Origin of the sequence: Futiania mangrovi, assembly GCF_024158125.1 — a bacterium.
Classification (GTDB): domain Bacteria; phylum Pseudomonadota; class Alphaproteobacteria; order Futianiales; family Futianiaceae; genus Futiania; species Futiania mangrovi.
Map to the genome: position 1 here is coordinate 557169 of NZ_JAMZFT010000001.1, position 111455 is coordinate 668623.

The window sequence follows — 111455 nt, forward strand, 5'->3', positions numbered from 1 at the left end:
GCTCTACGAGGCGGCCAGGGCCTACGACCAGGGCCGCGACGTAGCGACCATCGGCGCAATGGCCAAGCTCTACACCAGCGAGGTATCGCACCGCGCGGTCGACGCGGCGGTGCAAATCCACGGCGGGGCGGGCTATGTGAAGCCGAACCCGGTCGAGCGCTACTACCGCGATCAGCGCATCACCGAGATCTACGAGGGCACCTCGGAAATTCAGAGACTCGTGCTTTCGCGCGCAATCCGCAAGGATGCCGACCGGTCGAACGGGTAGGCGTCCGTTTGCGGGGAGCGTGAGCGGCCATGGACAGGAGTGCGCGGGCGGAAGCGGGCGAGGACGACAAGGCGGACGGCCGCGCGGCGGTCCTGGAGGCGGCGGCGCGGGCGTTCATGCAGGACGGCTATGCCGCGACCTCGATCGACGACGTGGCCGGGTTGCTGGGCGCGACGAAGGGGCGGGTCTATTACTACTACCGCAGCAAGGCGGACCTGTTCTTCGACGTTCACCGCGAATCCATGCGGCAGAACATGGAAGGGGCGGGCCGGATCGCGCTGGAGGACGCGCCCGCGCTCGATCGGCTGGAGCGCATGGTGCGCGCGCACGCGCTGCTGATGATGACGCACCTGCCGTTCCAGCGGGTCTCGGTGCTGGGGGTGGAGATGCACCTCGCAGGCAGCACCACGCCCCGCCAGCGCAAGACGCTGAACGAGATCGTGGAGTTGCGCGACGCCTATGAGCAGCGCTTCGTGGACGTGATCTCGCAGGGCATCGCGGAGGGCGCGATCCGTCCGCTCGACGTGAAGATGGTGGTGCGCGGGCTGCTGGGCGCGCTCAACTGGATCACGGTCTGGTACCGGCCCCGCGAGGGCGAGACGGACGCCGACCGGGCGCGCATGGCCGACGAACTGACAACATACCTGATAAACGGTTTGCGGAGGGATGAGGCGTGATCGTAGCGGAGCCGTATTCGGCCGATGTCTGGGACGAGCGGGAACTCTGGTCGCGCGACCGGATCGAGGCACACCAGCTGTCCGCCCTGAAGACGCAGCTTGCCCGCGTCGCCCGCGACAGCGCGCACTATGCGCAGGTGTTCAAGGACGCAGGGTTCGAGGCGGGTGATCTCACGTCCTTCGACGACCTGCGCGCGCTGCCGCTGACGCGCAAGTCGGACTACCTGAAAAGCGTGGAGGCCGCGCCGCCCTTCGGGTCGATGCTGGCGGTCGCACCTGAGGACGTGATCCGGGTGCACTTCTCCTCCGGCACGACGTCCAAGCCCTCGCCCGACTGCTGGACCGGCGCCGACATCGAGCGCTGGGCCGACCTCTATGCCCGGCTCGCCTACAGCCACGGCGTGCGCAAGGGCGACGTCTACCAATGCCTGTTCAACTTCTCCTGGTTCGTGGGCGGGCTCGGCGCCTTCATGGCCTATCAGCGGATCGGTGCGATCTGCATCCCGGGCGGCAGCGGCGACAGCGAGCGCCAGATCGACACCATGTTCGAGTATGGCACGACCTGCACGACCTCGACGCCCTCCTTCATGGCGCACCTGGCGGAGGTCGCGCGCAAGATGGGCCGCGATCCGCGCCAGACCAAGGTTTCCAAGATCATGCTGGGGGGCGAGCCCGGCGCGAACATCCCCGCCACGCGCCAGATGATCGAGGAGCTTTGGGACGCCAGGTGCTACGACGGCTACGGCAGCCTGGAGTTCCAGCCGATCGCCTGGGATTGCGCCGCGCAGAACGGGCCGCACCTTGTAGAGGATTTCGCGTTCGCCGAGGTGCTGGACCCCGACACCCACGAGCCCGTGGCCGACGGCACGCCGGGCGTGCTGGTGCTCACCCATCTCGACAAGCAGGCGACGCCGCTGGTGCGCTGGTGGACCGGCGACATGGTGGTGCGCGACCGGGCGCCCTGTTCGTGCGGGCGCACGCATGCCCGCCTGGTCGGCGGCGTGCAGGGCCGTGCCGACGACATGATGGTCATTCGCGGCGTCAACGTCTTCCCCTCCGCGGTCGAGGAGGTGGTGCGCTCCACCCCCGGCACGACGGGCGAGTACCTGATCGTGCTCGACAAGGACACGCGCGATGCGAAGACGGGCTTCCTCACGGGCTTCAAGCTGCGCATCGAGGCGGCGAAGGGTGCACCAGCCGACCTCAAGGAGCGGATGGCCGCCGCCGTGCGCACGCGTCTGCAGGTCCGCGCCATCGTCGAGGTGATGGCGGAGGGAGAGCTTCCCCGCTCCACCCACAAGGCCAAGCGCATCCTGCGCGAGGAGTGAGCCGATGACCGCTGCCGACTTCCGCCCCGTGCTGGCGCAGGACGCGCTTTCCGGGCACAGCGTGATCGTCACCGGCGCAGGCTCCGGCATTGGCCGGGCCATAGCGCTGCGGCTGCTGGCGCTCGGTGCCCGCGTCACGGGTGTGGGGCGCCGGGCGGAGACGCTGGAGGAGACGGGCCGCATGGCCGGTGCGGACGCGGCCTATGCGGCCGAGGTCTGCGACGTGCGCGAGGCGGACGCGGTCGAGGCGCTGGTCGCGCGCGTGGGCGAGGCGCACGGCCTCACCGGCCTCGTCAACAATGCGGGCGGGCAGTTCTTCGCGCGGGCCGAGGACATCTCGCCGCGTGGCTGGCAGGCGGTCGTGAACCTCAACCTCAACGCGGTTTTCGCGATCACCCGGGCGGCGCGGCCCTATCTGGAGGCCTCCCGCGGGGCGGTCGTCAACATGTCGCTGAGCCCGGTCGAGCGGGGCGCCATCGGCATGTCGCACTCGCTGGCCGCGCGGGCGGGCGTGCTGGCGATGACGCGGGCGCTGGCGCTCGAATGGGGGGGGCAGGGCATCCGCGTGAACTGCCTGGGGCCGGGCACGGTGCTGACACCGGCGCTCGCCGACGAGGCGCATGCCCCCCATGTCGCGAAATTGGTGGCAGGGGTGCCTCTGGGGCGTGCAACCTCTCCGGAGGAAGTGGCGGAGCTGACCGCGTTCCTCATCAGCCCGGCGGGCGCGCTGATGACCGGCCAGCTCATCCAGATCGACGGCGGCGCGCACCTCGGCGTGCCGGTCAACATGCTCGGGGAGGATGGCGCATGAGCAATTCGCTCTATTACGAGGATTTCGAGACGGGGCAGATCTTCAAAAGCCCCGCCCGGACCATCACAGAGGCAGACCTGACGATATTCTCCATGGTATCGGGCGACTGGAACCCGATCCACGTGGACGCCGAATACGCCAAGACGACGCGCTTCGGGCAGCGCCTCGTCCACGGCGCGCTGGGCATCGCGATCATCACCGGCTTCTACGACCGGATCGGGGTGTTCGAGGACTCCGCGCTCGCGCTGCTCGGCATCCAGGACTGGCAGTTCAAGGCCCCGATCCTGATCGGTGACACGCTGCACATGGAAATGGAAATCGGCGAGAAGCGCCTGACGAGCAAGGGCGACGCTGGCATCATGGACCGCATCATCCGGCTGAAGCGCCACGACGGGACCGTCGTGCAGGAAGGCCGCATGGGCATCATGCTGAAGCTGAAGCCGAAGGGCTGAGCCAGGAAACGGGATACGGAACCGATGCAGGCGGACAGCGCAAACGCGAAAATGATCGCGGCGCCGGAAAGGACGCTGACCGCCATGCTGGCGGCGCAGCCGGCGGACGCGACGGCGATCGTCTACGAGGGAGAGCGCTGGACCTTCGGCGCGCTTCTGGAGCTGAGCCGGAAGGCCGCCGGCGGGCTTGCCCGCCTCGGCATCGGGCCGGGCGACCGGGTGGCGATCTGGCTGCCCAATTGCGTCGCCTATGCCGCGACGATGCTCGGTTGCGCGCAATTGGGCGCGGTGGCGGTCGCGGTCAACACGCGATTCCGGTCGGTCGAGGTCGAGGACATCGTGGGCCGCGGGCGCTGCAAGGCGCTGATCTTCTGGCCGGGGTTCAAGAGCATAGATTTCGCAGGGATTCTCAAGGCGGTGGACCCGAAGGCTCTGACCACGCTCGAAACGCTCGTGGTCTATGACGAGGGGGGCGACGCGCCCGACGACGTGGGCCTTCCGGGCATCGCGACCGTGCGCTACGCGGACGTGATGTCGGCCGATCCTTACGCCGATTGCCACGGCACGCCGGAGAGCCCGTGCAACATGTTCACGACCTCGGGCACCACGAAGAAGCCCAAGTTCGTCATGCACAAGCAGTCGGTCGTCGTGCACCACGCGCGCGAGGTGGTCCGCGGCTTCGGCTATGGCGCGCGGGACGCGGTCATGCTGCAGACCGTGCCGATGTGCGGGGTCTTCGGCTTCTGCCAGTTCCTCGCAGGCCTCGCCGCCGGCCGGCCCAACGTGCTGATGTCGGTGTTCGACGCCGAGGGCGCGGTCGACCTGATCCGCGAACATGGCGTCACCCACACGGTCGGCGGCGACGACATGGCCGACCGGATGATCGCGGCGGCGGACGCGAGCGGCAAGCCCATGAGCACGCTGCGTCATTTCGGCTATGCCCGGTTCAACGCAGCGCTCACCGACATCGTGGAACGTGCTGACGCGCACGGCTTCACCATGTGCGCGGTCTATGGCAGCAGCGAGGTGCAGGCGCTCTTCTCGGTCCAGCGCGCCGACGCCCCGGCGGAGCAGCGAAAGATCGGCGGCGGGATCCCCGTCTCCCCGGATGCGGAAATCCGGGCGCGGGACCGGGAGACAGGCCGCATCCTGCCGCACGGGGAGCCGGGCGAACTGGAGATGCGCGCGCCGAGCCTGATGATCGGCTACGACGGCAATCCGGAAGCGAGCGCCGAGGCGATGACCGAGGACGGGTACTTCCGTACCGGCGACCTTGGCTACACGACGGAGCGGGAAGGCTTCGTCTACCTCTCGCGCATGGGCGACGTTCTGCGGCTCGGCGGATTCCTCGTCAATCCGGCGGAGATCGAGGATCACCTCGTCCATCATCCGGCGGTCGACGGCGCGCAGGTCGTGGGCGCGGAAAGGCATCCGGGCACGGTCGCGGTCGGCTTCGTGATGCTGAAGCCGGGGGCGGAGACGGACGAGGCTGCGCTGAAGGCCCACTGCAAGGCGGGGCTCGCGAGCTTCAAGCAGCCGGCGCGCATCTTCATCGTCGACGCTTTCCCCGTCACGCAGAGCGCGAACGGCACCAAGATACAGCGCGCCAAGCTGCGGGAGATGGCGGCGGAACGCCTCGCGGAGGCTTGATCGGGCGCGCACACCGGCGTTTTCTGCCGGGAAAGCAAGAGCCAAGGAAGGACAAGGGATGAAACCCCTCAAGGGCATGACGGTGCTCGACCTCAGCAAGGTCATCGCGGGACCGCTGTGCGGGCAGTACCTGGGCGACCTCGGCGCCGACGTCATCAAGGTGGAACCGGTCGGCGTGGGCGACGACACGCGCACCTGGGCGCCGCAGGAGAAGGGTGTCTCCGCGCTGTTCCTCAGTTTCAATCACAACAAGCGCTCGGTCGCCGTTGATCTGAAATCGGAAGAAGGCCGCAAGATTGTCCACGACATCGCCCGCAAGGCCGACATCGTGCTGCAGGGCTTCGGCAGCGGCACGGCGAAGAAGCTGGGCGTCGACTACGAGACGCTGAAGGCGCTGAACCCCACGATCATCTATTGCGAGATCTCCGGCTACGGGCGCGACGGCCCCCTGGGCACGCGGCCGGGCTACGACGCCATGCTGCAGGCGTTCAGCGGCCTCATCAGCACCATGGGCGAGGAAGGCGAGCCCTACATGCGGGCAAGCTTTTCTCCCGTAGACCTCGCCACGGGGTCGCACGCGCTTTCCGGCATCCTCGCCGCCGTGATCGAGCGGGGGCGCACCGGCAAGGGGACCTACCTTGAGGTGTCGCTGCTCGACAGCTCCATGATGCTCATGAGCTATCTCGCGCAGAACTACTGGCGGTCGGGCAAGCTGCCGAAGCGGATGGGCACGGCACACCCGGCGCTCGCGCCCTATCAGACGTTCGATGCGTCCGACGGCGCGCTGCTGATCGGCTGCGGCAACGATGCGCAATGGCGGCGGATGTGCGTGCTGATGGGACGGCCCGAGCTTGCGACCGACCCCGATTTCGCGACCAATGAGGCCCGCGTGCGCAATTTCGACCGCACGGTCGCCGCAGTCGCGGAGAAGATCGCCGAGAAGCCGGTCGCGCACTGGCTGGAGGTGCTGGCGGAGGCGAAGCTGCCGTGCGCGCCCATCCACACGGTCGCGCAGGCGCTGGAGCATCCGCAGGTCGCGGCGCGCAAGCTCCTGGTGGAGACCGAGCATCCGGTGCTGGGGCACATCAAGAACGTCGGTTATCCCGTTCGTTTCGAAGGGGAGGCGCGGGCGGCCGAGCGAACGCCGCCGCTGCTCGGCCAGCATACGGAGGAGGTGTTGCGCGAGCTGGGCTACGACGATGAGGCGATTGCCGCGCTGGCGACGTCGGGCCGCATCGGCACGGGGGACGCCGCATGAGCGAGGGCTGGACGAGGGCCGCCCACCGGGGCGTGCCGCAGCGCTGGTTCGAGGATTTCAGCGTGGGCGAACGCTACGCCCAGCCGAGCCGCACGGTGACCGGCGCGAACTTCGCGGCCTTCCAGGTCGTCTCCGGCGACAATCACGAAAGCCACTACGATATCGAATATTGCCGGGAGCATGGGCACGCCGACCTGCTGGCGCACGGGCTGCAGGTCAATTGCTTCACGGCGGCGGGCGCAGGGCAGTTCCCGCACGAGGTATCGGAGTCGCTCGTGGCCTTCCTCGAGCAATCCTCGAAGTTCCTGAAACCCGTCGTGCGCGGCGACACGCTCTATCCCGCGCTGGAGATCGTGGAACTGACGCCCCAGCGGACGACGGGCGTGATCGCCATGCGCGCAACGATCCACAACCAGCGGGGCGAACTGGTGCTCGAAGGCGAGCACCGGTACCTGATACGCAAACGGCCCGCCTGAGGGGCGGGCCGCAGCGCATGTGAGGGGCGCGGGGCGCGCCCTCCGCGTCAGATCTTCGCGAACTTGGCCAGCGCCTCCCGGAAGGTGAGGCCCTTTTCCATTTCCTTCATCGCCTTCGCGTCGTCGTCGGCGAAGCGGGTCACCATGTCGGCGACCTCGTCGGCCTTCTCCGCTGGGATGCAGACGACGCCGGTGCCGTCGGCCACGATCACGTCGCCCGGGCGCACGCGCACGCCGGCGCAGACGATGGGCTCGCCGATCGCTTCGACCTTCAGGCGCGTCTTGCCGGGGGTGGGGACCATGTGGGTGGAGAAGGCTGCGAAGCCGAACTCCACGATCTCCTCCCGGTCGCGGATGCCGCCATCGACCACCAGGCCCTCGATCCCCTTGAGCTTCGCGGCGTAGGAGGCCATGCCGCCCCAGGTCGAAACCGGCACGCCGCCGTTCGCCACGACGATCACGTCGCCGGGGCCGGCCGCGTCGATCATGTGGCCGACCTTGAAATCCTCGGTCGGGAAGGAGCCCTTTGGCCCCGTCACCTCGCGCACGGTCACGGCGCGCCCGACGCAGCGCAGGCCGGTGCCAGCGGCGTGCAGGCCCAGCATCACGCCGTCGAAGCCGATGTCGTCGAGCGCGTTGGCGATGGTCGGCGTGGCGATGTCCTTGAGCTTCGCCAGGGTCTCGTCGGAAACGCGGATCACGTCTCAGTCCTCCAGTGCAAGGGCGCCGTCGATCACGGCCTGTTGTTCCTTCTCGTGCCAGCCCTTCCAGCCCACGGCGGGCGAGGGGGCGGCGGGGCGGGTGACGAGCCGCACGCGGCGGCCCGCGGCGGCCTCTAGCCGGCGGTCGAGCCAGGTGAAGGGGCCGAGGTTTTCCGGCTCCTCCTGCGCCCAGACGAGATCCGCCTTGGCATAGGGCTTGAGCGCGGCGGCCACGGCCTCGGCCGGGAAGGGGTAGAGTTGCTCGATGCGCACGAGCGCCACCTTCTTCTCGAGCCCGCGCTCCTTCCGCGCCGCATCCAGCAAATAGAACATCTTGCCGGAGCAGAGCACGACGCGCTTTGCCCGCGCGACCGTCTCGCCGATGACCGTCTCGAAGCCCGTGCTGGGTCCGAAATCGGCAAGCGCCGACTGGCACGCGCCATGGCGCAGCAGGAATTTCGGTGTGAAGACGACGAGGGGCTTGGCCACGTCGCGCACGACCTGGCGGCGCAGGGCGTGGAAATAATTGGCGGGCGTCGAAGCGTTCACCACGCAGATGTTGCCGCGCGCGCAGCGGGCGAGCACGCGCTCCGGGTGCCCCGTCGAATGGTCCGGGCCACCGCCGTCCATCCCGTGCGGCAGCAGCATCGTCAGGCGCGAGGTGAGCAGCCAGCGGTCCTCCCCGCCCGTGACGAACTGGTCGAACATGGGCTGGCAGACGCTGAGGAAGTCGCCGAACTGCGCCTCCCAGATCTGCTGGATGCGCCGCTCTCCCACGCTGATGCCGTATTCGATGCCGAGCACGGCGTTCTCGATCAGCGGCGTGTTGAAGACCTCGACATCGCTGCCGAACGCGCCGAGGACGGAGTGGACCGCGCCCGTTTCCTGGTCGTGCAGCGCGAGATGGCGCTGGGTGAAGGCGCCGCGCACGCTGTCCTGGCCGGAGAAGCGCACGGGCAAGCCGTCGTCTGCGGCGACCGCCATGGCAAGCGCCTCCGCGCTCGCCCAATCGATGCCCTCGCCCTTCTCGAAGGCGGCGCGGCGCTTCTCGAGGAACTGCAGCACCTTCGGGTGCAGCGTCATGCCCTCGGGCGCGGTCGCCATGGCGATGCCGAGCGCGCGCAGCCGCTCGACGTCCACGCCCGTCTCGACCGGATCGCAGAGCCGCGTCTCGATGTCCTTCGCAAGGCCGGGCGTCATGTCGGGTCCGTTGGGCGCCCAGGACTTCGCGGCGGCGAACGCCTCGTCCATCTCCGTGCGGAAGGCTGAAAGATCGGGCGCATCGCTCCCCAGCGTCTGCGCGTAGCGTGTGGAGATCGGCGGCAGCGCGTCGATGACCTTGTATTGCAGCGGCTGGGTGAAGCGGGCTTCCTCGATCTCGTTGTGGCCGCGCCGCCGGAAGGTGACGAGGTCCACGACGACGTCCGCGCCGAACCGGTTGCGGTAGCGCGCGGCGATGCGCACGGCGGCGAGCACCGCGTCCGGGTCGTCGCCGTTCACGTGGATGACCGGGGCCTCGATCAGCTTGGCGATGTCGGTGCAGGCGCGCGCGGTGCGCGCCTCCTCCGGGTCGGTGGTGAAGCCGAGCTGGTTGTTGAGGACGAGATGGATCGTGCCGCCGACCGAGTATTGCGGCAGGCCGGACAGCTGCAGAAGCTCCATGTTGACGCCTTGCCCTGCGAAGGCCGCGTCGGTGTGGAGGAGGAGGGGGAGCGGCGCCTCGCCGGTCTCCCGCGCCATGGCGCAGGCGCGCCCGAGCGTCAGCGCGGGCACGATGGAGAGGTGCGAGGGGTGCGGTGCGACCCACATGTGGACGCCGTCGGCGCGCGTGCCCTCCCAGCCCAGGTGATAGGGCACGTCGGAGGACGCGCCCAGCCCCTCCGGCAGGTCGGGGGTTCCCATGCACTCCGCGATGCAGCGCACCAGCGGCTTCTCGAAGGAGAGTGCCATCTGCGTCAGGCGCCCGCGGTGCATGCCGCCCACCGCGACGGACTTCGCACCCGCCTCGCGGATCGCGGCCTCGATGGCGACGAGATAGGTTTCCGAGCCGGAAAGGCCGAAGATCTTCACGGTCGGCAGGCGCTTGGCGAAGATCGCCTCGAACGCCTCGCCCCGTGCGATCAGGTCGAGGGCGGCGGCGCGCAGATCGTCGGGCGGGGTCCAGCCCGCCTCGATCTCTCCGACGAGCCAGGCGGCGCGTTCGGCGTCCTGCAGATGGCCGATCTCCCAGCCGATGGACCCGCACCAGTCCGCGTCGAGACGGGCGGCTTCGTCCGCGTCCATCGCCTCCCGCGCGGTGGCGAGGTCGGGGTGGACGAGGGGGGCTGACAGCTTCAGCGGGTCGAGGTCGGCCGCCATCCAGCCGAAGCGGTACCAAGGCGCCGGTCCGGGGCCGTTCCCCCCGCCGCGGCCGAACAGCGCGTCGAGCGCGCCGGGATCGCCCGCGCCCAGGAAATCGAACTGACGCAATTCATCCCTGCCCATGTGACGTGTTCACCCCTGCACCTTGTTTTCCGGTCGAATTTGTCGATTTTCGACCCTGATGCGCACCATAATCAACGCGGACGCAACTGCACCTGAAATTTTCGGCATGACTGGGTTCCGCGCGTGCGCCGCGCGGCTTGCCCTCGGCGCCGCGCCGCCCCACACTCGGGCCCGGCCAAGAACCGCGAGAAGGCCGCCCGCCAGAAGGGTGGCCAGCAACACAAGGATCGAAGGGTGCCTTCCATGACCGACGCCGTCATCGTCTCCACCGCCCGCACGCCCATCGGCAAGGCGTACCGTGGCTCGCTCAACTCCACGCAAGGGGCGACGCTCGGCGCCCACGCGATCAGCCACGCCATCGCGCGGGCCGGGATCGACCCGGCGGAGGTCGAGGACATCGTCATGGGCTGCGCCATGCAGGAGGGGACGACCGGCTACAATGTCGCGCGCCAGTGCGCGGTGCGCGCAGGGCTTCCCGTCGGCGTCTCCGGCACGACCATCGACCGGCAGTGCGCCTCCGGCCTCAACGCCATCGCGGTCGCGGCGCGCGCGGTGATGTTCGACGGTCTCGATGTCGCGGTCGGCGGCGGCATGGAATCGATCAGCCTTGTGCAGAACGAGCATCGCAACGCCTTCATGGCGAAGGACCAGGGCCTGCTCGACATGAAGCCCGAGGTCTACATGCCGATGATCGACACCGCCGAAATCGTCGCCGAACGCTATGGCATCGGGCGCGAGGCGCAGGACCGCTACGGCGCGGAAAGCCAGCAGCGTACCGAAGCCGCCCACAAGGCGGGCATCTTCCGGGACGAGATCGTGCCGATCACGACGGTGATGACGCTCGTCAACAAGGAGACGGGCGAGGCGAGCCAGCACGAGGTGACGCTCGACCATGACGAGGGGATGCGCCCCGGCACGACGTTCGAGGGTATTTCGGCCCTCAAGGCGGTGCGCGGCGAGGGCAAGTGCATCACGGCGGGCAATGCGAGCCAGCTTTCCGACGGCGCCTCGGCCAGCGTGGTGATGAACGCCAAGGTGGCGGAGAAGCGGGGGATCGAGCCGCTCGCCATCTTCCGCGGTTTCGTGGCGGCGGGGTGCGAGCCCGACGAGATGGGCATCGGCCCCGTGTTCGCCGTGCCGCGGCTGCTGAAGCGCCACGGGCTCAGCGTCGACGACATCGACCTGTGGGAACTGAACGAGGCGTTCGCCGTGCAGGTCCTCTATTGCCGCGACAAGCTGGGCATCGACCCGGCGAAGCTGAACGTCAACGGCGGGGCCATCGCGGTCGGCCATCCCTATGGCATGTCGGGCGCACGGCTCGCGGGCCACGCGATCCTCGAAGGCAGGCGGCGCAAGGCGAAATACGCGGTCGTGACCATGTGCGTCGGCGGCGGCATGGGCGCGGCGGGCCTCTTCGAGATCTGCAACTGACCATGACGGGAGACGGGCGGGAGGCGGAAGGCTTCGGCGACCTCGCGGACGTGCCGGTCATCGGCCGGGCGCGGATGCGGGAGCTTCTGCCCTGGCCCGAGCTTGTCGAGGCACTGCGCAAGGGCTTCGACGGCACCATCGTCTCGCCGGTGCGGCACCATCACACGGTCGCGGGCCATGGCGAGCCGGACAAGACCCTGCTGCTGATGCCCTGCTGGCGCGACGGGGGCGAGCTGGGGGTGAAGATCGTCAAGGTCACGCCCGGCAACAGCGCGCGGGGGCTGCCCGCCGTCGCGGGCCTCTACGTGCTCTTTTCGGGCGACACGGGCGCGCCGGTCGCCCTGCTCGACGGCGGCGAACTGACCGCGCGGCGGACGGCAGCGGCGAGCGCGCTGGCGGCGAGCTATCTCGCGCGCAAGGATGCACGCCGCCTGACGGTGATCGGGACCGGGCGGCTCGCGCCCAACCTTGTGGAGGCGCACCGGGCCGTGCGCGATTATGCCCATGTCACGGTCTGGGGACGCTCTGCGGAGAAGGCGGCGGCGCTGGCCGCCGATCTCTCGGCGCGGCTGGGCATAGAGGCGGCCGCCGAGCCCGATCTCGAGAAAGCCGTGAGGGGGGCGGACACGGTAAGCGCGGCGACACTGTCGCGGGTGCCGCTGGTGCGCGGGGCGTGGCTCACGCCCGGCATGCACGTCGATCTCGTGGGCGCGTTCACGCCGCAGATGCGGGAGAGCGATGCGGACGCGCTGGCCCGCGCGCGGGTCTTCGTGGACACCCGCGCCGGTGCGCTGAAGGAAGCGGGCGACGTGGTGCAGGCCATCGCCGAGGGCGCGCTGGGGGAGGGGGACATCGCCGCCGACCTCTTCGATCTTTGCAGCGGGCGGCACAAGGGACGGACGTCGGCGGACGAGATCACGCTCTTCAAGTCGGTGGGGGCGTCGCTCGAGGATCTGGCGGCGGCGGAACTCGCCTACCGGCTCGCCACGGGCTGATCCGCGCGCGAAAAAGGAAACGGCCGCCCGGGGGGAGCGGGCGGCCGTCAGGCGTGTCAGGCGTACCTTTTGGGGGTCAGGCCGCCTGCGCCAGGGAGGACTGCAGCGCGGCCTCGCCGTCGAGGACGGCAGCCACCGCGTTCACGACGGAGGCGATGCGCACGGCGGTCTGGATCTCGGCGGGCTTCAGGCCATGCTTGCGCAGTTCGGCCTCGTGCGCGTCGATGCATGCGCCGCAGCCGTTGATCGCGGAGACGGCGAGCGACCAAAGCTCGAAATCCGCCTTCTCGACACCCGGATTGCCGATGACGTTCATCCGCAGTTTGGCGGGCAGCGTCTTGTAGTCCGGCGCGGACGCGAGGTGCACGAAGCGGTAGTAGATGTTGTTCATCGCCATGATCGCGGCGGCTGCACGCGCGGCCTTCAGTGCCTCGGGCGCAAGCTTGTCCGCAGCCTCCGCCTCGATGGCGGCGATCACGTCGCGCTGGCGCGTGGCGTGCGCGGAGGCGACGAGGGTGCCCCACAGGCGCTGCGCGCCCAGGCTTTCGTCATTGGCGATGGAGGACAGGTTGAGCTTGATGTCCTTGGCGTAGTCGGGCAGTGCCGACTTCAGCGTCTCGATCGACATGGGTGCGGGTCTCCAGCGTTCGGGGAAGGGTGGGGCCGGCGGCGGTCCGCCGGCCCCGTCTCGCGGGGGAGAGAGATCAGGCCGCGGGGCGCAGGACGTCGCCGCCCACCGAGCGGTTGCAGGGGCAAAGCTCATCCGTCTGCAGCGCGTCGAGGATGCGCAGCGTCTCCTTCGGGTTGCGGCCGACGTTGAGGTTGTTGACCGAAACGTGCTGGATGACGCCATGCGGGTCGACCAGGAAGGTCGCGCGCAGGGCCACGCCTTCCTCGGAGCGGACGCCAAGCCCGTCGACCAGCGCGCCCGTCGTGTCGCCGAACGAGTAGTGGTTGAGGTTCGCGAGGTCCGGGTGCGCCCGGCGCCATGCGAGCTTCACGAACTCGTTGTCCGTCGAGCCGCCAAGGAGCACGCAGTCGCGATCCTCGAGGTCGTCCTTGATGTTCGCGAACTCGACGATCTCCGTCGGGCAGACGAAGGTGAAGTCCTTCGGATAGAAATAGATGAGCTTCCACTTGCCCTGGAAGCTCGCTTCCGTGATCTCCTCGAACGCGCTCTCGCCGTTCTCTTCGGGGTTCATGAAGCCGGGCTTCGCAGCCAGGACCTTGAATTCGGGGAGACGATCGCCAACACCGAGCATGATTGAAACCTCTCTCGTTTCCGTTGCGTTTTCAAAACCTTGGTAGCGCGCGACAGGCCGTCGCCGCCGTCACGAACAGGCATATAATGGAACTATTCTAAAACGCAATAGCCCAACAGGGCGCCGGACACGATTTTTTGCGCCGCAGCGAGGTCGCGCTGCGGCACCGGGCCAAAAGGGGAATGGGACAACCGGTCAGACGGTGCCGCGGCCGAGGATCGCTGCGATCTCCACGAGGCGGGGGCCGAACTCCTGCATCAGCCGCTCCTGCGAGAGCTTGAAGGCCGGTGCGCCGCAGTTGAGGCCGAAGATCGGCGCGCCCTCGTCATTGAGGATGGCGACGCCGACGGCGTTCACGTCGGCCTGCCAGTCGCCGAAGGAGGTGCAGAAGCCCTGGGCGGCGATCTCCTCGCGTGCGCGCTCCACCCCCTCCACGATCCGGGGATAGGCGTCGGGCATCCGGTCTTTCATGGCGCGCAGCAGGTAGTCGCGCTCCCCGTCCGGCAGGGCGGCGAGCAGGGCGCGGCCCATGGCCGACGTGCCCAGCGTCACCCGCGAACCCACGTCGAGGCTGAGCGTCACCGTGCCCGGCCCGCGCGCACATTCGAGGTAGACCATGGCGAGGCGGTCGCGCGCGCCGAGCGCGACGGATGCGTCCGCCGCAGTCGCCAGTTCCTGCAGCAGGGGGCGCGCACGGGTGCGGATGTCGAGACCCGACAGCATGGAGTAGCCGAGCGAGAGAACCCCAGCCCCCAGCCGGTAGCGCCCGCTGTCCGGCGACAGCGTCAGATAGCCGAGCTTGGTCAGCGTGAATGTCAGCCGCGAGACGGTCGCTTTCGGAAGGCCCGTCCGTTCTGCGAAATCGGCGTTCGTGAGCCCAAGCTCCCCCTTGCGGAAGCACCGCAGGATCTCGAGCCCGCGTGCGAGCGCCGTCACGAAATGGCGCTCGCCCTCGAACTCGTCCGGAATCCAGCCCGCGTCTTCGGCTATCGGCTTGGGCGGACGTTTCATGAGAGACACTCCAGGGGGGCGGGCGAACTTTTGGCGGTCATCTTACAGATGCGGCCGCCGTTTCAAAACAACCTCTCGCGCGTTTTGAACGGGCCAGGCGCGGGATGGCAGCCCGCGCAGACCCGACACGCAAGGGAACCGCATTGCGAAACCCAGTTCCGTTTTTATACTCCGCGGGCGGGAGAAAAGGAAATCAGGAGAACGACCGATGGCGCTGGATGCGGAGACCTTCAACAGTCTGCTCGACACGATCGAGCGCTTCGTCGCCGAACGCCTGCGGCCCGCGGAAGCCCAGGTCGATGCCGAGGACAAGGTCCCCGACGCCATCGTCGAGGAGATGAAGGAGCTGGGGCTCTTCGGCCTGACCATCCCGGAGGAGTTCGGGGGGCTCGGCCTCAATTGCTCGGAAGAGGCCCGCGTCGCCGTCGCGCTGGGGCATACCTCCCCCGCGTTCCGGTCGATCTTCGGCACCAATGTCGGGATCGGCGCGCAGGGCATCGTCATGGACGGCACCGAGGAGCAGAAGCAGAAGTATCTGCCCGGAATGGCATCGGGGGATATCATCGGCTCCTTCTGCCTGACAGAGCCCGATTCGGGATCGGACGCCGGTGCGCTCAAGACCCGCGCCGACCGGGACGGCAACGGCTACGTGCTCAACGGCACGAAGCGCTACATCACCAATGCGCTGAGGGCGGACGTGCTGACCGTCATGGCGCGCACGGACCAGGGCGAGCCGGGGGCGCGCGGCGTCTCCGCCTTCATCGTGGACGCCCACACCGACGGCATCCGCATGGGCAAGCCCGAAAAGAAGATGGGCCAGCGCGGCACCTATGTCTCCGACGTGATCTTCGAGGACGTGAAGGTGCCCGCCGACGCGCTGATCGGCGGCAAGGAGGGCCAAGGCTTCAAGACCGCGATGAAGGTGCTCGACCGCGGGCGGCTCCACATCTCCGGCGTCTGCGTGGGCGTGGCCAAGCGGCTGATCGCGGATTCGCTCGCCTATGCCGCGGAACGCAAGCAGTTCGGCAAGCCCATCGCCGACTTCCAGCTGATCCAGGCGATGCTGGCGGACAGCGAGACCGAGTGCGCGGCTGCGGAAGCCCTGCTGCACGACGCGGCGCGGCGCAAGGACGCGGGCGAGCCGATGACGAAGCTCGCCGCCATGTGCAAGTATTACGCTTCCGAGATGGTGGGGCGCGTGGCCGACCGGGCCGTGCAGGTCCACGGCGGCGCGGGCTATGTCGCCGACTACGGGATCGAGCGGTTCTACCGCGACGTGCGCCTTTTCCGGATCTACGAGGGCACCTCGCAGATCCAGCAGATCATCATCGCCCGCGAGATGCTGAGGGAGTTGCGCGGATGACAGAGGCCGGGGAGGTGGCGCCGACGCTCGCGCCGCCCGTTCCGCCGGCGCCGCATGGGGCGCCCGAACTGCCCATCGGCCGGTTCCGCTGGCTCGACGAGCCGGTCCGGCACTGGGCGGGGGTGACGCCGGAGCGGGTGGCGGTCGGCGACGGCCGCCTGAGCCTCTCATATAGCGCGCTCGACGCCGCCGTCGACCGGATGGCGGAGCGGCTGGCCGAACTGGGCGTCCAGGCTGGCGACCGGGTGACGATCGTGCTCGAGAACTCGGTCGCGGGTGCGGTGACGCTTCTGGCCTGCGCGCGGATGCGGGCGTGGGCGGTGCCGCTCAACGCGCGCCTGTCGGACCGGGAGATCGATGCCATTGCAGACCACTGCGGACCGCGCGTCATGGTCTTCACGGATGCAGCCTCGCACGATGCGCGCCACCAGGCCGACCGGCTGGGCGCGGCCGAGGACGCGGCGTTCGGCCAGCTCGGCGCGCGCGTCCGGGTGCTGGAGCCCTCTTGGCCCGAGCCCGTCTCCGCCGATCCTGTAGAGCAGGTCGCGGCGCTGATCTACACCTCCGGCACGACGGGTGCGCCGAAGGGGGTGATGCTGACCCACGACAATCTCGTCTTCGTCGCCGGGCGGTCGTCGGTCACACGCTTCCTCAACCGCGAGGACCGGGTCTATGGCGTGCTGCCGATGAGCCATGTGTTCGGCCTCGCCTCGGTGCTGTGCGGCACGCTCTACCAGGGCGCGCGGCTCGACGCCGTGGCGCGCTTCCAGGCGGAGGAGTGCGCCCGCGCGCTGGCGGAGGACGGCGTGACGATCTACCAGGGCGTACCGCAGATGCACGCGCGCCTCGTCTCGCTCGCCAAGGTCCGGGGCGCGCCGCTGCCCGCGCCGCGGCTGCGCTACATGTCCTCGGGCGGTGCGCCGCTCGACATCGGGCTGAAGATCGCGATGGAGGCGATGTGGGGCCAGCCGCTGCACAACGGCTACGGTCTGACCGAGACCTCGCCCACGGTCACGACGACGCCGACGGATGCGCCGGCGCGCGACGCAAGCTCCGGCAAGCTGATGCCGGACGTCGAGGTGCGCATCGCCGATCCGGAAACGGGCGCGGCGCTGGCCCCCGGTGCGGTCGGCGAGATCCAGGTGCGCGGGCGCCTGGTGATGAAGGGCTATTACCGCGATCCGGCGCAGACCGAGGCGGTGATGACGGCGGACGGTTTCTTCCGCTCCGGCGACCTCGGCCGCATGACGGAGGAGGGGGAGCTTTACGTCGTCGGACGGCTCAAGGAACTCATCATCCGGTCGGGCTTCAACGTCTATCCGCCGGAGGTCGAAGCGGTGCTGACCGGCCACCCGGACGTCGCCATCTCGGCGGTCGTGGGCAAGGAAATCGACGGCAACGAGGAGGTGGTGGCCTTCCTCCAGCCGGTGCCGGGACGCACGCTCGACGAGGCGGAACTTCGCGCCTTCGTGGAGTCGCGGCTCGCGCCCTACAAGCGGCCCTCGCGCTATGTCGTCATGGAGGAATTGCCCGCGACGTCGACGGGCAAGCTTCTGAAGGCGCGGCTGCGGGAGATCGCCTGAGCGGCCCCCCGCCGTTGCGGTCTCAGGCGGCAGCGAGGCTCGCCTGCCGCCGCGCCCGGGCGAACAACGCGGCGGGCGCCGCGAGCAGCACGCCGATCCCCGACATGGTGAAGTGGCCGAGCCCGAACACCACCCCGTTCGGCACGATGAAGGCGATGCCCGCGACGAACAGCAGAAGGCGCAGCGCGAGCGCGAGCGGGCTGCCGCCAATCGAGCCGAAGCCCGCGAGATAGCCCTGCAGCGACGAGCCCAGGAACCACACGCCGACGAGCGCCGTGGCGATGTTGAGGGTCACGTTGATTGCGCCGCCCTCGCCGATCAGGGCCGGGTTCAGCACGAAGAAGAAGGGCACGATGTAGATGACGGAGCCGAGGCGCATCGCCTCGAACCCGGCGCCCATCGCGCTCGTCCGGGCGAGCGTCGCGGCCGCGAACGCCCCCAGCGCCACCGGCGGCGTGATGAAGGACACCATGCCCCAGTAGAGGATGAAGAGGTGCACGGCCAGCTCGTTCAAGCCCGCCTGCACGAGCGCGGGCGCGAGCACCACGGCAAGGAAGATGTAGCAGGCCGTCACCGTCATCCCCATGCCGAAGATGAAGCTGGTGATCGCCCCCATCAGCAGCAGCATGAAGACGGAGCCGCCGGCGAGGAACACGAGGTCGTTGACGAGCGTGCCGGCAAGGCCCGTCGCGGAGAACGCGCCCACCACGAGACCGATGCCAAGGAGCACGGCCACAAGCTCCGCCAGCGCCTTGCCGATGGCGAATGCGAGGTTGAAAAAGCCCGAAAGCGACAGCCGGTGCGTCTTCGAGAACTGGTTGATCACCAGCAGCAGCGCGGTCGCGTAGAAAGGGGCCCACGTCTCCTGCCTCAGCACCATCAGGAACACGATCAGCAGGCCGAAGACGAAAAGATAGAACCAGCCCGAGCGCATCGTCTCGCGCATCGAGGGCAGCTCCTCGCGCGGCATGCCCTTGAGCCCGCGCCGGGCGGCATAGGCGTCGATCTGCACGAACAGGCCGAAATAATAAAGGACCGACGGGATCGCCGCAGCGAGCGCGATGTGGATGTAGGGGATGCCCAGGAACGACGCCATGATGAAGGCCGTCGTGCCCATGACAGGCGGCATCAGCACGCCGCCGGTCGACGCGCACGCCTCCGTCCCCGCGGCGTAGCGCGCCGGGAAACCCGACTTCTTCATGGCCGGGATGGAGACCGCGCCCGTGGTCAGAACGTTGGAGATCACGCTGCCCGACATCGATCCCATGAAGCCGCTGGCGAAGATCGCGACCTTTGCCGCGCCGCCGCGCAGATGGCCGACCATGGCGAGCGCCAGATTGTTGAAGAAGGCGCCGCCGCCCGTCATCTGTAGCGCGGCGCCGAAGACGATGAAGCCGATGACCAGCGTGCCGAAGGCGCGCATCGGGATGCCGAAGGAGCTTTCGCTCGAGATCATGTGGAAGGGAATCGCGTCCCAGAAGGGCAGCGGATAGCCCGAGACCGGTCCCGGCACCATGTCGGCAAACGTCGGGTAAAGGCCGAAGAACAGCACGACGAGGAAGATGACCGTGCCGCCCGCGCGCCGTGCCGCCTCCAGAACCAGGACCCAGAGAGCAACCGAGAGATAGCGCGCATCGTCGGGGGCTGCATACTCCCACCCCTCGGTCAGGCTCTGGTCCGAGGTCCACGCGAACCAGAAGGCCACGGCAAGCGAGACCGCCGACAACAGCACGTCGTACCAGGGGACCCGGTCGCTCTCCGTCGCGAAGGGTGGGAAAACGAGGAAGGTGATTGCGAGAAACGCACCCGCCAGGAGGTAGAGATAGGCCCCCTCGAGCACGACCAGGCCGAACAGCTGCAGGTTGAAGAGCTGGTTGACCGAGATCAGAAGCGCCGCCAGCGTCAGGACGACCACCACGGCCTTGAACGGGCCGGACAGTGCGCGCGTGCGCACGCCGTCGGCGATCTGTTTGGGCGGCACGCTGCCCTCCTGCGAGGACGGACCGGCTGTCTGGTCGTTGGCGTTCGGCATGGCAAACTCGGCAGGCTGAAGCGCACGGGGGCAGCGAACGGGGCGGCCGGTCGCACGCAAGGGTCCGGATCGAAAGAGGGGCGGCCTTGCAACCGCCCCTCATGGGTTCACCGAAGGACGCCGTCTCAGGACGTCTGGTTCGTGAGCGCGATCAGAAGACCGGGTCGAAGCCCGCGGCCTCGAGCGCCATGCGGCGCTTCTGGACCCAAGTTTCTTCCCACTTGTCGTCGGCGACATCGAGAGTGAGCGCCTCCTGCCATGCCTGTGCCAGCACGCGCTGACGCTCGAGCAGGCGGTCGTTGTGGGCCTGCGCCTCGTCGTTCCAGACGCCCTTCTCCTTGAAGTAGCGGATCGCGCCGTCGTGATAGGGCACGGCCCACTTGAAGTTCTGCCGCTCCAGCGCCCAGCCGCCGATGCCCGGCGCCTTTCCGTCGTACTGCGGGAACAGCTCCACCATCGCCTTCGTCATGTTGTAGGCGAGGTCGCCGTCCTGGCTCTCGTAAGCGGTCAGCACCGGATAGGGATAGGCGCCGCCCTCATATGGATTCTCTTTGGACATGCCCGCGCCGACGGTCGCCATGTTCGGCTGGAAGAACGGGGCGATGGCCCGCATGCGCGCCCAGCCCTCGGTATCTTCGTGCGGCAGCGGCGGCCAGACGATGCCGCGCGGGCTCGCCTCGAGTTCGTAGACCTTGCCGGAGTTCGTGGCGGCGAACGCCGCGTCCGCCTGGCCGTTGATGATGGCGTTCCAGGAATCGCCGAAGCCGCCGAACTCGACCTTGATCACGTCGTCCCAGGTCAGGCCCGCAAAGGCGAGATAGGCGGTCACGTTCACGTTGAGCGCCGGCGCGCCGCGCACCCATGCGACGCGCTTGCCCTTCAGATCGGCATAGGTCTTGACGCCGATGTCGCCCGCGACACCCACCGCGAGGTTGATGTTGCCGTTGTTGGCCAGCAGGACGCGGATCGCCTGCGGTCCCCAACGCTTCTCGCCGAACTCGAACACGCCCTCCTGCGCCATGAAGCTCGCGCCGACACCGGTCGCGGAGAACTGGACCCGTCCCTGGCGCAGCGGCTCGTTGCGCGAGACGTCGTTCTTGCCGGGCAGGACGCGCAGGTCGACCCCCAGTTCGTTCTTCAACGCACCGCCGATCGCCACGGCCTGGTTGTAGCCCGCAGAGCCCGTGTCGTAGGCGGTCCAGGCGATCTGGCCCGGAAGCTTGATGTCCTGGGCCGAAGCGGACCCGAGAGCCATTGCGCAGGCGGCCGCGATGGACGCCGCATATACGTGAAGACGCATGTGTTCAGACCTCCCTGTCATGCAGAACAGCTTCTTGAACGGTCCGTCTTGCGGAACGCTGTTTCGCAGATCAGGCTAAGCCGAAACCGGCGGCCACGACAAGGGCGCGGTCGCCGCACCGTGACAAAGAATCGAACCGAGGAGTTTTCGCCCATGGCCTCCACCGCTGCCGCGCGGCTCGTCGAAGCGCTCCGCGCCCATGGCGTCGACCGTGTGTTCTGCGTTCCCGGCGAGAGCTATCTCGCGCTGCTCGACGCGCTGCATGATGCCGACGACATCGACGTGGTGGTCACGCGCCACGAATCGGGAGCGGGCTTCATGGCGCTCGCCGACGCCAAGCTGACGGGGCGGCCGGGCGTCGCGGCGGTGAGCAGGGGACCGGGGGCGACGAATGCCTCCATCGCGGTGCACCTGGCCGAGCAGGATGCAGCGCCGCTCGTCCTGCTGGTCGGGCAGGTCGCCCGGCACGAGCGCGGGCGGGGCGCGTTCCAGGAGGTCGACTACGGCAAGACCTTCTCCGACATGGCCAAGGGCGTGTGGGAGGTGCACGACGCAGAACGCCTGCCGGAGGTGGTCGCGCGCGCCTTCCACGTCGCCATGTCCGGCACGCCTGGCCCGGTGCTGATCGTGCTGCCCGAGGACATGCTGGAGGACGCCTGCGCAGCAGACGTCGTACCGCCCCTGCCGGTGGCCGCGGGTGGCCCGTCGCAGGAGGACGTGGCGCGCGTCGCGGCGCTGCTCGAAAAGGCAGAGCGCCCGCTGATCGTCGCGGGCGGCGCGCTCGACAGCGAACGGGGGCGCGCCGCACTTGCGCGTGCCGCGGCGCACCATGGGATCCCGGTCGCGCTGAGCTTCAAGCGGCAGGATATCTTCGACAATGCCTCGCCGCTCTATGCCGGGTACCTCGGCTTCAAGATCCCGAAGCCGCTCGTCGAAACGCTGTCGCAGGCGGACCTGATCCTCGCCATCGGCACGCGGCTGACCGACACGGCGACGCAGGGCTACACGCTGCCCACCGCGCCGGTTCCGCGGCAGCCGCTCGTCCACGTCTACCCGGACGCGGGCCAGATCGGGCGCGTCTTCCGCACCGACGTGGGGCTGGCGGCGGACCCGGCGGCGCTGCTGGAGGCGCTGGCGAGCCTCAACGCGACGCGGGCGGGCGACCGCACGGCATGGGCGGAAAAGACCCACGCCGCCGCGCTGGGTGCGGCCTTCGCGCCGCGCGATCTGCCCCGTGGCGTCGACTTCGGCCGCGTCGTGCAGGCACTGCGCGCCAGGGCCGACCGGGATGCGACGATCATCACGGATTCGGGGAATTTCTCCAGCTGGGTGCACAAGCTGTGGGGCTGGGACGGAACGACGCGGGCCATCGGCTCGGTCGGGGGCGCGATGGGCCTCGCCATGCCCGGCGCGGTCGCGGCGGCGCTGCGCGATCCGGGCCGGCAGGCGCTGACTTTCATCGGCGACGGCGGCGCGCTGATGACCGGGAACGAGCTTGCGACCGCGTGCGCGCGCAACCTGCCGGTCAAGGTCTTCATCCTCAATAACGGGACCTACGGCACGATCCGCCTGCACCAGGAAAAGGCCTATCCGGGACGGGTCGTGGGCACGGACCTCGTCAATCCCGATTTCGCGGCATGGGCGCGCGCCTTCGGGGCGGACGGGCTGACCGTCGCGGCGCCCTCGGATGTGGAGGGCGTCGTCGCGCAGGCGCTGGCCGCCAAGGGGCCGGTCGTCGTGGACGTGAGGTCGGATGCGGAACTGCTGTCGGCCTTCGCCACCGTCAGCGGGCTGCGCGCGGCTGCGGGGGCGTAAAGCGCGGATTTAACCGACATGTCCGTCGTCCCCGGCCCCGTGCTGGGGACCCATGCCCGGGGCGGTGGCTGAGTGAGGGAGGCGTTTGCTGCCGGTTTCGCGTCACATGCGAGCGTCGGCGATAATGGATCCCCGGCACGGGGGCCGGGGATGACGATTGAATATAAGGGCGGGGTAGTGCCGGGGATGACGGGAGAAGAGGCAGGCCCGCCGATGACGGGAGGGGGCGCTACTCCCCCTTGAACTCCGGCCGGCGCTTGTCGAAGAAGGCCTGCATCCCCTCGCGCTTGTCCTGGGAGGAGAAGACGACCTGGAAGGACTTGCGCTCCAGCGTGAGCGCGGCCTCGAGGCTCGCGTCCTGGCCGAGCACGATGGCCTCCTTGATGGCCTGTGCGGCGAGCGGGGGCATGCGGGCGATGTCGCGCGCGGTCTTGAGCGCGGTCTCCAGCACCTCGGCGTCCGGCACGACCTGGCTGACGAGCCCCATCTGCAACGCTTCCGCCGCACCGATGGGCCGCCCGGTGAGGCAGAGACGCATCGCCTGGAACTTGCCGATGGCGCGGGTGAGGCGCTGCGTGCCGCCCGCACCCGGAATGATGCCCACGCGAATCTCCGGCTGGCCGAGCTGCGCACCTTCGCCCGCGATCAGGATGTCGCAGCACATGGCAAGCTCCAGCCCCCCGCCCAGCGCATAGCCGCTGATCGCCGCGATCACGGGTTGCGGCGCGCGGGAGACCGCCTGGAAGTAGCGTTCGGAGCGGCGCTTCAGGACCTCGATCGCGGTGGCGTCGATGAACTCCTTGAGGTCGGCGCCGGCGGCAAACGCCTGATCGTCGCCGGTCAGCACGATGGCGCGCACGCTCTCGTCGTCGTGCAGGTCGAGGAAGGCGGCGGCCAGCGCCTTGCGCGTAGCCATGTTGAGCGCGTTGCGCGCCTCCGGCCGGTTGATGCGGACGAGGGCCACACCCTCCTCCGGCCGCTCCACGAGAACCAGTTGCTTGTCGGTTGCCATCGCCATTCCTCCCGTTATTCTGCACGCCGAAACGTCGTTTCGCAGGCTCGGCGGCGACTATGGCAGACCGGGCCGGAGCGATAAACACCGCGGGCAATGCGCGTCGCGCATGGAGAACCCGCAGAACCACCGTCGGAGGGATGGACATGGCCGAAGCCTTTATCTGTGATGCCGCGCGCACGCCTATCGGGCGTCATGGCGGCAGCCTGGCGCAGGTGCGCACGGACGACCTGGGCGTCGTGCCGCTGAAGGCGCTGATCGACCGCAATCCCGACGTCGACTGGGGCGCTGTGGACGACGTGATCTACGGATGCGTGACGCAGGCGGGCGAGGACAGCCGCAACGTAGCGCGCAACGTGGCCCTGCTCGCAGGGCTTTCGACCGACATTCCGGGGGTGACGGTCAACCGGTTGTGCGGGTCGTCCATGGAGGCGGCGGTGCAGGCCGCACGCGCGATCAGGACGGGCGACGCCGAGCTGGTCGTCGTCGGCGGCGTCGAGAGCATGTCGCGCGCGCCCTATGTTATGGGCAAGGCGACCGAGCCCTTCTCGCGCAACGTCCAGATGTTCGATACGACCATCGGCTGGCGCTTCCCAAATCCGGTGATGGCCAAGAAATTCGGCCTCGACGCCATGCCGGAGACGGCGGAGAACGTGGCCGAGCAATTCCAGATCAGCCGCGAGGACCAGGACAGGTTCGCCGCATGGAGCCAGGCGAAGGCCGTGGCGGCGCAGGAAAACGGGCGGCTCGCGAAGGAGATCGTCCCCGTCCTGATCCCGCAGCGCAAGGGCGATCCCATCGTCGTCGACAAGGACGAGCATCCGCGCGCGGGCACGACCGTCGACAAGCTCGCCAAGCTCGGCACCCCCTTCCGCAAGGAGGGCGGCACGGTCACGGCGGGCAATGCGAGCGGCGTCAACGACGGTGCGGTCGCGATGATCGTCGCCTCGGAAGCGGCGGTGAAGAAATATGGGCTCACGCCGCGGGCGCGCCTCGTCGCGGGCGCGGTCGCGGGTGTGGAACCGCGCATCATGGGCATCGGCCCGGCGCCTGCGTCCGACAAGCTGCTGAAGCGGCTGGGGCTCAAGACCGACGACCTCGACGTGATCGAGATGAACGAGGCGTTCGCGGCGCAGGTGCTCGCCTCGGCCCGCATGCTCGGCATCGCCGACGACGATCCCCGCGTGAACCGCAACGGCGGGGCCATCGCGTTGGGCCACCCCCTCGGCATGAGCGGGGCACGCCTCATCATGACGGCGGTGCAGGAACTGCAGGAGACGGGCGGCAACCGCGCGCTCTGCACCATGTGCATCGGCATCGGCCAGGGCATCGCAACGGTCGTGGAGCGCGTCTGACATGGTGGATTTCGAGAAGGCCACCGCGACCGTTGGCGTCGTCGGCGCGGGCGCGATGGGGCAGGGCATCGTCCAGGTTTCCCTTCAGGGCGGGCTCAATGTCGTCGTCCACGACGCGCGCGAGGGTGGCGCCGCGGCGGGCGCCGAACAGGTGCTGAAGCGGATCGACCGCCTGGTCGAGAAGGGCACGCTGAAGGCCGAGGATGCGGCCGCCATGCGCGGGCGGCTGACGGTCGCCAGGGGGCTCGACGACCTCAAGCCCTGCGACGCGGTCATCGAGGCCGTGTTCGAGGACCTGGAGGTCAAGCGCGCGCTCTTCCAGGAGATCGAGGGCGTGGTGCGCGAGGACTGCATCATCGCGTCCAACACCTCCTCGCTGCCGATCGCGTCCATCGCGCGGGTGTGCAGGCACAAGGGCCGGATCGCGGGGATGCACTTCTTCAATCCCGTGCCCTTGATGAAGCTCGTCGAGATCATCCGCGGGCCGGAGACGTCGGATGCGACCGCGCAGGCGCTCATGGCGCTCGGCAAGCGGCAGGGGCGGGTGCCGGTGCTGGTGGCGGACAGCCCGGGCTTCCTGGTCAACATGGGCGGTCGGGCCTTCACGACGGAGGGCCTGCGCATCCAGCAGGAGTGCGTGGCCACCCCGGCGCAGATCGACGCCATCATGCGCGACTGCGGGCACTTCCGCATGGGTCCGTTCGAGCTGATGGACCTGACGGGCATCGACGTGAACTATCCGGTCAGCATGATCGTCTTCTCCGAATTCGGATACGACGCGCGCCTCCGGACCACGCCGCAGCACAAGCTGCTCTACGAGGCGGGACGCCACGGCCGGAAGACGAAGGCCGGGCACTTCACCTATGACGCGGACGGCAAGGCGACCGACGCGACCGGCGCAGACCATGTGACGGACGCGACGCCCGCCACGGCATGCGCGGTCGTGGAGGGGAACGACCGGCTCGCGAGCCTGCTGGAGGAGGCAGGCATCGCGGTCGGCGCGGACGACGGCAAGGTGGCGCTGGTCGCGGCCCCGATGGGCGAGGACGCCACGACCTTCGCGGTGCGGACAGGGGCCGATCCGAAACGCCTCGTCGCCGTCGACGTGACCGGCGACACGAGCCGCCGCGTGACGGTCATGACCGCGCCGGGGGCAGACCTTTCCCACCGCGACGCGGTCGCAGCGGCCATCGCGGGCACGGGTCGCAAGGTCACGGCGATCAAGGACTCGCCGGGCTTCGTGCTGCAGCGGATGCGGGCGATGATCGCCAACCTCGGCTGCGAGATCGCGCAGATCGGGCTCGCCACGCCCGCCGACATCGACACGGCGCTGCAACTGGGGCTCAACTACCCGCTGGGCCCGCTGCAGATTGCGGAGGACATGGGCGCAAGGACGACGCTCGCGATCATGGAGCATCTGCAGGCGATCACCGGCGACGACCGCTACCGGCCGAGCCTGTGGCTGCGCCGCCGCGCGCTGCTGGGCCTGCCGGTTCACGACGCCGGCTGACGGCCGGAACGACACGCAAGAGGATGCGGGCGGCGGCCGGACCAACGGCCGCGCCCTCCGGTTCAGGGAGGTAAGGGATGGAAGGGGCCGTTCTGGTCACCGGCGCGAGCCGGGGCATCGGGCGCGCGGTGGCGCGCGACCTGGCCGCGGCGGGCGCAACCGTCATCGGCATGGCGCGCCGGGCGCCGGGCGACGATTTCGAGGGCGAGGACTTCGTCGAGGCGGACCTCACGGACGCGCGCGCCGCCGCCGCGGCGCTGGAAGCGGTCGCGAAGCGCTGGCGCATCACGCGCCTCGTCGCCAATGCCGGGCTTGCGCGCATCGCGCCGGTCGAGAGCGCGTCGCTTGAGGACTACGAGGCGACGATGGCGCTCAACGTGCGGGCCGTGCTGCAATCCATGCAGGCGGTGATCCCGGCGATGAAGGCTGCGCGCTTCGGGCGGATCGTCCTGCTCGGCAGCCGGGCAGCGCTGGGCAAGGAGGGGCGCGCGGTCTATTCGGCGTCCAAGGCGGCGCTCACGGGGCTGATGCGGACGGCGGCCCTCGACCTCGCGCCGCACCGGATCACGATCAACACGGTCTCGCCCGGTCCGATCGACACCGAACTTTTCGCCGAGAACGCGCCGCCCGGATCGGCGGCCCGGCACGCGGTCGAATCGAAGGTGCCGCTTGGCCGCATGGGCCGGCCGGACGAGGTCGCGCATGCGATCCGCTATTTCCTCGAGGACAAGGCGGGCTACACCACCGGGCAGACGATCTATGTCTGCGGTGGGCTGTCGCTCGGATCGGTAGCGCTGTGAGCGATCTTCCTGCAAGCCTGCAACACATCCTCGCGCCGCGCCGGGTGGCGATCCTCGGGGCGTCGGACGGCCCCTCGCGGATCGGCGGGCGGCCGATCCACTACATGAAGGAAGCGGGCTTCGAGGGCGACATCCTACCGGTGAACCCGAACCGGGAGACGGTGCAGGGCCTCACGGCCTATCCCACGGTCAGCGACGTGCCGGGCGAGATCGACTTCGCGCTGGTCGCGCTGCCGGCGGCCGGGGTTGCCGAGGCCGTGCGCGCGTCCGCCGCAAAGGGGGCGAAGGCGTGCCTGATCTTCTCCTCCGGCTTTGCCGAGGTGGGTGAGGAGGGCGAGAGGCTGCAGGCCGAACTGACGGCCATCTCGCGGGAAACGGGCGTGCGGGTGATCGGGCCAAACTGCCTCGGCCTCTTCAACCCGTCGGCGGGCTTCTACCCGACGTTCTCGTCCTCCGTGGACGGGAACTTCCCGACGCCGGGCGGGCTTGCCATCGTGACCCAGTCGGGCGCGTTCGGCAGCCACCTCTTCTATACCGCGAACCAGAAGGGCATCGGCATCCGCACCTGGATCAGCACCGGCAACGAATCCGACGTGGACGTGTCGGAACTGATCGGGCACCTGGCGGAGGATCCGGGCACGAAGGTGATCCTCGCCTATGTCGAGGGCGCTAAGGACGGCCGCCGCCTGATCGCAAGCCTGGAGAAGGCGCGCGCGGCGAGGAAGCCGGTGCTGTTCTTCAAGGTCGGCCGGTCGGAGGTCGGGGCGGAGGCAGCACGGTCGCACACGGCGGCGCTCGCCGGCGCGGACGCGGTCTATGACGGCGTGTTGCGCCAGTACGGGGCCTATCGCGGTTCGACCGTGGAGGAATTGCTCGACGTCGCCTACGCAGCGCAGACGGGCGTCTACCCCACGGGCAAGCGCATCGGCCTGGTCACCATCTCGGGCGGCGCGGGCGTGATGATGGCGGACGCGGCGGAGGATGCGGGCCTCGACGTCGCGCCCATGCCGGAGGAGGCGCAAACGACGCTGAAGGAGCTTCTGCCCTTTGCCGCCGTGCGCAACCCGGTCGACATCACGGCGCAAGTGCTGAACAACCTAGACCTCGTGCCGCAGTTCCTGCAGGCGATGTACCGCGAGGGCGGCTACGACGCGATGGTCGCCTTCTTCACGATGACGGCCTCCTCGCCGATGATCGCCGACACGATGCGCGACCGCATCCTGAAGGGGCTGGAGGGCTATGAGGACCGCCTGACGGCGCTCTCCATCGTCGGCGGGCCGGAGGCGCTGAAGCGCTACACCGATGCCGGGCTTCTGAACTACGAGGATCCGGTCCGCGCGATCCGCGCCTTCGCGGCGCTGATGGGCTTCGGCCGCTCCTTCGCAGGGCAGGAGGGCCGCATGGCCGTCGCGGTGCCGCAGATGGCGCCGCTGCCTAGCGGCCCGCTCGGCGAGAAGGAGGCAAAGGAGATCCTCGCGAAAGCCGGGCTTCCGGTGGTCGAGGACCGGCTCGCCACGACAGCGGCGGAAGCGGAAGCCGCGGTGCGCGCCTTCGGGCGGCCCTGCGCCCTGAAGATCGCCTCGCCCGACATCCTGCACAAAACGGACGCGGGCGGTGTGCGCCTCAATGTGGCGGCGGAGGGGGCGGCAGACGCCTTCGACGCGATCATGGCGGCGGCGAAGGCTTATGACGCAAGCGCCCGCCTCGACGGCGTGCTGGTCTCGCCCATGGCGGGCGAGGGGGTGGAAACCATCCTGGGCGTGCAGCGCGATCCGGTGTTCGGGCCGGTGGTGATGCTGGGTCTCGGCGGCATCCACGTGGAGGTGCTGAAGGACGTGACGTTCCGCGCCGCGCCCTTCGACATGGAGGAAGCGCGCGCGATGATCGCCGACCTCAGGGCGCGCGCCATCTTCGACGGCGTGCGGGGCGCGCCGCCCGCGGACGTGGAGGCGCTGGCGGAGGCCGCGCACCGGCTGTCGCTCTTTGGGGCTGCACATGCCGATACGGTGGAGAGCGTCGACCTCAACCCGGTGCGCGTGATGGCCCGCGGCGAGGGGGTGCTGGCGCTCGACGCCCTGATCGTGAGGCGCTGAAGGTCAGGCCGCTTCCGCGGCGGCGACGCCTTCGACGGTGTCGTGCAGTTCCGCGAATGGCTGGGCGAAGGCGCTGAGCCCGTCGTCTGCGAGGCGGATGCCCTTCTGCCCCTTCAGCGCGCCGAGACGGCCGCGCGCAAGCGGCATGTAGCCCGAGCCGTCGCCCACGTCGATTTCCAGCGAGACGGGCAGGCTTCGGTCGATCTCCAGCGGCACGAGGGACCCCACCTCGAGCTTGGCGAGCGCGGCAACGGGCAGCGTGACCCGGTGCAGCACCGCCTCGATCGGCAGGGGCGCGCGGGCGACCTGGCGGGTCAGCGTTTCCGACCAGCCCGGATCGGGCCGCGTGTCGCCGCGCCAGGGCTGGCGGAGCACCTGCTTGACGGGCTCCAGCATCGGCATGGGGATCAGAAGCTCGATCCGGTCGGTCGTCTCGGAGGTTCCCAGCGTCAGGTCGAAGCCCGCGAGAATGGCGGGCGTCTGCGGTCGCGCCACGGCAGCCCGCGCGATGTCGAGCTCGGCGCCGGAAATGTGCGCGGCGGGCGCCTCCGCATCGGGGGCCGCATCGGTAAGGCCGAGCGAGAAGGCATCGGCCGCGAGGCCCGCAAAACGCATGGCCAGACGGCGGTCGAGCGGGGTGGGCGACCAGTCCTCCGGTATCTCGGCGGCGGCATCTCCCGCATGGCCGAGGAGACGTTCCACGACGCGCTCCACCAGTGGGGCGGGCAGGCGGATCAGCGCGGAGACGGCCCAGCCGTCCACCGACAGGATGCAGGCGAGCGCAGGCCCCTCGAACGCGGTGGCAGCCTCGCCATAGCGGCGCACGCGGATCGCGGCGGGCTTGACCTCGGCCTCGGTGCCGAAGAGCGCGCCCGCGCGCGCGGCCAGCCTGCGGCCCATGCAGTCGAGCACGACCGGAAGAAGCGGATATTCGCCAAGCTGGTCGGAGACCATGCCGAGCTTGCGGCGCAATGTCGCTGCCGTGGTTCCCGTGGAAGACATGCCCTGACCTTGTTTCCCTTCCTGCGCGTGCCTGGGAAATTCTGCACCTATAGGTCGCATGGACTTTGCTAAGAGGCCATTAACGCTATGGCCCGGAAAGGTTGCCTTTCGCGCCCGGATCGCGACGATAGGCGGCACACGGGGCAGGCCGCTCGGGACCGGCCGGACCTGCCCGCAGACAGTCAGACAACGAGGCTTATCATGGTGGAATGGTCGCGTACCTGGACGTGGATCGAGGGCGGCTGGCACGAGGGCAACGTCCAGATCATGGGGCCGCGCACGCACGGGATGTGGCTGGGCTCGGTCGTCTTCGACGGGGCGCGCGCGTTCGAGGGGGTGGCGCCCGACCTCGACCTGCACCTCGAGCGGGTGAACCGGTCGGCGGCGGCGCTGAAACTCAAGCCCTTCATGGCCGTCGGAGAGATGCTGGAGCTGGCGCAGGAGGGGATGGCGAAGTTCTCTCCCGACGAGGCGGTCTACATCCGCCCGATGTACTGGGCCGAGGAGGGTGGTTTCTTCTCCGTGCCGCCGGATCCTGAGACCACGCGCTTCTGCCTCTGCCTCTACGAGGTGCCGATGCCGCAGCCGGGGCGCAAGCTGGCGCTGACGCTGTCGCGCTACCGCCGCCCGACGATCGAAACCGCGCCGGTGAACGCAAAGGCCGCCTGCCTCTATCCGAACGGGGCGCGCGCCCTGATGGAGGCGAAGGAAAAGGGCTTCGACAACGCCATCCTGCTCGACGCCATGGGCTATGTGGCGGAACTGGCGACCGCCAATGTCTTCATGGTCAAGGACGGCGAGGTGCACACGCCCTATCCGAACGGCACCTTCCTCAACGGCGTGACGCGGCAGCGGGTCATCGCGCTGCTGAAGGCGGCAGGCGTGACGGTGCACGAGCGGCCGATCCTCTATGACGAGTTCCTGGCGGCGGACGAGATCTTCTCCACCGGCAATTATTCCAAGGTCGTGCCGGTCACGCAGATCGAGGGCCGGGAGCTGGAACCGGGACCGGTCGCGGCAAAGGCTCGGGAACTTTACTGGGCGTTTGCCCACGGCGGCCTATAGGGGGAGCGAGAGGGGCCGTCTTGGCGGCGGCCCCGCGCAACCCCACATGGGCGACATGGTGCTGACCCGTCTGAAGTCCTATCTCGATGCCGGAAGCGGCTGGCCGCGCGCGCCCGGCGACACGGTGATCTATGCCGTGGGCGACGTGCACGGGCGCGCCGACCTGATGGACGCGCTGACCGACCGCATCCGGCGGGACGCCGAGCGGCGCGAGGCGGAGCGGCGGCTGCTGGTCTTCCTCGGCGACTACATCGACCGGGGCGAGGATAGCCGGGGCGTGATCGACCGGCTGACCGACGACCCGCCGGACGGGTTCGAGCGGGTGTGCCTGCGCGGCAATCATGAGGAAGCGTTCCTCGCCTTCCTCGCGGATTCCTCGGGCGGCCCGGCCTGGTGCCGCTTCGGCGGGCTGGAGACGCTGATGTCCTATGGCGTGCTGGCGCCGGATGCGCCCGCGCCGCGCACGGCGGCGGAGTTCGAGGCGGTGCGCCTCGCGCTCTCCGCCGCGCTGCCGCAGACGCACCGCGAGTTCCTGGAGACCCTGCCCGTGCGGCACGAGGAGGGCGACTACCTGTTCGTCCATGCGGGCGTGCGGCCGGGCGTGCCGCTCGACGCCCAGACCGAACGCGACCTCACGTGGATCCGCGACGCGTTCCTGGCGCACGAAGAGCCGTTCGAGCGGTTCGTCGTGCACGGCCACACTCCGAGCGAACGCCCCCAGATCAAGCCGAACCGCATGGGCGTCGACACTGGCGCCTATCTGACGGGACGCCTTACGGCCGCGGTGCTGCACGCCGACCGGCGCACCACGCTCAGCACCTGAGGGTTGATCCCGGAATTGCCGAAACGCGCAGAGCGGGTATAAGGAAACCCGTCGCGCACAGGCTTCCGGGGAGACCCTCATCATGTGGCAGACCGCCTTGCGCCATGCCGCCGCCTTGCTGCTGCTGACGCTGGCGGCCTGCACTGGCACGCCCGCAGGCGTCGAGATCGCGGACGGGCCGGCGCTGGAGGCGCGCGCGCCGCTGCTCTACCGGCTCGGACCCGGGGACGAGGTGCGGCTGATCGTCTTCGGCGAGGACAATCTGTCGGGCACGTTTGCCGTCGATGCCGAGGGCACGCTCGCCATGCCCCTGATCGGCGCGGTGCAGGCCGCTGGGCTGAGCGTGCGGGAGCTGGAGGAGGCCGTGGCGCGGCGCCTCGCGGATGGCTACCTGCTCGATCCGAAGGTCAGTGCGCAGATCGCTGTCTATCGTCCCTACACCATTCTGGGCGAGGTCGCGCGGCCGGGAAGCTATCCCTATGCCGTGGGGCTCGGCCTGCTCGATGCGGTCGCGGCGGCAGGCGGCTACAGCTACCGGGCGCGGACGGGCGTCGTGCACATCGTGGCAGAGGGGGAGCGCGTGGCCCGAACCTACAAGGCCGCCCCGGACCTGCCGGTCTATCCGGGCGACCAGATCGTGGTGCCGGAACGCTACTTCTAGGAGACATCTGCCACCGAAAATCATCCGAAGGTTGCAAGATGCTGACACTTCGCACCTAATACGCACGTGTGGGGACAAGCCTGGGGGGCAGAAGGCCATGCGGGCGCGCAGGAAGGTCGCAGCGGTCGCCGTTGCACTGGCAATCGGGGGGCTGCCGGCCGCGGGGTTTGCTGCGGCGGCGTCCTGCGCGCCCGGCATGGCGGAAGATGTCTTCCGCGCCCATTCGGCCGGTGGGCCGCAGCTTGTCGCCCGGCTTGACGAGCTTGTGCGGGCGTGCCCGGCCGCGGCGGTGGAGATCACGGCGACTGCCTCGCGCGCGGGGCCGGCCGTGCAGGCCGCCGCGGGCGCGGGCCTGGCGCGTGCGGCCGCTGCACTGTGGACCGCCGACCGGGAGGCGGCAGCGACCGTCGCCGGCATCGTTCAGGACATGCCGGCGGGCGTCTTCTCCGGCGCCTTCTTCGCAGTCGTGGGCGTGCTTGCGGGCAAGGGGCCGGACCCGTGGCGGCCGCTGCCCGCCGGACACCCCAATCCGACGCCCGGCGGGGGGACCGGCAACGCCCCCTGCCGCCCCGGCAACTCATGGCACGACCGCGACCGGTGCGCGGCAAGCCCGCGCTGAGACCGGCGATGCGGTGTGCGGGCAGGGTCATGGCAGCAGGTCTGCTGGCGGCGGCAACGCTGGCCGGTCCAGCATGCGCAGCCGATCCCTTCGGCCTGTGGCAGACGGAGGTGCGCCCGCGCGGGGCCGAGACGCCTGCCCCCATGCGGCTCGGCCCGGTCGACGTGGCGCCCGACCTGCGCGTGGGGCTCGCGCACGACAGCAACGTCTATGCGCAAGGCGCGGGCGCGCGGTCCGACTGGCGCACCACCGTCGAGCCGCAGGTGCGGCTCGCCCTGCAGACCGGCCCACATGCGCTGGAGTTTGCGGTGCGGCTGCGCGACGTGCGGCATCGGCGCGAGGGGCGCCTCGATCACACCGATGGGGTGTTTGCAGGCACCGCGACGCTGGCCGCCGATGCGGCGACGGCACTGACGGTGATGGGGGAGGCCGGGCGGCGGCACCTGCTGCCGGGGGCGCCGGACGCAGCCGATGCCGCGGCCGAGGCCGCGCCGGTCGGCTGGGTTGCGGCCGGCGTCGCGGTGGCGCGGCGAATGGGGCGGGTGCAGGCCGGCGCAGGGGGCGGCGTCGAGGTCGTGGAGCACCGCGACGTTGCGCGTATCGGCGGCGGCCTGACGGAACAGGACTTCCGCGACCGGACCGAATGGCGGGTCAATGTGTTCGCAAGCTACGACGTGTCGCCGGACATGACCGCCTTTGCGGAGGTGGAGGGGGACCGCCGGGAGCATGGCGCGGCCGATCCGGGCGGCGTGCAGCACGATTCGCGTGCGCTGGGCATGGTCGCCGGCATGCGGGTGGAGGTTGCGGAGATCCTCGCCGCGGAGGTGCGGGGCGGCTGGCTGACCCGGCAATTCGAAGACACGGCGCTCGACGACGTGTCCGGCCTCGACGCGGGACTCGCGGTGCGCTGGCGGGCGACGCCGCTGACCGCGCTCGCGGTCGAGATCGACCGGGACGTGCTGGAGTCGGGCCTTCCGGGCGGGGCGGCCATCGTGCGCACGCGCGCGCGTCTCGGCCTCGATCACGAATTGCTGCGCACGCTGATGGTGCGGCCCGCCGTGGCCTACAGGCGCGATGCCCATGCGGGCCTGGCGCGTACCGACGAGGTCTATGCTGCGGGCGTGAAGCTCGACTACCTGGTGAACCGCAGTCTCGCCGCGGGTCTCAGCGTTTCGCACGGGCGCCGGGAATCGACCGCGCCGGGCCGCGATCACGACCGCACGGTGGCGGAGGTGCAGGGCCGTGTCCGGTTCTGAGGCCGAGGCGGATACCGCAACCGCTGCCGGCGGAACGGCCGACCTGCGCGCGGGCGTGCGCTTCCTGCGGCGGCGCGCGGGATGGATCGCTGCGGGCACGGCGCTGGGCCTTGGCGCCGCGGCGGCGGTCCTGGCGCTGCTGCCCGTCCGGTATACGGCGTCTGCGACGCTGATGCTCGATCCGCGTGCGCCGCAGGTGGTGCCTGCGGACGCGGTGTTGCCGGGCCTGAGCGGCGACCAGGCGACCATCGACGGTGAGGTGGAGGTGCTGCGTTCCCGCATGCTGGCGGAGGCGGTGGCGGCGCGGGTGGATGTCCCGCCCGCGGGCCCGGGGGCGCGTGCGCGTGCGGCGGCGGTGCTGGACCGCCTGCTCGGATTCGGACCGCTGCCTTCAGCGCCTGCGGCGACGGGCGCAGACGCCGCCGAGGTGGTGCAGGCCGGACTCGACGTCCGCCGCGAGGGGCTGACCCGCGTGATCAGGGTCGCCTTCACCCATTCCGATCCGGTCGCGGCGGCAGACATCGCGAACACGGTGGCCGGAACCTATGTCGCCGCGCAGGAGGAGGCGAAGACCGCTGCGACACAGGCCGCCAACGCGGTGCTGGCCGAGCGGGTCGCCGCGCTGCGCGCCGACGTCGAAGCGGCGGAGCGTGCGATCACCCGCTTTCGGACGGAGAACGGGCTTTCCGGCACGGCGGGCGAGGCGATCACGGAGCAGCAGATCAGCGAGCTGAACGCGCGGCTGGTCCTGGCGCGGGCCGAAACGGCGGAACAGGCGGCGAAATACCGGCAGGTCGCGCGCCTTCTCGACACCGGCGGGGCAGCGGACACGGTGGCGGACGTGCTGGCCTCGCCCGTGATCGCGCAGTTGCGCCAGCAGGAGGCGGCGATCGCGCGCGAGGAGGCGGAGCTTGCCACGCGCTATGGCGACCGGCATCCGCGCCTTCTGAAGGTGCGGGCCGAGCGCGCCGATCTGGCCGAACGCATCCGGGACGAGGCAGGCCGGATCGTTGCTAACCTGCGGAACGAACTGGCAGTTGCCCAGAGCCGGGAAGCCTCGCTCGCCCGCAGCCTGGAGGCGCTGAGCGTGCGCGAGGGGGAAAACGACGCCGCCGCCGTCGGCCTGCGGGAACTGGAGCGCAAGGCGGAAGCCGCGCGGCAGATGTACGGGGCGGTGCTGGCCCGCTTCCTCGAGACGCGCGAGGCCGCCGGGACCGAACGCGCGGATGCCCGCATCCTCTCGCCCGCCGCGGTGCCCACACGGCCGACCGGGCCGCCGGTGCCGCTGGTGCTGGCGCTTGGCGGGCTGTTCGGCCTCCTGGCGGGCACCGGAGCGGGCGCAGCGGCCGACCGGCTGGTGGCGGGTTTCCGCACCGCGGTGGAGGCGGAACGGGTGCTGGGGATGCCCTGCCTGGGCGGTATTCCGGAGCTTCGGGCGCGCGACCGCCGGGTCGGCGGCAAGGCGCTCTCGCCTGCGGACTACCTCGTGGCGCGGCCCTTGTCGGGGTATGCGGAGGCGGTGCGCGGGCTGAGGACGGCGGTCGCCTTCTCGGCGCGCGGCGGCGCGGGCGGGGTGAAGGTGATCGCGGTCACCTCATCGCTGCCGGAGGAGGGCAAGACGACGCTCTCGGTCTCGCTGGCGCGGTCCGCGGCACTGGCAGGTCTGGGCACGCTGCTGATCGACGCCGACCTGCGGCACCCGCGCGTGGCCGCCGCGCTGGGTGCGGAGCCGCAGGCGGGTCTCGGCGACTATCTTTCGGGACGGACGGCCTTGCTCGATGCGCTGTTCACGGACACGGCGACCGGGCTGCGCGTGCTTCCTGTCGCGGGCGGCATGGAGACCACGCCCGACGTGCTGGGGACCGAGGCGATGACGCGCCTGATGGCGGCGTGCCGGCAGACCTTCGACCTCGTCATCATCGACACGCCGCCGATCCTGCCGGTCGTCGACGCGCGCCTCGTCGCCGCGCACGCGGACGCCATGGTCTTCGCGGTCCGGGCACTCGCCACGCCGCGCGCGACGGTGCGCCAGGCGCTCGCCCGGCTGGGACCGGAGGCGCCGGTCGCGGGGCTTGCCCTGACGCGGGTCGACGTGCGTGCGCAGGCTCTCCACGGGGAGACTGACACGGGCTACGGCTATCCGCCCTATACCCGCTATTACGATGGTTGAACGGGTCCTTGCCGGTGTTGCCGGCCTCGCGGCGGTGGCGCTGGCGGCGGCGCTGAGCGTGGCTCCGGCGGTGCGGCCGGCGGCGGGGACCGAAGCCGCGGCGGTCGAGCGTGTGCGCGACGCGCCGCGCGATGCGCGCGGGTGGGTTGCGTTGGCGCAGGCGCGGATGGCGGAGGCCGGGTGGGACAGCCGGGCCGGGGCGGGCTTGCGCGAAAGCTACCGGGCCGGCCCGCGGGATGCCCGCGCAGGGTTTCGGAGGCTGGCGCTGATCCTGCCGTTCTGGCCGCTCATGGGGACAGACGTGCGTGCCGCCGCGCTTGCAGAACTCGAAGCGCTCGCGGCCTGGCCGGAGGCGGCGGGCGTCACGCGCGGGTTCCTGCACGACCCCGCGGTCTGGCCTCACGTCTGCGCGCTGCCGGACCCGGACCGGGCGCGGGTCATGGCGCTGTCGCGCGCGCTCTCGGTGCGGCGTGCCGTCGAACCTGCCTGCCCCGCCTGAGCGAGGCCGAGGCCGAAGAGCACGGCGAAAAGGCCGCCGACAGCGGGAAGGGTCAGGGGCTCGTCAGCGAGCCCGTGCAGCGCCATCTGCAGCGCCGCCGCGCAGGCCAGCAGCGGGAGCGGATGACCGTGCTGGCGGGAGAGGGCACCCGCGCAAGAGAGTGCAAGCCGCGCCAGCGACGCCAGCAGCAGCGCGAAAACCGGAAGTCCGAGGGCGAGCGCCGCCCCGATCCATGCCGAATGGGCCCGGTCCCACAGGACGTGCGGCATCAGGGCCGGCGGCAGGTAGGGTGCGGCCGCGTCCGCGAAGCTGGCAAGGCCGATGCCGGTCCATGGCGCTTCGGCGAGCGCGGCAAGGCTTGCGCTCGTCAGCGCGAGGCGCGTCGCGAGCGCATCGGCCGCACCGGGAAGGCGGTCGAGGAGAGGGTTCGACAGGGCGAGAAGGAGCGCGGCGAAAAGGCCGCAGCCCATCAGCAGGGGACGGCGCAGGCGTGGGACCTGCCAGGCGATCACGCCCGCCTGAAATGCAAGGGCTATGCCCGCCGCGGCGATCCCCGCGCGCGAGCCGGTCAGCAGCAGTGCCGCGGTGAGCGCGAGCAGGCCCGCGGCGAGGAGCGGCGCGCGTACCTGCCCGCGCGCGGACGACACGTGCAGGTACGCGATGCCGGCCAGCACGGTGAGCCCGGCAAAGGCCGCGAAATCGTTGCGATTGACGAAGGTCGCGGTCAGCGCGCCAGGATAGGCCCATTTTGCCATGTGCAGGACCGTGGCGTTTCCCGTGGCGAACACTGCAAGGCCGTAAAGCGCGACCGTGACGCCGGAGACGATCAAGGCGGCAAGCAGCAGGCGAGCGCTTGCCAGGTCGCGCGCGGCGAGCAGCGTCGCCGCGAACGCCGCGGCATGGCCGAGCCAGGTGAGGAGGGCACCGGACGCGCCCTCCCCCGTGAGCGCGATCCGGCCCAGCGGCTTCGTGCCGAGCACGGCGGAGGCGTCGAGATGGGCGGGATGCGTCCAGGGTCCGGGCGGGAGCGGGAGATGCTGAACGACCGGCCAGAGGAGAACGAGCGCGAGCCCGGCGAACGGCCACCGCGGCAGGGCGCGCGGCCGATGCGCAGCCGCGGGGGGACCAAGCGCGATGAGCAGCGCCGCCAGACCCTGCATGACGGCGAGCAGCAGGGCGGGTAGCGGCGGCGCGCTGCCGAGCGGCAGGGGGGCGAGCAGCAGGCACGCGCACAACAGGGCAAGGCCGGCCGCGCCGAAGAGAGCTTGCAGGGATTTCCGCTTGCACGCCATGCGCGAATGAATAGCATCGTATGCAACCAAAAGACATGGGGATGCGCCTTCAGACCAGCGGCCCGACGGTTGCCGCTGAGGTCCCTCCCTAGGGGTGGGGCGGAAAGGAGCATCGTGGCGGGCAGGCACATGGCTGCCGCCGTCGGAGGGGCCGCCGGAACCGGCGGTGCCGGGGGGGCGGCGTATGGGCAGGAGAGGGACACCCCGGGCCGTAGCGCGGCGGAGGGTGCCCCGGGGGCGGTCTGCGCGTGCGCCGTTCGGTGGCCCGCGCGGATCAGGGCAGGGCTGCGTGCCTATCCGGCGGTTCTTCTGGGGCTGACGGATGCGGTGGCGATCCTCGCGGCAGGAGCGGCGGCGCGCGGGCTCTACAATGTGGCGGTGCTGGGCGAGGCGTTCGGGGCAGGCCAGACCGCGGTCGCAGGTGCGGTGGTCGTGCTCGCCTACCTGGCCGTGGCGCGGGCGCGCGGTGTGTTCGACGTACGCGACTACAACCCCTACCGCTTCGCCTATGGGCGGGTCGCGGGCAGCGTGTTCGTGGCCATGCTGATCGCAGTCGCGGTACTGTTTCTCGCAAAGCTGACGGATGGCGTGTCGCGCGGCTGGATCGCGGGATGGGCGGCGCTGGCGGTCGCAGGCGTGCCGGCAGTGCGGTTCGGCGTGTTCTCCCTGCTGCACGGGCCGGACGGGCGGCGGCGTCTGCTGGCGCAGCGCGCGCTTGTCGTTGCGGAGACGCAAGGCCTGGCGCAGCAGGCGGCGGGCGCGCTCGGCATTTCCCGCGACGTTGCGGTGGCCGAGGCGCTGACCCCGTGCGCGGCGGGTGGCGTGGCGGCGCTCGTCGCGCGGGTGCGTGCGGGGGTGGCGGCCCACATGCTGGACGAGGTCGTGGTGGCGGCCACCCCGGACCGGATGAAGGCGGCGCGCGCGTTGGCCGAGGCGCTCGGCGACCTTCCCGTCCAGGTGCGGGTCTGCGTCACGGGAACGGGCTTGCGCGCGCGCGGTGCGCGGCTGCTGGACGGAGGTGCGGTCGAACTGTCGCTGGCGCAGGGGCCGCGCGGGCGGCTCGGCTATCTGGTCAAGTCGCTGGGCGACCGGGTGCTGGCGGCAGTTCTGCTGGTGCTGCTCGCGCCCGTCCTGGCGGCGATCGCGCTCGCCATCCGGATCGAGGGGCGGGGGCCGGTGCTGTTCTCGCAAGCGCGCCACGGCTTCAACGAGAATGTCATCCGCGTCTGGAAGTTCCGAACGATGACCGTGGTCGAGGATGGGCCCGTGATTGCGCAGGCGCGCGTGGGCGACCCGCGGATCACCGGTGTGGGCAGGGTGCTGCGGCGGCGCAGCCTCGACGAGTTGCCGCAACTCTGGAACGTGCTGAAGGGCGAGATGTCGCTGGTCGGCCCGCGGCCCCACGCCATCGCGCACAATTCCGCCTATGGCCGCATGATCGCGCGCTATGCCGGACGCCACCGGGTCAAGCCCGGCATCACCGGGTGGGCGCAGGTCCAGGGCTTCCGCGGCGAGACGCGCGACGTGGCGGCCATGCAGGCGCGGATCGCTTGCGACCTTCATTACATCGAGAACTGGTCGCTGCTGCTCGACCTGCGCGTCCTGTTCCTGACGGTTCTCGTCGCCTGGCGACAGGAGGGCGCGCGATGAGCGGCGCGGGCCGGAAGACCGCCCTGATCACGGGCGTGACGGGACAGGACGGGGCGTGGCTCGCGCGGCTGCTGCTCGACAAGGGGTACACGGTACACGGGGTCAAGCGGCGGGCCTCGTCCTTCAACACGGGCCGTATCGACGATCTCTACGTCGATCCGCACGAGGGTGAGACTCGGTTCCGCCTGCACTATGGCGACATGACGGACGCGACGAACCTGATCCGGCTGGTGCAGGAGACGCAGCCCGACGAGATCTACAATCTCGCGGCGCAAAGCCACGTGATGGTGAGCTTCGAGACGCCGGAATATACCGCCAACGCGGACGCGCTGGGGCCCTTGCGCCTGCTGGAAGCGATCCGGATCCTGAAGATGGAGGAAAGGGTGCGCTTCTACCAGGCCTCCACCTCGGAGCTTTACGGCAATGCCGGCGAGACGCCGCAGACGGAAGCGACGGCGTTCGCGCCGCGTTCGCCCTATGCGGTGGCCAAGCTCTATGCCTACTGGATCACGGTGAACTACCGCGAGGCCTACGGGCTCCATGCCTCGAACGGCATCCTCTTCAACCACGAGGGGCCGACGCGGGGGGAGACCTTCGTCACCCGCAAGATCACGCGCGCCGCGGCGGCCATCGCGGCGGGGCGGCAGGGGTGCCTCTACCTCGGCAACCTCGATGCGCGGCGCGACTGGGGCCATGCGCGCGACTATGTCGAGGGGATGTGGCGCATCCTGCAGCAGGACGCGCCCGGCGACTATGTGCTGGCGACGGGCGAGACGCACAGCGTGCGCGCGTTCGCGGAGGTGGCCTTCGCGCGGGCGGGGCTGGCGCTCGACTGGCGGGGGCGCGGCGTGGAGGAGCGGGGCGTCTGCCGGGCGACGGGGCGTACGCTCGTGCGCGTCGACCCGCGCTATTTCCGGCCCGCCGAGGTCAATGCCCTGCAGGGCGATGCGGTGCGTGCGCGCGAGGTGCTCGGCTGGCGGCCGAAGACGCGGTTCCGCGACCTGGTGCACGAGATGGTCGATGCCGACATGGCCGCACTCGCCGGTGGCGCAACGATGCAGGACGCGCCTGCCTTTGCCGATGAGTGAGGTCATCTTCCCGCTGAAGGGCCGCCGGATCTGGGTCGCGGGCCACGCCGGCATGGTGGGGCGCGCGCTTGTCCGCAGGCTGGAGGCGGAGCATTGCGAGGTTCTGACCGTCGCGCGGGCCAGGCTGGACCTGCGCGATCCGGACGCGGTGTCTGCCTGGATGCGGGCGGAGCGGCCAGACACCGTCTTCCTGGCGGCGGCGCGCGTGGGCGGCATCCTCGCCAACACGGCTGCGCCCGTCGACTTCCTGCACGACAACCTGACGATCGCGGCGAGCGTCATGCGGGCCGCGTGGGCGGAGGGGGTGGGAAAGCTGCTGTTCCTCGGCTCCTCCTGCATCTATCCGCGCGCCGCTCCCCAGCCGATCCCGGAAGAGGCGCTGATGACCGGGCCTCTCGAACCCACGAACCGCTGGTACGCGCTGGCCAAGATCGCGGGCGTGTGGCTGGGCCAGGCCTATCGGGAGCAGTACGGGGCGGATTTCGTCAGCGCGATGCCGACGAACCTCTATGGGCCCGGCGACAATTTCGGGCTCAGGACGGCGCACGTGTTGCCGGCGCTGATCCGCAAGGCGCACGAGGCGAAGCTGGCGGGCGCGCGGCGGCTGACGATCTGGGGCACCGGCAAGCCGTTGCGCGAATTCCTGTTCGTGGACGACGCGGCGGATGCCTGCGTGCACCTGATGACGCACTATTCCGACGCCGCCCCGGTCAATGTGGGCAGCGGGCAGGAGGTCGCGATCCTTGATCTTGCCCGTACCGTCGCGGCTGTCGTGGGCTTTGCGGGCGAGATCGCGACCGATCCCGCCAAGCCGGACGGTGCGCCGCGCAAACGGCTCGACACCGCGGTCATGGACGGGCTGGGCTGGCGTGCGCGGGTCTCTCTGATAGAGGGGATCGAGGCGACATACCGCGCCTTCCTCGACGGCGACTGGCGCGACGGCGACAGGTTCCGCATCGCGTGAGCGCGGCAGGGGCAGGCGCGGCGGTACGTGCGCGAGGGAGCTTCTGCTGGCGCGCGGCGCTGGCGTTCGTGCTGCCGCTCGGCATGGCGGCGAAGGTGCAGGCGGGGGGAGAGCTGTTCGGGGCGGAGATCGCCGCGCTCGTGGTGCTGCCGGTGCTGCTGCTGACGGACGGGCGGCGGACGCTCGGGGGCGGCGGCGGGCTGCTGCTGGCGCTGGCGGGGGTGTGGCTCGCGGGGCAGGTGGCGACCGACCTCGCGGTGGGGGCGCCATCCGCCAACATGGCGAAGGGCGCTGCCCGGGTCGTGATGCTCGCGGTGCTGCTGGCGGTGTTCCTGGCGCTGATCCGGGGGCGGGCGCGGATGGCGGGGTGGGCGGCGCTGGGGCTCGGCGCGGGGCTGGCGCTCCAGACGCTCGCCGATCCGGACGCGCTGCAACGGGCGCTGCCGGTCAAGTTCGGCTATGGCCCGGCGCTGTTGCTGGCTGTGGGGGGTGCGTGCGCGCTCTGCCGGGTGCCGCGGTGGCTGCGGGCAGCGGCGTTCGCGGGCGTTGCGGCGCTGGCGCTGGGGGAGGGCGCGCGCAGCCTCGCGCTCATCGCCGTGCTCGCAGGCGTGGCGGAGGCGGTGCGGCCGCGCGCGGCCGGTGCGGAGTGGCGGCGCCTTGTGCTGGGTGCGGTTCTTCTCGCGCTCGCCGGCGGGACGTTCGCGGCAGGATACGGTGCGCTCGCGGGGGCGGGCGCGCTGGGGCCGGAGCAGCAGGCGAAACATGCCCGCCAGGCGGGCTCCGACCTCGGCCTGCTGGCCGGGCGGGGCACGGTGCTGGCGGGGCTCGAGGCGCTGGCAGAGAACCCCTGGCTCGGGCGCGGGTCGTGGGCGCGCGACCGCGAGAGCCAGATCGCGCACCTGCGCCTGCTGGCCGAAGCGGGCGTGCCGGTCGACCTGGAAAGGCCGGTGGCGGAGGGGCGCGTGGTCGCACACTCCCACCTCGTCGGAAGCTGGCTGGAAGGCGGGATATTGGCTGCGCCGTTCTGGATCGCGGCGCTGTGGCTCTGCGTACGGGGGCTGGCGCGCGTGGCGGGGGGACGGGCGGGCGTGCTGGCCCCGCTCGCGATCGTCGCGGCGCTGACGCTGGGCTGGGACGTGCTGTTCTCGCCCTTCGGGGCGGAAGCGCGGATCAAGGCGGCGTTCGCGCTGGCCGTGCTGGTGAGCGTTCGGGAGGGGGCGCGGGCGTGAGGGTGAGCGTGGTCACGATCTCGTTCAACCAGGGCCGGTTCCTGCGGCACGCGCTGGCGAGCGTCAGGGCACAGAAGGGCGTGGAGGTCGAGCATATCCTCGTCGATCCGGGCTCCACCGACGGCAGCCGGGAGGTCGTGGCCGAGGCGGCGGCGCGCGGCGCGGTCGCGGTGCTGGAGCCGGATTCGGGCCCGGCCGACGGGCTCAACAAGGGGCTGGCGCGGGCAAGCGGGGAGGCGGTCGCCTTCCTCAATGCCGACGACATGCTGCTGCCCGGCGCGCTCGCCGCGGCGGTGACGGCGTTGCAGGCGCGCCCGGGCGCGGCGTGCGTCCACGGCCATGCCCGGCTGATCGACGGGGCGGGCAAGCGGATCGGGACCGCGCGGGCGACGCCCCTCTCGGTGCGCGGCTACTTCCGGGGATGGGCGACCATCGTGCAGCCCGCCATGGTCTTCCGGACGCAGGCGGTGCGCGGGGCGGGCGGCTTCAACGCGCAGAACCGGATTGCGTGGGATGCCGAACTGATCCTGGCGATGCTGGCGGAGGACGCGCGCTTCGACATGGTGGGCGGGGAGTGGGCGGCGTTCCGCCTGCACGGGGAGGGGATTACAGGGTCGGGCAGGTTCCGCGCCGCGCACGACGCCTGGGTGCGCGCGGCCTTCGCGCGGGAATGGGGGCGGCCCTGGGACTGGCGCGATACGGCGCTGCTGAAGGCCGGGCGCGCGGTGAAATGGGCGCGCGATCCCATGCACTACGCGCGCCGTCTTCTGGACCTGGCAGGGGACGGGGCTTGAGCGCGGGCGCGGTCTTGCGGATGCGGGCGCGGCGGGCCGTGTGGCGCCATCCGGTGCTCTTCCAGCCGCTCTACCGGGCGCTGGCGCGTGCGCCGCACCTGGCGGTGGGGCGGGAGACGAAACTCGTCGTGGAGGGGTTCCCGCGCAGTGGCAACAGTGTGTTCGTGACGGCGCTCGTCCATGCGGGGGTTTCGCCCAACGCCATCGCGCACCACACCCATGCAGCGGCGCAGGCGATCGCGGGCGTGCGCCGGGGGCTGCCGGTCTGCGTCCTGCTGCGGGAGCCGGAGGGGGCCATCCGCTCCCTCGCCGTCCGTCACGGCGCGCCCGTCAGGGAGATCGCGCGCGACTGGCTGAGCTTTCATGCAGGCGTCGAAACGGTCGGGCATGGAGTGCTGCTGATCCCCTTCGAGACCGCGGTCGGCGATCCGGCGGCGGGCTGCGCGGCGCTCAACCGGCGCTTCGGACTGGGCCTCGCGGTACCGGAGGACGGGGCGGCCTGGCGGGCGGCGATGGCGGCGGACGTGGCGGCGCTGGAGGCCGACCGGCTGCGCGTAAGCCTGCCGGATGCGGAGAAGGAGAGGGCGAAGGCTGGGGTGGACCTGACGGACTGCGCGGATCTGCTCGCCCGCTGCCGCGCAGTTCATGCACGGCTCCATGCGCGCGCCGTTCAGGAGATGAGGGCGCTGGCGGCCCCGGCGGCGAGGTAGGCAGCGGCCCACGCCGCGAGAAAGAGCACCGCCGCCAGCGCCGCCACCCCCCCGGCGCCCGCGAGGGGCGGCTTGCGCGGCAGGGAGAGCGCGTAGACCAGGACCTCCGCGGCTGCGAAACCGGCCATGACGGCAGCGGCGAGATGCGCTGGCGGCAGCGCGCCGGCAAGCTTCAGTGCGAAGATGCAGCCAATGCCGATATGCGCGATCCCGGCGTTGGCAATCGCGCGGGCCCGGTTCGCAGCAGCGAGCCCTTGCGACCTGATCTGGAAGGGCACGGTGAGCACGACGGGCAGGACGAGTACGGCGAGCAGCCATGGGTCGGGCGCGGCGTGCCCGCCCGTCCACACCGTCAGCAAGAGCCCGCCCGCACCCATCAGCAGCCCGGCGCCGATCCCGGTCAGCGGCCATAGGCGGGAGAGGGTCTGGCTGGCGAGGGCCGCAGATGCGTTCGATCCTTGCGCGGCGCGGGCTTGCGCCGTCTCCACCGCGACGGAGCCCGCCACGAGCTGCACCCCCTGGCGCAGCAGTCCTGTGAGCGTCCGCGCCGCGGCGAAGGTGACGAGAACGGCCGGGCCAGCGCCCAGCATGGCGAGCAGGACGACCGGGACGTGACGTGTACCCACGCCGGCTGCGGCGATCATCGCGAAGGGCGGAAGGCGGCGGAGGTGACGCGCGGCCTCGCGGCCCTCCGGCCAGCCGGGCCGCCAGCGCACGTCCGGGGCATGGCGGCGAAGAGTTGCTGCGAGCAGAAGGGCACCGAGCGCCGCGTGGGCGAGCATCATCGCCGCCGCTGCGGCCGCAGGGCCCCCGCCTGCGCCGAGAACCGCCGCGGTGCCACACATGGACGCGAGCCGCACGAGTACCTGCCCGCGCAGGAAGGCGCCGTGCCGCCCGTTGGCGCGCAAGGGGCCTGCGAGCGCGGCAAGGAGTCCCGGCATCGGCATCGCCGCGGCCAGAAGTGCGAAGGCGAGGCCCGCCTCGCCCAGGGCGAGCGTGCCCGGCGCAAGCCATGCCGGGGCGCCACCGGCCGCAATGAGCGCGCCCACGCCGGCCGCGACGAGAAGGGTGAGCGCGAGACAGGCAATCGCGCCGGTCAGCACGAGGGAGAACAGCCGGGCATGGCGTGCCTGCCGCCCGCGCGCGCGGGCGAAATGCAGCGCGCTCGCCCCGTAACCCGAAAGACCCGCATCGAGCAGCGCGGCAAAGCTCGCCGCGGCAAGAAGACGCAGCCAATCGCCATATGCAGCCGTCCCCCACGCCCAGAGGAAGACCGGCAGAAGCACGAGCTGTTCCGCCGAGCGCAGTCCGAGAAGCACCGCGTTCAGACGCACAAGCGATGCAACGCGCCTTCCCGGTTCGGCTGGCATGTCAAGGCGATGCAAGCAAAATCCCCTATTGAAAAAGAATAAATATATGTCAGTCTCGCTGACGAAAGCATACCAATGTATAATGTAATGTGAAATTTCAAGCATAGCGAAGTGCCTGGAGGGGGGGATGCGGATCGTTCACGTGATCGCGACGCTGGCGGCAGCGCACGGCGGGCCTCCGCGTGCATGTATCGGCATGGCGCGGGCACTCGTTGCGCGCGGTCATACGGTGTCCATCGAGACCACCTCCATCGCGATGACGCCCGGCGATCGCGCCATGTGCGCCGCATTGCGGGCGGAGGGGATCGCCGTGGGCTGCCATGCGCCCGCGTGGCCGCAGCGTTGGGCGCGCTCTCCCGGGCTGGCGGCGGCGGTCGCGCGCGCGGCGGAAAGCGCCGACGTCCTGCACTGCCATGCCTTGCACCTGCATCACGACCTTGCCGCATGGCGGGCTGCGCGGCGCATGGGCGTGCCGCTGGTGCTGACGCCGCATGGCGGCCTGTCTGCGCATGTCCGGAGGCGGGGCCGGGCGCGCAAGGCGCTCGCCGGGGCGCTGTTCCAGCGGGAGATGCTGGCGGGCGCCGCGGCGCTGCATTGCCTCGGCCCAGCGGAGGCGGCGGACCTCGCAGCCCTGGGATTCGGGGGCCGGGTGGCAGTGGTGCCGCCGCTCGTCGATGCGGCTGAGGAGGCGGTGCCCCGGGGCCGCTTCCGGGAGCGTTTCGGTATTGCGGAGGCGGTGCCGCTGGTGCTGTTCCTCGGCCGGTTGGCACCGGGCAAGGGTGTGGAGGCGCTGGTGCAGGCGTTCGCGCAAGCGGCGCAGGGCCAGGGGGACGCGGTGCTTGTACTCGCCGGGCCCGACTTCGGTGCTGCGGCAGGGGCGCAGGCTGCGGCGGAGGTGGCGGGCCTCGGTAGCCGGGTCATCCTGACCGGCGCGCTCGACCGGCGGACTTGTGCGGAGGCGCTGGCGGATGCGGATGTCTTCGCGCTGCTGTCGGAGGGGGAGAGCTTCGGAATTGCGGCGCTCGAGGCGATGGCGGCGGGCGTGCCCGTACTGCTGAGCCCGCAGGTGCCGCTCGCCGCGGTGGCGGAGGCAGCCGGCGCGGGGCTGGTCGCAGGGCACGGAGACGCAGGGGAGGCGCTCGCCCACCTGCTTTCCGATGCAGGGAGGCGTGGGGAGATGGGTCAGGCAGGCCGGCGACACGTGCTGGCGCACCATGGGCGGGACGCCGTGGGCGCAGAACTCGAGACGCTTTATGCCCGCGTGATTGCGGACCGGAGGGTGCGCAATGCAGCCTGAAAGCGAGCCAGTCCAACGCGCGCCGCGCATTCCCGTTTCCGTGATCGTCCTGACACGGAACGAGGAGAAGAACATCGCCTTCTGCCTCGACAGCCTCGGCGCGTTCGCCGAGGTCTTCGTGGTCGATTCCGCAAGTACCGACGATACCGTCGCGATTGCAGAGGCGAAGGGCGCAACCGTCGTGCCCTTTGTTTGGAACGGGCGCTATCCGAAGAAGAAGCAATGGGCGCTGGAGAACTGCCCGGCGGCGCACGACTGGGTGCTGTTCGTCGATGCGGACGAGCAGGTGACACCGCGGCTGGCGCATGAGATCGGCGGGATCGTCGCGCAGGGCGGACCGCACGTGGGGTATTTCGCGGCCTTCGACTATGTGTTCATGGGGCGCGTCCTGCGGCACGGGCGCCGGGTACACAAGCTGGTCCTGTTCCGCCGTGGCAAAGGCCGGTTCGCGGAGGTCGACGACCTCGAGGCGCAGAACATGTGGGAGGTCGAGGGGCACTATCAGCCGCGGATCGACGGCAGCGTCGGGCGGCTGCGCGCGACGATGCTGCACCGCGACCACGACCTGCTGTTCCACTATTTCGAGCGGCACAACCGCTACTCCGACTGGGAGGCGGTCGTGCGGGAAAAGCATGCGGTGACCGGCGAGATCGAAACGCAGGAGCCCGCCCGCGCCCTGCTGAAGCGGGTATTCTCGCGGATACCGTTCCGCGGGTTCGCCGCGTTCCTGGACTCCTACGTGTTGAACTTCGGCATGCTCGACGGGCGGGCCGGATTCCACTACGCGGTCGCCCGCGGTGTCTATTACTGGCAAGTCGGGCTGAAGCAGCGCGAATGGCGCGCCTGGGCGCGCGGAGGTGCCGAATGAGGCGCACGGCCGCCCGCGCTGTCAAACTGGTCTGGCTGCTCGGCGTGCCGTCATGGCGGCGGGCCCTGCGCGCTGGGGTGGCGGCGGCGGTCGAACATGCGCCGATGCTGCGCGAAGGCGCCTGGCGCACGGTGGTCGACGTGGGCGCCAACCGCGGCCAGTTCGCGCTGGCCGCCCGCGCGGTACTGCCGGGGGCGCGGATCTTCTCGCTCGAACCGATGGAGGAGGCGCAGGCGGTCTGGCGCGGACTTTTCGCAGAGGACGCCGCCGCGACGCTGATCCCCGTGGCGGCGGCGGCAGAGGCGGGAGAGGCGCGGTTCTTCCTGTCGCGGTCGCCCGATTGCTCCTCCCTGCTGCCGATCGGGGAGGGACAGGTGCGGCGGTTTCCGGGAACGGGTGCGGCAGGCTGCCGCCACGTGCAGGCCGCGCGTCTCGACGGGGTGCTGGCGATGGCGGACCTCGTGCCCCCCGTGCTCCTCAAGATCGACGTGCAGGGTGCCGAACGCGAGGTGCTGGAAGGCGCTGGCGATCTTCTTTCCGCGATCCGGGACGTATGGGTCGAAGCCTCCTTCGAGGCGCTTTACGATGGGCAGGCGCTTGCGGGCGAGGTGGCCGGGTGGCTGGGCGCGCGCGGCTTCCGGCTGACGGCGGTGCGCAACCCGGTCACGGTGAGCGGCGGGGTGGTGCAGGCTGATCTGTGCTTTCGCCGCGAGGGGGGCGCATGAGCGCGGACGCACCGCCCGCCTTTATCGTCGGCCTCGCGCGGTCGGGGACGACATGGCTTGCCCATGCGCTGGACAGTCACCCGGACATCGCGGTTCTGGGCGAAACGGCGGCGATGGGACGCCTGCACCCGGGTACCGAGGGACCGCTGCCGCCGCACCGGGCGCGCGCCTACATGGAGGGAATCGCGGCGCGGTCGCGCGCGCTCTACGAAGCCGAGATGGCGTTCGCTGCGCAGGAGACGGCGCGCGCGGGGCGCGCGGCGCGGCTGACCCCGCCCGTGCCGCTGGCGCCGGAAGATCGCACGGCGGCGGCGCTGTTTCCGCGGGCACTCGCCGCCGTGGCGCAGGCGCAGGGCAAGGCGCGTGCCGTCGAGAAGACACCGCATCACCTGATCTGGCACCGGCGCATCGCGCGGACCTTTCCCGACGCCCGCTTCGTGGTCTGTCTGCGCGACCCCTACGCGGCGATGCTGTCCTACAAGCACCAGGGCGACCGGCGGGGCCGGGAGGGACGTGCGGCGGCGCGGAGCTATCACCCCATCGGCTTCGCGCTGGTCGCGCGGGCGAGTTTCAAGGCCGCGCGGACCCTGCTGGCGGAGCGGGGCGACCGGGTGCTGCTGGTGCGCGACCGGGAGATTGCGGAGGCGCCGGGGGAGGTGCTGGCGCGCGTGCAGCACTTCCTGGGCGCGGAGGTGCGCGCCCTGACTCATGCGCCGGTCAATTCGAGCTTTCCGGAAGGGGCGCGGCCCGGCCTCGCGCCTGCCGACATCTTCTGGCTGAACCTGATCGCGCTGCCGTCGGCACGCTGGTACGGGGTGCGGCGGCGGGCATCGGGTGCAGGCGTGCGGGAGGTTGCCGCCTCTCTCGCGGCGGCTATCCCCTGGGCGGTCTTCACGGCAGGGCTCAAGCGGCGCGAGCAGACGATGGGCTTCGCGGCCTATGTCCGCGGCTGGGTGGCGGGCGGGTGAGCGGGGAGGCCCCCATGCGCTTCGGCTGGACGGATGCGGAGACGCCCGCCGCGCATGCCTATCTCGCGCCGGCAGTGCTGCGCGCACTCGATGCCCACGCGCCGGGCTGGCGGCGGGGCAGGCGGCTGCTCGACGCGGGCTGCGGGAACGGGGCGCTGGCGGCGCTGCTGGCGGAGGGGGGCGCGGACGTTCTGGGCGTCGACCCGGCGGACGATGCGGTCGCCATGGCGCGGACGCGGGCGACGGCGGCGCGGTTCGAGGTGGGCTGCGCGGGCGCGGCCCTCGCGGCGCGGGAAGGGGCGTTCGACGCGGTGCTCGCGGTCGAGGTGATCGAGCATGTCTACGATCCGCAGGGTTTCGCGGAAGCCTTGCGCGCCATGCTGAAGCCCGGCGGCGTCGCGATCCTGACGACGCCCTATCACGGGTACTGCAAGAACCTGGCGCTGTCGCTCGCCGGTGCATGGGACCGGCACCACCATCCGGGCACGCTGCACGGGCATATCAAGTTCTTCTCCCGCCCGACGCTGGCCGCGGTGCTGGAGGCGGGCGGGCTGGCGGTCGTGGAGACGCGCAGGCTGGGCCGCATCCCGCCGCTGGCGAAATCGCTGCTGGCGGTGGCGCGCGCGCGATGAGGCGGCTGAAGCTGCTGGTCCACGGGGTGAACTATCCCCCGGACATGCTTGGAATCGCGAAATATACAGGCGAGATGTGCGCCTGGCTCGCGGCGCGGGGGCACGAGGTGGCGGTCGTGACCGCGCCGCCGCACTACCCGGCATGGAAGGTGCCCGACGGCTGGCCGAAAGGGTGGCACGAGGAGTGGCGGGACGGCGTGCGCACGATCCGCTGCCCGGTCCATGTCCCGGGGCGGCCGGGGGCGGCGGGCAGGCTGCTGCACCAGGCGAGTTTCGCAGGCGCGAGCGCGCGGCCCCTGCTGCGTGCTGCGCGGTGCATGAGGCCGGACGCGGTCATGGGCATCGCGCCCGCCACGTTACCCGTACCGCTGGTGCGCCTCGCCGCACGGACAAGCGGGGCGGCAAGCTGGCTGCATGTGCAGGATCTGGAGGCCGACGCGGCGTTGGGGCTGGGGATGCTGCCGCTCTGGCTCGGGCGCGCTGCGAGGGCGGGGGAGCGGTGGCTGCTCACGGGCTTCGACCGGGTGAGCGCGATCACACCCCCCATGGCGGACCGGCTGGCGGCGAAGGGCGTGGCGCGGGACAGGCTCTCGCTGTTCGGCAACTGGGTCGACACGGCCACGATCCGCCCGGATGTGGACGGCGGCGCGTTCCGCGCGGCTTGGGGCGCGCGGGCGGGGACGGTTGTCGCGCTCTATGCCGGGAGCATGGGGGAAAAGCAGGGCCTCGGCGTGCTCGCGGAGGCCGCGCGGGTGCTGAAGGACCGTGGCGAGGTGCTGTTCGTGCTGGCGGGCGCGGGGGCGGGGCGGGCGGCGCTGGAAGACGCGGTGGAGGGCCTGCAGAACGTGCGGATGACGGGGCCGGTGGCGGAGGCGGACCTCCCCGCGCTGCTTGCCGCGGCCGACCTGCACCTGCTGCCGCAACGGGCGGGAGCGGCGGACCTGCTGCTGCCGTCGAAGCTCGCCGGCATGCTGGCCTCGGGCAGGCCCGTGGTCGCCGGGGCCGCGCCGGGGACGAGCCTTGCCGCAGAGGTCGAGGGGGCGGGCCTGTGCGTCGCGCCGGAGGATGGGGAGGCGCTCGCCCGCGCGGTCGCGGACCTTGCAGGCGATGCGGAGCGCCGCCGGACGCTGGGCGCGGCGGCACGCGCGCGCGCCTGCGCCCGGTGGGACCGGGAGACGGTGCTGGGCGGCCTCGAACGCGAGCTCACCGCCCTGGCAGACGCGCGGGACCTCAGCCGCTGACCGGGGTGCGGCTCATGCCGAGGATGGCGCGGGCCTGTGCCCCCGTGGCGACGGTGCGGCGCGCGGCGGCGGCAGCCTTCGCGGCCTCCGTCACCAGAGCGGCATTGTCGGGCGCGGTCGTGCCGTCGGGCAGCAGCATGTTGTTCTCGAACCCGACGCGGGCATGGCCGCCGTGCGCGATGGCATGGCCGACGCAGGCACCCTCCTTCGCGCCGAACGCGCAGACGAACCAGGGACCGATCAGGCCTGCGGGCACGTCCTTCGCCGCCGCGAGGAAGGGGTCGAGGTCGGCGGGATCGGACTTCTGGCCCACGGTGTAGCGGCCGAGGACGTAGAGGACGGTCAGGTCGTCGCCCGGGATCACGCCGCGCGCGCACAGGTCGGCGAAGCGGGCCACCTCCTCCGGCGTGAAGAGGATGTGCTGCAGGTGGATGCCCTCGTCCGTGGCCCAATGGTAGAAGTCGCGGGCCAGCGCCTCGCCCGCGTCGTCGGGCACGATCTCGCGCAGCGCGACGCTCGCGGCCTCGGGCCGGACGGTGCGGACGGTCGCGATCTGCTGCTCCGGCGTGTAGAGGCCGACCGCCTCCGTCGTGATCTGGACGATCATGCCGTCGCCCACGGCGGCGCGCACCTCCGCCGTCGCCTCCCGGTAGATGCCGGGGTCGAGCGTGTGCCGCCCGTCTGCGTCGCGCACGTGCAGGTGGATGAGGCTCGCACCCGCGGCTTGCGCGGAGACCGCGGCAGCGGCGAGGTCAGCCGGCGTCATCGGGATCGCAGGGTGGTCGGCCTTGGTGCGCCGTGCGCCGTTGGGCGCGACGGAGAGGATGGCGGGCGTCGCGTCGGTCATGTCAGGCGGCAATCTCCAGGCTGTCGAGGGCGAGGCCGATCGCATCGGCAAGCCGGTCCACGATCAGCTCCACATGGGTGTCGTCGATGATGAAGGGCGGCGCGAGCAGCACATGGTCGCCGCGGCGGCCGTCGAGCGTACCGCTCATCGGGTAGCACATGAGCCCGCGCGCCATGGCGGCCTTCTTGATGCGCGCGGCAAGCCCGTGCGCGGGGTCGAAGGGGGCCTTCGTCTCCCGGTCCTCGACAAGCTCCAGCCCCAGGAAGAGGCCGCGCCCGCGGATGTCGCCGACGTTCGGGTGCTGGCCGAAGCGGTCGCGCAGGGCGGCGTCGAGCTTGCCCCCCATCTCGCGCACGCGGGCGAGCATGGCGGGGCCGGAGATCTTGTCGAACACGGCGACGCCCGCCGCGCAGGCCGCCGGGTGCCCCAGATAGGTGTGACCGTGCTGGAAGAAGCCCGAGCCCGCGGCGATGGCGTCGTAGATGCGCTGGCTCGCCAGCATCGCGCCGATCGGCTGGTAGCCCGCGCCGAGGCCCTTGGCGATGCAGGCGATGTCGGGGGCGATGCCCTCCTGCTCGCAGGCGAAGAGGCTGCCCGTCCGGCCCATGCCGCACATGACCTCGTCGAGGATGAGGAGGACGCCGTGGCGGTCGCAGATCTCCCGGATGCGCCTGAAATAGCCGGGTGCGGGCGTGACGGCGCCGAGCGTGGCGCCGACCACCGGTTCGGCCACGAAGGCGGCGACCGTCTCCGGCCCCAGGCGCTGAAGTTCGGCCTCCAGCGCGTCGGCGGCACGGATGCCGTAGGCTTCCTCCGATTCTCCCGGCTCCCGGTAGCGGTAGGCGTAGCAGGGATCGACGTGCGACATGGAGACGAGCAGCGGCTCGAACGGCTCCCGCCGCCAGCGGTTGCCGCCAGCCGAAAGCGCGCCAAGCGTATTGCCGTGATAGCTCTGCCAGCGGGCGACGATGTGGCGGCGCTGCGGCTGGCCGATCTCGAGGAAATACTGGCGCGCGAGCTTCAGCGCGGCCTCCACCGCCTCCGACCCGCCGGAGACGAAATAGACGCGCGAAAGATCGCCCGGCGCACGGTCGATCAGGCGGTCGGCCAGTGCCTCCGCCGGTTCCGAGGTAAAGAAGCCGGTGTGCGCGAAGGCGATGCGATCCAGCTGGTCCTTGATCGCCTGGGTGACCTCAGGATCGGAATGGCCGAGGCAGGAGACGGCCGCACCGCCGGAGGCGTCGAGGTACTTCTTTCCGTCCGAATCGACGATGAAGCAGCCCTCGCCGCGTACGGCGACGGGAACGCTGGCCTTCGTGTGACGGGGGAAGACCCGGCTGGCGCGGGCGTCGGGCATGGTGCGTCTCCCTCATACGGCGCGCACCCTGGCGGATGGCGCCGAAGCCTTGTGTTTCCAACAGACAAACGCGGCGTGTCCCGAATGTCACATGCTTTTTTCCTATGGCCGGAAAAGGGGCGCCGTACCGACAACTTGACGTGCATCAAAGCCCTCGCGCGCACGTTGGGGACTAAGTGGCGCGGTTTACGTCCTCAGGGGGATGGCAGTAATGACGTTCGAAACTATCCGCTCCGAACCGGCCAGCCGGTCGGAGATGCTGATGCTCGCGGGGTTGGGCATCATGCTGGTTGTGGGTTTCGCGCTGATGATCGCGGCGCGCGACCTCGAGATGCAGATCCACGCCTTCATCTTCACGGCGGGGGCCGCGTTCGCCACGTTCGTGCTGGTGAAGCGCCGGCTTGAAGGCCGCGACGGCGTGGTGGACAAGGGCTATAACGAGTCCGTTGTCCGGGCCGGCGTGATCGCCGCCATGTTCTGGGGCATCGTGGGCTTCCTGGCCGGGGACGTGATCGCCTGGCAGCTTGCCTACCCGGTGCTGAACTTCGACCTGCCCTGGACGAATTTCGGACGTCTTCGCCCCCTTCATACCTCCGCGGTGATCTTCGCGTTCGGCGGCAACGTCCTGCTGGCGACGAGTTTCTACGTCGTGCAGCGGACCTGCCGGGCGCGGCTCGCAGGGGAAATGGCGCCCTGGTTCGTGTTCTGGGGCTACCAGATGTTCATCGTTCTGGCGGCGACCGGCTATGTGCTCGGGACGACCCAGGGCAAGGAATACGCCGAGCCGGAATGGTACGTGGACCTGTGGCTGACGGTCGTCTGGGTGGTCTACCTGCTGGTGTTCCTCGGCACGCTCGCCAAGCGCAAGGAGCCGCACATCTACGTGGCGAACTGGTTCTACCTGGCGTTCATCGTGACCATCGCGATGCTGCACCTGGTGAACAACGCCACGCTGCCCGTGCACTGGGCCTCGTCCAAGAGCGTCATCCTGTGGTCGGGCGTGCAGGACGCGATGACCCAGTGGTGGTACGGCCACAACGCGGTGGGCTTCTTCCTGACCGCGGGCTTCCTGGGGATCATGTACTACTTCATCCCGAAGCGGGCCGAGCGGCCGGTCTATTCCTACCGGCTGTCCATCGTGCACTTCTGGTCGCTGATCTTCCTCTACATCTGGGCGGGTCCGCACCATCTGCACTACACGGCGCTGCCCGACTGGGCGCAGACGCTGGGCATGACCTTCTCGATCATGCTGTGGATGCCGTCCTGGGGCGGCATGATCAACGGCCTGATGACGCTGTCGGGCGCGTGGGACAAACTGCGCACGGACCCCGTGATCCGGATGCTGGTCGTGTCGGTCGCCTTCTACGGCATGTCGACCTTCGAGGGCCCGCTGATGTCGGTGAAGGCGGTGAACTCGCTGTCGCACTACACCGACTGGACCGTCGGCCACGTCCATTCGGGCGCGCTGGGCTGGGTCGGCTTCGTCAGCTTCGGGGCGCTCTACTGCCTCGTGCCGTGGCTGTGGAAGCGCCCGCGCCTCTACTCGCACCGGCTGGTCGAGTGGCACTTCTGGATCGCGACGCTGGGGATCCTTCTCTACATCACCGCGATGTGGGTGTCGGGGATCCTGCAGGGCCTGATGTGGCGGGCGTACGATGCGCTGGGCTTCCTCCAGTACTCCTTCGTCGAGACGGTCGAGGCCATGCATCCCTTCTACGTCATCCGGGCGATCGGCGGGCTCATGTTCGTCGCCGGCTCCCTGATCATGGCCTACAACCTGTGGCGCACCGCGCGGGGCGACCTCGCCGAGGAAGAGGGCTTCGTTGCCGAGCCCATTCCCGCCAACCAGCCTGCTGAGTGAGGAGACGCGCGATGTCGCTCTGGTCGAAGCACGCCATCTTCGAGAAGAACTCGATCGTCCTTCTCGTCGGCATCCTCGTCGTCGTCGCAATCGGCGGCCTGGTGGAAATCGCACCGCTCTTCTACCTGAAGAGCACGATCGAGAAGGTGCAGGGCATGCGTCCCTACACCCCGCTCGAACTTGCGGGGCGCAACATCTACGTCCGCGAGGGCTGCTACAACTGCCACTCGCAGATGATCCGCACGCTGCGCGACGAGGTGGAACGCTACGGCCACTACTCGCTGGCCGCGGAAAGCATGTACGACCATCCCTTCCAGTGGGGCTCGAAGCGGACGGGTCCGGATCTCGCCCGCGTCGGCGGCAAGTATTCGGACGCCTGGCACGTGGACCATCTGAAGGCGCCGCGTACCCTGGTGCCGGAATCGATCATGCCGGGCTATCCGTTCCTGGCGGAACGGCCGCTCGACACGGCAAACCTGCAGGCCGAGGTCAAGGCGCTCTCCGTGGTGGGCGTGCCCTACACGGAAGAGATGGTCGCCAATGTCGAGGCCGACGTGCTGGGACAGGTGCGGCCCGACAGCGAGTGGGCCGAAGGCCTGGTCGCGCGCTATGGCGACAAGGTCCAGGTCCGCGACTTCGACGGCGATCCGTCGCGGTTGACGGAGATGGACGCGCTCGTGGCCTACCTCCAGATGCTCGGGACGCTCGTGGACTTCGACGTCTACGACCCGAGCGGCGAAAACGCGCGGTAGGGGAGGTGCAGAGATGACCTACCAGACCGTTGCCGGCTTCGCCCAGACTTGGGGGCTTGGCTTCTTCTTCCTCATGTTCCTCGTCGTGCTGGCCTATGCGCTGTGGCCGAAGAACCGCGAGCGGTTCGAACGCGCCGCCCATGCGCCCCTGCGCCACGACGATCATCCGGAGAACTGAGACATGGCGCACGAGCGCGAAAGAGATCACGTCACGGGCACCGAGACCACGGGTCACGAGTGGGACGGCCTCAAGGAACTGAACACCCCGCTTCCGAAGTGGTGGCTCTATGTCTTCTACGCGACGATCGTGTGGTCGATCGGCTACTGGATCGTGTACCCGGCGTGGCCGCTGGCGGCCGACTACACCCGGGGCATCTGGGGCTATTCCCAGCGCGAGCGGGTGATGGAGCAGGTCGAGCAGGCGAAGGCCGCGCAGGCGGGCTTCGTGGAGCGTATCCGCGAGGCCTCCCTGCAGGAGATCGTCGGCGACGAAGACCTGCGCCGCTTCGCCATGGCCGGCGGGCGCGCGTCCTTCGGCGACAATTGCGCAGGTTGCCACGGCGCCGGTGCGGAAGGGGCGCCGGGCTATCCCAACCTCGCCGACGACGCATGGCTGTGGGGCGGCACGCTCGACGACATCCACACCACCCTGGAGGTGGGGATCCGGTCCGGACACCCGGACGCGCGGGTGAGCGAGATGCCAGCGTTCGGCGTCGACCAGATCCTCAGCCGCGAGGAGATCGACCAGGTGGCGGAATACGTCCTGTCGCTGAGCGGCAACGCCACGAACCAGCAGGCCGCGGAGGCGGGTGCGACAATTTTCGCCGACAATTGCGCCGCCTGCCATGGTGAGAATGGCGAGGGCATGACGGCGCTGGGCGCGCCCAACCTGTCGGACGCCATCTGGCTCTACGGCGGGCAGAAGGCGGACATCGTCCACACGGTCACGCACTCGCGCGCGGGCGTCATGCCGGCGTGGAGCGGGCGCCTGTCGCCTGAGACGATCAAGCAGCTGACCGTCTATGTGCACGAGCTTGGCGGCGGCCAGTAGCGCAAGCGCCTGGGTCGCGTAGGGAAGGGCAAGAGGCATGGCAGCCGAAGGGCTTCAGGACCTGGCCGACAAGGCGGCGGCGGAAGCCGCCGGCGCGAAACCGGCAGACCGGGGCGCGGCGGAAGCCGCCCCCGGCGTCGGGCGTCACGAGGTCGAAGCGGTCAACAAGGCGGAGGCCCGCCCGCTCTATGCGAGCCGTCCGAGCATCCACCCCAAGCGCGCCACCGGCATCTTCCGGAACGTGAAATGGGTGGTGATGGCGGTCACGCTCGGCATCTACTATCTGTTGCCCTGGGTGCGATGGGACCGCGGCCCCAACGCGCCCGACCAGGCGGTCCTGCTCGATTTCCCCAACCGGAAATTCTACTTCTTCTTCATCGAGATCTGGCCGCAGGAAGTCTATTACATCACGGGCCTGCTGATCCTTGCGGCGCTCGCTCTCTTCCTGGTCACGTCCATCGCGGGCCGTGTATGGTGCGGCTACACCTGCCCGCAGACGGTCTGGACCGACCTCATGATCGCCATCGAGCGCTTCGTGGAGGGCGACCGCAACGCGCGCATCCGCCTCGACAAGCAGCGGTGGAACGGGGAGAAGATCCTCAAGCGCAGCCTGAAGCATTTCCTGTGGCTGATGGTCGGCGTGGTGACCGGCGGTGCGTTCGTCTTCTATTTCCGCGACGCGCCCACGCTTGCCATGGAGTTCCTGACCCTCGACGCGCCGTTCATCGCCTGGCTGTTCGTCGGCATCTTCGCCGCCACGACCTATCTTCTGGGCGGCCTCGCGCGCGAGCAGGTCTGCACCTACATGTGCCCCTGGCCGCGCATCCAGGGCGCGATGTTCGACGAACATTCGCTTCTGGTGAGCTATCGGGCATGGCGGGGCGAGCCGCGTGGCCCCCATCGCAAGGGCGAGCCGTGGGAAGGGCGCGGCGACTGCATCGACTGCAAGCAGTGCGTCGTCGTCTGCCCGGCGGGCATCGACATCCGCGACGGGGCGCAGCTCGAATGCATCCAGTGCGCGCTGTGCATCGATGCGTGCAACGAGATCATGGACAGGATCGGCCGCCCGCGGAACCTGATCGCCTACGACACGCACGCCGGCCTCGCGACGGGCAAGGCGACGCGCCTGTCGCAGGTGCCGTACGTGCGGGCGCGCACCGTCGTCTATGCGGCGGCGATCGCCGTCGTCGCGGTGATCATGGCGTTCACGCTGGCGACCCGCGACACGATGAGCCTCAATGTCCTGCGGGAGCGCAACCCGCTGTTCGTCACGCTGTCAGACGGGTCGATCCGCAACACCTACACGCTGAAGATCATCAACAAGCTGCACCGCCCCGCGGAGTTCCGCGTGAGCGTCAGCGGCGTCGAGGGCGCGACGATCGCGCTGGGCGGGCACGAGGGCGACACGCTGACCGTGCCGGCCGACGACCTGCTGGACGCGCGGCTGTTCGTCGCGGCGCCGAACCCGGGACGCGAGGTGAGCGACCTGGAGGTGCGGCTGGAGGAGATCGGCGGCGAGCGCAGTGCGACCTATGAAACCACCTTCCGGGGGCCGGAACGATGAGCATGGCTGAAAATGGGACCGGCGGCTTCCGCATCACGGGCAGGCACGTGCTGTTCGGCATGATCGGCGCGTTCAGCGTCATCTTCATCGTCAACGGCATCTTCCTGACCAAGGCGATCCAGACGTTTCCGGGGCTGGAGACGCAGGCCGGCTACAAGTACGGGCTGAAGTTCAACGAGCGCATCGCCGAGGCGGAGCGGCAGGCCGCGCTGGACCTGAACCTGGGCCTGGAGACGGCGGAGCTTGGGCCCGGGCGCTACCAGTTCGTGGTCGCGGCGCAGGACCATGCCGGTACGGGCGTCGCCTTGCGCAAGGTCGAGGCGCGGCTGATGCGCCCGGCCGACACCTCGCACGACGTCGCGCTGACTCTGACGCCCGCGGGCGGCGCGGGCAGGTTCTCGGCCGCCGCCGACGTGCCGTTGCGCGGGCAATGGGACTTCACGCTGGCCGCCGAGACGGCGGATGGCGCGCCCGTCACGCTGAGGCGCCGGATATGGCTGGACTGATCGACGGCGTCGAGACGGGACTGGGCGACTGCTGCCCCACGGGCGACGCGGGCCGCCTGCCGGACAGACCCGTGGCCGCGGTTGCGGGCGCGGAGGCGTTCCTGCGCCAGGGGGCGGAGGGGGCGGCGACGCTGAACCTCGCGGTCGAGAACATGACTTGCGCTGCCTGCATCCACGACATCGAGGCGACGGCGCGGTCCGTACCGGGAGTGGCGCAGGCGCGCGTCAACTACACGAACCGGCGGGTGGTCCTGAGCTTCGACGGCGCGGCCGCACCGGCCGGGGAGGCGGCGGAGGCGGCGGTTTCGGCTCTTGCCGGGCGCGGCTACCGCGTGCGGCCGTTCGATGCGGATGCGCTCGCCTCGGCGGATGCGGGCGAGATGCGCACGCTGCTGCGCGCCCTCGGCGTCGCGGGGTTCGCGGCGGCGAACGTGATGCTGCTGTCGGTCGCGGTCTGGTCAGGCCAGGCAAGCGACATGGACCCTGCGACGCAGGCGTTCTTCCACTGGATGTCCGCGCTGATCGCGCTGCCGGCCATCGCCTATGCGGGCCTTCCGTTCTATCGCAGCGCATGGGCCGCGATCCGGGGCCGCCGGCTGAACATGGACGTGCCGATCTCGCTCGCGGTCGTGGTGGCGGGGGGCATGAGCCTGGTTCAGACGGCCCTCGAGCGCGAGCACGTCTATTTCGATGCGAGCGTGACGCTGCTGTTCTTCCTGCTGCTGGGCCGGGTGCTCGACACGCGGGTGCGGGCGCGGGCACGGACCGCGGCGCAGAACCTGCTGGCCCTGCGTTCGCGCGCGGCGACGCGGATCGCGGAAGACGGAAGCGCGCGCCACGTCGCCGTGGAAGACCTGGTGCCCGGCGACCGGGTGATGGTCGCCAATGGGGAGCGGATCCCGGCGGACGGCACGCTTGCTGCGGGCGAGGCGCTGATCGACACGAGCCTGATCACGGGCGAAGCGGTGCCCCGGCGCGTTGCCGCGGGCGAGGCCGTGCACGCCGGAACGATCAACCTGGGCGCGGCTCTCATGCTGACGGTCACGGCGCGCGACGACCGCTCGCTGCTGGCCGAGATCGCGCGCCTGATGGAGAACGCCGAGCAGGGGCGGGCGGCCTATGTCCGCCTCGCGGACCGGGTGGCGCGCGCCTATGCGCCGGTGGTGCATGTCCTGGGGGCGGTCACGCTGGCGGGCTGGCTGATTGCCGGGGCGGGGATCGAGGACGCGCTGATGACCGCGGTGGCGGTGCTGATCGTCACCTGCCCGTGTGCGCTGGCGCTCGCGGTGCCCGCGGTACAGGTGGCGGCGGGTGGCCGGTTGTTCCGGCGCGGGGTGCTGCTCACCTCCGGCGACGCACTGGAGCGGCTGGCCGAGGTCGACACGGTCGTGTTCGACAAGACGGGCACGCTGACCACGGGCGAACTGGAACTTGTGGGCGCCGATGCGATCTCGCCGGCCGACCTGGCACTGGCGGCGCGCATGGCGGTGGCGAGCACGCACCCGCTGTCGCGCGCACTGGCCGCGGCGGGACGGGGCGTGGAGGCGCTCGCACCCTACGCACTCGCGCGTGTCGAGGAGGTGCCCGGCAAGGGACTGGTCGCGGAGACGCGCTGCGGACGCACGCTGCGGCTCGGCCGGCGCGACTTCGCCGGGCCGCGGCTGGTGGCGGCGGAGGAGACCGGCGGCGCCGAGAGCGAGATCTGGCTCGGCCTCGGCGACGGGCGGGCGGTGCGGTTCCGCTTTGCCGACCGGCTGCGCGACGATGTGCGCGGCGTGGTGCAGGGGCTGATGCACGAGGGCGTTCACGTGCTGCTGCTCTCCGGCGACCGCCGGGAAGCCGTCGGCCCGGTTGCCGACATGCTGGGCATCGCGGACGCCGGGGCGGGCCTGAGCCCGGCGGAGAAGATCGCCCGGATCGCGGCCCTCAAGGCGGAGGGCCGCAAGGTGCTGATGGTAGGCGACGGGCTGAACGATGCCCCCGCGCTCGCCAGCGCGGACGTTTCCATGAGCCCGTCGAGTGCGTCCGACCTCGCCCAGACGGCCGCCGACATCATCTTCATGGGCGACAAGCTGGCGGCGGTGCCGGAGGCGATGGAGGTCGCGCGGCGGTCGCGCCGTCTCGTCTGGCAGAACATCGCGCTGAGCTTCGGCTACAACGCCGTGGCGATCCCACTGGCGATGGCCGGATACGTGACGCCGCTGATCGCGGCGGTGGCAATGTCGTCGTCGTCGGTGTGCGTAACGCTCAACGCGCTGCGCCTCGGCCGCGGCGCTGAGCGGAGGGCGGGACGGGCATGAGCATCCTTCTGATCCTCGTGCCGATCGCGCTGTTCCTGGGGCTCCTGGGTCTCGCGGCGTTCCTGTGGTCGCTGAAGAGCGGCCAGTTCGACGACCTCGACGGCGCGGCACGCCGCATCCTGCAGGACGACGACCTGCCGGAGGAGCAGCGCCCGCCCCGGCAGGATCGCTGATCGCCTCAGTGAACGGTCGCCTTGTAGGCGTGCCAGGTCGCGTGCCCGATCAGCGGGAAGGCGACGGCCAGCCCGACGAAGAATGTCACCACGCCGAGAGCCATGATTCCGGCGATCAGCACCGCCCACAGCAGCATCGGAGCAGGGTTGCGCACCACCGCCTGGATGCTGGTGACGACCGCGGTGAGCGTGTCCACCTCGCGCGAGACCATCATCGGGACGGAGACGACGCTGATGGCGAACACGACCGCGGCGAAGAAGGCGCCGACCCCGGTCCCGACCACGAGCAGGCCGAGGCCGTGCGTCGTGAAGAGCAGCGTCGGCACGAACTCCGACATCGGGGGAAAGCCGGTGCCGCTGAAGAACAGCGCGAAGAGCAGATAGGCCACCCGCATCCAGAAGAAATAGGCGAGCAGCAGAACGACGCCGAAAAAGGCAAGCGACACGGGTGAGCGCGTCTTCACGAGGGCGATGGAGCCGGCTGACACGTGCTCCCCGCCCGCAAGACGCCGGCTCTTCTCGTAAAGGCCGACGGCGAGCATCGGCCCGAGCAGCAGGAGGCCACCCGCCAGTGCAAGGAAGAGGGCGGCGATGCCGCTCCACACGAGGCCGTAGAGGATGACGAAGGACGCAGCCGTGAAGACGAGCCCGTAACCGATGCTGAGACCGGGGTGCGTCCACAGGTCGCGCCACCCGGCAGCAAGCCAGGCCCAGGGCGCCTCGTTGGGAAGCGTTGCAACCGTTGCCATGCGGCCCGATGCGCCGGTATCTATGGCACTCATCCGTAACCTCCCTGCATTGTGTTGTTCTGCACAAGTCATGCTACCGTAAAACAAGCGTGCGGGGATAAGTTTCTCTGCGTAGGCGCACACCGCCAACGCGCTGCCGGCGTTCTGTTGGCAAAATTGCATATGTCGTGTTGAATGATTTGTGCGCCGCATCGCTGGCGTGGCTGGACACGGCTGGAAGGCTGGGACGACATGAGTGACAGATCGGAAGTTTCGGTGGCTGCGCCGGACGGTGTGGTGACAGCGGTCAAGGGCGGGCCGTCCTCTCGCTGCCATTCGTGCGGCGTCCGGCACGTCACGATCTGCGGCGTGGTCGACGACACCGTGCTGAAGGCGGTCGAATCGATCTCGCGCACGATCGGCGTGGAGCAGGGCGAGACCCTGTTCGTCGAGGGCGACCCGGTGACGGCGGTCTACAACATCACCCGCGGGATCGTGCGCCTGTCCAAGATGCTGCCCGACGGACGCCGCCAGATCACGGGCTTCCTGTTCCCGGGAGATTTTGTCGGCCTGGGCGCGCGGATGGCCTATGGCTACACGGCCGAGGCGATGACGGCGGCCTGCCTCTGCCGGTTCGAGAAGCCGCGCCTCGACAAGCTGATGCGCGAACACCGGGAGATCGAGGACCAGCTTCTGGCCCTGATGGAGAAGGAGGTCGACCTGGCGCAGGAGCGGATGCTGCTGCTGGGCCGCAAGACCGCGGCGGAGAAGGTCGCCTCGTTCCTGATGAGCCTGTCGGAACGCTTCGACGGCGCGGAGACGTTCCCCGTCGCCATGACCCGCGCGGACATCGCGGACTATCTCGGCCTGACGCTGGAGACGGTCAGCCGGACCCTGTCTGCCTTCCAGCGCGACGGGCTGATCTCGCTGGAGCGGGCGCACATGATCCGCCTGCTGGACCGGACCCGCCTGGAGGACATGACGGGTACGTGAGCCCCGCGGGCAGCGTGCGCCGGCCCCCGCGGCCGCCCCCGCCTGCGCAGGGCCTTGGGGCTTGATCGGCGCGGCGGTCTCTCCCAAGCTACCGGACGACCACGCCGTGCGGCCGGGACGCCACGCGGCATTTCAGGATGCGTTCCTCAAAGGGGGAAGGAGTTGCCCATGATCAAGCACGTGCTGGCGCGCACGCTGACTGCACTCGCCATCGTCGCGGGGTCCGCCGCCGGGGCTGCCGCCGCGGACATCGACATCGAACTGAACAAGCTGGAGCCGCAGGAAAACGGCTGCCTCGCATACATGGTGCTGAAGAACGGGCTGGAGCAGCCGGTGACGGGGCTGCGGCTCGAGACCTACCTGTTCGATGCAGACGGCATCATCGTGCAGCCGCTGACGGTGGACGTCGCCCCGATCCGCGCGTCTAGCACGGTCATCAAGCGCTTCGTCATCCCCGCGGTGCAGTGCACGGCGATCGGGCGGGTGCACCTGAACGACGTCACCCAATGCCAGATCGGCGGCAAGGACGCCGACGGCTGCATCGCGCGCATTGCCACGACGTCGCGGGCGGGCATCGACTTCACGCGCTAGGCCCGCCGCGCGGGCGAAAGGGACGGCGGGCACGTGCAGGACCTCGGACACTACGACTATGTGATCGTGGGGGCAGGCAGCGCGGGGTGCGTGCTCGCCAACCGCCTGTCCGCCGATCCGGAGGTGAAGGTCCTGCTGCTGGAAGCGGGCGGGCGGGACAATTACGTCTGGATCCACATCCCCGTCGGCTACCTCTACTGCATGGGCAACCCGCGCACCGACTGGTGCTTCGAGACGGAGCCGGTGCCGGGCCTCAACGGGCGCAGCCTCGGCTATCCGCGCGGGCGGGTGCTGGGCGGCTGCTCCTCGATCAACGGCATGATCTACATGCGCGGCCAGGCGCGCGACTACGACGGGTGGCGCCAGCTTGGCAACACGGGCTGGGGCTGGGACGACGTTCTGCCCTATTTCAAGCGGTCGGAGGACAATGTCCTGGGCGCCGACGACCTGCACGGGGCGGGCGGCGAACTGCGGGTGGAGGAGATGCGCCTGCGGTGGGAGATCCTGGATGCCTTCCGCGACGCCGCCGAGACGGTCGGGATCGAGAAGATCCGGGACTTCAACCGCGGCGACAACGCGGGCTCGGCCTATTTCCAGGTGAACCAGAACAAGGGCATCCGGCAGAACACCGCCAAGGCGTTCCTCAAGCCCGCGGAGGGGCGCGCGAACCTGCGCGTCGTCACGCAGGCGCAGGCAAGCCGCCTTGTCTTCGAGGGACAGCGCTGCACGGGCGTCGAACTGTGGCGCGACGGCGAGCCCGCGGTGGCGCACGCCGACGGGGAAGTGGTGCTGGCGGCGGGCGCCATCGGGTCGCCACAGCTCCTGCAATCCTCGGGCGTCGGACCGGGGGACCTGCTGGCCGAACACGGCATCGCGCCAGTGCTGGTGCGCGAGGGAGTGGGCGAGAACCTGCAGGACCATCTGCAGATCCGGCTGGCCTTCAAGGTCAGCGGCACGAAAACCCTGAACGAGCGGGCGAACAGCCTGCTGGGCAAGATCGGGATCGGGCTCGAATACATCCTGACGCGGTCCGGCCCGATGAGCATGGCGCCCTCGCAACTGGGCGCGTTCGCGAAGTCCTCCGAGGCCTACGAGACGGCGAACCTCGAATACCACGTCCAGCCGTTGTCGCTGGAGAAGTTCGGGGAGCCGCTGCATCCCTTCCCGGCGTTCACGGCCAGCGTGTGCAACCTGCGCCCGGAAAGCCGCGGCCACGTCCGCATCCGCAGCGCCGACCCGCGCACGCCGCCCGCGATCCAGCCGAACTACCTGGCCACGGCCGCCGACCGGCAGGTGGCGGCGGACTCGATCCGGCTGACCCGGCGGATCGCGGCGGCCGAGCCGCTGCGCCGCTTCAATCCGGTCGAGTTCAAGCCCGGCCCGGAGATCGAGAGCGACGCCGACCTTGCGCGCGCGGCAGGCGACATCTCGACGACGATCTTCCACCCGGTCGGGACCTGCCGCATGGGGCCGGACGCGGAGGCGGTGGTCGACCCGCGCCTGCGCGTGAACGGGATCGAGGGCCTGCGCGTCGCCGACGCCTCGATCATGCCGGCGATCACCAGCGGCAACACAAACGCGCCCACGATCATGATCGCGGAGAAGGCGGCGGACATGATCCGGCAGGACCGGCGGGCGCGCGCGGGCGCGGTGGCCTGAGGGCCGCCCGCACCCGGCGCCCGGCAAGCGGGAGCGGCAAGGGATGAGTACCAGGTCATGAGTGCGTTGGGGTCCGTCGTCGCCCTGCTGGTCAGCGTCGGGTTGCTGCTGATGGGCAACGGCCTGCAGACGACGCTGCTGCCGATCCGTGCGGCGATCGAGAACTTCTCCGGCGTCGCCATTGGCATCATGGGCTCGGCCTATTTCGTCGGCTTCGTGTCTGGCTGCGTGCTGGGGCCGCGGCTGGTGCGCCGGGCCGGGCACATCCGCGCGTTCGCGGCTTTCGTCGCGCTCGCCTCGGCGGTGGCGATCATCCATCCGCTGTGGGTCGACCCGGTGGCCTGGTGGGCCCTGAGGGCCGCGACGGGGTTTTGCTTCGCGATCCTCTATCTGGTGATCGAAAGCTGGCTCAACGAGCGGTCGACGAACGAGACGCGCGGCCTCGTGATGTCGGTCTACATCATGGTCAATTTCGCGGCGATCGCGGTCGGGCAACTGCTGATCGTGACCTACGACCCGGCGCTCTTCCCGCTGTTCTCCATCGCCTCGATCCTCGTATCGGTCGCCTCGGTCCCGATCACGCTGAGCCGGGCGGCCGCGCCCGCGCCGATCGAGGTGGTGAGGATCCGGCCGGTGAAGCTCTACCGCTCCTCGCCGGTGGGGGTGGTCGGCTGCTTCGTCGTCGGGCTGTTCAACGGCGCTTTCTGGTCGCTGGGGCCGACGGCGGTGACGGGTTCGGGCTTCGATGCGAACACCGCCGCGGTGTTCATGAGCGCGGCGGTCGCCGGCGGGGCGCTGATGCAATATCCGCTGGGGCGTGTCTCCGACCGGATCGACCGGCGGCTCGTGCTGATGGGGATATGCCTCGCGGCGGCGGTCGTGTCGGGCGTGCTGTTCCTCGGCGGGTTCGGACTGCCGCTGATGGTGGCGGGCGCGCTGTTCGGTGCGGCTTCGCTGCCGGGCTACGCGATCGCGGCGGCGCACGCCTTCGACCATGCCGCTCCGGGCGAGGCGGTGGAGACCTCGGCCGGGCTGCTTCTGGCGAACGGTGCGGGCTCGGTCGTGGGACCCATCGGCGCCTCGCTGGTGATGGAGGGGGCGGGCGCCTTCGGGCTGTTCGCCTTCACCGCGGCGATGCAGGTGATGCTCGCTGTGTTCGTGGCGGCGCGGATGCGGGTGCGCGCGGCACCGGCGCAGGAAGAGAAGACCGATTTCAGCCTCGCCAACGCCGCGGCCGTGATGGTCGCGGTCGAGCCGGAGCAGCAAGCCCCCGACACCCCGCCCGACTTCGATGTCGACGAGGTGCTCCCCCCGCCGTTCGAACCGCGCGAGCATCCCTCGGACGAGGAGGGCGATGCGACCCGCCCGGGCGCATAGGGCCCTTGCGCGCGTCTGCGGCCCATCGCGTTTGACAAGCGCTTTGCCCACGCGCGACATGAGCGCACGCATGGGAAACTGCATGCACGCGACATGGGACGAAACATGGGGAGGAACGGGATGCGCGGTCTCTATTTCGAGGAGTTCGAGCCGGGCCAGGTGTTCGAGCATGCGCTGACGCGCACGATCACCGAGGCCGACAACATGTGGTTCTCGTGCATGACGCTGAACCCGCAGCCGCTGCACATCGACGCGCATTTCGCGGCGGGGGAGGAGTTCGGCAAGCCGCTCGTCAACTCGCTTTTCACGCTGGGGCTGCTGATCGGGATGACGGTCGCGGACACGACGCTCGGCACGACCGTCGGCAACCTCGGCATGACGGAGGTGAAGTTCCCGAACCCGGTCTTCCACGGCGACACGCTGCGGGTCCGCACGACGGTGAAGTCGGTGCGCGCGTCGAAGTCGCGCCCGCACAACGGGCTCGTGGAGTTCCTGCACGAGGGCTTCAACCAGGACGGCAAGCTGGTCGCAAGCTGCGTCCGCACCGGCCTGATGAAGCGCAAGCCGCAGGAGGCCGTGTGATGCGCAGCTTTCTCTTCGTTCCGGGCGACAGCGAGAAGAAACTCGGCAAGGCCATGGGCACGGGCGCCGATGCCCTCATCGTCGACATGGAAGACAGCGTCGCGCTGAGCCGCAAGGACGCCGCGCGCGAGATCACGCCCGCCTTCGTGGCGGAGAACCGGGGCAAGGGCGTCGCGCTGTTCGTGCGCGTCAACGCCTTCGATACGGGCATGACTTTCGGCGACCTCGCCGCCGTCATGTCCGCGAAGCCCGACGGCATCATGCTGCCGAAGGCCGTGGGGCAGGGGGACGTCGACCGGCTCGCCATTGCGCTATCGGCGCTGGAGGCGCGGGACGGGATCGAGGATGGTGCGACCCGCATCTTCACCGTCGCGACCGAGACGGCGGAGGCGGTCCTGTCGCTGGGCCAGAAGATCGTCCACCCGCGCCTTGCCGCCATGACCTGGGGAGCGGAGGATCTCTCGGCCTCGCTTTCGGCGCAGGTCAAGCACGGGGCGGACGGGCAGTATCTCGCGCCCTTCCTCCATGCCCGCAACATGTGCCTGTTCGCGTCGCGCGCATCGGGTGTCCTGCCGGTCGACTCCGTCTACCCCGACACGCGTGACCTTGCCGGGCTCGAGGCGGAGACGATCGCCGGCCGCGATATCGGCTTCGGTTCGAAATGCGCGATCCATCCGGCGCAGATCGAGGTGATCAACCGCGTCTATACGCCGACGGAGGAGCAGCTTGCCTGGGCGCGCAGGATCAAGGCGGCCTTCGATGCCGAGCCGGACGCGGGCGTGCTGAACCTCGACGGCCAGATGATCGACCGCCCGCACCTGCGCCTGGCGGAGCGGCTGCTGCTGCTCGCGCCCTGAGCGGGCCTCAGAACCCGTCGTCGGGGATGTCCAGGTGCGGGGCGTCCCCGGCGGCGAGCATGGCCGCCCACGCCTCCACGAACGGCAGTTCGTGCGCGAAGAACCAGCGAGCGGCGGCGATCTTGCCTTGAAGGTAGGTGGCTCCGCCCGCGCTCTCGTCCATACTCGCGCGCGCTACGAGCGCCTGCTCCAGCCACACCCACGCGATGACGGTGTGGCCCGCGAGGCGCAGGAAGTCCCATGCATTGGCGAGCATCGCGCCCGCCCCCTGCGCCGCGCCGCGCTTTGCCAGCGTCACGGCCACCCGGTCGGCGGTGTCCATCGCCGCGGCCAGCGCTGCGCCGAGGTCCGCGAGGCCGCCGCCCTCCGCGCGTTTCGCCGTCGCGCGCACCAGTTTCCCAAGCTCCCGCCAGTCCGCGCCATCGCGCAGGCCCAGTTTCCGGCCCAGAAGGTCGATGGCCTGGATGCCGTTCGTCCCCTCGTGGATCGGGTTCAGCCGGTTATCGCGGTAAAGCTGCTCGACGGGGAAATCGCGCGTGTAGCCCGCGCCGCCGAGGATCTGGATCGCCCAGAAGTTCGCCTCAAGCCCGTAATGCGAGGTCCAGGCCTTCATGACCGGCGTCAGGAGGTCGAGAAGGCCGGTAAGCCGGGCCCGTTCCGCCCGATCCTCCGCTGTCTTCTGCTCGTCGATCAGCCGCGCGAGCCAGAGGCCGAGTGCAAGCCCGCCCTCCGCATAGGCCTTCTGGGCGAGCAGCATCCGCCGTACATCGGCGTGCGCGATGATCGGCACGGGCGGGGCGGCAGGGTCTTTCGCGTCGACCGGGCGGCCCTGCGTGCGCTCGCGGGCGTAGTCGAGCGAGATCCGGTAGCCTGCACAGGCCTGTGCCGCCGCCGACAGTCCGACGCCGAGGCGGGCCTCGTTCATCATGTGGAACATGGCGAAGAGGCCGCGATGCTCCTCGCCCACCAGCGTGCCGATGCAGTCCGCGTCCTCGCCGAAATTCAGCAGCGTGTTGACTGTCCCGCGATAGCCCATCTTGTGGTTGAGCCCGGCGAGCGTCACGCCATTCGCCTCGCCCGGATTGCCGTCCGCGTCGAGGCGGTAGCGCGGCACGGCGAAGAGCGAGATGCCTTTCACGCCCGCGGGCGCGCCCTCGATCCGGGCAAGGACCAGATGCACGATGTTGGGCGCAAGCTCGTGCTCGCCGCCCGAGATCCACATCTTGGTGCCCTTCAGCCGGTAGGTGCCGTCGCCCGCGGGAACCGCGCGCGTGCGGATGTCGGCAAGCGAGGAGCCCGCATGCGGTTCCGACAGGCACATGGTTCCGAAGAAGCGCCCCTCGATCATCGGCTGCATGTACAGGCGCTTCTGCGCGTCCGTACCGAAGACCTTGAGCAGATTCGCCGCTGCAATGGTCAGGAAGGGATAGGCGAAGGTCGCCTGGTTCGCCGCGGAGAACAGCGTGCAGACCGCCTGCGTCACCACCCACGGCAGGGCGAGGCCGCCGTCCTCGGCGGCAAAGCTCATGCCGAAGAAGCCTGCATCGCGGAAGGCGGCGATGGCGTCGGCGGCCTCCGGCACGAGGCGCACGCGGCCGTTCCCGACGCGCGGTTCCTCCGCGTCGGCCTTCGCAAAGTGTGGCCAGAAGCGGTCCGCTGCCAGCGCGCGGGCCAGGTCCAACGTCTGGCCGATGGTTTCCCGGTCCGCGTGGGCGTAGGCTTCGCGGGAGGCGAGGTCCGCGACCCGCAGCCAGTCGTGCAGCAGGAATTCCATCTCGCGCGCGGTCGGCATCGGATCGGTCATGGCGGTTTCCCGGTCTCGTGTGCTTGCTCTTGTCGGTTGGGGAAAAGCTAGCCGGGCAGGGGGGCGCGGTCCATGGCCGTCGGAAGCGCCCCATCGCTATTGAAAACCGCTTGCAACTGATCATATGGACTGGTATTGAGAACTACAGGCAATTGCTGTTGCCCTTTCTACGCCTCACGTAACCCCGAGGAGATGACATGTTTGGCATGAAAGTCGGCGCCGCGATGATCGCGGCCACAACGTTCCTGGCCGGCGCCGCGCACCAGGCTGCGAGCGCGGCGGACGAGGTGAATGTCTACACCTACCGTCAGCCGGAGCTGATCGAGCCGATCTTCGACCGCTTCACCGCCGAAACCGGGATCAAGGTCAACGTCCTGTTCGCCAAGAAGGGCCTTCTGGAGCGCATCCAGGCGGAAGGTGCGAACAGCCCGGCCGATCTCGTGATCGCGCCCGAGGTCGGGCTGCTGATCCGCATGAAGGAAGCGGGCGTCACCCAGCCCGTGCAGTCCGGTGTGCTCGAAGATGCCATCCCCGCGAAGTTCCGCGACGGCGAGGGGCACTGGGTCGGCCTGACCAGCCGCTCGCGCGTGTTCTTCGTGGCGCCGGAGCGGGTGGAGGCAGGCGCCCTCGACACCTACGAGGATCTGGCCGATCCGCAGTGGAAGGGCCGCATCTGTATCCGTTCGGGCCAGCATCCCTACAATATCGCGCTCTTCTCCGCGATGATTGCGCGCGATGGCGTGGAGAAGACCGAGGAGTTCCTGCGCGGCCTGAAGGCCAATCTCGCGCGCAAGCCGCAAGGCGGCGACCGCGACCAGATCAAGGCTGTGGCGGCGGGCGAGTGCGACGTGGCCGTCGGCAACACCTACTACTATGGCGGCATGCTGGCGTCGGAGGATCAGCGCGCGGTGGCCGAGCAGGTGAAGCTCGTCTACCCGGCGCAGGACGCCTATGGCGCGCACATGAACGTGTCCGGCGCGGTGATGGTGAAGTCCGCTCCGAACGCCGGGGCCGCGCTCAAGCTGCTCGAGTTCATGGTCACCGACGAGGCGCAGAAGATCTACGCCGAGGCGAACTACGAATACCCGGTCAAGCCGGGCGTCGAGCAGGCCGAGATCGTCAAGGCCTGGGGCGACTTCATGGAGGACGACATCGCGCTCGACCGCATCGCGGAGTTCCAGGCGGAAGCCGTGAAGCTCGTCGACAAGGTGCAGTTCGACGAGGGTCCGTCCTCCTGATCGCGCCGCGCGCGGCGTCTGCAACGGCTTATCCACGCACATCGGCGGTCCGGCGGGTTTACACCACCTGCCGGACCGTTATGTTTGCGGGAGAGACGAGACTGGATCTCCGGGGTATGGCATGGGCGATCTGACGCGGGAAATCGAGCGGTTGTGCGACGAGAAGGGCCTCCGCATGACGGAGCAGCGCCGTGTGATCGCGCGCGTCATTGCGGAATCCGATGACCACCCGGACGTGGAGGAGCTGCACCGCCGCGCCTCCGCCATCGACCGGCGCATTTCCATCTCCACCGTCTACCGCACGGTTCGCCTGCTGGAAGAGGCCGGCATCATCGAGCGGCACGACTTCAAGGACGGCCGCTCCCGCTACGAGGAGGCGGGCGAGGATCATCACGACCACCTCATCGATTTGCAGTCGGGCGAGATCGTGGAGTTCGTGAACGAGGAGATCGAGCGGCTGCAGGAGCGAATCGCGCGGGAGCTGGGCTACCGCCTCGTCGATCACCGGCTGGAGCTTTACGCCGTTCCTCTCGACGCCAAGGACGTACCGGTCAAGAAGTAGCGGCGGGAGGCCCCGGAACGCAGTCCGGGGCCCGGCCGTTGAGTATGGGTGCCGCCGGTCGCGGCGGGCCTTCGTAACCCTCGCAATGGAGTAGACTTATGGGGTTTGCGTCTGGTTGGACGGGCATAATCGGACTGATCCTGCTGGTCCTGAACATCTGGGCCATCGTCAGCGTGATCCAGTCGCGCGTCAGCACCGGCGCCAAGGTCATGTGGATCGTGGCGATCTTGATCTTCCCGCTTCTGGGCTTCATCGCCTGGCTGATCTTCGGGCCGCGCAGCGCGCGCTGAGGCCTCTCTGCCCCGCGGTTGTGGCAGGCGGGGGTGGGCTCAGCCCTCCACCCCCTCGCGGACCGCGACCTCCGGCAGGATTTCCCACACGTCGCGGGGCCGGCACAGTTCGGTCGCGGGCGTCAGCACCGCCGCCGTGCCCGCCGCCGCGCCCAGGCGCAGCGCGTCGCGCAGGTCGCGCCCGTGCGAGAAGCGCAGCAGTGCCGCGCCCATGAAGCTGTCGCCCGCGCCGATCGTGCTCACCGGCTCTACCTTCGGCGCGGTCACGATGTATTCCGCCTCGCGCGTGAAGCCGGCGGCCCCGCCCGCGCCCAGCGAGACCATGACGATCTCCGCCTTGCCCTCGGCGACGATGCGGCGAGCGGTCTTGCGCCAGTCGTCCTCGCCGTGCAGCGCGCGGCCCGCCTCCGTCATCTCCCGCTCGTTCGTCTTGAGCAGCCAAAGCGGCGCGCCCAGCGCCCCCAGCAGCGACGGCCCGCGCGTGTCGAGCGCGAAGCGCGAGCCCTGCTCGTGCACGCAGGCCGCGACGCGGGCATAGGTGTCGGCAGGCGCGCCCGGCGGCAGGCTTCCGCTCGCCGCGACGATATCGCCATAGGCCTTCATCCGGCACAGGCGGTCGAGGAGCATGGACATCTCCATCTCCTCCACCGGCGCGCCGGGCAGCACCAGGCGGAACTGATTGCCCGTCTCCGATTCGGTGACGGAGATGTTCTGGCGCGTCGTGGCCGCGATCTCGTGCATCCGGCTCGGCACGCCCTCGTCGTCGAGCAGGCCGTGCAGCAGGCGCGCCACCGGCCCGCCGCCCGCGAACCAGGCCAGCGTCGCGCCGCCCAGCCGGTGCACGACGCGGGCGACATTTATGCCGCCGCCCCCCGGGTGGTAGACGGGGTTGCGGCAGTCGATCTTCTGATCGGGCTCCAGGCGGTCGGCCGTCAGCGCGACGTCGACCGCGGGGTTCAGCGTGAGTGTGATGATCGGCGACATGTCCGCCGTTCTAGCGTCAGTCCGCTTCTACCGCCAGTTGTTGTTCGAGCCTGGCGACACGCGATTTCACCCGCGCCATCGCGGTGGCGAGCGCGCCCTGCAGGTGTTCCACCTCGCGCAGGTCGGCTTGCAGCAGCGCCAGTTCCTCCCGCGCGACGGGGGCGGCGGGCCCTTCGCCGCGACCGGTCAGCAGCCATGTCGGGCTGACCCCCAGCATGCCTGCGAGCATCGAGAGCCGGTTCGCGCGGGGCTCCGACCGCCCGGCCTCCCAGTCGTGCAGTGTGCGGGTGCGCACGCCGAGGCGGCGGGCAAGCTGGGCGGGGGTGAGGCCTGCGGCCCCGCGCGCGGCGGCGAGCCGCCGTCCGGCGCTTTCCTCCGCGGGATCGGCGCCGTCGAAAATCGTGGTCGTCTCGGTCATGGTCTCAGCATCCCCCGGGCCGGTCGGTGAGATCAAGCCTACAGCCTGCCCGGCCTGCCCCGCGGCCCGGAACCGACCCGGCGGCGGGCTGATGCGACCCGCCCACGGTCGAGGGGCAAAAAAAGAGGCCGGCCCCCCAAAGGGACCGGCCAGTCTGGAAGGAAGCGGTGTGGGGGCGGACGCGACCGCGCGCCCGGTCCCCCGAAACGTTCGCCGGGATCAGCTCCCCGGCAGGATCACGGTGTCGATCACGTGGATCACGCCGTTCGACGCCATGATGTCGGCGCTGACGACGTTCGCGCCGTCGACGGTCACGCCGGTCCCGGTGCCGTTCACGGCAACCTCGGAGCCCTCGACGGTGGCGACCGAAAGCTCCTTGCCCGCGAGCGCGCTCGACGTCACCTCGCCCGGAACCACGTGATAGGTCAAAATCTGGACCAGCTTGTCCTTGTTTTCCGGCTTCAGCAGGCTTTCGACCGTGCCGGCCGGCAGCTTGGCGAACGCCTCGTCCGTCGGCGCGAAGACCGTGAACGGACCGTCGCCCTTCAGCGTGTCGACGAGGCCCGCGGCCTGCACGGCGGCGACGAGCGTGGTGAACGAGCCCGCGCCTACGGCGGTGTCGACGATGTCCTTCTTCATGGCGGCGACCTGCATGGTCTCCGGCTTGGCGGCGGACCCGGCCATGGCGGGAACGGCGGTCGCAGCCGACATCAGGACGGCGAGCGAAACGGCAAGCGTGCGGATCATGGATATTCTCCCTCTGGGGTCTGTTGGACGTACCTCTCCTGTTGCCGCGCAAACCATGTCTGGCGGCCGCAGGCGATTGTTTTCGTTAAGTTTTGCGTAGTCTTACGGGGCCCGTCCCCGGGTGGATCACACACGCGCCTGCAAAAAAGCGCGCATGGCCTGCGACAGAAGTGCACATGGCCGCATGGACGTGCGCGCCCTGCGCCTGTAGACCTTGGCCAAACGGGAGACGGGCCGCCCCGTGGCGGGCGGCGGACAAGAAGAGGAAGCGCGACCATGCGGGGATGGCTGATCGAGAAATCCGACGCCGGACAGACCAACACGCTGACCGAGATCGACGAGGCGGGCCTGCCCGAAGCCGACGTGACGGTCGAGGTCGCCTATTCGACCATCAACTACAAGGATGGCCTGGCCTTCACCGGCAAGGCCCCGGTCATCCGCAAGTGGCCGATGGTGCCCGGCATCGACGGTGCGGGCACGGTGATCGAGAGCCGCCACAAGGATTTCAAGCCGGGCGACGAGGTGATCCTGAACGGGTGGGGTGTGGGCGAGACGCACTGGGGCTGCCTTGCCGAGAAGGCGCGGCTCAACGGCGACTGGCTGATCCGCAAGCCCACGGGCTTCAGCGCCTACCAGACCATGGCGATCGGCACGGCGGGCTACACGGCGATGCTCTGCGTCATGGCGCTGGAGGAGCGCGGCGTGACGCCCGAGAAGGGCCCCGTCCTCGTCACTGGGTCGGGTGGCGGCGTCGGCGGCACGGCCATCGCGCTGCTCTCGAAACTCGGCTACGAGGTGATCGCCTCCACCGGCCGCGCCGACCAGGAGAGCTATTTCAAGTCGCTGGGCGCGAGCGCCATCCTCGACCGGGCGGAGCTGGAGGGCGACCCCCGGCCGCTCGCGAAGGAGCGGTGGGCAGGCGCGGTCGACAGCGTCGGCTCGAAAACGCTCGTCAACGCGCTCTCGCAGACGAAGTACGGCGGTACGGTCGCGGCCTGCGGGCTGGCGGCGGGCATGGACCTTCCGGGGTCGGTCGCGCCCTTCATCCTGCGCGGCGTGACGCTCGCGGGCATCGACAGCGTGATGGCGCCCCTTTCGCGCCGCCGCATGGCGTGGGAGCGGCTCGACCGCGATCTGGAGCGCGACAAGCTCGAACTTCTTACCTCCGTCGAGGTGCCGCTCGCCAAGGCGGAGGAGATGGGCCAGGCGATCATCGCCGGGAAGATCCGAGGCCGCGTCGTGGTCAACGTCCGCGTCTGACCCGGTACCCGCGAGGGTGGGGCAGGGGCGGCTCAGTCCCCGAACCGGCCCCCGCGGCCCTTGCCGTGTGCAAAGGCGGTCGCGCCCGCGACCGTCTCGCCGGAGGCGAGCACCGCGCGCCCGCGCGCAAGCTCGTTCTTCCACGCCTCCTCCCAGCCGAGCGCCCATTGCTCATGGGCCGACAGCCGGTCGCTGCGCAGGCAGGTCTGCGGGAACATGGCGAGCGACTTGGCGAGATTGACCGCCTCCGCCAGCGCCTGCCCGCGCTCGACCAGCCGGTTGGCGAGGCCGAAGGACAGCGCCTCCTCCCCCGACACCGGCCGTCCCGTCAGGATCATGTCCATCGCCCGGCTCATCCCGATCAGGCGCGGCAGCCGCACCGTGCCGAGGTCGATCAGCGGCACCCCGAAGCGGCGGCAATAGACGCCGAACACCGCGTCGCGCGCCGCGACCCGCATGTCGCACCAGAGCGCAAGCTCCAGCCCGCCCGCGACGGCAAACCCCTCGATCGCGCCGATCACCGGCTTGCTCAGCAGCATGCGCGATGGGCCCATGGGCGCGGGCCCATCCTCCTCGACCCGGTTGAGCGCGCCCTCCGACACCTTCTTCAGGTCCGCGCCCGCGCAGAACACCCCGCCCGCGCCGGTGAACACGGCGGCGGTCAGCGTCTCGTCCTCCTCGAAGCGCGTGAAGGCGGCGACCAGCGCCTCCGCCGTGTCCCGGTCGACGGCGTTGCGCCGGTCCGGGCGGTCGATGGTCACGATGGCGATGGTCTCGTCGGTCTCGTAGCGGACGGTCATGGCGCGCCCTCATCCCTCCCTGTTGGTCTTGGAGAGAGACTAGCCGACCTCCGCCCGCGTCAGGCAAGCCCTTCCGCAGCCGCCGCGTTCCCGTGCACCGCACCCGGCACCGGCGCGAGCGCGGCGAGCCATTGCCGCGCGCAGGCCTCCCACGAGAACGTCTCCGCATGTGCCCGCGCGCGCCCCCCCGGGATCGACAGTGCGCCCAGCGCCGCCATCCGCAGATCCTCGTCGAGTACGCCCGCCCCGGACGTGCCGACCACGTCGAGCGGCCCCGCCACCGGATAGGCCGCGACCGGCAGGCCGCAGGCCATGGCCTCCAGCATCACCAGGCCGAAGGTGTCCGTCCGGCTCGGGAACACGAAGACGTCGCCCGCGGCATAGTGCCGGGCCAGCGCCTCGCCGAACTGCATGCCCGCGAAGTGCACGCCCGGATAGGTCCGCTCCAGCCGCGCGCGCGCCGGCCCGTCGCCGACGATCAGCTTGCTTCCAGGCAGATCGAGCCGCAGGAACGCCTCGATGTTCTTCTCCACCGCCACCCGGCCAACATAGACGAACACCGGCCCCGGCAGGTCGAGCGCGGGGTCGAGCCCCGGCCGGTACAGCCCGGTATCCACGCCGCGCGTCCAGGCGGCGGCGTTCTTCAGGCCCATCGCCTCAAGCTCCTGCCTCACCGTCGGCGTCGCGGCCAGTACCGCCGCCGAGGGGGCGTGGAACCAGCGCATCGCCGCCTGCCCCCAGGAGACGGGCACCGGCGCCCGCGCGCTCACATATTCCGGGAACTTGGTGTGATAGCTCGTGGTGAAGGGCAGGCCGAGCTTCAGGCAGAGCCGCCGCGCCGCGAGCCCCAGCGGCCCCTCGGTCGCGATGTGGATCGCGTCGGGCGCGAAATCGTCGAACGCGCGCCGGACCCCACGGCCCGGAAAGACCGCGAGCCGGATCTCCGGATAGGTCGGGCACGGGACGGTGCGGAAACCGTCGGGCGCGACCACACGAACCTCGTGGCCCATAGCCCTGACCTCTGCCGTGACCCGCTGCCAGGTGCGTACGACGCCATTGACCTGCGGCGCCCATGCATCGGTGACGAGCAGGATGCGCATGTGCCGTCAGGCGGCCGCGCGCGGGGCGGAGAGCAGCCGCGGCCCGGCGGCCTCTTCCTCCGCCCGCATCTGCGCCCAGGGAAGGATATGGAACGCGCCCGTCTCGTCCTCCACCAGCGCGGTGCAGCTTTCCACCCAGTCGCCGTCGTTCATGTAGACGATGCCGTCGACCTTGCAGATCTCCGCATGGTGGATGTGCCCGCAGATCACGCCGTCCAGGCCGCGCCGCTTCGCCTCCGTCGCCAGCGCGCGCTCGAAATCGTCGATGTACTTGACCGCTTCCTTGACCTTGAGCTTCAGCCGCGCGGACAGCGACCAGTAGCTCCAGCCCATCCGCCGCCGCACCGCGTTGACCGCCGTGTTGAGGTTCAGCGCGCCCGCATAGGCCCAGTCGCCGATGTGGGCGAGCCAGCGGGCGTGCCGCACGATCCCGTCGAAGGCGTCGCCGTGGATTACCAGGTGGCGCCGCCCGTCCGCGCCCGTGTGGACCGCGTCTAGCGCGACCTCGATCCCGCCGAAGTGCGTGCCGCAATAGTCGCGCGCGAACTCGTCGTGATTGCCGGGAATGAACACGACGCGGGTGCCCTTGCGCGCCTTGCGCAGGATCTTCTGCACCACGTCATTGTGCGCCTGCGGCCAGTACCACCAGCGTTTCAGCCGCCAGCCGTCCACGATGTCGCCGACGAGGTAGATCGTGTCCGCGTCGTTCCACTTCAGGAAGTCGAGCAGCAGCTCGGCATTGCACCCCTTGGTGCCGAGGTGGATGTCGGACAGGAAGATGGTGCGGTGATGCTGATGACGGATCGGTGTCCGCATGACGCCCCTCCCGAGACCTTGGTCCCTGCTCTGGCCGGATCGGCCTGCATGGGGAAGGGGAGTAGGACGATTCCGTCACGGCTGTGTGACAGCCGCGCCGCAGCGCCTCCGGGGCGAGGGCTTCAGGGCCGGGGACCGCCGCTCAGGTAGGGGCTCGCGGGCCACGGGCCGTCCCAGGTCTCCCAGGCGAGCGTCTCGCGCGCCGCGTCGCAGTCGCGCGCGATTTGCGCCTTGAGCGCGTCGAGGCCGTCGAACTTCCGCTCGGCCCGGACGAAGTCCACCATGGCGACCCGCAGGTGACGGCCATAGAGGTCGGGCGCGCGGTCGAAGATGTGCACCTCCAGCAAGGGTTCGGCGTCCGCCCCCTCGACCGTCGGGCGCACGCCGAGGTTGGCGACGCCCGGGTGCCAGAGGCCGTCCTCGCCCTCGATCTCGACGCGGACCGCATAGACGCCATACGCCGGGCGCAGCATGTCGCGCAGCTTCAGGTTCGCGGTCGGAAAGCCGATGGTGCGGCCGAGCCTGCGCCCGCCCAGAACCTTGCCCCCGATCTCCCAGTAGCGGCCGAGCAGAAGCGCGGCCCGCGTCACCTTGCCCTCGCCCAGGTATTGCCGGACGAGCGTGGAGGAGAAGGGCTCTCCCAGGTCGCTCGTCACCGGGTCCAGCACCTCGACCGCGAAGCCCAGGCGCTCCGCCGCTGCCTCCAGGTGCGCCGGGTCGCCGCCGCGGCCCTTGCCGTAGTGGAAGTCCGGGCCGACCACGACGCCCTTCACCCCCATGTTGCGGGCGAGCACCGTCTCGGCGAAATCGTCCGCCGACAGGCTTGCGAAGGTGCGGTTGAAGGCCTGCGCATAGAGCACGTCGGCGCCCATCGCCGCGAGCAGCCGCGCCTTCGTCCTCAGCGAGGTCAGGCGAAAGGGCGGCAGGTCCGGCCTGAAGACCCGGCGCGGGTGCGGCTCGAACGTCAGCAGGCCGAACGGTGCGCCGCGCCGCTGCGCCATCTCGCGCGCCCGTGCCAGCACCGCCTGGTGGCCGCGGTGGATGCCGTCGAAATTGCCGATGGCGACGACCGCGCCGCGGGCGTCCTCGCGCAGGCTCTGGTGGTGGCGTTGGATCAGCATGGCATCCGCCTATATCCCGCCTTGGCCGCCGGATCGAGAGGCAGGGAGGCAGATCATGGCAGACACGCGGCAAGAACGTGCGATTCCGTCGCGCCGGCAGGTGCTGGCGGGTCTCGGGGGGCTGGCGCTGGCGGGACTGACCGGCCCTGCGCGCGCAGATGCGCTCGCCGCCGCGAAGGCGGGCGGGCACGTCATCCTCATGCGCCACGCGATCGCGCCCGGCACGGGCGACCCCGGGACCTTCGACGTGAACGACCGCACGACCCAGCGCATCCTGTCGGAGGAGGGGCGCGCCCAGGCCCGGCGCACGGGCCGCGCCTTGCGCGCGGCGGGCGTGCCCGTCGACCGCGTGCTGACCAGCCAATGGTGGCGGTGCGAGGAAACGGCGCTGCTGCTCGACATGGGGACGGTGGAGCCCTTTCCCGAGGCGCTCAATTCCTTCTTCCGCCGTCCGGGGGAGCGGGATGCGCGCGTCGCCGCGCTGACCGGCTTCATCCGCGGCTGGCGAGGGGCTGGCAATGCGCTCTGCGTCACGCACCAGGTCAACATCACCGGCACCACGGGCGTTTTCCCCGCGTCGGGCGAGCTTGTCGTCGTCGCGCCGCAAGGGGTGGCCGTGGCGGGGCGCCTCGGACCATACTGACCTTCGAGACACGCGCGAGAGGGAGACACGCATGACGGTGCGCCGGGGCTTCTATCCGGAGATTTCGCCCAACCGGTCGGGAATGCTGAAGGTCTCCGACCTGCACACGATCTATTGGGAGGAATCGGGCAATCCGAACGGCAAGCCCGTGGTCTTCGTCCATGGCGGGCCGGGCGGGGGGACGAGCCCCGTCAACCGCCGCCTGTTCGATCCCGCCGCCTACCGCATCGTGCTGTTCGACCAGCGCGGCTGCGGGCGTTCCACCCCGCATGCGGAACTGCGCGGGAACACCACCTGGGACCTCGTCGCCGACATGGAGCGGCTGCGCGAGATGCTGGGGATCGAGCGCTGGCAGGTCTTCGGCGGTTCCTGGGGCTCCACGCTGGCGCTCGCCTATGCCGAAACCCATCCCGAGCGGGTGAGCGAGCTTGTGCTGCGCGGAATCTTCCTGCTCCGCCGCGCCGAGATCCAGTGGTTCTACCAGGACGGCACGCGCTGGCTTTATCCCGATCTCTTCGAAGATTACGTCAAGCCCATTCCGGAGGTGGAGCGGGGCGATCTCGTCGCTGCATTCTACCGCCGCCTGACCGATCCGGACCCGGCGGTGCAGCTGGAGGCCGCGCGCGCCTGGAGCATGTGGGAGGGCGCGACCCTCTCGCTGCTGCCTGACGAGGGGCGCATGGCACGCTTCGGCGCGGACCGCTATGCCATCGCGTTTGCCCGGATCGAGTGCCACTATTTCGTCCACGGCGGCTGGTTCCGGACCGAGACGCAATTGCTCGACGACGCCTATCGCCTCAAGGACATTCCGGGCGTGATCGTGCACGGCCGCTACGACGTCGTGACGCCCGCGCGCAACGCCTGGGACCTGCACCGCGCCTGGCCGGAGGCCGATCTGCGCATCGTCCCGGACGCGGGCCACGCCTTCAACGAGCCCGGCATCCTGCACGAACTGATCACGGCAACGGATACCTTCCGCGATCGGTAAAAGTTCTCGTTACATCAGGTGTTTGCGCAGAAATCCCGAGACGCGGTCTCAATGGGTTGCGTTGTGCGTCACGTCGTAATGGTCGCCGTGGAAGGCCCCGAACGCGCGCGCGACCGCCGGGTGCGGCACGGGATCGCCGGAGGTGTCGGGCAGCAGGTTCTGCTCCGACACATAGGCCGTGTAGTGCGTCTCCGCGTTCACCGCGTAGAGGTGATAGAACGGCTGGTCCTTGCTCGGGCGCATGTGCTCCGGAATGGCCTGCCACCATTCCTCGGTGTTCGCAAACACCGGGTCGACGTCGAAGATCACGCCCCGGAACGGATGGATCCGGTGCCTGACGACCTGACCGATCCTGAACTTGGCAACGCGCATGCTGCTGCTCCGCCATCCCACTGCCACTTGCGGGTCTGGCGCCCGCGTTCAGCCAAGGAAACTAGGCGGGACGGCGCCATCCTGCAATGCACCATTGGCGCGCGCGCCCTCCGGCCAGCAGGAGACGAGCGCCCAGAGCACCAGCATCAACGCCACGGATGGCCAGAGGAATCGCATCTGCCGCTTCTCCCGCCTGTCGGGTCTTTTGTATCGGGCTCCCAGCAATTAGGCTCTGCCGCGCCCGATGACCAGTCTCAAGGCACATGCATCCATGGAACTGACGCTTCCCCCGGTATTCAGCCTCGAACTCCTGCCCGAGGGGCGCGATCCCCTCGCGGTCGCTGCTGCCGCGGCCCGTGCGGGCGTCGCGGACGGCCACGTGATCGCCGCGGAGGTGCCGGACCGGCTCTCCTTCGCCGTCATGCTCGCGCCGGAGGACACGCTCGCCCGCACGCTCCAGGTGGGGCCGGTCGCGATGGTGGCGATGGCGGATGCCCTGGGCTCGCTGCTTCCGGCTGCGATCCCGGTGCTCTTCCGCTGGCCCGACGTGATCGAGGTGAACTCGGGCGAGGTAGGGCGCATGCGCATCGCCGCCGATACCCAGCATCCCGCCCGCCCCGAATGGCTCGCCCTCGGCTTCGAGATTGACGTGCTGTCGCCGCCCGACATGGAGTTCGGGCACGAGCGCAAGCGGACCACCCTGTTCGAGGAGGGCGCGGTCGACGTGACTCCGCCCGTCGTGCTGGAGGCGTTCTGCCGCTATTTCGCGGTCTGGGTCGCGCGCTGGCAGGATGGGGGCTTCGGCTCCGTCCGGGCCGTCTGGAACGGCCGCTGCGTGGAGGAGGCCGACCGTCTCGATGCGAAGGGCCGCACGGCGGACGGGCGGATGGCGCGCGACCGCCTCGTCACCGCCTTTCCCGGCTGACCTGCCGGAGGCGCGCCCCATGCGTCTTTCCGTTCGCCCCGCCGCGGACTAGGTTTGTCGCCATGACGACGACACCGCGCTATCTGCCGCGCACGATCCGGCTCGATACCTCCGACCTGCACGCCTTCCCGTCGGCGGCGGAGGAGGGGGAGTGGGCGGTTTCCGGCGCCTTTGCCTTCGCCGACGCGGACCCGGAGGAGATCGTGGGCGCCTGGGCGCAGGCCTTCCGCAACGGCCTCCTCGGGACGGAGAGCTTCGGCTGGTCGACTTTTGCCGCCGTCGCCCTCATCGATCCGCTGGAGGCCGAGCAGGTCGTAACCCGTCTCGCCCGCCATTTCGTCGAGGTCTACGGTGCGCCTACGCTCGCCCAGGCGCTGCCCGTCGCGCGCGAGGAGGTGGCGTTCGCCGCGAGCCTGTGCGACGGCCACCCCGCGGGCACGCTCATCACGGTCGAGCGGTCCATGGACGACACCGGCGTGCGGGAGCATTTCCGCACCGTGAAGGACAGCCGCGGCGAGATGCACGCTGCGATCTGGGAGATATCCCCCGACATCGACCTCGACAAGGAGGATACCGGGACATGAGCGGACATGCGCTCTGGGCCTCGTCCGGCCGCCACCTCCTGGAGCACGGCGCGGGCGAACTGGTCATCACTGACGATTTCCTCCGCGCCTATCTGCGCCGCCCGGAACTCGTGCCGCCGGAGGAGGCCTGCATGATCGAGCGCGGCCTCTACGCCGCCCTTCTGGACGCGCCCTCCGCACCCGTCGACGATGGCCGCGTTGGCGCGATGGACGACCCGGACGCAGTGGAAAACTGGCGCGTTTTCCTGCGTTTCCGCGATATTCTTCTGAAGGCGGGCACGGTCGAGGGGGCCTATCGCACGCTCTTCGCCGGCTCCATGCCGATGATCCCGCCGATGTTCGTCGACCAGCTCGTCCACGCCATCGTGCACGACATGCTGGCGGAAGCGGACGACCCCATGCTGCCGCGCTCGGGCGAGCTTCTGTTCCGCACGCAGAAGATCTCGGTCGTCGACGCAGGCATCATGTGCGCGGACGAGGAGATCGTGGAGATGCACGCCCGCACCGGCGGCTTCGGCGGGCTGGGCGAGTTACTGCGCGAGGCGCAGACGCCCGTGCGCACGGTCACGCTCGACGTGCTCAACCCCGAAAGCGCGGAGATCTACTGGGCGCGCGCGAACCGCTTCGACACGGTCCTCGATCTCTCCTTCGCGCGGCCGGGCCAGGATGCGTTCGCCCGCGTGCTGGAGGGGTGGGTCGCGCGCATGGCCGGTCTCGACGTCTCGATCCAGCCGGTGCAGTCGATCCGGGACGAGCGCTGGCGCTGGCACATCGGCCTCGACGCGACCGCGACCGCGATCCTCAACGACCTCTACGAGGGGCGCGAGGTTGAGGAGGCGCGGCTCTCCCGCCTGCTCGCGCTCTTCCGCATGGAGGTGCGCGACGATTCGATGCTGGCGGCCGACGTGCGCGGGCGGCCCATCTATCTCGGGCTTGCGATGGACAGGCAGAACGTGCTCCGCATGAAGCCGCAGAACCTGATCGTGAACCTGCCGCTCGCGCGGGCGGCCTGACCCGGACTTGAGAACGAGGGAGCTTTTCCGATGAACGACGAAGCCTTGAACATGAGCGTGCGCAAGTTCCTGAAGAAGGTCGGCGTGACCTCGCAGGCGAAGATCGAGGAGGCGGTGCGCGCGGCCTCCGGCGAGGGGCCGTTCGAGGCGACGATGACGCTGGAAATTCCCGCGCTCGGCCTCAAGCACACGATCGACGGTTCGATCGAGACGAAATGAAGGAGCGGAGGCGATGACGCAGCCTTCCGGCATCGACGGCTGGCGCGGCAAGGCGGCGGCGTTCGCCGTGCTGCTCGCGGCCGTCGGCGGCATCGTCTACATCAACCGCGAGGTCCTTTTTCCGGGCCTCGTGGAGGTTCCGGTCTCGCCCCAGGACGCGGCCTTCGCCGCCTGCTTGGAGGCCCGCACCGCGCAGATCGACCAGCTTGTCGCCGACGGCATGATGGACGCCGCGCGCGCCGCCAATGCGAAGGAGCGTCTGGCCCCCGTCTGCCAGGCGCAGGTGGACGCGGCGAACTGAGGCGGCCCGGCCACACGTTCATTGCCTGGAAACCCTGTCTGCGCTAGTCTCGCCGGCATGACGACGTTCTGGACCCCGGCGCGGCGAATTACGGGCCCGGCTTCCTCTGGGAGCCGGGAAGCAACCCGTTTCGCCAACACACTGCCGGGAGAAGACCGTCATGACCGCGCGCACCGCGACTGAAGTTTCCACTTCAACCCTTTATTGTTTCGAACTTTCCTTCGATGCCGTTCCGGGCTCTCTGGAGCGCGTGCTGGGGGAGTTCTCCAAGCGCGACATGGTGCCCGTGCGCCTCGGCACGCGCCCTGTCGCGCTCGAGGGCCCGGGCGATTGCGCCCTGGGGCTCGAGGTCTGGGTGGACACCCGCGACGCCCACACCGCCGACGTGATCGCCGCGAAGCTTCAGGTGATGCCGCACATGCGCACCGTGACGCTGGCCCGCGTGGCGGGCAGCGTACAGGCGGCGGCCTGAGCGGTCAGGTCTCCCCCCCGCCGCCCTTCTTCGCCGCCTCGTCGCGTTCGCGCAGATCGTCTTCGGTCGTGCGCACGCGCGGGCGCGCGCCCGCCGCATAGGGATCGACGGCGGTTTCCATCTGCGCGATCACCCGGCAGTCGTCGCACATCTGCATGATGCGGATGCGCGCCTCGTCCTGGAACATCGGGTGCTTGCCCGCGAGCAGGGAGACGATGCGCTCCACCGAGGACTTCACGCCGAAGTCCTTGCCGCAGCGGACGCAGGCGAAGGGCTCCTCCTCCTTGAGGATGCGCGGCTCGGCGGCCTCCGCCAGGAAGGAGAGGCGCGGGGTGAGCGAGATCACCTTCTCCGGGCACGTCGCCTCGCAGAGGCCGCACTGGATGCACAACTCCTCCGTGAAGCGCAGCTGCGGCCGGTCCGGATTGTCGGTGATCGCCGCGGTCGGGCACGCGCCGACGCAGGAGAGGCAGAGCGTGCAGCCCTCCACGTCCACCTCGATCGTGCCGAAGGGCGCGCCCTCGGGCAGCGCCACCATGTCCGGCGTTTCCGGCGCATGGGTGCGCAGATGGCGCAAGGCGAGGCGCTGCAGCCCCCGCCGGTCGCCGCGCGGCAAATGCTTCGCTGGCGTCGCGACGCCTTTGCCCGTGGCTGACCACAGCGCGGCCTCCACTGCCTCCGGGTCGGTTTCGATCAGCATGTGCACCGGGGCGTCGAGGCCCATCGCGCCCCGCACCGCCTCCGCGATCTCTGCCTGCAGTGAAAGTCCCGCCGTCTCGTCGGCGTGCTTGGGGTCCGGCAGCAGCGTGATCCCGGCCGCGCCGTAGGACAGCGCCGAGACCAGCACGTCGAGGCCGATCTGGGTAACCTCGTTCACTTCCACCGGCAGGACATGGGCCGGGAGCCCGCGCCCGAAGCGAGCGATCATCGCCACCATCTCCGCCCCGTGGCGGCCGTCGTGGAACAGGAGGTGCGGCGTCTTTCCGCCTGCTTTCGCATAGGTGTCGAGCAGTATCCTCACCTGGTCTATGAGGTCGGAGGGGCGCGGCACGGCATAGGTCGCGGCGCCGGTGGGGCAGACCGAATTGCAGGCCCCGCAGCCGCCGCAGATCGCCGGGTCGATCGCCACGGTGTCGCCCGCGGGCGCGATGGCGGCGGCCGGGCAGACGTCCAGGCAGCGCGTGCAGCCCGTCTTGCCGCTGCGCGAATGGGCGCAGATGTCGCCCTGGTAGCGGACATAGAGCGGTTTCTCGAAGCTGCCGGTGAGCGCGCTCGCGTCAAACAGCGCGCGCGCCACCGCGCCCGGGTCGCGGGGATCGGCGCGCAGGTAGCCGTCGCGCCGTTCGTGCCCGCTCACCAGTGGCGCACCCCCCGTCATGTCGAGCACGACGTCGAAGTCGAGGGTCGTCTGCGCCGGTCCCACGTCGAACGCCAGCGCCTCCCGGCTGGAGACGCGCATGGGCGCGAGGTTGCGCACGTCCGCCGTGAAGGCGCCGAGGTGCCCGCGCACGCCCGTCACCTTGCCCCTGAAGATCGCGACGCGGCTGCGGACCGGCGGGACGAGGCCCTCGGCCTCGGTCAGGATAAGCGAGACGGCCATGCTTGCCGACAGCCGCTCGGCGGCGTCGAGTGCGGCCTGACCCGCGCCGTGGACGAGGATCTGCCCCTCGCTCTCCAGCGTTATCGTGCCCGCGGGCTCGGCGCCGGCGGCGGCCTGCGCCATGGCGATCAGGGCGGCGATCTTCGGCCCGGAATTCGCTGCGTCCTCGCCCCAGCCTGCGGCCTCGCGGATGTTGAAGAAGGCAAGCTCGGCGGACGTTTCCAGTTCCTCCGCCACCTCGGCGAACAGCGGCGCTTCCTGCGTGCAGGCGACGCAGACGCGCCCACCCGCGGCGGCCGCTTGCTCGAACACGTCGAGCTCGGTCCGGCAGAGCTGCCGGTGGATGCCGGTTCCCTCCGCGCCCAGCGTGCGCGCCAGCATCTCCCCGTCGATCTGCATCGTCCGTTCGCAATTGCAGACGAGTATCGTGTCGTTGCCGCGCTTCATGCTGATCCTTGCGTCCCTGTCGTGATTCCTGCCGGTCTGATGCCCCCAGGAACGGGTAATGTGTCCTTGTGCCGCCGGTCCGGCAAGACGCACGCACGCGCAAGCGCCTGTGCCGCACTGCAGCATTTCCGTTTCCCTCTTGCCGCGGGGCGCGCGCTCGCTACCGTCTGGTGCCATGAGCCGTGTCCTGACCATTCCTCTCGGCGTCATCGTCGAGCGCCGCCCCGCGAAGAACCCGTGGGCCGACCATGTGCTGCGCGCGATCGCGGTGACGGAGGATCCGCCGCCGGACCTCGCGCCCTGGACGCTTCTCGTGCGAGAGGGCGAGGTGGAGCGCTACCACGCCGGAACCGCGCAGATCGAACTGCATCGCAAGGAGACTGAGGCCTATCTGGAGAACTTTCTCGACGACCGGCCGCAGATCTTCGTCGTCCTGCGCCGCGACGACGAGGACGACGCATCGCCCTTCGGCTTCCACCTGTTCTGCGTCAGCGCCTCGCCGTTCTATGCGCAGAACCTGATGGATTCGGGCGAGGACATCGTGGACCCCGTGCCGATGCCCGCCGCGGTCGCCCAGCGCGTGCGCGCCTTCGTCGACTTCCACCACGTCGAGGAGCCGTTCGCCAAGCGCAAGCGCCGCAAGGCCGCGGAGCCGGACGAAGTCTTCGCCCGCCCGCCGGGCTGGTCGCCTGCGGGCGGCGATCCCTGGGAGAACTGAGCCGATGGCCGCCGAGGACGCATCCCGCATGACGCGCGCCGCGCGCCGCCGCCTCGGCCTTGCCGGTGAGGAGGAGGGCAGCTTTCTCGCCCGCTGGTCGCGGCGCAAGGACGCCGCGCGCGCCGGCGCGCTTGCGGACGACGGTGTGGCCGATCCCGGCGATCTTCCCGCGCACGAAGCCGACGCCGCGCGGGCAGGCGCGCGCGGGGAGGGCAGCAGCGCCGAGGCAGCCGAACCGGAGATCCGGCCTGAGGATCTGCCCGATCCGGACACGCTGACGGCCCAGTCCGATTTCAGCGTCTTCATGCAGAAGGGCGTACCGCCCGATCTGCAGCAACGCGCGCTGCGCAAGCTGTGGCTGACCGATCCGACACTCGCGAACCTCGATGGCCTGCTCGACTATGGCGGCGATTTCAGCCAGGTCGGCAAGGCCAAGATGGCGATCAAGACCGCGTGGCAGGTGGGCAAGGGGTATCTCGCCGCGTTGGACGCCGGGGAGACGGCGAAGGCGGCCGCCGGCGAGGGCGGCGCGGATGCCGGACCGGACCGGGAGGCGGTCGCGGCGGCGGACGGCGTTACGGAATCGCCGCAAACGCATGGGGCCCCCGAATCTCCCGCGGAAGATGCGGCCGAAGTGGACGGCCGGGACGCTTCGGACGATACCCGCCCGCCGTCAGCACGCGCCTGAGCGTCGCGGACAGGCATCAGACTTTCGTCTTAGTCCTACAAGGGAAAACGCCGCCAATCCAAGCATTGGATTGTGCGCTGCAAAATCCAGCGGGAAAATCCGCGCAGATGAAGGCTTCGGCGCACAGTCAATTCTGTTGCGCTGCAAAAGGCTGCAGGAAACTGCAAAGGCTCTTGCGCTATTGAGAAGTATTCGCAATCCAAACGCTTTACCGATCTTTCGTGCGCGCGTAGGATTCTTGCCAATTCAAGGACCTGTAATGCGTCGGAAGGGATGTTTCGCGTGGTGGGAACGGCAGGAACCGGGCAGGCAGCGGCGATTCCGGCGGACACACAGGACGAGGATTTCCTGCGCGCCCAGCAGTACCGGTTCCTAGCGCGCTGGCTCGCCGCGCCGCCGGACCGGGCGTTGCTCGACCTGACGGCGCAGCTTTCCGGCGACGGATCGGAGCTTGGGCAGGCGCTGTCGGAACTCGCCGCCGTCGCGGCGGAGGCCGACCCTGCGGCGGCCGACGACGAATTTCACGACCTCTTCGTCGGGATCGGGCGGGGCGAACTCGTCCCGCACGCCTCCTATTACATCACGGGCTTCCTGAACGAGAAGCCGCTGGCGACGCTCCGGCAGCACCTGGCGAGCCTCGGCATCGCGCGTGCGGAGGGCAACCGCACGCCGGAGGATCACATTTCCGCGCTGTGCGACGTCATGGCGGGTCTCATCACGGGCGAGTTCGGGGAGGTCAGCACGACGCGCGCGCCGGGTGTGGCGGCGACGGCCAGGGGACCGGAGCCCGAGACGCTCGGACCGCAGAGCGCGTTCTTCAATGCACATCTCGCCCCATGGGCGGGGCGTTTCTTTTCCGACCTGGAGCGGGCGAAGGCCGCACGGGTCTATCGCGGGATCGGCGCGGTCGGCCGGATCTTCATGGAGATCGAGGAGGCCGCTTTCGAGATGACTGCCTGAACGGTTTCGGGCGGTTGCATGTGGCAGGGCCGTACCCCCGGCTTAACAGGGGGGCAGGCCCGAACCGGAGGAGGGTGACCATGAGTGACAAGGACGGCACGTCCGGCGGCATCGCGCGCCGCGACCTGCTGAAACTCGGCACGCTTGGGGCCGTGGCGGCGGGTGCCGCCACCGCGCTGGGCAGCGTTCAGGCCGGCGCCGCGGAGACGGCCCCCGCGAAAGGGGCGGGCTACCGCGAGACGGGCCACGTCAAGACGTTCTACGACCTCGCCCGCTTCTGACGGGCGATCGCCGCTGGGCTGCTCCTTCGGGTGCAGCGGGCAGCGGCGGTGATTGGGAGGACAGGAAAGATGCTCAAGCGGAAAGCGGCAGGCGGGGTTGCGGGACGCCCCCGGCTGGCGAAGGCCCTGGCAGGGCTCGGTGGTGGCGCGATCGACCGGCGGACGTTCCTCCGGCGCTCGGGCCTGACGGCGATGGGTGTCACCGCGGCGGCGACGCTGGGCGGTGGCATGGTGACGAAGGCTGGCGCGCAGAGCGCGGGTGCCGCCGGCGAGGTCAGGAAGGTCAAGTCGGTCTGCACGCACTGCTCGGTCGGCTGCACGGTCGTTGCCGAGGTGCAGAACGGCGTCTGGGTCGGGCAGGAGCCCGGCTTCGACTCGCCCTTCAACCTCGGTGCGCATTGCGCCAAGGGCGCCTCGGTGCGTGAGCACGCGCACGGCGAGCGCCGCCTGAAGTCGCCGATGAAGCTTGTCGACGGCAAGTGGAAGAAGATCTCGTGGGACGAGGCGGTCAACGAGATCGGCGACAAGATGATGCAGATCCGGGAGGAGTCGGGGCCCGATTCCGTCTACTGGCTCGGATCGGCGAAGCACAACAACGAGCAGGCCTACCTGTTCCGCAAGTTCGCGGCCTATTGGGGCACGAACAACGTGGATCACCAGGCGCGGATCTGCCACTCCACCACGGTCGCGGGTGTTGCGAACACCTGGGGCTACGGTGCGATGACCAACTCCTACAACGACATCCACAACAGCCGGGCGATCTTCCTGATCGGCGGCAACCCGGCCGAGGCGCACCCGGTTTCCCTCCTCCACCTGCTGAAGGCGAAGGAACAGAACAACGCGCCGCTCATCGTCTGCGACCCGCGCTTCACGCGCACGGCCGCGCACGCGTCGGAGTACGTGCGCTTCCGCCCGGGCGCGGACGTGGCGCTGATCTGGGGCATCCTCTGGCACGTCTTCCAGAACGGCTGGGAAGACACCCAGTACATCAAGGAGCGGGTGTGGGGCCTCGACCAGGTGAAGGCCGAGGTGGCGAAGTGGACGCCAGAGGAGGTCGAGCGGGTGACCGGCGTGCCGGAAAGCCAGGTGAAGCGCGTCGCGCGCACGCTGGCCAACAACCGGCCGTTCACGATCATCTGGTGCATGGGCGGGACCCAGCACACGATCGGCAACAACTTCACCCGCGCCTATTGCGCGCTGGGCCTCGCGCTCGGCACGATCGGCAAGCCGGGTGGCGGCGCCAACATCTTCCGCGGCCATGACAATGTGCAGGGTGCGACCGATCTCGGCGTGCTCAGCCACACGCTGCCGGGCTACTACGGCCTCGCGGCGGGCTCGTGGAAGCACTGGGCGCGCGTCTGGGAGACCGACTACGATTACCTCCTCGGCCGCTTCGGATCGAAGGAACTGATGGAGTCGTCGGGCATCCCCGTGAGCCGCTGGTTCGACGGCGTGCTCGAGGACAAGGAGAACATGGACCAGCCCGAGAAGGTGCGGGCCATGGTCTTCTGGGGTCACGCGCCGAACTCGCAGACCCGCCTTCCGGACATGCAGAAGGCGATGAAGCAGCTCGACATGCTGGTCGTCATCGATCCGTTCCCGACCATGACCGCGGTCATGCACGACCGGACCGACGGCGTCTACCTGCTGCCGGCGACGACGCAGTTCGAGACCTACGGGTCCGTGACCGCGTCGAACCGTTCGCTGCAGTGGCGCGAGAAGGTGATCGATCCGCTCTTCGAATCGAAAGTGGACCACGAGATCATCTATCTCTTCGCCAAGAAGTTCGGTTTCGCCGACGAGATGTTCAAGAACATCAAGGTCGAGGGGGCCGAGCCGGTGATCGAGGACGTGACGCGGGAATTCAACCGCGGCATGTGGACGGTCGGCTACACCGGCCAGTCGCCGGAGCGTCTGAAGCTGCACATGGCCAACCAGCACACCTTCGACCGCACGACGCTGCGGGCGAACGGCGGGCCGGCCGACGGCGACTTCTACGGTCTGCCCTGGCCGTGCTGGGGCACGGCGGAGATGGGACATCCCGGAAGCGCCGTCCTCTACAACACCGATCTCCCGGTGGCAGAGGGCGGCATGGGCTTCCGGGCCCGCTTCGGGGTCGAGCGCAATGGCGAGAACCTGCTCGCCGAGGGCTCCTACCCGGTCGGCTCGGAGATCCAGGACGGCTATCCCGAGTTCACCTACGGCATGCTGAAGAAGCTGGGCTGGGAAGGCGATCTCACCGACGAGGAGCGAGCGACCATCCTCAAGATCGGCGGGGACAAGCCGGACGGCGTCAACTGGAAGACCGACCTGTCGGGCGGCATCCAGCGCGTCGCGATCAAGCACGGCTGCGCGCCCTACGGCAACGCCAAGGCGCGGACGGTGGTCTGGAACTTCCCGGACCCGGTGCCCGTGCACCGCGAGCCGCTCTACACCTCGCGGCGCGACCTCGTGGCCGACTATCCGACCTACGAGGATACCAAGGCCTACCGCCTGCCGACGCTCTATGCGTCGATCCAGGAGAAGGACGTGTCGAAGGAGTTCCCGATCATCCTCACCTCCGGCCGACTGGTCGAGTACGAGGGCGGCGGCGACGAGACGCGCTCCAACCCCTGGCTCGCCGAGCTGCAGCAGGACATGTTCGTCGAGATCAACCCGCGCGATGCCAACAACCTCGGCATCCAGGACGGGAACATGGTCTGGGTGTACGGACCGGAAGGCGGCAAGGTGCGCGTCAAGGCCATGGTGACCGAGCGGGTGGGGACGGGCGTCGCGTTCATGCCCTTCCACTTCGGCGGCCACTTCCAGGGCGAGGATCTGCGGTCAAAATACCCCGCCGGTGCCGACCCCTACGTGCTGGGCGAGGCGAGCAACACCGCCCAGACCTATGGCTACGACTCGGTGACACAGATGCAGGAGACCAAGTGCACGCTCTGCCGGATCGAGCGGGCGTGACGGCGGGTTCGCGGGCTGGCCGGGCTGCCGGCCGGTCCGCACCGCCGGGTCTCTAGAGAAAAGGGAGTGACACGAACATGGCGCGCATGAAGTTCCTGTGCGACGCGGAGCGGTGCATCGAGTGCAATGCCTGCGTGACCGCCTGCAAGAACGAGCACGAGGTGCCCTGGGGCATCAACCGTCGCCGCGTGGTGACCATCAACGACGGAAAGCCGGGCGAGCGGTCGATTTCGGTCGCCTGCATGCACTGCTCGGACGCCCCGTGCATGGCCGTCTGCCCGGTCGACTGCTTCTACCAGACCGAGGAAGGCGTGGTCCTTCATTCCAAGGACCTGTGCATCGGCTGCGGCTACTGCTTCTACGCCTGCCCCTTCGGGGCGCCGCAGTACCCGCAGGCCGGCAATTTCGGCAGCCGCGGCAAGATGGACAAGTGCACCTTCTGCAACGGCGGGCCGGAAGACGACAACAGCTCGGCGGAGTTCCAGAAGTACGGCCGCAACCGCCTGGCCGAGGGCAAGCTGCCGCTGTGCGCGGAGATGTGCTCGACCAAGGCGCTGCTCGCCGGTGACGGGGACGTGCTCTCCGACATCTACCGGGAGCGGGTCGTGGCCCGCGGCTTCGGCTCGGGCGCCTGGGGCTGGGGCACCGCCTACCAGCTCAAGGCGGGCGGCTGACGTCCAGATCGGCCGTTGGCGCGTAACAGGGTAGGCGGGGGCGGCGCGGAGCCGTCCCCGTTACCGTCCCCGGTTTATGCGCGGCGGCCTCCGTGCAGGCATCTGATCCGTGAGGTGGCGACAGGTCATGGCTGTGAACACCAGGCGCAGACGCCGCCGCATTGCGGCGGTCACCACGCTTCTTCTCGCAGGCGCGGCGCTGGGCGCGTGCCGGCAGGAGGAGCAGGGGCGGTTCGATCTCGAGCATCTGAACAAGGGCACCTACCAGGGCGCGCCCGACACACCGCTCGACAATGAAACGCTCGAGGATTTGCGGGGCCGGATGAGCATCCAGGCCGGTTGACCGGGGCGGCATCCGCTGCCGCCCATGCGGTCCCCCTTGCCGCCCGCGCCGGAGCTTCCGGGTGGCCTGATCGGAGTTGGAAGAGGCATGACGATGAACCAGCACCGTATTGCGGCGCGCGTGCGCGTCCTGTTCGCCACGCTGATGCTTGCCGTGGGGCTCGCGCTCGCGCCGGGCGCGGTCCCTGCCCTCGCGCAACAGTCCGCGCCGGTTGCCCCGACCGATCCGGCGGGCTCGCTCGGGCCCCTCGGCCAATCGAGCGACACCGACATCTGGCGGGAAATCCGCCGCGGCAACCAGTTTCAGACCCAGGTGCAGAACCAGGGCGCGGGCATCATGATCCAGTCCGAGGGCGAGGTCTGGCGCAACTTCCGCAACGGGCCCTTGCCCTATTACGGCGCGTGGGGGCTGTTCGGGATCGTCGCGCTGCTGGCGGTCTTCTTCCTCATTCGCGGACGCATCAGGATCGACGAGGGCATGTCCGGCCGCACGATCGAGCGGTTCAACACGATCGAGCGGGCGGCGCACTGGTTGCTCGCCTCGACGTTCATCATCCTGGCGATCACCGGGCTGAACCTGCTCTACGGGCGCTATTTCCTGCCGGGCCTCATTGGCAAGGAGGCGTTCGCCACGATTTCCATGTGGGGCAAGTACGCCCACAACTATCTCGCCTTCGGCTTCATGCTGGGGCTCGTGATGATCTTCGTGTTGTGGGTGAAGGACAACATTCCCGGCTGGACCGACGTGAAATGGTTCCTGAAGGGAGGCGGCATCCTCGGCATGGGGCACCCGGATTCCAGGCGCTTCAACGGCGGCCAGAAGCTCATCTTCTGGATGGTCGTGCTGGGCGGCGCCTCGCTCAGCATGTCGGGGGTCGCCCTGATGTGGCCGTTCGAGTTCCACTTCTTCGCCGGCACCTTCGACGCGATCAACGGCATTTTCGGCACCTCGCTGCCGACCGCGCTCGGCCCGATCCAGGAGCAGCAGCTGAACGCCGCCTGGCATGCCATCGTCGGCCTTGTGATGATCGTGGTCATCATCGCCCACATCTACATCGGGTCGGTCGGCATGGAGGGCGCGTTCGACGCCATGGGTTCCGGCCAGGTCGACATCAACTGGGCGAAGGAGCATCACAACCTCTGGGTCGAGGACATGGTGCGCAAGGGCCGCGCGGACGCGCCCACCGGCGGCCATGGAACCCAGCCGGCGGAATAGCCGCCAGAAGGGCCGGAAAAGAGAATGACACCGATGAAGAGCTTGCGGACCCTGGCATTGGTTGCTCTTGCGTCGGCGGCGCTCGGCGCCGGGGCGGCGCTGGCGCTGACGGCGGAGGACGTGCGCACCCGGATCGAGGCGCAGTTCCCCCAGGTGGAGGTTCTGCGCGTCGTGGACGCCGAGACGAGCGAAGGCCGCCCGGCCTTCCTCGTCACGGTGATGAACCGGGGCGGCACCTACAACGGCGCCTTCCAGGTGACGCGCGTGCTGATCGACCGCGAGACGGGCAGCATGACGCGCATCTATGCCCAGGGGCCGAGCGGCGTACCCGTCGGGGAGCCTCTCTCCGGTCCAGGCGCGGCGACGGAAGGGTTCGGGGAGAACCTGCGCACGCGAAGCTTCACGCCGATTCCCGGCCGTCCATGACCGCTGGACGGGCGCTTTCGCGGCTTGGCGCGGCGCTTGCGCGTGTCCTGCTTGCGGCGGCGCTCTGTGCGGGCGCTCTGCCGGCGGCGGCGGCGCTGCTGGGGCATGGAGGGCCGGTGCAGGCGGTCGACGTTTCCGCCGACGGGCGCCATGCGTTGACCGGCGGATTCGACTACACCGTCATTCTCTGGGACCTCGAGAGCCAGGTGCCCGTGCGCATCCTCACCGGCCACGACGGCGGCGTGAGCGCGGTGCGCTTCGTGCCCGGCAGCACGCTTCGCGGGGTCAGCGCGGGCGACGACGGCGACGTGATCCTCTGGGACCTGCACGCAGGCCGGATTCTGCACCGGATGAAGGGGCACGCGCTTCGCGCCGTGGAGCTTGCGGTCTCCCCGGACGGCCGCCTTGCCGCGTCTGCAGGGTGGGACGGGACCGTGCGGGTCTGGGATCTGGAGACCGGCACCGCGCGCCACGTCTTCGAGACGCGCGCGAACCGCATCAACACCGTTGCCTTCGCGGGCGGGGGCACGCAGGTGCTGGCAGGCGACGAGGCAGGCCAGCTTCTCGTCTGGTCGGTCGGGACGGGCGAGGCGATGCGGCCCCTGCGCGTCCACGACTTCGTGGTCAACGCGCTCGACGTCGCGGACCCGGCGGCCGCCTCCACGACGGTCGCCACGGCCAGCGTCGACCGCACCATGCGGCTGTGGTCGTGGCCCGCGCGCGAGGAACTGGTCAGCATCGAGCTGCACGACGCCGCCGTGCTCGCGCTGGCAATATCGGACGACGGGACGCTGCTCGCCTCGAGCGGTGCGGACGGCGCCATCCGGCTCTGGTCGATCCCCGACGGCCGTCCCGCGGGCACGCTGACGGGTCATGCCGGCGCCGTCTTCGCGCTGGCCTTCGCGCCCGGAGGTCGCCTGCTGTCGGCGGGCCGCGACGAGAGCGTGCGCGTCTGGAGCCTCGCCGGCGGGACCGAGATCGCGCCTGCCGGGGCCACGAACATCCCGGCGCCCGAGACGGTGGCCGACATGACTGAGGCGGAGAAGCGCGGCCAGTGGGAGTTCCGCAAGTGCCGCATCTGCCATTCGATCACGGCGGAGGGGGAGAACCGGGCAGGGCCCACGCTCTATGGCATCGTCGGGCGCGTGGCGGGGACCGTGCCCGGCTACGACTACTCGCCCGCGCTCACCGGTACCGGCATCGTCTGGACGCCGGACATGATCGCGCGCCTTTTCGCGGACGGGCCGGACCGGGTGACGCCCGGCTCCAAGATGCCCTTGCAAAAACTGTCGAGCCCGCAGGCGCGGGACGACCTCATCGCCTATATCGAGAAAGTGACGGCGCCGAAGCCCGGCGTGCCCGTGCCCGGGCAAATGGCGGATGCGCCCCCGGCTGGACAAGGAGCGAAGCAATGAAAGCGTTTCTGATCGGCATAGGCCTGGCCATCGTCGTCGGCGTGGGCGCGTGGTACGCGCTGGAGCAGATGCCCTGGGACAGCGCGACCGCGACCAGCAGCGAGAACGTCCGGCTCTGATCCCGGCCGCGCCGCCGCCCGCCTCAGTCCATCACGATCCGCGGGGCGGCGCGTGCCTGTCCGCGGTCGAGTTTCGCCGCCACCTTCTCCGCGATCGCCATGTAGGCCGCGGCCTGGGGGCCGTCCGGATCGGTCATCACGATCGGCAGGCCCTCGTCCGAGGTTTCGCGCACGCGGATGTCGAGCGGCACCTCTCCCAGGAAGTCCATGCCCATCTTCTCCGCCGTGCGCCGTGCGCCGCCGTGACCGAAGATGTGGCTCTCGTGGCCGCAGTTCGGGCAGACGAAGGTGGACATGTTCTCCACCAGCCCGAATACCGGCACATCCACCTTGCGGAACATGTTGAGGCCCTTGCGCGCATCGAGCAGCGCGATGTCCTGCGGCGTCGACACGATGACGGAGCCTGCGAGCGGCACCCGCTGCGCCATGGTGAGCTGCGCATCGCCCGTGCCGGGCGGCATGTCGACGATCAGCACGTCGAGGTCGCCCCACGCCACGTCGCGCAGCATCTGCTCCAGCGCCGACATGACCATCGGGCCGCGCCAGATCATCGGCGTGTCCTCGTCGACGAGGAAGCCCATGGACATGGCCTTCACGCCGAACGCCTCCATCGGGTTGAGCGTGCGCCCGTCCGCGCTCGGCTTGCCCTTGATGCCCAGCATGCGCGGGATCGAGGGGCCGTAGATGTCGGCGTCGAGGATGCCCACCTTCTTGCCGAGGCGTGCGAGCCCCATGGCGAGGTTCACCGCCGTCGTCGACTTGCCGACGCCGCCCTTGCCGGACGCGACCGCCACGATGGCCTTGACGCCGGGGGCCAGGATGCGGTTGCCCGCGCCGGCCTCCGCCGCGCGTGCGCCGGGCGGGGGCGGGGCGGCCTTGCGCGCGCCCGCGGGCGGCGCTGCCTTGTCGCTGTGCGCGGTGAGGACGGCGGAGACCGAGAGCACGCCCGGCAGCGCCTCGACCGCCTTCGTGCATGCCTGGCGCAGCGGGTCGGCCTTCGGTCCGCGCTCCGGCGCAACCTCGACGGCGAAGCCCACATGGCCGCTCTTCACGACGAGGCCCGAGATCATGCCCGCGGACACGACGTCCTTGCCGCTCTCCGGGTCGACCACGCGGGCCAGCGCGCCCCTCACCTGATCGGCTGTCACTTCGGCCATGGCTTTCCCTGTCCTCCCTCGCGCACGTCCGCCGGCACGGCGCTACAGATAGTGCGCACCGCGGTCGAGGTCATCCCTTCAAAACGGGTTGGTGTGCGGGAATGCCCACGCAGGCCCGAAGGATCAGTAGATGCAGGGTGTCCGGGGCGCAGCCATGTCCGTGCTGCAGGGCGCGGCTGAGGCAGGCAGCACGTCCCCCTGCTGGATGGCGCCCGTCTCCGGATCCACGTTCAGGAGCACGCGCGCCTGGGTGCGCGTGTTGAGCAGGACCGCGTTGACAGTACCGTCCTCGATGGAGAGCACTTCTTCCACGACGAGATGGGTCAGTCCGAAAGAGGCAAACCGGCTCTTGAGTGCGCGCGCAACAGCAGCTTCGGACATCCGGCCCCCCTGATCTTCACCGTGGCTGACCCGTCGCCTTTCTGGCCGCCGTCTGACAGAATACTCACACGATGCCGAAAAAAACAGCACAGAGTTGTAAGATTGCTTCCGAGGGCGGGAGACGGCGCCCCGCCCGGGGATCACATTTTCGTGAGGTCGCGTGACGTACCAGCCTGGCCCCGACGATCCGGTTCCGCGCGAGATCCTGTCGCGCATCGTGGATTCGCTGCCCGACGCGATCTTCTTCAAGCGGCCGTCCGGCATCTACACGTTTGCCAACGCCGCCGCGGCGACACTGCTACTCGGGCGCACGGCCGAGGCGGTCGAGGTCATGGGCGAGACGGATGCGGCACTCGGCGTCGACCCCCGAATCGGGTCGCCGAGTGCCGACCGGTGGCTGACGACCAGCGACCAGCCCGTGCGCGGCGAGATCGAGGTGTCCGTGAATGGCGTGCCGCGGCGCTATCTCCTCAGCCGCAGCCGCAGCCTCGATGGCGGGGGGCGGATGCTGGGCATCATCGGGGTTGCGGTGGAGATCACCTCCCTGCGCAGTGCGGAGGAGCGGATGCGCCGGCAGGAGGCGCAGCTTGCGCATGCCGCCCGGCTGTCGCTGATGGGCGAGATGGCGTCGGGCATGGCGCACGAGCTGAACCAGCCGCTGACTGCCATCCTCAGCTATCTGCCGCCGGTCTTGCGCCGCCTCGACGAGGGGGGCGCGGACCGCAAGCTGCTTGCCGCACTCGAGGAAATCCGGGCGGAGGCGCGCCGTGCTGCCGACATCCTCGGCCGCCTGCGCGGTTTCGTCCGGCGGCAGGAGGTGCGGCGGGCGTCGGTCCGCCTGTGCCAGGCGGTCCGCGAGGCGGTGAACTTCGCCAACCACCAGGCGGAGCAGGCGGGCGTGCGCATCGCCATCGACTTCGAGGAGGGCATGGCCCCCGTCATGGCCGACGAGGTGGAACTCCAGCAGGTGCTGCTCAACCTCGTCTGGAATGCCATCGAGGCGATGGAGGCCGGAGGCGCGCCGCGCCGCGAGATCCTGATCCTGACCCAGTCCGCCGGCGCGGATACCGCGGAGGTTCTGGTCCGCGACACCGGCCCCGGATTGCCGCCGGAGGTGCTGGGCCGCCTGTTTGAGCCCTTCTTCACCACCAAGCCCAACGGCATGGGCATGGGGCTTGCCATCTGCCGCTCTATCATGGAAGCCCACGGTGGACGGCTGACAGCGACCTCCAACTGGGAAGGGGGGGCGACCTTCCGCCTGACCCTGCCTTTCGCGAAGGGAGATACCGGAACATGAGCGTGCACAAGGAGACCGGGTCCGGGAGCCATCCGGTGGCGACGCCCCGCGTGGCGATCGTCGACGACGATGCGGCGGTGGTGCGCGCGGTGACCTTCCAGCTCGAGGGACACGGTTATTCGGTTGTCAGCTATCCGAATGCGGAGGCCTTCCTGCAGGATGCCGCGGCGCAGCTCGAATGTGCGCTGGTCGACGTGCGGATGCCCGGCATGACCGGGCTGCAGCTCCAGGCGGCGCTCGCCAGCCAGCGGCCTGACCTGCCGCTCGTCTTCATGACCGGTCACGGCGATGTCGAGATCGCGGTCCAGGCGATGAAGGCCGGGGCCGTCGACTTCATCGAGAAGCCGTTCGAGGAGGCGGCGCTGCTCGCCGCGCTGGAACGTGCCGTGGAACGCGGGCGCGAGGCGCACGCGGCCGCGAGGCTGCGCGAGGAGATCGCCGCGCGCCATGCAACCCTCACCCATCGGGAACGGCAGGTCATGGCGCTCGTCGTCGAGGGCCAGTCGAACAAGATGATCGCGCGCACGCTCGACATCTCGCCGCGCACGGTCGAGGTCTACCGCGCGCGCGTCATGGAAAAGATGGAAGCGCAGAGCCTCGCGGAACTCGTCCGCCTGTCGCTCGGCGCCAATCTCGAAGAGGGTGTGGACGAGGCATGACGTTCGGGGCCGGCGCGCGGCCGTTCGCGCCTGCACGGGCGCGGTTCGAGATCGGACTTGCGCCGCTCGATCTCGCCGATTGGCTGGAGATCGGGCCGGATCTCGCCGAGGTCCTGCAGGAGAAGGACAGGCTTCTGGCAAGCCGGCACGGGGACGTCTTCGCCGCGTTGCCGGGATCGGAATCGGCGCAGGCCGAAACGCTCGCCCTCGTCCGCGCATGGCTGGGCGAGCGTGCCTGCGCGACCCATCGGGTGACGCCGGACGCGGTGACGGCCGCGGGGCGGACCGTGCACACCGACGGGCACGACGGGCTTGCCCCGCTCGACGCGGCGGGCCGGCTCGTTCCGGAAGACCTCTGCCTGCTGGAGGCGGGGGAGGGCGGCTACAGGCTGACGGCGGCGAGCCTGTGCGCGCCTGCCCACTGGCGGCTGCACGAAAAGCTCGGCCATCCGATGATGGGTATTCACGCGCCCGTGCCCGGCTGGAGCGACCGGCTCGGCCCGCGGGTCGACCGCATCTTCGCCAATCTGAAGGTGGAGGCGCCGGTGCAGCGCCTGAACTGGGGGCTCGCAGCCTCGCCCGTGACCTTCACGCCCGAGGCGCGGCGCGACGACGACCGGCGCATGGCGCACCTGACGGCCGGCGATGCCATCGATGCGCTCTGGCTGCGGGTGGAGCGCCAGACGCTTCGCCGCCTCGCCCGGACGGGCGCGATCCTCTTCACGATCCGCACGGTGATGACCCCGCTCGCCGAGGTTCTGGCGGGGCAGGAGGATGTGCGCGCGCTGCTGGAGGCGCTGGAGACGCTGGGTGCCGACGAGCAGCGCTACAAGGCATTCGGCCGCTACCGCGCAGCCCTCGTGGCCGCGTTGCAGGCCCGTCTCGCCAGCTATTCCGCGGGCTGAGCCGCCGGGCGCCCGCGGACCCAGGCCGCGATGTAGCGCACGTCCTCCTGGATCGCGACGAGCGACGGCACGACCAGGAGCACCAGCGCCGTCCCAACCGCAAGCCCGAAGACGATGGTGATGGCCATCGGGATCAGGAACTGCGCCTGAAGGCTCGTCTCGAAGATCAGCGGCGCGAGGCCCCCGATGGTCGTGAGCGAGGTCAGCAGAACCGCGCGCAGGCGGTCGCACGATCCGTCCACGATCGCCTCGTATGGGTTTTGCGTCCGCTTGCGCTCGTCGATCGTCGTGATCAGCACGATGGAGTCGTTGATGATGATGCCCGACAGGCCGATCATCGCGATCATCGACAGGATGGTGACGCTGAAGCCCAAAAGGTAGTGGCCGAGAAACGCCCCGATCAGGCCCAGCGGGATGGTCAGCATGACGGCCAGCGGGCGGGCGTAGCTTCCGAACACCCAGGCGAGGATCAGGTAGATCGAGACGAGGCCCAGAAGCGCGCCCGTGCGCATGTCGCCGATGGTTTCCGCCTGCTCCTCCGAACGGCCCTTGAATGTGTAGCTCACGCCGTAGGTATCGGCGATCTGGCCGAGGATGCTCCCGCGCTCCCCGCGGTCCTCCAGCCCGGGGCGCGGGGCCAGCAGGGCTTCCATCATCTGCGTGGTCGTCGTCGTATTGGCATCGAGTTCGGCCGTCACCGCGACCTGGCGGCGCCCGTCGACGCGCTGGACCTGCGCGAAGCCGAGCGTCTCGCGCCGGGTCACGACCTCCTCGAGCGGTACGTCCATGCCCATCGGCGAGCGCAGGTGCATCGTCTCCAGGATGCCGGTGTCGGTGATCTCCTCCGGATAGAGCACACGCACCGTCACCTCGTCGTCGCCGCGCGGGAAGCGCTGGGCGATGGCGCCCTCCAGCGCGCCGCGGACCTGTGCCGCGACCGATGCGGTGGTGAACCCGAGAGCCCGGCCCCGGTCGCTCAGTTCCAGGATCGTCTCCGGCTTGCCATAGGGAAGGTTGTCCTCGATGTCGCTCACGCCGGGGAAGCGCGTCAGTTCGCTGCGCAGCGCTTCTGCCGCCTGCTTCAGCGTGCCCACGTCCTGCCCGATCAGGCGCACGTCGAGATCGCGCCCGGGCGGCCCGCCGCGCGGCGCGCGCAGCGTCAGCGTCTTCAGGCCCGGGACCGGCGGGATTTCCGCGCGCCACGCCTCGATCACCTCGCGCGTGCGCACCGCGCGCCGGTCGGCAGGGGCAAGTTCGACATAAAGCCCACCCAGCGTGTCGGTCGATGTCGAGGATTGCAGCGCGGCATTCTCGCCGAAGGTCTTGCCGACGGCGCCGAGGCTCATGACGATCAGGCTGCGGTCCGCCGCGTCTTCCGCCAGGCCGCCCTCGGCCTCCAGCCGCGCCGCGGTCCGCTCGAGCGCCGCCTCGATCGTGCGCACCGCCTCCTCGGTCGCGCTGCGCGGCGTGCCCGCCACCATCTCGACGCCCGCATAGATCACGTCCGCTTCCGGCGTCGGGAAGAACTGGAAGGTCAGCCGCCCGCCGGCCAGCAGGCCCACTGCCAGCAGCAGGCTGCCGAACGCCGCCGCGACGGTCGCGTACCGCCAGGAGATCGTAACCGCCACCAAGGCCCGGAACGGCCCGTCGCGGAACCGGGCGAAGCCCCGGTCGAAACCGGCGCGGAACCGGCTGGTCTTGTGGTCCCTCTTGCCGCGCAGGGCGTGGCGCATGTGCGTCGGCAGCACCAGGAAGCACTCGATCAGGCTTGCGATCAGGACCGCGACCACGACGAAGGGAATGGCGGAGATGATGTCGCCGATGATGCCCCCGATCACGAACAGCGGCAGGAAGGCCGCGATGGTCGTAAGCGTGGAGGAGACGACGGGCGCCGCCATCCGCCGCGCGCCCAGCATCGAGGCGTGCAGCGGGCGCATCCCGCGCGCGGCAAGCGCGTCGGAATGTTCGCTGACCACGATGGCGTCGTCGACCACGATGCCGATGGCCATGATCAGGCCGAACAGGGAGATCATGTTGATGCTCTGCCCGCTCAGCAGCATGATCGCCATGGTGGCGAGCATCGAGACCGGGATGCCGACCGCGACCCAGAACGCGATACGCGCGTTCAGGAAGAGGAACAGCACCAGCAGCACGAGCGCGAGCCCGCCCGCGCCGTTCTCTACCAGCACCCGGATGCGGTCCCGGATCAGTTCGGCGGACACCGCGTACTGCGTGACCTCCAGGTTGGGCGGCAGGGTGCCCGCGATCTCTTCGAGATAGGTGTTGACGATGTTCGCCGTGGTCAGCGCGTCCGCCGTGACCGACCGCTCGACCCTCAGTTCGATGGCCTGGTGCGGGCCGCGCATCAGCGTCACCTGGCCGTCCTCGAAGGCGTTTCGTACGCGCGCCACGTCGGAGAGGCGGATCTGCGTGCCGTCGGCCAGCGCCTTCACCGTCAGGTCGCGCAGCCCCTCGGCATCCGTCTCCTGGCCGAGCGAGCGCACCTGCCGCTCTCCACCCGTCAGGCTGCCTGCCGGGATGTCCCGGTTCGCCTGCGCGATGGTGCCGGCGATGTCGTCCAGCGTCATGCCGAGCCAGCGCAGCGTGTCCGGCATCACCTCGACCCAGACCTCCGGGTCGCGTATGCCGGTCATCGTCACCCGGTCGATGCCGCGCGCCAGCAGCGTGTCGCGGATGCCCCGGGCGATGTGGATGAGCGAGGCTTCCGAATAGGGACCGGAGACAACGAGCCGCGCCACCTCGTCATAGCGCACGATACGCCGGACCTCGGGCCTCTCGGCGTCCTCGGGCAGGGTGGTGACCTGGGCGACGGCGGATTCCGCCTCCGAGAGCGCCTTCTGCATGTCGCTGCCGGAGACGTATTCGATCGTGACGACGCCCACGCCCTCGGCGGCCCGGGTCGTCACCTGGTCGACGCCGTCGAGGAAGCGCACCTCCGGCTCGATCGCCTGCACGATGTTGGCGTCCACGTCCTCCGCCGAGGCGCCGGGCCAGGCCACCGTGATCCGGACGATCTCGATACCGAAATCGGGAAAGAACTGCCGGTTGAGCTGGCCGAGCGCGAACAGCCCGGCAATCGCCATGATCGCCATCAGCAGGTTGGCGGCCGTCGCGTGCCGGGCGAACAGGCCGATCAGGCCGCCGCCCTGCGCGGGATCGCTCTCTCCCGCCGGGCCCCCGCCGGGCGCCTGGCCGGTGCTCATCCCTGCACCTCGACCTTCACGCCCGGGCCAAGCTCGGGAAAGCGTGTCGTCAGCACCTGGGTCCCGGGCGCGATATCCGTCTGCAAAAGGACACGGCCACGGTCGCGGCCCACGATCTCGACCGGCACACGCTCCAGCCGGCCGTCCTCGCCGACGATATAGACGGTGCTGTCCTCGCCCACGGCGCGGGCTGGCAGTTCGAGCACGTTTTCATAGACCTTGTCGGACACCCGTACAGCGACGAAGGCGCCCGCCCGGATCGGCGAGGACGCGGCATCCGCACCGGCGTCGAGCCGGGCGTAGAGAGCAACGCCGCCCGCGGCGGGGTCGATCGAGGCCTCGACCCGGGCGATGCGGCCCGGGAAGGTCAGCGTGCGTGCGCCAACCTGCCAGTCGATCGCGACCTCCTGCCCCAGGGGGGCGCCGCTATCCCCGACAAGGCGGCCATAGGCGTCGTTCGGAAGCTCGAACCGGACCTCCATCCCGTCGGCGGCATAGAGCCGGGCGATCCGGTCGGTCGGCGCGGCGCGGCTGCCGGTGGCGATGGAGACGTCGCCGACCCAGGCGCGGAAGGGGGCCCGCACGGTCGTGTTCAGAACATCGCGGGTGGCACTCGCCACCGCGGCCTCGCGGCTGTCGACGGTCGCCGCCTGCTGGTCGATGCGCGCCTCGATCTGGGCGAGCGTGCGGGTCTGGATCGCCACGAACTGCTCGGCCTCGTTGACGCGCAGCGCGGCGTCGTCGACCGACTTGTCGGAACCCGCACCCCGGCGCGCGAGGTCGCGCCGCCGCTCAAGGTCGCGGGTGAGGAGGCGCAACTGGTCGCGGCCGGAGGCGAGCAGCGCCCCGACCCCGGCCTGCTCTGCCTCGAATTCGGCAAGTTTCGCCTTGGCCTCGGCAAGACGCGCCTCGGCGTCGCGCAGCGCGACCTCGTAGGCGAAGGGATCGAGGCGGACGAGTTCCTCACCTTCCTCCACGAGAGCGCCATTGCGCAGGTTCTCCGAGACCCGCAGAACCTCCGCTGTCACCAGCGGGCGCAGGTCGGCCATGCGTGCGGCCTGCACATTGCCATAGGCGACAAGCTCCGGCTGTGCGTCGCGGAACACCGCGGGTGCCGCCGTGACGGCCCAGACGCGCTCTTCCGGCGGCTTGGGGCGGGCCTCCGGCGCGGTGTCGCGCATGTAGACGAACCCCGCCACGGCCACCGCCAGCAGCGCCAAGGTCAGGAACAGTCTGGCCGCAGCTTTCCACATGAGATTTCCGCCACTCCGGCACGGCAGGGAGCCGGCATCACACGAACGCGGCAGCACGTCTTGTCCGTCGCATCCGGGTGGAGATACGCACACCGTCAGGGACCGGTTCATTCCGGCACCAGGGTACAACCAGAGGAGAGATGGCGCAGTTCGCGGGCAACTGCAACCCTGTCCCGGCTGCGGCATCGGGGAATGCGCTTGAGCCGGGACAGGGTCGCGTCGCCTGGAGGGCCGGCCAGCCCTCGGGGAAAGGGCAGGCAGACCGGTTGCGGAATGTCACGCCCTGGCGGGTTGGGGCGAGCGTGTGTTCCGCGCAGCAGCAACCTAAACGGGAATTTACTGCGTTCTGGTTAACGCCGGTGCGCAGATCAGTAACCAGCCTCGCGGTCGACGAGAGATGCCGGGCGCTCGCCGCGTTCCAGCGCCTCGAACGCCTCGCGCAGATAGGCGATGCCGGTCTCGGGGCGCGTCAGGCTCGCCATGTGGGGGGTGAGCGTGATGTTCGGGTGCGTCCAGAACGGATGGCCGACGGGCAGCGGTTCCTCCCGGAACACGTCCAGCGTCGCCCCGCTCAACTGCCCGTCCGCCAGTGCCTGCAGCAGGTCCGCCTCGACGAGGTGCGGCCCGCGCCCGGCGTGGACCAGGTAGGCGCCGCGCGGCAGGGCGGCGAACAGGTCTGCATCGAGGATGTCCTCGGTCTCCGGCGTCAGCGGCAGCAGGCAGACGAGGATCTCGCTCACCCGCAGAAAGTCCTGGAGTTCCCCGGTGCCTGCGAAGCACGTGACGCCCTCCATCTCCTTGCGCGTCCTGCTCCAGCCGCGCACCTGGAAGCGCAGGTGGACGAGGCGTTCTGCGAGGTCGCGGCCCAGCGTGCCGAGGCCCAGGATGCCGACCGTCCGGTTCGGCGCCATCGGCGCGTCGAGCGGCTTCCACACCCGCTCGCGCTGCTGGCGTTCGTAGTCTGGCGCGCGCAGGTGGTGGCGCAGCACGTGGTAGGTCACGTATTCGGTCATGCCCGTCTTCAGCGACAGGTCTGTCATGCGCACGATGGGGATGCCGGGCTTCAGCGTCGCGTCGGCGAGGATATGATTGACGCCCGCCCATTGCGACAGCACGCCCCTCAGGTTCGGATAGGTGCCGAGCGGCGTGAACTGCGGCCCCGCGACGAGCACATAATCGATGTCCGCCGGGTCGCCCGTCTGCGGCGCGACGCGGACCTCGCAGTCCGCGAAGTGATGCAGCACAGCCTCGACCCAGGCATCGCGGCCGAAGTCCCGCCCGTCGTAAAGAAGTACCGTCAAAGCTCGCTCCCTCCGTCTTTTCATGAAACCCGGTCTGGCGCCGGATGTTTCACGCGCTATAGAGTTGCAATGCAACATGATGAGCCGCCACGGACAACCGCGCCGATGACGCAAGCCGATCCGCCCGCGCCCCTACGCCTGTCGCTGACCGGCATCACCCGCCGTTTCGGCGCGCTGGTGGCGAACGACGCGGTCGACCTCGACGTGGGGGCGGGGGAGATCCACGCCCTCCTGGGCGAGAACGGGGCCGGCAAGTCGACACTCGTGAAGATCGTCTACGGCCTGCTGCAGCCCGATTCGGGTACCATGCGGTGGGAGGGGCGACCGGTGCGGCTCGCGAGCCCGGCGGAGGCGCGGGCGCTCGGCATCGCCATGGTGTTCCAGCATTTCTCGCTGTTCGACGCGCTGACCGTGCTGGAGAACATCGCCGCGGGGCTCGACGGCCAGCGCGCGGACGCGGCGTTGGCGGCGCGCGTGCGCGACCTCGGGCGCCGCTACGGCCTCGACCTCGACCCGGACGCGACGGTGGCGGACCTCTCGGTGGGCGAGCGCCAGAGGGTCGAGATCGTGCGCGCGCTGCTGCAGGAGCCGCGCCTGCTCATCATGGACGAGCCGACGTCGGTCCTGACCCCGCAGGAGGCAGAGCGTCTGTTCGACACCCTGCGCGCGCTTAGGGCGGAAGGGGTGAGCATCCTCTACATCTCGCACCGCCTGTCGGAGCTGAAGGCGCTGTGCGACCGCGCCACCGTGCTGCGGGGCGGCAAGGTGGTCGCGACGCTCGACCCCCGCGCGGTGGAGCCCGAGGAACTCGCCGCCGCCATGATCGGGCGGGAGCTTGAGAAGGCGCAGCGCCTGACCGAACGGCGCGCCGAGCTGCACCACGCGCGCGCTGGCGGCGGGCAGCCGCCGATCCTGGAGATCGCGCATCTCTCCATGGGCGAGATCGGGCCGCACCGCACGCCGCTGCACGACGTCAGCTTCGCCGTGCGCGCGGGCGAGGTGTTCGGCATCGCGGGCGTGGCGGGCAACGGCCAGGGCGCGCTGATGGCCGCGCTGGTGGGGGAGGCGCTCGCGCCCGAGGCAGAGATGGTGCGCATAAGGGGCGAGGCCGTGGGGCGCATGGGGGCTGCCCGCCGCCGTCACCTGCTCGCGGCCTTCGCGCCCGAGGAACGGCTGGGCCACGGCAGCGTGCCGGAACTGACCCTGGGCGAGAACATGGTGCTGACCGATCCGGGCGGGCAGGGCGGCTTCGTGCGCGGGCGCGTCGTGCGCTATGCCGAGGCCGCGCGCAAGGCGGGCGATGTCATCGCGCGCTTCGGCGTGGTCGCCCGCGGGCCGGAGACGCCGGCGGCGAGCCTGTCGGGCGGCAACCTGCAGAAATTCATCATCGGCCGGGAACTGGCCAAGGCGCCGGCCGTGTTCGTCGCCAACCAGCCGACATGGGGTGTCGACGCGGGCGCGGCGCAGGCCATCCACCGCACGCTGATCGACCTTGCCGATGCGGGCTCCGCCGTCGTCGTGATCAGCCAGGACCTCGACGAGCTTCTGATCCTGTCGGACCGCATCGCCGCGCTGTGCGCGGGCCGCCTCTCGCCGCCGATCCCGCGGGAGGAGGCGACGCCCGAGAAGCTGGGCCTGATGATGGGCGGCGCGTTCGAGGCCGCGCGCGAGACGGAGGCAGCCGATGCTGACGCTTGAGGCACGGGCTGCACCCAGCGCCGCGCTCTCGATCCTTGCGCCCGTAGTCGCGGTCGGACTGACGCTCGCTGCGGGCTATCTGCTGTTCGAGCTTCTGGGCGTCGACGGGGGCCGCGCGCTCTTCGTCTTCTTCGTGCGCCCCGTGCAGGACCTCTACGGGCTGGGCGAGCTTGCGGTGAAGGCCGCACCGCTGATCCTCATCGGCGTGGGCCTCGCGCTGGGTTTCCGGGCCAATGTCTGGAACATTGGGGCGGAGGGGCAGTTCGCGCTCGGCGCGGTCGCGGGCGGGGCGGTCGCGCTTGCCGCGCATGGGGTGGAGGGGTGGTGGACGCTACCCGCCATGATCGCCGCCGGCGCGCTGGGCGGCGCGGCCTGGGCGGCCTTGCCGGCGCTCTTCCGCACGCGCTTCAACACCAACGAGATCCTGACCAGCCTGATGCTCACTTACGTGGGAGTGCTGCTTCTCAACTACCTCGTCCATGGGCCGCTGAAGAGCCCGGACAGCTTCAACTTTCCCGAATCCCGCCCGTTCGGCGACCTGGCGCTCCTGCCGGTCATCGTGGAGGGCACGCGCGCCCACCTCGGCGTTCTGTTGGCGCCGCTGGCGGTGCTCGGCGGCTGGTTCGTGCTCGCCCGCCTGCATCTCGGCTACCAGATCCGCGTGATCGGGCTCGCCCCGCGCGCGGGCGCCTATGCGGGCTTCTCTCAGCGGCGGATCGTCTGGGCGACGCTCCTGGGCTCGGGCGCGCTGGCGGGCCTTGCGGGCGTGGCGGAGGTCGCGGGCCCCATCGGCCAGCTTCAGCCCGCCATTTCTCCCGGCTACGGCTTTACCGCGATCATCGTGGCCTTCCTCGGCCGCCTGCATCCCGTCGGCGTGTTCTTCGCGGGCACGCTGATCGCGCTGAGTTACCTGGGCGGCGAGTTCGTGCAGATCGAGCTTGGGCTCCCGCTCGCGGTGACGGGGGTGTTCCAGGGGATGCTTCTATTCTTCGTCCTGGGGTGCGAAGTTCTGGTCCGCTACCGGATCCGGCTTGGCGGCGCGCGGCGCGCAGTGCGCGGGGGGGCTACCTGATGGACATGACCGCGGCCATTCTCGCGACCGTGGTGACGGCGGCGACACCCTTGCTGCTGGCGGCGCTGGGCGAGCTGATCGTCGAGAAATCGGGCGTCCTCAACCTCGGCGTCGAGGGCATGATGCTCGCGGGCGCGGTGGGCGGCTTCATCGCCGCCTCGCTCACCGGCTCGCTCCTGATCGCGCTGGTGGCCGCCGTGCTGGCGGGCATGGCGATGTCGC

The 111455-nt window shown here is 70.1% G+C and carries 109 protein-coding genes (2 of these 109 cut by a window edge); 79 read left to right on the plus strand and 30 right to left on the minus strand.

Features of this window, described 5'->3' with window-relative positions; genetic code table 11:
* The 8 genes in view from NJQ99_RS02780 to NJQ99_RS02815 are tightly spaced (at most 58 nt apart) and all read left to right on the plus strand, a layout consistent with a single transcriptional unit that may run on beyond the window.
* A protein-coding gene (locus NJQ99_RS02780) for an acyl-CoA dehydrogenase family protein (protein ID WP_269331271.1) crosses the window boundary here: on the plus strand, window positions 1-268 show its end. The gene continues 896 nt to the left of window position 1, outside the view; the window shows 268 of its 1164 coding nt (coding positions 897-1164); its start codon lies off the left edge, out of view; its stop codon occupies window positions 266-268.
* Window positions 269-297: 29 nt separating this feature from the next.
* Window positions 298-945 carry a TetR/AcrR family transcriptional regulator gene (locus NJQ99_RS02785; RefSeq protein ID WP_269331272.1) on the plus strand — a complete coding sequence of 216 codons (648 nt, stop codon included), beginning with the start codon at window positions 298-300 and terminating at the stop codon, window positions 943-945.
* The gene (locus NJQ99_RS02790; protein WP_269331273.1) at window positions 942-2273 is read left to right on the plus strand and encodes a phenylacetate--CoA ligase family protein; all 1332 of its coding nucleotides are present in this window, start codon (window positions 942-944) and stop codon (window positions 2271-2273) included. The genes NJQ99_RS02785 and NJQ99_RS02790 overlap by 4 nt, the downstream gene beginning before the upstream one ends.
* 4 nt (window positions 2274-2277) lie before the next feature.
* Entirely contained in the window at window positions 2278-3084 is an 807-nt protein-coding gene (locus NJQ99_RS02795; RefSeq protein WP_269331274.1) for an SDR family NAD(P)-dependent oxidoreductase, read from the plus strand.
* Window positions 3081-3536 carry a MaoC/PaaZ C-terminal domain-containing protein gene (locus NJQ99_RS02800; protein WP_269331275.1) on the plus strand — a complete coding sequence of 152 codons (456 nt, stop codon included), beginning with the start codon at window positions 3081-3083 and terminating at the stop codon, window positions 3534-3536. Before NJQ99_RS02795 ends, NJQ99_RS02800 begins: the two co-directional genes overlap by 4 nt.
* A gap of 24 nt (window positions 3537-3560) precedes the next feature.
* A complete protein-coding gene (locus NJQ99_RS02805) occupies window positions 3561-5186 on the plus strand; it encodes an AMP-binding protein (RefSeq protein ID WP_269331276.1) in 1626 nt (541 codons plus the stop codon).
* A 58-nt stretch (window positions 5187-5244) separates the two neighbouring features.
* Window positions 5245-6444 carry a CaiB/BaiF CoA transferase family protein gene (locus NJQ99_RS02810; protein WP_269331277.1) on the plus strand — a complete coding sequence of 400 codons (1200 nt, stop codon included), beginning with the start codon at window positions 5245-5247 and terminating at the stop codon, window positions 6442-6444.
* Entirely contained in the window at window positions 6441-6920 is a 480-nt protein-coding gene (locus NJQ99_RS02815) for a MaoC family dehydratase (protein ID WP_269331278.1), read from the plus strand. Before NJQ99_RS02810 ends, NJQ99_RS02815 begins: the two co-directional genes overlap by 4 nt.
* Window positions 6921-6967: 47 nt before the next feature.
* On the opposite strand, the gene NJQ99_RS02820 is transcribed toward NJQ99_RS02815, so the two are convergent.
* Window positions 6968-7621: an RraA family protein gene (locus NJQ99_RS02820; RefSeq protein WP_269331279.1), complete on the minus strand. Its 654-nt coding sequence runs from the start codon at window positions 7619-7621 to the stop codon at window positions 6968-6970.
* Between the two features lie 3 nt (window positions 7622-7624).
* A complete protein-coding gene (locus NJQ99_RS02825) occupies window positions 7625-10105 on the minus strand; it encodes a thiamine pyrophosphate-dependent enzyme (RefSeq protein WP_269331280.1) in 2481 nt (826 codons plus the stop codon).
* Window positions 10106-10348: 243 nt separating this feature from the next.
* Between NJQ99_RS02825 and NJQ99_RS02830 the strand changes: the two genes are divergently transcribed.
* Together NJQ99_RS02830 and lhpI are read left to right on the plus strand one after the other, a co-directional pair.
* Window positions 10349-11536 (plus strand): acetyl-CoA C-acyltransferase, encoded by a 1188-nt coding sequence (locus NJQ99_RS02830; RefSeq protein ID WP_269331281.1) that lies wholly within the window; start codon window positions 10349-10351, stop codon window positions 11534-11536.
* 50 nt (window positions 11537-11586) lie between these two features.
* A complete protein-coding gene (gene lhpI / locus NJQ99_RS02835) occupies window positions 11587-12531 on the plus strand; it encodes a bifunctional Delta(1)-pyrroline-2-carboxylate/Delta(1)-piperideine-2-carboxylate reductase (protein WP_407933354.1) in 945 nt (314 codons plus the stop codon).
* A 76-nt stretch (window positions 12532-12607) separates the two neighbouring features.
* Here lhpI and NJQ99_RS02840 read toward each other — a convergent pair whose 3' ends face one another.
* The 3 genes from NJQ99_RS02840 to NJQ99_RS02850 all read right to left on the minus strand — a co-directional run bounded on the left by NJQ99_RS02840 (window position 12608) and on the right by NJQ99_RS02850 (window position 14804).
* Entirely contained in the window at window positions 12608-13159 is a 552-nt protein-coding gene (locus NJQ99_RS02840; protein WP_269331283.1) for a carboxymuconolactone decarboxylase family protein, read from the minus strand.
* A gap of 76 nt (window positions 13160-13235) precedes the next feature.
* Window positions 13236-13793, minus strand: a complete 558-nt coding sequence (locus tag NJQ99_RS02845) for a peroxiredoxin (RefSeq protein WP_269331284.1) — start codon at window positions 13791-13793, stop codon at window positions 13236-13238.
* Between the two features lie 195 nt (window positions 13794-13988).
* The gene (locus NJQ99_RS02850) at window positions 13989-14804 is read right to left on the minus strand and encodes an IclR family transcriptional regulator (protein WP_269331285.1); all 816 of its coding nucleotides are present in this window, start codon (window positions 14802-14804) and stop codon (window positions 13989-13991) included.
* Window positions 14805-15012: 208 nt separating this feature from the next.
* Between NJQ99_RS02850 and NJQ99_RS02855 the strand changes: the two genes are divergently transcribed.
* Together NJQ99_RS02855 and NJQ99_RS02860 are read left to right on the plus strand one after the other, a co-directional pair.
* Window positions 15013-16167, plus strand: a complete 1155-nt coding sequence (locus NJQ99_RS02855) for an acyl-CoA dehydrogenase family protein (protein ID WP_269331286.1) — start codon at window positions 15013-15015, stop codon at window positions 16165-16167.
* Window positions 16164-17750, plus strand: coding sequence for a class I adenylate-forming enzyme family protein (locus NJQ99_RS02860; RefSeq protein ID WP_269331287.1), 1587 nt, complete (start codon window positions 16164-16166; stop codon window positions 17748-17750). Before NJQ99_RS02855 ends, NJQ99_RS02860 begins: the two co-directional genes overlap by 4 nt.
* Before the next feature lie 22 nt (window positions 17751-17772).
* On the opposite strand, the gene NJQ99_RS02865 is transcribed toward NJQ99_RS02860, so the two are convergent.
* Together NJQ99_RS02865 and NJQ99_RS02870 are read right to left on the minus strand one after the other, a co-directional pair.
* Window positions 17773-19782 (minus strand): TRAP transporter permease, encoded by a 2010-nt coding sequence (locus tag NJQ99_RS02865; protein WP_269331288.1) that lies wholly within the window; start codon window positions 19780-19782, stop codon window positions 17773-17775.
* A 151-nt stretch (window positions 19783-19933) separates the two neighbouring features.
* On the minus strand, window positions 19934-21082 hold the full coding sequence (locus tag NJQ99_RS02870) for a TAXI family TRAP transporter solute-binding subunit (protein WP_269331289.1): 1149 nt from the start codon (window positions 21080-21082) through the stop codon (window positions 19934-19936).
* Between the two features lie 153 nt (window positions 21083-21235).
* Here NJQ99_RS02870 and NJQ99_RS02875 point away from each other — a divergent pair, with 153 nt between their 5' ends.
* Window positions 21236-22897 carry a thiamine pyrophosphate-dependent enzyme gene (locus NJQ99_RS02875; RefSeq protein WP_269331290.1) on the plus strand — a complete coding sequence of 554 codons (1662 nt, stop codon included), beginning with the start codon at window positions 21236-21238 and terminating at the stop codon, window positions 22895-22897.
* Between the two features lie 229 nt (window positions 22898-23126).
* Here the strand turns inward: NJQ99_RS02875 and NJQ99_RS02880 are convergent, their stop codons facing one another.
* Complete coding sequence (locus NJQ99_RS02880; protein WP_269331291.1) at window positions 23127-23909, minus strand: enoyl-CoA hydratase-related protein; 783 nt, start codon at window positions 23907-23909, stop codon at window positions 23127-23129.
* Window positions 23910-24055: 146 nt separating this feature from the next.
* On the opposite strand from NJQ99_RS02880, the gene pcaF reads away from it, so the two are divergent.
* From pcaF to NJQ99_RS02900, 4 genes are all read left to right on the plus strand, one after another.
* On the plus strand, window positions 24056-25264 hold the full coding sequence (gene pcaF, locus NJQ99_RS02885) for a 3-oxoadipyl-CoA thiolase (RefSeq protein WP_269331292.1): 1209 nt from the start codon (window positions 24056-24058) through the stop codon (window positions 25262-25264).
* A 1-nt stretch (window position 25265) separates the two neighbouring features.
* Window positions 25266-26774, plus strand: a complete 1509-nt coding sequence (locus tag NJQ99_RS02890; protein ID WP_269331293.1) for a 3-hydroxyacyl-CoA dehydrogenase — start codon at window positions 25266-25268, stop codon at window positions 26772-26774.
* Window positions 26775-26851: 77 nt separating this feature from the next.
* Entirely contained in the window at window positions 26852-27574 is a 723-nt protein-coding gene (locus NJQ99_RS02895) for an SDR family oxidoreductase (protein ID WP_269331294.1), read from the plus strand.
* Window positions 27571-29667: an acetate--CoA ligase family protein gene (locus NJQ99_RS02900; protein WP_269331295.1), complete on the plus strand. Its 2097-nt coding sequence runs from the start codon at window positions 27571-27573 to the stop codon at window positions 29665-29667. The genes NJQ99_RS02895 and NJQ99_RS02900 overlap by 4 nt, the downstream gene beginning before the upstream one ends.
* 3 nt (window positions 29668-29670) lie before the next feature.
* On the opposite strand, the gene NJQ99_RS02905 is transcribed toward NJQ99_RS02900, so the two are convergent.
* A complete protein-coding gene (locus NJQ99_RS02905) occupies window positions 29671-30669 on the minus strand; it encodes a FliM/FliN family flagellar motor switch protein (RefSeq protein WP_269331296.1) in 999 nt (332 codons plus the stop codon).
* 201 nt (window positions 30670-30870) lie between these two features.
* Here NJQ99_RS02905 and NJQ99_RS02910 point away from each other — a divergent pair, with 201 nt between their 5' ends.
* The 7 genes from NJQ99_RS02910 to NJQ99_RS02940 all read left to right on the plus strand — a co-directional run bounded on the left by NJQ99_RS02910 (window position 30871) and on the right by NJQ99_RS02940 (window position 37762).
* Window positions 30871-31734: a branched-chain amino acid aminotransferase gene (locus NJQ99_RS02910; RefSeq protein ID WP_269331297.1), complete on the plus strand. Its 864-nt coding sequence runs from the start codon at window positions 30871-30873 to the stop codon at window positions 31732-31734.
* A gap of 46 nt (window positions 31735-31780) precedes the next feature.
* A complete protein-coding gene (locus NJQ99_RS02915; RefSeq protein WP_269331298.1) occupies window positions 31781-32557 on the plus strand; it encodes a metallophosphoesterase family protein in 777 nt (258 codons plus the stop codon).
* Window positions 32558-32639: 82 nt separating this feature from the next.
* A complete protein-coding gene (locus NJQ99_RS02920) occupies window positions 32640-33218 on the plus strand; it encodes a polysaccharide biosynthesis/export family protein (RefSeq protein ID WP_269331299.1) in 579 nt (192 codons plus the stop codon).
* Window positions 33219-33315: 97 nt separating this feature from the next.
* Window positions 33316-33837 carry a hypothetical protein gene (locus NJQ99_RS02925; protein WP_269331300.1) on the plus strand — a complete coding sequence of 174 codons (522 nt, stop codon included), beginning with the start codon at window positions 33316-33318 and terminating at the stop codon, window positions 33835-33837.
* Window positions 33838-33866: 29 nt separating this feature from the next.
* On the plus strand, window positions 33867-35093 hold the full coding sequence (locus tag NJQ99_RS02930) for an outer membrane beta-barrel protein (protein ID WP_269331301.1): 1227 nt from the start codon (window positions 33867-33869) through the stop codon (window positions 35091-35093).
* Window positions 35080-37263 carry a GumC family protein gene (locus NJQ99_RS02935; protein WP_269331302.1) on the plus strand — a complete coding sequence of 728 codons (2184 nt, stop codon included), beginning with the start codon at window positions 35080-35082 and terminating at the stop codon, window positions 37261-37263. The genes NJQ99_RS02930 and NJQ99_RS02935 overlap by 14 nt, the downstream gene beginning before the upstream one ends.
* Window positions 37256-37762, plus strand: coding sequence for a hypothetical protein (locus NJQ99_RS02940; RefSeq protein ID WP_269331303.1), 507 nt, complete (start codon window positions 37256-37258; stop codon window positions 37760-37762). The genes NJQ99_RS02935 and NJQ99_RS02940 overlap by 8 nt, the downstream gene beginning before the upstream one ends.
* Here NJQ99_RS02940 and NJQ99_RS02945 read toward each other — a convergent pair.
* Window positions 37663-39054: an O-antigen ligase family protein gene (locus NJQ99_RS02945; protein WP_269331304.1), complete on the minus strand. Its 1392-nt coding sequence runs from the start codon at window positions 39052-39054 to the stop codon at window positions 37663-37665. The two genes, NJQ99_RS02940 and NJQ99_RS02945, sit on opposite strands and share 100 nt — an antisense overlap.
* A 114-nt stretch (window positions 39055-39168) precedes the next feature.
* Here NJQ99_RS02945 and NJQ99_RS02950 point away from each other — a divergent pair, with 114 nt between their 5' ends.
* Genes NJQ99_RS02950 through NJQ99_RS02975 form a run of 6 tightly spaced genes read left to right on the plus strand, consistent with a single transcriptional unit; the run spans window position 39169 to window position 45489 of the window.
* Complete coding sequence (locus NJQ99_RS02950) at window positions 39169-40704, plus strand: exopolysaccharide biosynthesis polyprenyl glycosylphosphotransferase (protein WP_269331305.1); 1536 nt, start codon at window positions 39169-39171, stop codon at window positions 40702-40704.
* Window positions 40701-41792: a GDP-mannose 4,6-dehydratase gene (gene gmd / locus NJQ99_RS02955; RefSeq protein WP_269331306.1), complete on the plus strand. Its 1092-nt coding sequence runs from the start codon at window positions 40701-40703 to the stop codon at window positions 41790-41792. Before NJQ99_RS02950 ends, gmd begins: the two co-directional genes overlap by 4 nt.
* On the plus strand, window positions 41785-42756 hold the full coding sequence (locus NJQ99_RS02960; RefSeq protein WP_269331307.1) for a GDP-L-fucose synthase family protein: 972 nt from the start codon (window positions 41785-41787) through the stop codon (window positions 42754-42756). The genes gmd and NJQ99_RS02960 overlap by 8 nt, the downstream gene beginning before the upstream one ends.
* Entirely contained in the window at window positions 42753-43985 is a 1233-nt protein-coding gene (locus NJQ99_RS02965) for a hypothetical protein (RefSeq protein ID WP_269331308.1), read from the plus strand. Before NJQ99_RS02960 ends, NJQ99_RS02965 begins: the two co-directional genes overlap by 4 nt.
* Window positions 43982-44779: a glycosyltransferase gene (locus NJQ99_RS02970; protein WP_269331309.1), complete on the plus strand. Its 798-nt coding sequence runs from the start codon at window positions 43982-43984 to the stop codon at window positions 44777-44779. The genes NJQ99_RS02965 and NJQ99_RS02970 overlap by 4 nt, the downstream gene beginning before the upstream one ends.
* Entirely contained in the window at window positions 44776-45489 is a 714-nt protein-coding gene (locus tag NJQ99_RS02975; RefSeq protein WP_269331310.1) for a hypothetical protein, read from the plus strand. Before NJQ99_RS02970 ends, NJQ99_RS02975 begins: the two co-directional genes overlap by 4 nt.
* On the opposite strand, the gene NJQ99_RS02980 is transcribed toward NJQ99_RS02975, so the two are convergent.
* The gene (locus NJQ99_RS02980; protein ID WP_269331311.1) at window positions 45450-46808 is read right to left on the minus strand and encodes a hypothetical protein; all 1359 of its coding nucleotides are present in this window, start codon (window positions 46806-46808) and stop codon (window positions 45450-45452) included. The genes NJQ99_RS02975 and NJQ99_RS02980 overlap by 40 nt on opposite strands.
* 178 nt (window positions 46809-46986) lie before the next feature.
* On the opposite strand from NJQ99_RS02980, the gene NJQ99_RS02985 reads away from it, so the two are divergent.
* Genes NJQ99_RS02985 through NJQ99_RS03010 form a run of 6 tightly spaced genes read left to right on the plus strand, consistent with a single transcriptional unit; the run spans window position 46987 to window position 52590 of the window.
* Entirely contained in the window at window positions 46987-48156 is a 1170-nt protein-coding gene (locus NJQ99_RS02985; RefSeq protein ID WP_269331312.1) for a glycosyltransferase, read from the plus strand.
* Window positions 48146-49024, plus strand: coding sequence for a glycosyltransferase family 2 protein (locus NJQ99_RS02990; RefSeq protein WP_269331313.1), 879 nt, complete (start codon window positions 48146-48148; stop codon window positions 49022-49024). Before NJQ99_RS02985 ends, NJQ99_RS02990 begins: the two co-directional genes overlap by 11 nt.
* The gene (locus NJQ99_RS02995) at window positions 49021-49749 is read left to right on the plus strand and encodes an FkbM family methyltransferase (RefSeq protein WP_269331314.1); all 729 of its coding nucleotides are present in this window, start codon (window positions 49021-49023) and stop codon (window positions 49747-49749) included. The genes NJQ99_RS02990 and NJQ99_RS02995 overlap by 4 nt, the downstream gene beginning before the upstream one ends.
* Window positions 49746-50717, plus strand: coding sequence for a sulfotransferase family protein (locus NJQ99_RS03000; RefSeq protein ID WP_269331315.1), 972 nt, complete (start codon window positions 49746-49748; stop codon window positions 50715-50717). The genes NJQ99_RS02995 and NJQ99_RS03000 overlap by 4 nt, the downstream gene beginning before the upstream one ends.
* 14 nt (window positions 50718-50731) lie before the next feature.
* Window positions 50732-51349 (plus strand): class I SAM-dependent methyltransferase, encoded by a 618-nt coding sequence (locus NJQ99_RS03005; RefSeq protein WP_269331316.1) that lies wholly within the window; start codon window positions 50732-50734, stop codon window positions 51347-51349.
* On the plus strand, window positions 51346-52590 hold the full coding sequence (locus NJQ99_RS03010; protein WP_269331317.1) for a WcaI family glycosyltransferase: 1245 nt from the start codon (window positions 51346-51348) through the stop codon (window positions 52588-52590). Before NJQ99_RS03005 ends, NJQ99_RS03010 begins: the two co-directional genes overlap by 4 nt.
* On the opposite strand, the gene NJQ99_RS03015 is transcribed toward NJQ99_RS03010, so the two are convergent.
* Window positions 52580-53437, minus strand: coding sequence for a BKACE family enzyme (locus NJQ99_RS03015; protein ID WP_269331318.1), 858 nt, complete (start codon window positions 53435-53437; stop codon window positions 52580-52582). The genes NJQ99_RS03010 and NJQ99_RS03015 overlap by 11 nt on opposite strands.
* Window position 53438: 1 nt before the next feature.
* Window positions 53439-54794, minus strand: coding sequence for an aspartate aminotransferase family protein (locus tag NJQ99_RS03020; RefSeq protein WP_269331319.1), 1356 nt, complete (start codon window positions 54792-54794; stop codon window positions 53439-53441).
* 211 nt (window positions 54795-55005) lie between these two features.
* On the opposite strand from NJQ99_RS03020, the gene ccoN reads away from it, so the two are divergent.
* Genes ccoN through ccoS form a run of 8 tightly spaced genes read left to right on the plus strand, consistent with a single transcriptional unit; the run spans window position 55006 to window position 63001 of the window.
* Entirely contained in the window at window positions 55006-56655 is a 1650-nt protein-coding gene (gene ccoN / locus NJQ99_RS03025) for a cytochrome-c oxidase, cbb3-type subunit I (RefSeq protein ID WP_331283242.1), read from the plus strand.
* 11 nt (window positions 56656-56666) lie between these two features.
* The gene (gene ccoO, locus NJQ99_RS03030) at window positions 56667-57407 is read left to right on the plus strand and encodes a cytochrome-c oxidase, cbb3-type subunit II (RefSeq protein ID WP_269331320.1); all 741 of its coding nucleotides are present in this window, start codon (window positions 56667-56669) and stop codon (window positions 57405-57407) included.
* Window positions 57408-57420: 13 nt separating this feature from the next.
* Entirely contained in the window at window positions 57421-57585 is a 165-nt protein-coding gene (locus tag NJQ99_RS03035) for a cbb3-type cytochrome c oxidase subunit 3 (protein ID WP_269331321.1), read from the plus strand.
* A 3-nt stretch (window positions 57586-57588) separates the two neighbouring features.
* On the plus strand, window positions 57589-58458 hold the full coding sequence (ccoP, locus tag NJQ99_RS03040) for a cytochrome-c oxidase, cbb3-type subunit III (RefSeq protein WP_269331322.1): 870 nt from the start codon (window positions 57589-57591) through the stop codon (window positions 58456-58458).
* A 37-nt stretch (window positions 58459-58495) separates the two neighbouring features.
* Window positions 58496-60022: a cytochrome c oxidase accessory protein CcoG gene (ccoG, locus tag NJQ99_RS03045; protein WP_269331323.1), complete on the plus strand. Its 1527-nt coding sequence runs from the start codon at window positions 58496-58498 to the stop codon at window positions 60020-60022.
* Between the two features lie 2 nt (window positions 60023-60024).
* A complete protein-coding gene (locus tag NJQ99_RS03050; RefSeq protein ID WP_269331324.1) occupies window positions 60025-60528 on the plus strand; it encodes a FixH family protein in 504 nt (167 codons plus the stop codon).
* The gene (locus NJQ99_RS03055; protein WP_269331325.1) at window positions 60516-62828 is read left to right on the plus strand and encodes a heavy metal translocating P-type ATPase; all 2313 of its coding nucleotides are present in this window, start codon (window positions 60516-60518) and stop codon (window positions 62826-62828) included. Before NJQ99_RS03050 ends, NJQ99_RS03055 begins: the two co-directional genes overlap by 13 nt.
* Window positions 62825-63001: a cbb3-type cytochrome oxidase assembly protein CcoS gene (gene ccoS, locus NJQ99_RS03060; protein WP_269331326.1), complete on the plus strand. Its 177-nt coding sequence runs from the start codon at window positions 62825-62827 to the stop codon at window positions 62999-63001. Before NJQ99_RS03055 ends, ccoS begins: the two co-directional genes overlap by 4 nt.
* Before the next feature lie 5 nt (window positions 63002-63006).
* On the opposite strand, the gene NJQ99_RS03065 is transcribed toward ccoS, so the two are convergent.
* Window positions 63007-63783, minus strand: a complete 777-nt coding sequence (locus NJQ99_RS03065) for a DUF2189 domain-containing protein (RefSeq protein ID WP_269331327.1) — start codon at window positions 63781-63783, stop codon at window positions 63007-63009.
* 198 nt (window positions 63784-63981) lie between these two features.
* Here NJQ99_RS03065 and NJQ99_RS03070 point away from each other — a divergent pair, with 198 nt between their 5' ends.
* From NJQ99_RS03070 to NJQ99_RS03095, 6 genes are all read left to right on the plus strand, one after another.
* A complete protein-coding gene (locus NJQ99_RS03070; RefSeq protein WP_269331328.1) occupies window positions 63982-64722 on the plus strand; it encodes a Crp/Fnr family transcriptional regulator in 741 nt (246 codons plus the stop codon).
* A gap of 168 nt (window positions 64723-64890) precedes the next feature.
* Window positions 64891-65313: a hypothetical protein gene (locus tag NJQ99_RS03075; protein WP_269331329.1), complete on the plus strand. Its 423-nt coding sequence runs from the start codon at window positions 64891-64893 to the stop codon at window positions 65311-65313.
* Between the two features lie 33 nt (window positions 65314-65346).
* On the plus strand, window positions 65347-66972 hold the full coding sequence (locus tag NJQ99_RS03080) for a GMC family oxidoreductase (protein WP_269331330.1): 1626 nt from the start codon (window positions 65347-65349) through the stop codon (window positions 66970-66972).
* 57 nt (window positions 66973-67029) lie between these two features.
* Entirely contained in the window at window positions 67030-68349 is a 1320-nt protein-coding gene (locus NJQ99_RS03085) for an MFS transporter (RefSeq protein ID WP_269331331.1), read from the plus strand.
* A gap of 120 nt (window positions 68350-68469) precedes the next feature.
* Window positions 68470-68931, plus strand: a complete 462-nt coding sequence (locus tag NJQ99_RS03090; protein ID WP_269331332.1) for a MaoC family dehydratase — start codon at window positions 68470-68472, stop codon at window positions 68929-68931.
* A complete protein-coding gene (locus NJQ99_RS03095; RefSeq protein ID WP_269331333.1) occupies window positions 68931-69788 on the plus strand; it encodes an HpcH/HpaI aldolase/citrate lyase family protein in 858 nt (285 codons plus the stop codon). Before NJQ99_RS03090 ends, NJQ99_RS03095 begins: the two co-directional genes overlap by 1 nt.
* A 7-nt stretch (window positions 69789-69795) precedes the next feature.
* On the opposite strand, the gene NJQ99_RS03100 is transcribed toward NJQ99_RS03095, so the two are convergent.
* Window positions 69796-71592 carry an acyl-CoA dehydrogenase gene (locus NJQ99_RS03100; protein WP_269331334.1) on the minus strand — a complete coding sequence of 599 codons (1797 nt, stop codon included), beginning with the start codon at window positions 71590-71592 and terminating at the stop codon, window positions 69796-69798.
* A 197-nt stretch (window positions 71593-71789) separates the two neighbouring features.
* Here NJQ99_RS03100 and NJQ99_RS03105 point away from each other — a divergent pair, with 197 nt between their 5' ends.
* The 3 genes from NJQ99_RS03105 to NJQ99_RS03115 all read left to right on the plus strand — a co-directional run bounded on the left by NJQ99_RS03105 (window position 71790) and on the right by NJQ99_RS03115 (window position 73682).
* Window positions 71790-72830, plus strand: coding sequence for a Fe(3+) ABC transporter substrate-binding protein (locus NJQ99_RS03105; protein WP_331283243.1), 1041 nt, complete (start codon window positions 71790-71792; stop codon window positions 72828-72830).
* A 121-nt stretch (window positions 72831-72951) separates the two neighbouring features.
* Window positions 72952-73392 carry a Fur family transcriptional regulator gene (locus tag NJQ99_RS03110; protein WP_269331335.1) on the plus strand — a complete coding sequence of 147 codons (441 nt, stop codon included), beginning with the start codon at window positions 72952-72954 and terminating at the stop codon, window positions 73390-73392.
* A gap of 98 nt (window positions 73393-73490) precedes the next feature.
* Window positions 73491-73682, plus strand: a complete 192-nt coding sequence (locus tag NJQ99_RS03115) for a PLDc N-terminal domain-containing protein (protein ID WP_269331336.1) — start codon at window positions 73491-73493, stop codon at window positions 73680-73682.
* A gap of 39 nt (window positions 73683-73721) precedes the next feature.
* Here NJQ99_RS03115 and NJQ99_RS03120 read toward each other — a convergent pair whose 3' ends face one another.
* The 3 genes from NJQ99_RS03120 to NJQ99_RS03130 form a co-directional block, all read right to left on the minus strand.
* Entirely contained in the window at window positions 73722-74666 is a 945-nt protein-coding gene (locus tag NJQ99_RS03120) for a 1-phosphofructokinase family hexose kinase (protein ID WP_269331337.1), read from the minus strand.
* 16 nt (window positions 74667-74682) lie between these two features.
* The gene (locus NJQ99_RS03125; protein WP_269331338.1) at window positions 74683-75084 is read right to left on the minus strand and encodes a helix-turn-helix domain-containing protein; all 402 of its coding nucleotides are present in this window, start codon (window positions 75082-75084) and stop codon (window positions 74683-74685) included.
* 219 nt (window positions 75085-75303) lie between these two features.
* Window positions 75304-75831, minus strand: a complete 528-nt coding sequence (locus NJQ99_RS03130; protein WP_331283244.1) for a fasciclin domain-containing protein — start codon at window positions 75829-75831, stop codon at window positions 75304-75306.
* Between the two features lie 276 nt (window positions 75832-76107).
* Between NJQ99_RS03130 and acuI the strand changes: the two genes are divergently transcribed.
* The gene (acuI, locus tag NJQ99_RS03135; RefSeq protein WP_269331339.1) at window positions 76108-77091 is read left to right on the plus strand and encodes an acrylyl-CoA reductase (NADPH); all 984 of its coding nucleotides are present in this window, start codon (window positions 76108-76110) and stop codon (window positions 77089-77091) included.
* 32 nt (window positions 77092-77123) lie between these two features.
* Here the strand turns inward: acuI and NJQ99_RS03140 are convergent, their stop codons facing one another.
* From NJQ99_RS03140 to NJQ99_RS03155, 4 genes are all read right to left on the minus strand, one after another.
* Window positions 77124-77891: a crotonase/enoyl-CoA hydratase family protein gene (locus NJQ99_RS03140; RefSeq protein WP_269331340.1), complete on the minus strand. Its 768-nt coding sequence runs from the start codon at window positions 77889-77891 to the stop codon at window positions 77124-77126.
* A gap of 59 nt (window positions 77892-77950) precedes the next feature.
* A complete protein-coding gene (locus NJQ99_RS03145; protein WP_269331341.1) occupies window positions 77951-78991 on the minus strand; it encodes a glycosyltransferase family 4 protein in 1041 nt (346 codons plus the stop codon).
* 6 nt (window positions 78992-78997) lie between these two features.
* Window positions 78998-79807, minus strand: a complete 810-nt coding sequence (locus NJQ99_RS03150; RefSeq protein WP_269331342.1) for a UDP-2,3-diacylglucosamine diphosphatase — start codon at window positions 79805-79807, stop codon at window positions 78998-79000.
* A gap of 122 nt (window positions 79808-79929) precedes the next feature.
* Window positions 79930-80928 (minus strand): bifunctional riboflavin kinase/FAD synthetase, encoded by a 999-nt coding sequence (locus NJQ99_RS03155; RefSeq protein WP_269331343.1) that lies wholly within the window; start codon window positions 80926-80928, stop codon window positions 79930-79932.
* Between the two features lie 55 nt (window positions 80929-80983).
* On the opposite strand from NJQ99_RS03155, the gene NJQ99_RS03160 reads away from it, so the two are divergent.
* Both NJQ99_RS03160 and pip read left to right on the plus strand, forming a co-directional pair.
* Window positions 80984-81571: a histidine phosphatase family protein gene (locus NJQ99_RS03160; protein WP_269331344.1), complete on the plus strand. Its 588-nt coding sequence runs from the start codon at window positions 80984-80986 to the stop codon at window positions 81569-81571.
* 31 nt (window positions 81572-81602) lie between these two features.
* Window positions 81603-82559 carry a prolyl aminopeptidase gene (pip, locus tag NJQ99_RS03165; RefSeq protein WP_269331345.1) on the plus strand — a complete coding sequence of 319 codons (957 nt, stop codon included), beginning with the start codon at window positions 81603-81605 and terminating at the stop codon, window positions 82557-82559.
* Window positions 82560-82607: 48 nt separating this feature from the next.
* Here pip and hspQ read toward each other — a convergent pair whose 3' ends face one another.
* Together hspQ and NJQ99_RS03175 are read right to left on the minus strand one after the other, a co-directional pair.
* Window positions 82608-82931 (minus strand): heat shock protein HspQ, encoded by a 324-nt coding sequence (gene hspQ, locus NJQ99_RS03170; RefSeq protein WP_269331346.1) that lies wholly within the window; start codon window positions 82929-82931, stop codon window positions 82608-82610.
* A 48-nt stretch (window positions 82932-82979) separates the two neighbouring features.
* The gene (locus tag NJQ99_RS03175) at window positions 82980-83108 is read right to left on the minus strand and encodes a hypothetical protein (RefSeq protein WP_269331347.1); all 129 of its coding nucleotides are present in this window, start codon (window positions 83106-83108) and stop codon (window positions 82980-82982) included.
* 94 nt (window positions 83109-83202) lie between these two features.
* Between NJQ99_RS03175 and NJQ99_RS03180 the strand changes: the two genes are divergently transcribed.
* The 6 genes from NJQ99_RS03180 (at window position 83203) to NJQ99_RS03205 (ending at window position 86445) form a co-directional block, all read left to right on the plus strand.
* Window positions 83203-83856, plus strand: coding sequence for a biotin/lipoate--protein ligase family protein (locus NJQ99_RS03180; protein ID WP_269331348.1), 654 nt, complete (start codon window positions 83203-83205; stop codon window positions 83854-83856).
* A 62-nt stretch (window positions 83857-83918) separates the two neighbouring features.
* Complete coding sequence (locus tag NJQ99_RS03185; protein ID WP_269331349.1) at window positions 83919-84440, plus strand: DUF6505 family protein; 522 nt, start codon at window positions 83919-83921, stop codon at window positions 84438-84440.
* A complete protein-coding gene (locus NJQ99_RS03190) occupies window positions 84437-85453 on the plus strand; it encodes a DUF6352 family protein (protein ID WP_269331350.1) in 1017 nt (338 codons plus the stop codon). The genes NJQ99_RS03185 and NJQ99_RS03190 overlap by 4 nt, the downstream gene beginning before the upstream one ends.
* A gap of 30 nt (window positions 85454-85483) precedes the next feature.
* On the plus strand, window positions 85484-85672 hold the full coding sequence (locus NJQ99_RS03195; RefSeq protein ID WP_269331351.1) for a DUF6494 family protein: 189 nt from the start codon (window positions 85484-85486) through the stop codon (window positions 85670-85672).
* Between the two features lie 13 nt (window positions 85673-85685).
* Window positions 85686-85973 carry a hypothetical protein gene (locus NJQ99_RS03200; protein WP_269331352.1) on the plus strand — a complete coding sequence of 96 codons (288 nt, stop codon included), beginning with the start codon at window positions 85686-85688 and terminating at the stop codon, window positions 85971-85973.
* A gap of 160 nt (window positions 85974-86133) precedes the next feature.
* Window positions 86134-86445, plus strand: a complete 312-nt coding sequence (locus NJQ99_RS03205; RefSeq protein WP_269331353.1) for a hypothetical protein — start codon at window positions 86134-86136, stop codon at window positions 86443-86445.
* A 4-nt stretch (window positions 86446-86449) separates the two neighbouring features.
* On the opposite strand, the gene NJQ99_RS03210 is transcribed toward NJQ99_RS03205, so the two are convergent.
* Window positions 86450-88492 carry a 4Fe-4S binding protein gene (locus NJQ99_RS03210; RefSeq protein WP_269331354.1) on the minus strand — a complete coding sequence of 681 codons (2043 nt, stop codon included), beginning with the start codon at window positions 88490-88492 and terminating at the stop codon, window positions 86450-86452.
* A 175-nt stretch (window positions 88493-88667) separates the two neighbouring features.
* Here NJQ99_RS03210 and NJQ99_RS03215 point away from each other — a divergent pair, with 175 nt between their 5' ends.
* The 11 genes from NJQ99_RS03215 (at window position 88668) to NJQ99_RS03265 (ending at window position 98286) form a co-directional block, all read left to right on the plus strand.
* Entirely contained in the window at window positions 88668-89210 is a 543-nt protein-coding gene (locus NJQ99_RS03215; RefSeq protein WP_269331355.1) for a DUF3305 domain-containing protein, read from the plus strand.
* A 4-nt stretch (window positions 89211-89214) separates the two neighbouring features.
* A complete protein-coding gene (locus NJQ99_RS03220; protein ID WP_269331356.1) occupies window positions 89215-89898 on the plus strand; it encodes a DUF3306 domain-containing protein in 684 nt (227 codons plus the stop codon).
* Window positions 89899-90180: 282 nt separating this feature from the next.
* Entirely contained in the window at window positions 90181-90858 is a 678-nt protein-coding gene (locus tag NJQ99_RS03225) for a TorD/DmsD family molecular chaperone (protein ID WP_269331357.1), read from the plus strand.
* A gap of 80 nt (window positions 90859-90938) precedes the next feature.
* Complete coding sequence (locus NJQ99_RS03230; RefSeq protein ID WP_269331358.1) at window positions 90939-91139, plus strand: formate dehydrogenase; 201 nt, start codon at window positions 90939-90941, stop codon at window positions 91137-91139.
* Between the two features lie 69 nt (window positions 91140-91208).
* Window positions 91209-94094: a formate dehydrogenase subunit alpha gene (locus tag NJQ99_RS03235; RefSeq protein WP_269331359.1), complete on the plus strand. Its 2886-nt coding sequence runs from the start codon at window positions 91209-91211 to the stop codon at window positions 94092-94094.
* A 77-nt stretch (window positions 94095-94171) separates the two neighbouring features.
* Window positions 94172-94768, plus strand: a complete 597-nt coding sequence (fdh3B, locus tag NJQ99_RS03240; RefSeq protein WP_269331360.1) for a formate dehydrogenase FDH3 subunit beta — start codon at window positions 94172-94174, stop codon at window positions 94766-94768.
* Between the two features lie 127 nt (window positions 94769-94895).
* The gene (locus NJQ99_RS03245) at window positions 94896-95111 is read left to right on the plus strand and encodes a hypothetical protein (RefSeq protein WP_269331361.1); all 216 of its coding nucleotides are present in this window, start codon (window positions 94896-94898) and stop codon (window positions 95109-95111) included.
* A gap of 87 nt (window positions 95112-95198) precedes the next feature.
* The gene (locus NJQ99_RS03250) at window positions 95199-96326 is read left to right on the plus strand and encodes a formate dehydrogenase subunit gamma (RefSeq protein WP_269331362.1); all 1128 of its coding nucleotides are present in this window, start codon (window positions 95199-95201) and stop codon (window positions 96324-96326) included.
* Window positions 96327-96359: 33 nt separating this feature from the next.
* On the plus strand, window positions 96360-96752 hold the full coding sequence (locus NJQ99_RS03255; RefSeq protein ID WP_269331363.1) for a hypothetical protein: 393 nt from the start codon (window positions 96360-96362) through the stop codon (window positions 96750-96752).
* On the plus strand, window positions 96749-98167 hold the full coding sequence (locus NJQ99_RS03260) for a WD40 domain-containing protein (RefSeq protein ID WP_269331364.1): 1419 nt from the start codon (window positions 96749-96751) through the stop codon (window positions 98165-98167). Before NJQ99_RS03255 ends, NJQ99_RS03260 begins: the two co-directional genes overlap by 4 nt.
* Window positions 98164-98286 (plus strand): hypothetical protein, encoded by a 123-nt coding sequence (locus tag NJQ99_RS03265; protein WP_269331365.1) that lies wholly within the window; start codon window positions 98164-98166, stop codon window positions 98284-98286. Before NJQ99_RS03260 ends, NJQ99_RS03265 begins: the two co-directional genes overlap by 4 nt.
* A gap of 23 nt (window positions 98287-98309) precedes the next feature.
* On the opposite strand, the gene apbC is transcribed toward NJQ99_RS03265, so the two are convergent.
* Window positions 98310-99443 carry an iron-sulfur cluster carrier protein ApbC gene (apbC, locus tag NJQ99_RS03270; RefSeq protein WP_269331366.1) on the minus strand — a complete coding sequence of 378 codons (1134 nt, stop codon included), beginning with the start codon at window positions 99441-99443 and terminating at the stop codon, window positions 98310-98312.
* A gap of 123 nt (window positions 99444-99566) precedes the next feature.
* Entirely contained in the window at window positions 99567-99824 is a 258-nt protein-coding gene (locus NJQ99_RS03275) for a hypothetical protein (protein ID WP_269331367.1), read from the minus strand.
* Window positions 99825-99984: 160 nt separating this feature from the next.
* Here NJQ99_RS03275 and NJQ99_RS03280 point away from each other — a divergent pair, with 160 nt between their 5' ends.
* From NJQ99_RS03280 to NJQ99_RS03290, 3 genes are read left to right on the plus strand one after another with little or no spacing between them, the layout of a single operon-like run.
* A complete protein-coding gene (locus tag NJQ99_RS03280; protein ID WP_269331368.1) occupies window positions 99985-101121 on the plus strand; it encodes a sensor histidine kinase in 1137 nt (378 codons plus the stop codon).
* Window positions 101118-101780, plus strand: a complete 663-nt coding sequence (locus NJQ99_RS03285) for a response regulator transcription factor (protein ID WP_269331369.1) — start codon at window positions 101118-101120, stop codon at window positions 101778-101780. The genes NJQ99_RS03280 and NJQ99_RS03285 overlap by 4 nt, the downstream gene beginning before the upstream one ends.
* On the plus strand, window positions 101777-102685 hold the full coding sequence (locus NJQ99_RS03290) for a heme-dependent oxidative N-demethylase family protein (RefSeq protein WP_269331370.1): 909 nt from the start codon (window positions 101777-101779) through the stop codon (window positions 102683-102685). Before NJQ99_RS03285 ends, NJQ99_RS03290 begins: the two co-directional genes overlap by 4 nt.
* On the opposite strand, the gene NJQ99_RS03295 is transcribed toward NJQ99_RS03290, so the two are convergent.
* The 3 genes from NJQ99_RS03295 to NJQ99_RS03305 all read right to left on the minus strand — a co-directional run bounded on the left by NJQ99_RS03295 (window position 102670) and on the right by NJQ99_RS03305 (window position 108463).
* Window positions 102670-105909, minus strand: a complete 3240-nt coding sequence (locus NJQ99_RS03295; protein WP_269331371.1) for an efflux RND transporter permease subunit — start codon at window positions 105907-105909, stop codon at window positions 102670-102672. The two genes, NJQ99_RS03290 and NJQ99_RS03295, sit on opposite strands and share 16 nt — an antisense overlap.
* On the minus strand, window positions 105906-107162 hold the full coding sequence (locus NJQ99_RS03300; protein ID WP_269331372.1) for an efflux RND transporter periplasmic adaptor subunit: 1257 nt from the start codon (window positions 107160-107162) through the stop codon (window positions 105906-105908). Before NJQ99_RS03300 ends, NJQ99_RS03295 begins: the two co-directional genes overlap by 4 nt.
* 368 nt (window positions 107163-107530) lie before the next feature.
* Window positions 107531-108463, minus strand: coding sequence for a 2-hydroxyacid dehydrogenase (locus tag NJQ99_RS03305; RefSeq protein ID WP_269331373.1), 933 nt, complete (start codon window positions 108461-108463; stop codon window positions 107531-107533).
* Between the two features lie 105 nt (window positions 108464-108568).
* Here NJQ99_RS03305 and NJQ99_RS03310 point away from each other — a divergent pair, with 105 nt between their 5' ends.
* The 3 genes in view from NJQ99_RS03310 to NJQ99_RS03320 are tightly spaced (each overlapping or abutting the next) and all read left to right on the plus strand, a layout consistent with a single transcriptional unit that may run on beyond the window.
* Window positions 108569-110161, plus strand: coding sequence for an ABC transporter ATP-binding protein (locus NJQ99_RS03310; protein WP_269331374.1), 1593 nt, complete (start codon window positions 108569-108571; stop codon window positions 110159-110161).
* Window positions 110148-111233: an ABC transporter permease gene (locus NJQ99_RS03315; RefSeq protein ID WP_269331375.1), complete on the plus strand. Its 1086-nt coding sequence runs from the start codon at window positions 110148-110150 to the stop codon at window positions 111231-111233. Before NJQ99_RS03310 ends, NJQ99_RS03315 begins: the two co-directional genes overlap by 14 nt.
* A protein-coding gene (locus NJQ99_RS03320; protein WP_269331376.1) for an ABC transporter permease crosses the window boundary here: on the plus strand, window positions 111233-111455 show its beginning. 698 nt of this gene lie beyond the right edge of the window; the window shows 223 of its 921 coding nt (coding positions 1-223); it begins with the start codon at window positions 111233-111235; its stop codon lies beyond the right edge, outside the window. Before NJQ99_RS03315 ends, NJQ99_RS03320 begins: the two co-directional genes overlap by 1 nt.

Coding starts and splice junctions, on each gene's coding strand:
- NJQ99_RS03265 (WP_269331365.1), top strand. CDS start 98,164: ATGAAAGCGTTTCTGATCGGCATAGGCCTGGCCATCGTCGTCGGCGTG.
- NJQ99_RS03290 (WP_269331370.1), top strand. CDS start 101,777: ATGACGTTCGGGGCCGGCGCGCGGCCGTTCGCGCCTGCACGGGCGCGG.
- NJQ99_RS02925 (WP_269331300.1), top strand. CDS start 33,316: ATGCGGGCGCGCAGGAAGGTCGCAGCGGTCGCCGTTGCACTGGCAATC.
- NJQ99_RS02960 (WP_269331307.1), top strand. CDS start 41,785: ATGAGTGAGGTCATCTTCCCGCTGAAGGGCCGCCGGATCTGGGTCGCG.
- NJQ99_RS02845 (WP_269331284.1), bottom strand. CDS start 13,793: ATGCTCGGTGTTGGCGATCGTCTCCCCGAATTCAAGGTCCTGGCTGCG.
- NJQ99_RS03260 (WP_269331364.1), top strand. CDS start 96,749: ATGACCGCTGGACGGGCGCTTTCGCGGCTTGGCGCGGCGCTTGCGCGT.
- NJQ99_RS03275 (WP_269331367.1), bottom strand. CDS start 99,824: ATGTCCGAAGCTGCTGTTGCGCGCGCACTCAAGAGCCGGTTTGCCTCT.
- pip (WP_269331345.1), top strand. CDS start 81,603: ATGACGGTGCGCCGGGGCTTCTATCCGGAGATTTCGCCCAACCGGTCG.
- NJQ99_RS03065 (WP_269331327.1), bottom strand. CDS start 63,783: ATGAGTGCCATAGATACCGGCGCATCGGGCCGCATGGCAACGGTTGCA.
- NJQ99_RS02815 (WP_269331278.1), top strand. CDS start 6,441: ATGAGCGAGGGCTGGACGAGGGCCGCCCACCGGGGCGTGCCGCAGCGC.
- NJQ99_RS03005 (WP_269331316.1), top strand. CDS start 50,732: ATGCGCTTCGGCTGGACGGATGCGGAGACGCCCGCCGCGCATGCCTAT.
- NJQ99_RS02875 (WP_269331290.1), top strand. CDS start 21,236: ATGGCCTCCACCGCTGCCGCGCGGCTCGTCGAAGCGCTCCGCGCCCAT.
- NJQ99_RS03150 (WP_269331342.1), bottom strand. CDS start 79,807: ATGCGGACACCGATCCGTCATCAGCATCACCGCACCATCTTCCTGTCC.
- NJQ99_RS02830 (WP_269331281.1), top strand. CDS start 10,349: ATGACCGACGCCGTCATCGTCTCCACCGCCCGCACGCCCATCGGCAAG.
- NJQ99_RS03155 (WP_269331343.1), bottom strand. CDS start 80,928: ATGCTGATCCAACGCCACCACCAGAGCCTGCGCGAGGACGCCCGCGGC.
- NJQ99_RS03120 (WP_269331337.1), bottom strand. CDS start 74,666: ATGTCGCCGATCATCACACTCACGCTGAACCCCGCGGTCGACGTCGCG.
- NJQ99_RS02990 (WP_269331313.1), top strand. CDS start 48,146: ATGCAGCCTGAAAGCGAGCCAGTCCAACGCGCGCCGCGCATTCCCGTT.
- NJQ99_RS03075 (WP_269331329.1), top strand. CDS start 64,891: ATGATCAAGCACGTGCTGGCGCGCACGCTGACTGCACTCGCCATCGTC.
- NJQ99_RS03245 (WP_269331361.1), top strand. CDS start 94,896: ATGGCTGTGAACACCAGGCGCAGACGCCGCCGCATTGCGGCGGTCACC.
- NJQ99_RS02870 (WP_269331289.1), bottom strand. CDS start 21,082: ATGCGTCTTCACGTATATGCGGCGTCCATCGCGGCCGCCTGCGCAATG.
- NJQ99_RS03050 (WP_269331324.1), top strand. CDS start 60,025: ATGGCTGAAAATGGGACCGGCGGCTTCCGCATCACGGGCAGGCACGTG.
- NJQ99_RS02850 (WP_269331285.1), bottom strand. CDS start 14,804: ATGAAACGTCCGCCCAAGCCGATAGCCGAAGACGCGGGCTGGATTCCG.
- NJQ99_RS03125 (WP_269331338.1), bottom strand. CDS start 75,084: ATGACCGAGACGACCACGATTTTCGACGGCGCCGATCCCGCGGAGGAA.
- NJQ99_RS03180 (WP_269331348.1), top strand. CDS start 83,203: ATGGAACTGACGCTTCCCCCGGTATTCAGCCTCGAACTCCTGCCCGAG.
- NJQ99_RS02915 (WP_269331298.1), top strand. CDS start 31,781: ATGGGCGACATGGTGCTGACCCGTCTGAAGTCCTATCTCGATGCCGGA.
- NJQ99_RS03285 (WP_269331369.1), top strand. CDS start 101,118: ATGAGCGTGCACAAGGAGACCGGGTCCGGGAGCCATCCGGTGGCGACG.
- NJQ99_RS03095 (WP_269331333.1), top strand. CDS start 68,931: ATGCGCAGCTTTCTCTTCGTTCCGGGCGACAGCGAGAAGAAACTCGGC.
- NJQ99_RS03215 (WP_269331355.1), top strand. CDS start 88,668: ATGAGCCGTGTCCTGACCATTCCTCTCGGCGTCATCGTCGAGCGCCGC.
- NJQ99_RS02945 (WP_269331304.1), bottom strand. CDS start 39,054: ATGGCGTGCAAGCGGAAATCCCTGCAAGCTCTCTTCGGCGCGGCCGGC.
- ccoG (WP_269331323.1), top strand. CDS start 58,496: ATGGCAGCCGAAGGGCTTCAGGACCTGGCCGACAAGGCGGCGGCGGAA.
- NJQ99_RS02985 (WP_269331312.1), top strand. CDS start 46,987: ATGCGGATCGTTCACGTGATCGCGACGCTGGCGGCAGCGCACGGCGGG.
- NJQ99_RS03090 (WP_269331332.1), top strand. CDS start 68,470: ATGCGCGGTCTCTATTTCGAGGAGTTCGAGCCGGGCCAGGTGTTCGAG.
- NJQ99_RS03140 (WP_269331340.1), bottom strand. CDS start 77,891: ATGACCGTCCGCTACGAGACCGACGAGACCATCGCCATCGTGACCATC.
- NJQ99_RS03200 (WP_269331352.1), top strand. CDS start 85,686: ATGACGCAGCCTTCCGGCATCGACGGCTGGCGCGGCAAGGCGGCGGCG.
- ccoN (WP_331283242.1), top strand. CDS start 55,006: ATGACGTTCGAAACTATCCGCTCCGAACCGGCCAGCCGGTCGGAGATG.
- gmd (WP_269331306.1), top strand. CDS start 40,701: ATGAGCGGCGCGGGCCGGAAGACCGCCCTGATCACGGGCGTGACGGGA.
- NJQ99_RS02890 (WP_269331293.1), top strand. CDS start 25,266: ATGGTGGATTTCGAGAAGGCCACCGCGACCGTTGGCGTCGTCGGCGCG.
- ccoS (WP_269331326.1), top strand. CDS start 62,825: ATGAGCATCCTTCTGATCCTCGTGCCGATCGCGCTGTTCCTGGGGCTC.
- NJQ99_RS03235 (WP_269331359.1), top strand. CDS start 91,209: ATGCTCAAGCGGAAAGCGGCAGGCGGGGTTGCGGGACGCCCCCGGCTG.
- NJQ99_RS03250 (WP_269331362.1), top strand. CDS start 95,199: ATGACGATGAACCAGCACCGTATTGCGGCGCGCGTGCGCGTCCTGTTC.
- NJQ99_RS03175 (WP_269331347.1), bottom strand. CDS start 83,108: ATGCGATTCCTCTGGCCATCCGTGGCGTTGATGCTGGTGCTCTGGGCG.
- NJQ99_RS03070 (WP_269331328.1), top strand. CDS start 63,982: ATGAGTGACAGATCGGAAGTTTCGGTGGCTGCGCCGGACGGTGTGGTG.
- NJQ99_RS02930 (WP_269331301.1), top strand. CDS start 33,867: ATGGCAGCAGGTCTGCTGGCGGCGGCAACGCTGGCCGGTCCAGCATGC.
- NJQ99_RS02795 (WP_269331274.1), top strand. CDS start 2,278: ATGACCGCTGCCGACTTCCGCCCCGTGCTGGCGCAGGACGCGCTTTCC.
- NJQ99_RS02995 (WP_269331314.1), top strand. CDS start 49,021: ATGAGGCGCACGGCCGCCCGCGCTGTCAAACTGGTCTGGCTGCTCGGC.
- NJQ99_RS02800 (WP_269331275.1), top strand. CDS start 3,081: ATGAGCAATTCGCTCTATTACGAGGATTTCGAGACGGGGCAGATCTTC.
- NJQ99_RS03195 (WP_269331351.1), top strand. CDS start 85,484: ATGAACGACGAAGCCTTGAACATGAGCGTGCGCAAGTTCCTGAAGAAG.
- NJQ99_RS03205 (WP_269331353.1), top strand. CDS start 86,134: ATGACCGCGCGCACCGCGACTGAAGTTTCCACTTCAACCCTTTATTGT.
- NJQ99_RS03295 (WP_269331371.1), bottom strand. CDS start 105,909: ATGAGCACCGGCCAGGCGCCCGGCGGGGGCCCGGCGGGAGAGAGCGAT.
- NJQ99_RS03105 (WP_331283243.1), top strand. CDS start 71,790: ATGTTTGGCATGAAAGTCGGCGCCGCGATGATCGCGGCCACAACGTTC.
- NJQ99_RS03130 (WP_331283244.1), bottom strand. CDS start 75,831: ATGATCCGCACGCTTGCCGTTTCGCTCGCCGTCCTGATGTCGGCTGCG.
- NJQ99_RS03020 (WP_269331319.1), bottom strand. CDS start 54,794: ATGCCCGACGCCCGCGCCAGCCGGGTCTTCCCCCGTCACACGAAGGCC.
- NJQ99_RS03035 (WP_269331321.1), top strand. CDS start 57,421: ATGACCTACCAGACCGTTGCCGGCTTCGCCCAGACTTGGGGGCTTGGC.
- NJQ99_RS03300 (WP_269331372.1), bottom strand. CDS start 107,162: ATGTGGAAAGCTGCGGCCAGACTGTTCCTGACCTTGGCGCTGCTGGCG.
- NJQ99_RS03085 (WP_269331331.1), top strand. CDS start 67,030: ATGAGTGCGTTGGGGTCCGTCGTCGCCCTGCTGGTCAGCGTCGGGTTG.
- fdh3B (WP_269331360.1), top strand. CDS start 94,172: ATGGCGCGCATGAAGTTCCTGTGCGACGCGGAGCGGTGCATCGAGTGC.
- NJQ99_RS02855 (WP_269331286.1), top strand. CDS start 15,013: ATGGCGCTGGATGCGGAGACCTTCAACAGTCTGCTCGACACGATCGAG.
- NJQ99_RS02940 (WP_269331303.1), top strand. CDS start 37,256: ATGGTTGAACGGGTCCTTGCCGGTGTTGCCGGCCTCGCGGCGGTGGCG.
- NJQ99_RS02865 (WP_269331288.1), bottom strand. CDS start 19,782: ATGCCGAACGCCAACGACCAGACAGCCGGTCCGTCCTCGCAGGAGGGC.
- NJQ99_RS02860 (WP_269331287.1), top strand. CDS start 16,164: ATGACAGAGGCCGGGGAGGTGGCGCCGACGCTCGCGCCGCCCGTTCCG.
- NJQ99_RS03100 (WP_269331334.1), bottom strand. CDS start 71,592: ATGACCGATCCGATGCCGACCGCGCGCGAGATGGAATTCCTGCTGCAC.
- NJQ99_RS02825 (WP_269331280.1), bottom strand. CDS start 10,105: ATGGGCAGGGATGAATTGCGTCAGTTCGATTTCCTGGGCGCGGGCGAT.
- NJQ99_RS02895 (WP_269331294.1), top strand. CDS start 26,852: ATGGAAGGGGCCGTTCTGGTCACCGGCGCGAGCCGGGGCATCGGGCGC.
- acuI (WP_269331339.1), top strand. CDS start 76,108: ATGCGGGGATGGCTGATCGAGAAATCCGACGCCGGACAGACCAACACG.
- NJQ99_RS03210 (WP_269331354.1), bottom strand. CDS start 88,492: ATGAAGCGCGGCAACGACACGATACTCGTCTGCAATTGCGAACGGACG.
- NJQ99_RS03110 (WP_269331335.1), top strand. CDS start 72,952: ATGGGCGATCTGACGCGGGAAATCGAGCGGTTGTGCGACGAGAAGGGC.
- hspQ (WP_269331346.1), bottom strand. CDS start 82,931: ATGCGCGTTGCCAAGTTCAGGATCGGTCAGGTCGTCAGGCACCGGATC.
- NJQ99_RS02920 (WP_269331299.1), top strand. CDS start 32,640: ATGTGGCAGACCGCCTTGCGCCATGCCGCCGCCTTGCTGCTGCTGACG.
- apbC (WP_269331366.1), bottom strand. CDS start 99,443: ATGGCCGAAGTGACAGCCGATCAGGTGAGGGGCGCGCTGGCCCGCGTG.
- NJQ99_RS02880 (WP_269331291.1), bottom strand. CDS start 23,909: ATGGCAACCGACAAGCAACTGGTTCTCGTGGAGCGGCCGGAGGAGGGT.
- NJQ99_RS02805 (WP_269331276.1), top strand. CDS start 3,561: ATGCAGGCGGACAGCGCAAACGCGAAAATGATCGCGGCGCCGGAAAGG.
- NJQ99_RS02840 (WP_269331283.1), bottom strand. CDS start 13,159: ATGTCGATCGAGACGCTGAAGTCGGCACTGCCCGACTACGCCAAGGAC.
- NJQ99_RS02910 (WP_269331297.1), top strand. CDS start 30,871: ATGGTGGAATGGTCGCGTACCTGGACGTGGATCGAGGGCGGCTGGCAC.
- NJQ99_RS03255 (WP_269331363.1), top strand. CDS start 96,360: ATGAAGAGCTTGCGGACCCTGGCATTGGTTGCTCTTGCGTCGGCGGCG.
- NJQ99_RS03160 (WP_269331344.1), top strand. CDS start 80,984: ATGGCAGACACGCGGCAAGAACGTGCGATTCCGTCGCGCCGGCAGGTG.
- NJQ99_RS03055 (WP_269331325.1), top strand. CDS start 60,516: ATGGCTGGACTGATCGACGGCGTCGAGACGGGACTGGGCGACTGCTGC.
- NJQ99_RS03000 (WP_269331315.1), top strand. CDS start 49,746: ATGAGCGCGGACGCACCGCCCGCCTTTATCGTCGGCCTCGCGCGGTCG.
- NJQ99_RS03220 (WP_269331356.1), top strand. CDS start 89,215: ATGGCCGCCGAGGACGCATCCCGCATGACGCGCGCCGCGCGCCGCCGC.
- ccoO (WP_269331320.1), top strand. CDS start 56,667: ATGTCGCTCTGGTCGAAGCACGCCATCTTCGAGAAGAACTCGATCGTC.
- NJQ99_RS03145 (WP_269331341.1), bottom strand. CDS start 78,991: ATGCGCATCCTGCTCGTCACCGATGCATGGGCGCCGCAGGTCAATGGC.
- NJQ99_RS03115 (WP_269331336.1), top strand. CDS start 73,491: ATGGGGTTTGCGTCTGGTTGGACGGGCATAATCGGACTGATCCTGCTG.
- NJQ99_RS03190 (WP_269331350.1), top strand. CDS start 84,437: ATGAGCGGACATGCGCTCTGGGCCTCGTCCGGCCGCCACCTCCTGGAG.
- NJQ99_RS03185 (WP_269331349.1), top strand. CDS start 83,919: ATGACGACGACACCGCGCTATCTGCCGCGCACGATCCGGCTCGATACC.
- NJQ99_RS02785 (WP_269331272.1), top strand. CDS start 298: ATGGACAGGAGTGCGCGGGCGGAAGCGGGCGAGGACGACAAGGCGGAC.
- NJQ99_RS03230 (WP_269331358.1), top strand. CDS start 90,939: ATGAGTGACAAGGACGGCACGTCCGGCGGCATCGCGCGCCGCGACCTG.
- pcaF (WP_269331292.1), top strand. CDS start 24,056: ATGGCCGAAGCCTTTATCTGTGATGCCGCGCGCACGCCTATCGGGCGT.
- NJQ99_RS03010 (WP_269331317.1), top strand. CDS start 51,346: ATGAGGCGGCTGAAGCTGCTGGTCCACGGGGTGAACTATCCCCCGGAC.
- NJQ99_RS02905 (WP_269331296.1), bottom strand. CDS start 30,669: ATGTCTTCCACGGGAACCACGGCAGCGACATTGCGCCGCAAGCTCGGC.
- NJQ99_RS03310 (WP_269331374.1), top strand. CDS start 108,569: ATGACGCAAGCCGATCCGCCCGCGCCCCTACGCCTGTCGCTGACCGGC.
- NJQ99_RS02810 (WP_269331277.1), top strand. CDS start 5,245: ATGAAACCCCTCAAGGGCATGACGGTGCTCGACCTCAGCAAGGTCATC.
- ccoP (WP_269331322.1), top strand. CDS start 57,589: ATGGCGCACGAGCGCGAAAGAGATCACGTCACGGGCACCGAGACCACG.
- NJQ99_RS03315 (WP_269331375.1), top strand. CDS start 110,148: ATGCTGACGCTTGAGGCACGGGCTGCACCCAGCGCCGCGCTCTCGATC.
- NJQ99_RS03015 (WP_269331318.1), bottom strand. CDS start 53,437: ATGACCGACGCGACGCCCGCCATCCTCTCCGTCGCGCCCAACGGCGCA.